This window comes from Streptomyces sp. NBC_01275, assembly GCF_026340655.1.
GTDB lineage: Bacteria > Actinomycetota > Actinomycetes > Streptomycetales > Streptomycetaceae > Streptomyces.
In genome coordinates this window covers 802,069-915,937 of sequence record NZ_JAPEOZ010000001.1, presented here as the reverse complement: position 1 = coordinate 915,937, position 113,869 = coordinate 802,069, and the positions used below count along the sequence as shown (strand labels likewise).

Here is a 113,869-nt window from a genome sequence, read left to right as displayed (position 1 = left end):
GTCGGGCAACCCGCTGACCGCTGCCGTGCCTCAACTGCACGGCCCGGTGGTGCTGCCGGGTTGCGGGCACTGGACACAGCAGGAGCGTCCCGCCGAGGTCGACGCCGCACTCCTCGACTTCCCTCACCCGCATCGACGACCCCGCGTCCCGATGACGCTACGCGGCATCCGCCACGTGGCTTTCTCAACAACTGAATCCCCCCACCACCAGACAGAGGACACATTGATGCCAGAGCGCAACCCCATCCTGATCACCGGTGCCGCCGGCGAAGTCGGCGGTGTGAGCCGGACGATGGTCGACATGCTGCTCGAACAAGGGCACCCGGTGCGCGCGTTCGTGCGCCAGGACGACGAGCGCGCGCATGCGCTCCGCCAGGCCGGGGCCGAGGTCTTCGTCGGTGACCTGCTCACCATCGCCGACGTGAGCGCCGCGCTGAAGGGCGTCCGCCGCATCTACTTCAGCATGAGCCTGTCGCCGTACTACACCGACGCCGTCAGCCTGATGGCCGCCGCGGCACGGGCCCAGGGCGACATCGAGGTCTTCGTCAACATCTCCGAGTACGAGCAGTCGTTCATGACGTTCGACAAGATGACCGCGCCGGAGGATGAGCGGCGTGCGTGGCTCGGCGGACTCGTCGCCAACTGGTCGCCGCAGCAACGCGCCCACTGGGTCGCCGAGCAGGTGCTGGACTGGTCCGGCCTCCCGACAGTCAACATCCGGGCGGCCATGTTCGTCGAGAACCCCCTGATGACCTGGCTGGCGCTGGAGCCGCTGAGCAGGGGTGAACTGCGCCTGCCCTTCGGTGACCACCGGCTCGCGCCCATCGCGGGCTACGACGTGGCGGAGCTGTGCGTGAAGATCCTGGCCGACCCGGCTGAGCACATCTCGAAGTCCTACGACCTCAACGGCCCGGAACTGAAGGACATGCACGGGTTCGCGGAGGACTACGCGGCCGTTCTGGGACGCGAGGTCACGTACGTTCCCGAAGACGTTGAAACCTGGAACGAAACCTACGTCGACACCGCCCTGTCCGCGCTCCCGCACACTGCGGAGCACCTCAAAACCCTGACCCGGCTGAAGGGCGGCGGCGGCTACCGCGGCACCACCGACCAGCTGGAAACCCTGCTCGGACGCCCGCCGAAGACCGTGCGGTGGGCGCTGGAGAACCACCCGCGCATCCGGAAGCTGGCGTCTGCCTGAACCGCTGAGCGATCCGGCCCACCTCTCCAACTCGTGGGATCCCGCCCTTTGACGCGTGGAGGTGGCTTGCGAGGGTCAGCACCGGGCTGGATCAACCCGGCGCTGACCCTGAACGTTCAGCAAAACGCTCTCACCTGTAGAAACAGACATCCGAGGGATTCATAGGTCGCTCTACGGATCTGGAAGGCGAGGGCCATTCACGTCGACCTCGACGGTGAGGGAACCGGCGGGGTGCCGGACGCGGACGGTGTGGCCGGTGGCGCTGTTGGGGCGACCTCGCCGGGTACCGAGCCAGGCAGGTGGGCGGCGACCGCGGTGCAGACGGCACCGCTCACCCGGCAGGCACGAAGCACCGAGCACCCGGGCCAGGCATGCCCGCAGCTACGAACCCCACCCTCACTGTTCCGAAGCGATATTCCACGTCGCGGTGATCGCACTCATAAGCTGACGACTCACCCGCGAAGCGCTGTGCTCCGTGGCGAGTTCCGGCACTGTGGCGCCGGCCTCGTACCGTGCGCGCAGGGACAGCGCGACCTTGTACCGTTCGGCGGCCCGTGCTGCGGCGCGCATCCGCAGGGTCTGCTGCGTGGTGCGCACGGTGCCGCCGGCTTCGATCAGCAGGCGCCGGGCACCGCGCCTCGTCTCTCCCGCCGCTGCGGCGAGTTCGGTGAGAGTTGCGCCGTGCTGCTCGTACAGGGTGCGCAGACGGGCCGCGAGTCGCCTGCGGGCTTGTGGGTTCTGCCGCATCCGGCGGGTCTGCCAGGAGGTGCGCATGACGGTTCCGGCGTCGTGCAGCCGGTTGAGGACCGTGCCGTACGACAGGCCGCTGGCGGTGACGAGTTCGTCGACCGTGGCACCGGCCTCGTACTGCTTGCGCAGGGCCTGGGGCGTCACCGCCTCGCTCGTGCCGGGGCCGGGTGGGGGATGTGGGTTCATGCGACGGACTCCCATTCGCTGAGGGCTTCGGCATGGGCGGCGGCCAGCTCGTCGTAACTGCGCTGGTCCGATGGGGTGATGAGGATCAGCCGGCCGTCGGTGGCGACCCGCCAGTCGGCGGCAGGACGGCCTGTGGCCGGGTCGAGGACCCGCCCCCCCCGGGGCGTGTCACGGCGGTGGGATCTCGTCGGGGCGCGGCACTGGTACCAGGACCTGGCGGCCGTCGCAGATGATCACGAGAGCCTTGCTGCGGTGCTCCGCAAGCCGGTCCAGTGCCTCCTGGTAGGCCGCCCGCTCGGCCGCGTGCAGGGCCTTGCGCCGGGCCGCGAGGCCCCTGGTGCCGTGTTGCTCGGCGACCTTGTCCCAGCCCTGTGCCGACGCTGCGGTGCGGCCGTTGTCGGCGTCCGGGAGGCGGATACCGAAGCCCTCCAGCGCACGTGGCGCGAGGGCCCAGGTCTCCCCGGTGTGCTCGACGAGACCGTGGTCGGCGAGGCGCCGCAGGGACCGGTAGGTGGTGGCGCGGGAGACCGAGGAAGTGCCGACGAGCTCAATGACCGCCTGGTCCGGGCGCTGGTGCAGAGCACTGATGATCATGAGGGCGGCGCTGCCGAGGCCTTGGTGGGCGAAGGCATCAAGGCCCATCAGGTGGCCGAGGACGGTGGAGTCGATGACGGCCGTCGTGGCCGTCTCAGGGGTGGTCCACTCCTCAAGTGCCGGGTCGGGGGGGTACTGAGTGGTCCGGAAACGAGACGGCCAAGTGTCCAGGTGCCAGGTCGAGCCTTCGCGGCCGTGGCCGACTCGCAGCCGGCGCAGCCAGCCGTGCGGTTTGAGGACCTTCTCGTAGACGGCTCGCAGCGTCGTGCGGGAGATGCCGGCTTCTTCGGCGGTCTGCCGTTCGCTGGCGTGGTGCAGGGGGCCGCCCGCGATCTCGGCGAAGTTCAGATGCGCCCGCAGTACCCGCAGCGCGGTACGTCCCCGCTCGCCGCGCCAGGGCGTGGTCTCGATGCGGTCGCGCAGCGCAGCGAGAACCTCGTATACCTCGTGCCGGGACCTGAGAAGCCTGGTGGTGCTGACCGCTTCCGAAGCGCTGGCCCACACCCGGCGGATGTAGCCCAAGGCACACGACTGCCCGGAACGCAGCGCGATGCTCCAGGCGTGCCTGCCGCCCTCATGCTCCGGGTGCAGCAGGAACTGCGTCAGCTGGTCGATGGTGCCACCGGCATGGGCCACGTGGCAGGCGATGGCCGCGGTGATCCGGTGCCCGTGCTCGGCAGCGCCCGCGCGGTTTTCACGCAGGACCAGACTTCGGCCGTTGGAGGCGAGCCTGCTGTAACTGCCGGTGGCGTAGCTGCCGGTGAGGTCTCCGAGCCGAATGAGATCGGTCGCGGCCGACGGAAGCTGGACGGGGCTGAGAATTCCGCGGAATTCGGTGGAGTTTCGTTGAGAGAGGGCGTGATGGGTGCTGTCTGGCACGGTGGAGTCGTCTCGCAAAGACGTGGACGCCACCCAGGCCCGCTAAGACCACGAGTGGTGTCCGGAACCGACCTCCGTCGGCGCCGGCAAGGTCTCCAGAATGGCCGTCCTGGAAACCCTCGAATGCCTGGCCCCGAGCGGAGGCAGGCGTCCCCATCGCAGCTCGACCGAGGTCGAAACAGAGCACCGCCAGAGTGGTCCACTGGTGATCCACACCGGCCAACTCAGGTCCCTCAGAGGCCTGTTGCGGAGGTCGCTGCCTCTGACTGTCTCCGAGCGACCCGGGTCGAACCGGGGTCGAATCAGAGCGGTTTCCTCTGACTCTGGACGTGTGTGTCCTTGGCGCGTTCCAGGTGTCAGAAACCGGCGATCTCGCGAACTGGTCGACGGGCGAGCCCGGCGCGATTCCCGCCGTCGGCGGAGCGATGGATCTCGCGATCGGCGCGAAGTCGTTCTACGTGATGACCGACCTGCTCACCAAGCAGGGCACGCCGAAACTCGTCGCCACCTGCACCTACCCGCTGACCGGAGTGCGCTGCGTGACCCGCATCTGCACCGATCACGCGGTGCTCGACGTCACGCCCGACGGACTGCGCGTGCGCGAGACGTTCGGCGACAACACGGTGGACTCCCTGGCGGCTCTGACCGGACGTTGTTCGGCATCATCCGCAGCGCGTCGGCGGCCTTGTGGACGGTCGCGCCGTCGTGCTCGGCGACGTACTGGAGCAGGGCCGACTGCTGCTCGGGGAGCTTGGGGTAGGGCAGGGGGATCAAAGCCCGGCTGGCGTCCTGCCGGCGCTCCGGGGCCTCGTCGGTCGGCGCCGTCACCAGCCGGGCCAACCGCGGAAGAGCCGCTGAGGGGGGGGCGCCCACTCCGAAGAGCCCCCTCAGCGGCGTGTGCTTCCGCCGTCCGCGACGACGATCTGCCCCGTGATGAACGCGGCGTCGTCGGAGGCGAGAAACGCCACGACGCCCGAGACGTCGGCCGGCATCTGGACCCGCTTGATGTTCTGCATCCGCACGGTCTGCTCGAAGAAGAGCTCGCTCGTCTTCTCCGCGGCCGTGGCTGTCCGGACCAGGCTCGCTGCGACGCCGTTGACGGTGATGTGGTGAGCGGCGAGGTCGGCGGCCAGGACCGAGGTGAATCCGTTCAGCGCGCCCTTGGCGGAGACATAGGAGACGAAGGGAGGCGGCGGAGTCCAGTAGCTCGCGGACGTGATGTTGATGATCCGTCCCGACCCGGACTCCTTCAGGTCCGACAGGAACGCCCGGGAGGCCAGGAAGGGGCCGTCCACGTTGACGGCGAAGGTGCGACGCCATTCCTCGAAGGTCACGTGGTCGATGTCGGCCGGAAGAACGACGGCCGCGTTGTTCACCAGGATGTCGGCGGCGCCGAGCTCACGTCGGACCCGGGCGGCGAACCCGTGGATGGCGTCCTCGTCCGAGACGTCGACCTTGTCGCTGAAGAATCGCCGGCCGGTCTCCGCGACGAGGTCCCGCGTCTCGTCGGCCGGATCGATGTCCGCGACCGCGATGTCCGCTCCCTCCGCCGCGAGCCTGCGCGCGATCTCCTGCCCGATGCCCGTACTGCCTCCGGTCACGACGGCGGTCCTGCCCGTCAGCCTCCCAGCCATCAGTCACTGCTCCTTCCGGTGCTGCCGGGCGGCCGTGGCCAGGCCGTCCCCCAGGGATGGTGCGCTTCGAGACCGCGGATCAGCGGCGGCTTGTTCGTCCAATGAACATGGCTGTTGAGCGTGACGGGGGTCGTTCCTACCTTGACGCTGCTCGGCGGGTCGGCCACCGCGCCGAGCGTCCTGAATCAGGTCCGGTGGAAGGGCGGCGTGGAGGCACTCCGCAAGGCTCAGGGGCGGCACGGCAGCGGTGTTGCCGGGATGACCGCGACAAATGCACCCACAGCAGGGTCCGGCAGCGGACGCCGGTTCCGACAGCAGCGCTTTGCGCCAAGGAGTCGTCCATGGTTCAGATCGATTCACCCAAGGCAGCGGAGGGAGAGGGGGGCAGATACACCCTGGCCCCGGGCACCCTGGCCGCGGTGGTTCTCGCCGTGTGCCTCGCGCAGATAGCCCTCTCCGTCCCCTCGCTCATCAATGGGCTGATCCAGCAGGATCTCGCGCCGTCCTCGGCCCAACTGACTTGGATCACCGAGGCCTTCATGCTTCCCGTCGCCGCCCTGGGACTGGGCTTCGGCGTGTTCGGCGACCTCTTCGGCCGTAAGCGCCTGCTCGTCGGGGGCGCCGCGCTCATTGCCGTGGGGTCGGCTCTCGCGATCCTGGTGCCGGGTGCGGGACACTCGTCCGACACCCGGGTGACGTTGCTGATCCTCGCCCAAGTCCTCGGTGGTATCGGGGCCGCGGCCATCTTCCCGACGAGCCTGGCCATGGTGGCGGCCGGTACGCACACCACCGCCACCCGCGCGCGTGGCGTGGCGATCTGGGCCACCGCGCTCTCGGTCGGCGGCTTCCTCGGCCCGCTGCTGGCAGGCCTCGCCGCCAAGATCGACCTCGGCTGGGCCGGGAACGCGAACTGGCGATGGGCCTTCGTCGGCGTCCTTGTCATCGCCGTGGTGAGCGTCGTCCTGTCGCTGGCCCTCGCTCAGAACTCCGCCTCGCCCGAGGGCCGCTCCGTCGACTGGCCGGGGCAGATCACTGCCGCGCTCGGCCTGTTCGCTCTGATGTACGCCGTGATCCAGGGCTCCGAGACCGGCTGGGGGAGCCCCCAGATCGCCATCGCGTTCATCGCCGCGGCCGTCTTCCTCGTGCTGTTCGTCTTCGCCGAGAGCCGTGCGGCCGCGCCGCTGCTTCTCCTGAGCGTGTTCCGGAACCGGGCGTTCGCCGTGAACTCGGTGGTCACCCTGATCGGTATGTTCGCGTTCCTCGTGATCATGTACAGCACCAGTATCCGCCTCACCATCATCCAGGGATTCAGCCCACTGCAGAGCTCCGTCGCCTACCTCTTCTTCGGGGGCATCGGCTTCGTACTGCTGCCCCTCACCTCCAAGCTGCTCGAGCGCTACAACCCCCGCTGGGTTCTCTGCACGGCCCTGACCCTCATCGGTGCCAGCGGGCTGTGGTTCGCCGTCATCCCGACGACCAGTCGGTCCATCGGCGCCATCGTCGGGCCGCTGATCCTCGCCGGTGTCGGCTCGGCACTCGCCTTCGCCTCCATCACCGCGGTCGCCGTCAACACGTTGCCCAACCACCTCGCCGGTATGGCGAGTGGTGTCACGAGCACGTTCCGGGACCTCGGGTTCGCCCTCGGCCCCGCGATCGCCGGTGCTGTCGCACTGGGCCGGGCCTCCGACGAGATCGCCCGCAAGCTGGCCGGTGATCCCGCACTGAGCAAGGCCTACGAGGCATTCCAGGCATCCGCGGCCCATGCTCCCGCGGATCAGAGACCACAGCTCGAGGCAGCGGTGCACGCCGTGCAATCGGGCCCGCTCGGCGCCAACTCGGTGCCGGCCGACATCACACTGCCGGATGGCAAGGTGGTGCCTTTCAACCCGCTCAAGGACGTCGCTTTCGACGCCCTCAGCAGCAGTTACTCCATCGCGTACGTGCTCGCCGGCGTGGCGGCTCTCGTGGCGGCGGCGCTCATTCTCGTCGGCGTGCGCGGCGGCGTGGACCAGGCTCATCTCGATGACGACCCGCACACCCTCGCCGACTGACCGCATGACGAACGCGCCTGGGCCGGGACACGGGTAGCAGTCCGGCCAGGTCAACCGGCCGCCCGCCGCGACTCCACCTCCTCCTCAAGAGCGGCAGTCGCGGCGGGCCGCGGCGTACACGACACAACGATCGACAGACGCACTCGGACAGGAGTCGAACAATGACCACCGCATACTCGGAGCCGACCGGCACGAACGACGACCGCATGCCGGCCACGGTCGCTCAGGCGGAGGCGGCGTGGCTCGTCGCGATCACAAAGGGCGACGAGGAGCAGCGTCACCTCATGCTCCGCGACTGTGTGATCGTCCACGGCCCGGTCGGGAACGTCCATGACCGCGAGCACTTCCTCGGCTACAACGCGTCCATGGGACCCACCGTCGAGGCTGAGACCAGCGAAGTGATGTGCCGTGAGCGAGGGGGACGGGCCATCGTGACGTGCTTTCAGAAGATGCGCATCCGGCGCCTGCCCGACCTGCCGCCGTTCCTGGTGCAGGCCGTGGCCACCCGGGTGTGGTTCTCGACCGACGAGGGATGGCGCCTCGGCCACATGCAGCTCTCCCGGCGGCAACCGTCGGTATGACGTGCCGGATTCCTCGCCCCGCGAAGGGTCACGCGGTGCGAATGGGAATGCCCGGTCTCCAGCCGAGACTCCTGGACAGTCCCAGTCCGCTCGTGACCAGGGAGGGCACGACCGCTTGCAGTTTGATCGAGCCGGCGGCCACCACGACGGAAAGAGCCGCGACGACTTTGCCGCTGCCGTCGACGATGCGCGTCGCGACCGACTCGGCCCCTTCGCTCAGCTCTTCCTTGACGACCACCGTTCCGGTCGAGCGGCAGGACGCCAGTTCGCGACGGAGTTCGGCCGGGTCCACGATCGTCTTGGGAGTGAAGCGCTGGAGCCTTCCCGCCAGCACCTCATCGATGAAGGCCGGACTGCCGTGGCTCAGCAGCACCTTGCCCACACCTGAGCAGTGCAAGGGCAGAAGGCTGCCGACCTGCGACGTCAGACCGACGGCGTTGACCGCCGACAGCCGCTCGATGATCACGGCCTGGTCGCCCTGGAGGACGGCCAGCTGCACATGCTGGCGAAGCGCCGCGTACAGGTCCTCCACGAACGGCTGCGCGGCGCTGCGGAGCGTCTCGGCGCGCGGTGCGAGGGTCCCGAGGCGCCACAGGGGCAGGCCGATCGCGAACCGGTTGTCGCTGGTGCGCTCCAGCGCGCCGGCCGCCACGAGTTCGAGTGTCAGGCGCCTGGCGGTGGCGTGCGGCATGCCGGTGCGCCGGACCAGGTCGGCGAGGGTCAGCTCGGTGTTGTTGGGGTCGAAGGCGAACAGCAGATCCCAGAGTCGGGAGCTGACGGTGCGTCCTGGCTCGTTCGCACGAGGCATGGGCCTCTCCTTCATCATGTGCGGCGCCGGTCACTCTACCTTTCATGTTCGTTGGATGGATGACTCTGTTCTAACAATGCGCAGCTTGCTGAAGTCTCGTACCGCAGCCAGTCACCTACCTCGCTCAAGGTCCACGGGAGTGAAAGAGCATGATGAGTACGGAAGCCGGCCCGAAGATCGCGATCCTGGGCGGCGGCATCGGAGGCCTCGCTGCCGCGGCCTTCCTTCGCGAGAAGGGCTTCGACAGTGACGTCTACGAGCAGGCGGCCGCCCTGACCGAGGTCGGTGCCGGCCTGGTGGCCGCCCCCAACGCCGCCCGCCTGCTCCGGCGTCTCGGCGTGCTGGACCGGTTCGTCGAGCGCGCGGTGCGGATGGAGATCGGCTGGGAGTTCCGGCGCTGGGAGAACGGCGCCGTCCTCTCCGCGGAGAACCTTCAGGACGGCTGCAAACGCCTGTACGGCGAGCACACCTACGCCGCGCACCGCGCCGACCTGCTGGACGCCTTGAGGTCGGCTGTCCCCGAGCACTCGGTCCACCTCGGCAAGCGCTGCGTCTCGGTCGAGTTCGAAGGCGACCAGGCGGTTCTGCGGTTCGAGGACGGTGACACGATCAGCCCGGACATCCTCATCGGCGCCGACGGAGTCCACTCACGCGTGCGCGGCGCCGTCGTCGGTCCGACTCAGGCCAGGGAGTCGGGCATCTGCGCCTTCCGCGCCCTCGTACCGGCGGCGAAGGCGCCCGAGTTCGCGAGGCGGCGCGCCCAGACCCTCTGGATCGGCCCCGACCGTCACCTCGTGCACTACCCGGTCTCCGGCGAGGAGTACGTCAACCTCGTCGCCTTCGCACCGGCCGGAATGAGCAGTGTCGAGTCGTGGACGGCCACCGCGACGCTCGAGGAACTGCTCGACGAGTTCGCCGGCTGGGATCCGCGTCTGGTGGAGCTGATCAGGGCCGCAGACACGCCGGGGCGCTGGGCGTTGCTCGACCGCGAGCCCCTCGACCACTGGAACCGCGGAAACGCGACCCTCCTGGGTGACGCGGCCCACCCGATGTTCCCGTTCTTCGCCCAGGGCGCCGCCCAGGCGATCGAGGACGGCGCTGTCCTGGCCCTCTGCCTTGCCGAGGACCCGGACAACCCGATCGCGGCGCTGGGGCGCTACGAAGAGCTCCGTCGACACCGCACGGCACGCCTGCAGGAGGTGTCGCACGGAAGGTCTCACATCAACCACCTTCCGGACGGCCCCGAGCAGCAGGCACGCGACCTCGCCTACTCGCAGGCCGACCCACTCAGAGCGAACGGCTGGATCTACGAGTACGACCCCGAGGTCGCTGTCTCGGCCTCGGTGTGAACCGGCCAGGAGGCTCCGCCCCGGCCGGTCCGGTCGACGAGGTCTCGATGTTCCCAAGTCGATCAAGGCGTTGACCATCCAACGAACACGGCCATTGTCCTCCCCCAGACCACGCCGGAGACTCCGGTGCGGACGGCCTGAGACACGGCCCTGTCCCCAGTGATTTCCATGGAAACCCTGAGTACGTCCAGAAGGGCGGATCACCGAATGGCACCCGCAACCGGTAGTGGGCTCGTCGTGCGAACGCTGCAGCGAGCCGGAGTCAACGTCGCCTTCGGCCTGCCCGGAGCACACATCGACGGCATCCTCCAGGACGCCCTGGATGCCAAGCTCCGGATCGTCGACGTGCGCCACGAAATGAACGCCGGCCACGCGGCCGAGGGCTATGCGCGGGTCACCGGAAACCTGGGGGTCGCCGTCGTCACGGCCGGCGGCGGCTTCACCAACGTCCTGACGTCTGTCGCCAACGCACATCTGGACCGGACCCCGGTCCTCTATGTTGTGGGCTCCGGGCCCCTTGAGACGGACCAGGTCAACGACCAGCAGGCCGGGTTCGACCAGGTGGCGATGGCAACCCCGGTGACCAAGTTCGCGCACCGCGTCACCCGTACCGAGCTGATCCCCCGCCTGGTCGCGCAGGCGATCCGGATAGCTCAGTCGGAGCCCAAGGGGCCAGTGCTCCTCGACATTCCCTGGGACGTCCTCCGCCAGCAGGTCGACGTCGAAGAGGCCGAGGACTACCGCGTCGAGATCGACGGCAGCGGCATCGCCTCCGCCGACGGCGTCGATCGGATCGTCGCGGCGCTCAGCACAGCCGAGCGGCCGATCGCGCTGGTCGGCAAGTCCTTCGTCACTGCCGACGCACGGGCTCAGTTGCACGAGTTCGCCGCTCGTACCGGAGTGCCTCTCTTCTCCGACTGGGAGGGTCTCGGGGCGATCGTCGGCTCCGGGCGGCACGTCGGTCTCCTCCAGACCCTGGCCACCGTCCCCGAGGACGAGCGGCCCGACCTGGTCCTGATGCTCGGGCTGCGCTTCGGAATGGCCACCCAGTTCGGCACCGGACGACTGCTCCCGAAGAGCGCGCGGATCTTCCAGATCGACCCAGACGGCCGTGAACTCGGCCGTCTGCAGGAGGTCGAACTCGGCATCCAGGCCGACGCGGTCGGCTCGGTCGGCGTGCTGAACGAGCGCCTGGGCGACAGCCCCGTGCCCCCCGGGCGCGACGACTGGCTGAAGACCCTGCGGGACATCTCCGCCACCCGGCGATCCGCGCTCGCCGCCGAGACCGAGGAGCACGGGGACGACGCGATCCACCCGTACCTCGCGGTCCGCACGATCGCCGAGAGCGTCCCCGAGAACGCCACCGTGGTCGTCGACGGCGCCCTGACCGAGCTGTGGCTCTCCGAGACGATCGCCCTCGCCCCGCTGGCCCACTACCTCGGGCACGGCTACCTCAGCTCGATGGGGAGCAACTTCGGCGTGGCCGTCGGAGCCCAGTACGCGACCCCCGACAAGGCGACCATCCTCGTCACCGGCGACGGCGCCGTCGGCTACAGCCTCGCCGAGTTCGACACCCTCGTCCGCGCGGGACTCCCGGTCATCGTGATCGTCCTCAACAACCAGGCATGGGGCGCCACCCTGCACACCCAGCAGTTCTTCTTCGGACAGGACCGCGTCACCAACAACCGCCTGCAGAACGGCTCCTACAGCGGCGTGGCACGAGCTCTGGGTGCGGACGGTGTCGACGTCGCGGAACTCGACCAGCTCCGCCCGGCGATCGAGGCCGCTCTCGCGGCCCGCAGGCCGACGTGCATCGACGTGCGCGTGAGCCTTGCGCCCATTCCGCCGGAGGAGCGCGTCCTGAACGGCGGAGCTCCGTTCGGCGGCATCGAGATCGACGCTTGAACCAGCACTCCTGACCCCCCCACGAAGGAGAACCATGAACGACACGACTGACGCCGGAACCCACGACCGGACCGTCGAGGACCGGCGTCAGCGTTTCCTCGGGAAGACCTGCCTCGTCACCGGCGGCAGCAGAGGACTGGGACTGGCAGCCGCACAGGCGTTCGCGCGCGAGGGTGCACGCGTGGTCATCATCGCGCGCGACCCCGACCGACTGAAGATCGCGAGCGGTCTGATCGGCGAGGGCACGATCGCCGTGGCAGCCGACCTCTCCTCGCCGGTCGGCATCAAGGCTGCTGTCACGGAGGTCACCGCACAAGTCGACCACGTCGATGCCGCCTTCCTCAATGCCGGGCGGGCGGGCATCAAGCGCCTCGACGACATGGACGAAGCCACCTGGGACATGGTGTTCAACACCAACGTCAAGGGCTCGTTCTTCCTCATGCAGGGTCTCAGGCCCTTGCTCGCACCCGGCGGGGCCGTCGTCTTCTGCGGCTCTGCAGCCGGTCGAAGGGCCAGCGCGGGAATCGCCGCCTACGGGACCAGCAAGGCCGCACTCGAGCACCTGACACGCATCCTCGCCGCTGAAGTCATCGGCGAGGGAATCCGGGTCAACATCGTCATCCCGGGCGGCATGAACACCGACATCGCCGCCCGCACGACGGGCCTTCCGCCCGGTGGAGCCGAGGCCTTCCGGGAGCGAGTCAGGGTCAGCACTCCCATGCTCCGAGAAGGAGAACCGGACGAGCTCGCCGACGCCGTGCTCTTCCTGGCCTCGTCCGAAGCCAGCTTCATCACAGGCGCGGCGCTCCCGGTGGACGGCGGCGCCACCGGCTTCACCCGCCCGCCGGCATAGAGGCGACGGGCGCCGTCGATCACCAGTCGCGCCCCAGGACCCGAGCGAGGACAACCACCATGGAGTTTCCCTTCGGCCAGCCGACCGACGCCATCATCCAGGTCGCGTACACGGTCCCCGACCTCGCTGACGGGATGCGCTGGTGGACCGATGAACTCGGCGTCGGGCCCTGGTTCGTGAACGAGAGGATCGGCGGCGAGGGCTCCACCTACCGTGGTGAGCCGGGGAAGGCCGAGTTCGCCCTCGCCCTCGCCTTCTCGGGGCACACGATGGTCGAGCTCATCCAGACCCTCGACGACGAGCCTTCCATCTACAAGGACGCCTACGAACGCCACGGCTACGGCTTCCACCACGTCGCCAAGGCTGTGCCGAACGTCAGGGAAGAGGTCGAACGTCGTGAGGCGAGCGGAGCGTCGGTGCGTTTTCACGATCTGACCCCAGGCGGGGATGTCTACTTCCTGGAAGCCGGTGAAGTTGCCCCGGGGATGATCGAGCTCGTCCAGGACAGCGAGATCACGCGAGAGATCTTCACAGGCGTCTGGCGGGCATCAGTCGACTGGGACGGGTCGCGACCTCTGCGCGACTTCGCGGAGTTGCTGCCGGCCTGACTCCTGTCGAAGGCCGGACGAACGCTGCGGACGACCGGTCGTCCGCAGCGTTTCGCCGTCGTTGGATGGTGACCTTCCCGCGCGTGGGATGGCTCTTGCCGGTGGTCGGGCCGGTCCAGAGGGTGGACTCGTCGGGTGTAAGGGCCGCCTCGGCAAGCCTGGTCGGGGGCATGGGTGGGGCCTGTGGCGGGGGCGATGGGGAATGGACGTCCTGCTCTTCGCCGTCATCGCTCCCGTGGCAGGACTGGTGCAGGAGACTTTCGCCCGGCGCCTGGGCCGCCCCGAGCACCTGTCACAGACGGACCGTCTCGCCAGGGCGGAGGCCCTGGCCGGCCTGGTGGTGGCCGGCCTGCTGGCCCTGGGAGACGCGAAGCGTTGGTAGGCAGGTCATACGCCCTTGGGGGCGAGCACGATGTCGAAGCGCACCCGGCTCCACGTGCCGTCGATGACGCGGCCGTCGGGCGTGGGCGTGCCGGTGGGCTGCTGCTCGAACCGCTTGATCAGGGAGTCCTTCACGCCGAAGACGGTGTCCTTGCGGCCGATCGGGTCGCCCTCGGGGAAGATGTGCGTCACCAGGGTGCGCGCGCCCTCGTGGGACACCATGAAGTGCAGATGGGCGGCGCGCAGCGGTGAGCGGCCGACCGCGTCGAGCATATTGCCGACGGGTCCGTCGTTCGGGATGGGGTACGGCGTCGGGGTGAGGCCCCAGAAGCGGTAGCTGCCGTCGGCCGAGGAGAGGAGGTGCGCCCGGCCGGCCCGCTTGTCGGCCTGGTACTGCACGTCGTAGAGCCCGTCCTCGTCGGCCTCCCAGACCTCGATCCGCGCGCCGGCGAGCGGGATGCCGTCGGTGTCGGTGACGGTGCCCTCGACCCAACAGGGCTCACCGGGGGCGCCGAAGGCCAGGTCGTCGCCGAGCTCGATCGCCGGGGCGTCCTCGACGAAGAACGGCCCGAAGACGGTCGCCTCGGTGGCGCCCTTGTAGGCCTGGTTGTTGACGTTGATCGTCTGCATGCTCGCGCCGAGGGTGTCGGACAGCAGGATGAACTCCTGCCGGACCTCGTCGGTGATGTGGCCGGCCTTGGTGAGGAAGCCGATCGCCGTCCCCCACTCCTCCTCGGTCAGCCGGACCTCGCGGATGAAGGAGTGCAGGTGCTCGACCAGGGAGGTCATGAGTTCCTGCAGCCGCGGATCCTGGCAGGCGTCGAAGGAGGCCAGGACGTTGTCGACGAGCTGCTGCTCGACTGCCTGCTGCTCCGACGACACCTCGCGGTAGACGGTGCCGTGGGCCTGGGCTGAGCCGGGATTGACGTAGGTAGCCATGACGGCCTCCTTCAGTTGATCGGGGCGCCGGCCCACGCCGCCTTCAGCAGCGCGGTCAGGTTCTCGTCGGTGACGGGGGTCGGGTTGTCGGCCGGGATCGCCTGTGTGATCGGCCCCAGCGCCTTGGCGATGCCGTCCTCGGGCATGCCGTAGTCGCGCAGCGCCCTCGGCGCGTCCAGCACCTGGCGCAGGGCGGCCAGGCCGGCGCTCGCCCCGTCCGTGGGGAAGACCGTGCCGAAGGCCTGGGCGATACGCGCCTCCGCCTCGGGGGCCTGCGGGGCGTTGAAGGCCAGCACGTAGGGCAGCACGACCGCGTGGGTCTGTGCGTGCGGGAGGTTGAACATGCCGCCGAGGACGTGGCAGATCTTGTGATGCATCCCGGAGCCGGCCGAGGCGAACGCGACCGCGGCGAGGTAGGCGCCGTACAGCGTCTGCTCGATGCCGTCGACGCTCGTCGAGTCGTCGGCCACCGCCGGCAGGCCGGTCGCCAGTGCGCGGATGCCCTCCTGCGCCATCGCGCGGTCGAGCGGGTCGGTACGCGGCGCCCACATCGAGTCCACGCAGTGCGCCATCGAGTTCAGGCCGCTGGCCACGGTCATCTCGCCGGGCAGCGTGGTCAGCAGACCGGCGTCGTAGACGACCGACGCGGGCAACACCTTGCCGTCCACACCGGTGGTCTTGGTCTCACCCTCGGTCAGGCCCCACACGTTGGTCGCCTCCGAGCCGGCGTACGTGGTGGGTACCGCGACGATCGGCAGTCCGGTGGTCAGCGCCACCGCCTTGGCCAGACCCGTGGTCGAGCCGCCGCCGACGCTGACCAGGATGTCCGCGCCCGCGCCGGCTGCGGCCTGGAGGGCTCGTGCCGCGACTTCGACCGGTACGTGCATCACGACCTCCTCGTGACGCAGTACGACCGGGATCTCCTTGGCGATCGGGTCGGCCAGCTCCTTCTCGCGGTCCGACGCGATCAGCATGACCTTGGAACCGCCGAGCGCCTCGACCTCCGCCGCCACGGCGGCGGGCGACTCTCCGGCCGCGAACACCACCCGCTGGGGGAGGGTTTCGTGGGTGAACTTCATCAGGCTCCCGCCAGCCATTGCTTGCCTTCCGAGTAGAGCTGCTCGACTGCTGTGCCGGTGAGGCCGGGAAGCCCGTCCTTCACCGTGAAACCCGCCTTGGTCTGGAGATAGGCCAGATGCCGGTAGCCGGTCGGGAACCGGTCCAGCAGCTCGGGATCCAACGTCAGTGAGGCGGCGGGATCTACGACGTCGAGCCGGTCCTTCTCGTAGATCGGCTGCCGGCGTACGAGGGTCCAGCGCCCCTCGTGGCGGGAGAGGAAGTCGTAGAAGCGGCCGGTGCAGACGACATCGACCTCGACGCCGTCGATGCCCCCGCGCTGGTTGATGGTCATCTTCGTCTGGGCGATGGCCCGGTCGCCGCCGACGTCTGCGGTGTGGCCACCCAGGAAGTGGAGGATGCTGACGCCGTTCTCGAAGCCCTCGCGACTGGCCTTGATGAAGTCGGTGGCACTTCCCTGGAACCAGGTGGCGCTCATCCAGCCGTCACGCGGATGCCAGACCGTGGCGAAGCGGCCCCAGTCCCCGGCGTCGCGCCACAGCGCCCAGTTCTCGATGAGCCGGCGGATCTCGTGGCGGTCATGGTCGGCCTGAGACATTGTTGACTCCTTGGAGAGGTGAAGATCCCTGGTACAGGGGCTTCGTCAGAGGGGCCGGAAGAACTCCTCCAGCTCTCGGTCGAGTTGCTGAGAGGCCTCTGTCTCCCGCGTGTCCGCCGGCCATGCCGCTCCCACCGCCGGGCTGAAGGCTGCGGCAAGGCACCACAGCCAGGGGAGCACGGACCGGAGGCGCGGCGCACGCCGTGTCACGTGCGCCGTACGACCTCGTCGCATCGTCAGATGGGGTAGTGGCGGGATCCGGACTGGATGGTGATCCAGCGCAACTCGGTGAACTCCTCGAGCGCGGCGCGGGACCCGAACCGGCCCCAGCCGCTGGCGCCGACACCGCCGAAGGGCATCTGGGGTTCGTCGTGCACAGTGGCGCCGTTGATGTGGCAGATGCCGGATCTGATCCGGCGGGCCACGTCGAGCGCGGCGGCCGCGTCCTTGCCGAAGACCGCTGCGGAGAGTCCGTACTCGGTGTCGTTGGCGACCGCGACGGCTTCGTCGGTCGAATCCACCTCGATGATCGAGACCACCGGTCCGAAGGACTCCTCGCTGTAGATGCGCATGTCCGGCGTGACACCACGCAGCACGGTGGGCTGCACGAGCAGGCCGTCGGCCGTGCCACCGGTCAGGACCTGAGCACCCTTGTCACGGGCGTCCTCGATCAGCGCGATCACGTGGTCTCGGGCGGCGGCGTGGACCAGCGGACCGATCTGTGAGGCGGGATCGCTCGGCGGCCCGACGACCAGCTTGGCGGCACGCTCGGCCAGGCGGGAGGAAAGCTCGTCGGCGACAGTTCTGTCGACGATGACGCGCTCGGTCGACATACAGATCTCGCCCTGGTTCATGAAGGCGCCGAAGCTGGCCGCGGCGGCGGCCTCCTCCAGATCGGCGTCGGGAAGCACCAGGAAGGGCGCCTTGCCACCGAGTTCGAGGACCACGCGGGTCAGGTGGCGACCGCCGAGCTCGCCGATGATGCGGCCGACCCTGCTGGATCCGGTGAAGTTCACGCGCGTCACGGCCGGGTGGGCGATCAGCGCTTCGACGACGCTCGGGCCGTCCTGGGGCGCGTTGCTGATGAGGTTGACCGCTCCGGCGGGCACGCCGGCATCGTGCAGTACCTGCACGATGGCGGCCTGGGTGAGCGGCGTCTGCTCGGAGGACTTCAGGACCACGGTGTTGCCCCACACCAGCGGCCACACGATGGCGCGTACGCCGAGGATCAGCGGTGCGTTCCACGGTGCGATGCCGACGACGACGCCGACCGGCTGACGTACGCCGAGAGCGGTGAGGCCGGGCACGTCCGACGGGATGACCTCGCCGACGGCCGCGTACGCCTGGGCGGCCGCCTCGACGAACATGCCCTTCGCGACATGCACGTTGAAGCCGCACCAGGGGAGAGTGGCACCCATCTCGCGGCTCATCGTGGCCACGATCTCGTCGGTGCGCTCGCCCAGCAGGACGGCCGCACGCTCCAGAACCGACCGGCGTGCGGCCGGCGGGAGGCTCGACCACTTCGGAAGGGCGGCCGCCGCCGCGTCCACGGCGAGGTTGACGTCCTCGACGGAGGCCGCCGCGACCCGCGCGATCGGTTCACCGGTCAGGGCCTCGGTCGTCTCGAAATAGCGGCCGTCCCTGGCCGAGACGTGCTCGCCCGCGATGAGGAGATCGCTGGTCCGGACCGCACCGGACGTGGGTGCCTCGGTCTCAGTGGCTGACATGTGTTGCCTCACCTTCACGACAGCGGCGATCGCCGCGCGAACTCTTCGTGTTGAACTCTCTGGGGCCGACGGCCCGCGCTGAAGCCTCTTGTCCGTTCATCGAACAGCGGAGTGGGGGGGGGACGATGTCGGCCTTCCCGGGCCTCAGACCGGCGGCATCCGCTTGGACTGGTGCAGGTGCGCCAGGCGCCAGCCCTCCGAGGTCTCCTCCCAGACGCGCGTCACCGTCTCCTGGACCGGGAACGGCGGGAGGCTCTCGTCGAAGATGATGTGCATCTCCTGGAGACACGTGGTGATCGCCGTGGTGCCACGCACCGTGATGCTGAGCTCCTCGGCCTTGGCGAAAACGTGGCGGCGGCGGGTCCAGGTGAAATGGGCGAAGGTCCTGCCGTCGTCGATCTTTCCGACGGGGCCGTGGACGGCCCGGCTGTCCTCCAGCATGAGAGAGGCGATCGCTTCTTCGCTCTCGGTGAGAGCCACGAGCCACGCGGCCTCTGCCTGCTCGATCGCCTCGATGGTCCCGGTGGTTGCGGTGGTTGCGGTGGATGCGGTTGTCGTCATAGGTCCAACTCCAGAATCGGTGAGTGTGCTCGCGAGGAGCACGTGGTGAACATGCCGTCGGCGCGCTCACGATCAGTCAGGATGTCGTCGCGGTGGTCGGGCTCTCCGGCGAGCACGCGCACGATGCACTCGCCGCAGATTCCCTGCTGGCAGGAGTAGGGGGCGTCGACGCCGGCCGCGAGCAGGACGTCGAGGACGCTCTCGCCGTCCTTGATCTCGTACTCGTTCCCGGACTTGGCGAGCCGCACAGTGAAGGTCCCGCCCGCCGTGTGCGCGGCGGTGTCCTCCACGGGTGCGAAGCGCTCCTTGTGGATCGCTTCGGCGGGCCATCCCGCTCCACGTGCGGAGGAGATCACGAAGTCCATGAAGCCCCCGGGACCGCAGACGTAGATCGCCGCCTCGGGGTCGGGCGGGCCGATGGCGCCGGCGACGCTGAAGCGCTGGTCGTCCGGGCCGTCGTCGAAGTGGAGCTGCACACGGGGGTTGTTCTCCAACTCCTCGACGAACGCCGAATCCGCCCGGCTCCGGGCGCAGTAGTGCAACTCGTGCTCCGCGCCCTTGGCTTCGAGCGCGTGCGCCATCGCCAGCAGGGGAGTGACGCCGATGCCGCCGGCCACCAGCAGATGGCGACGTGCCTCGTCCGAGACCCCGAACCTGTTGCGCGGACGCGAGATCTGCAACCTGTCGCCCTCGCGGAGCCGGTGCATCCCCAGCGAGCCGCCGCGCGACGCCGCCTCGGCCAGCACGGCCAGCCGGTATCGAGTGCGGTCCTGCGGCGGCCCGCACAGGGAGTACTGACGGACCAGCCCGGCCGCACCGTCCACGAGGACGTCGACGTGGGCGCCGGCGGCGAACTCCGGGAGCTCGCCGTTGTCGGGCCTGACCAGGTCGAGCACCACGATCCGGCTGGTCGCGTCGCGCCGGGCGACCACGATGGTGTCGAACCACTCGTTGTTCATCGTTCTCGCTCAGACTGCGGCGGCCGTGGCGTCGTCGCCCGCCGGGCGCCTGCCGAGGGTGAAGAGGCCGGTCTCGACGCGGTGGACCTCCGACGCGTCGCGGACGATGTTGATCGGGTCGCGCCCGGCCTCGACGTCGTCGGCCATCGCGAGAAGCATGCGACGCAGCATGACGACGCCGCGGTCGCCGGTGGCCAGGGTCTCCTCGGAGTCCAGGGTGATCGCGCCCTGCGAGCCCTGGGCCTCCGTGTCACCCGGGAACCTCTGGCGCTCCTCGTCGGTCAGCTCGTGGTTCTGCTTCCCGTTCTGCGTGATGCCGATCACGAAGCGGACCATGCGTTCGGGATCGTTCGTGCGGATCGAGAAGAAGACCCGGTGGCTGGTGTCGTCGGAGGGCACGACCCACAGCAACTGGTCTGCCCGCCCGTCGGGCGTGGGCTTCACGTAGTCCGGCAGGCCGAAGACGTTGGGCAGGTGTTGATCGACCGCGAAGCCGTACTCGGTGACCTCGCCGTCCTCGCCCTCCATCTCGAACCGCTGGGTGTACTTCAGACCGTGGTCGGTGCGCTCGTACGTCAGGCGCTCGGCGATGGTGGCCGGGTCGAAGAAGTTCTCGGGGTAGCCGAAGGCGCCGGCGCCCAGCATCTGGTACCCGCTGTGCGTGGAGTGGAGCCAGGTGACGTGCGTCGGGTCGGCGGAGTTCTCGTAGATGTTGAGCCAGCTGAAGTCCGCCGGCATGCCGAGGACCGCGGCGTGCGGGACCGGCCAGCTGGCGAAGTACTTCTCGTCCTCCGCGGGGCTCTCCAGCGCGTCATAGCGGGGGAGTTCGGGCTTGAGCTCGGGCGGGCCCATGTAGACGAAGACCAGGCCGTAGCGCTCGGCGACGGGGTACCACGGCTGACGGGCGGCGTCGCGCCTGCGCCCCAGGCCCGGCTCGCACGCCTGCTCGATGCAGCGGCCCTGGACGTCGAACTTCCAGCCGTGGTAACAGCAGCGGATGCCGTCGTCCTCGACGCGCCCGTAGAAGAGGCTGGCGCCGCGGTGTGTGCAGCGCTCGATCACGACACCGGGATTGCCCTGCCCGTCCCGGAACACGACCAGATCCTCGCCCAGTACGCGGGTCTTCTGCGGCAGGGCGCCGGCGATCAGCGTTTCGGAGCTGGCGATCGGGTGCCAGTAGCGACGCAGCGCCTCACCCATGGGTGTACCGGGCCCCACCTCTCGCAGGCGGGCGTTGTACGAGGGCTTCGGGCGGCCGTAGGCCGTGCCGGTGTCGACCTCTGAAGTGGTGGTCATCGTGCTGTCTCCCGTGCGGCTCGGGCGCACAGCCGGTGGCGCGCGCAGGGCAGGGGGAGATCACCTGCGAGAGCACCGCCATGTGCGACCTCGAATAGGATTGTTAATTCACATTCGCATTTCACTTCACCGTGCGTCAAGAGGCACGTTCGGGTGCTCCCGGTGCCCCCTCGGACCGGGAGGAATGGCCCGATGGCGGCCTCGGTCGCGGGCCGGTCGGGCGCGGTGCCGTCCATGCCCGAGGCGTATGGCCCCTGGCTGCCTTTACGCTGGGGCGGTGAGTACCGAACCGACACTCGATCTGCCCCCGGCGCAGCAGGCGCGCAGCCGACTGACCCGGCAGCGGATCCTGGAGGCGGGTACGGCCCTCCTCGAGGAGGGCGGCACCGAGGCGCTCACCATCGCGGCCGTCGCTTCTCGGGCGGGCGTCTCGGTGGGCAGTGTGTATCGGCGGTTCGGCGACAAGGACCGCCTGCTCGCGGCGCTGCAACACGACATGATCGACCAGTTTCGCGCCGACATCATTCACCGCTTCGCTCCGCTGCGAACGGATCCGACCGCGCTGGTCGCCTCGGCGGTCACTGGGCTCACCGAGACGTATCAAGCGCACGAGCGTCTGATGCGCGTCTTTCTGGCCGCGGGCGCCACCGATGCCGCCGTGGCTCGGGTCGGGTCCGAGGCTGCCATGGACGCCAACCGTGTCTTCCGGCAGTTCTTGGAGCCGATCGTGCCGATGATCGACGCGCCGGAGCCGGAGTTGCGCCTGGACGTCGTCTACCGGTTGATCTACGGGGCCTGTCAGAACCGCGTGCTGTACGGCGAACTGTTCGAGTCCGACCGGCCGCTGACGTGGCGTCAGCTCACCGACGAGCTCGTGGGCGTCGCCTGCCTGTACCTCCTCGGCGCACCGGCGCAGTGAGCTCCGGGCCTGTGATGCGAATGCGAGGATCGCTTCACATTAGCGTCGGGCGGCGACATACTGGGCGCTCGGTCGTCGAGGAAAGGACCCGCTCCATGCGAGAGCCGCTCAGCTACGAGATCGCGCACGGCGCCGCACTTGCCGCTCTCGAAGCAGGAAGGGCCGACGGGCACAAGGTGTGTGCTGTCGTGGTCAACCGAAGTGGCGTCACGAAGATCCTTCTCAGCGACGACGGCGTTGGCCTCCTCGGCGTGGAGACCGCGCGACGCAAGGCCTACACCTCGGCAGTGAGTGGTGTCCCCACGGCCAAGTTCGCGACATTCGCCGCGTCCCCGCAGATGCAGGTGGCACCTCCCCACCTGGTCGATGCCAACCTTCTGCCGGTCGCCGGCGGCGTGCCGATCGTGACGGCCGACGGGGAGGTCATCGGCGCGATCGGCGTGGGCGGGGCTGACGACGTCACTGACGACCGCATCGCGCAGCAGGCTCGCGATTCCGTCGCGAAGATCGTCGCGTAGGTCGTTGCCTGGACATGCCCCTGGTCGGTGCGGCGGCTGGGCTGAGCGTCTCTGCCGTCGTCGCGGCCCCTGGGTATGGCTGATCTCTGGGCACCGGTCCGTGTGACCTCGCGTGGCGTGCCCGGCGCTCCCAGGACCGTCGACCCGGGTCGATGCGATGACGGCGCCGCTCGCGCGGAAGGGTGAGCTGGAGTTCGCGGCCGAAGCGTGTGTGTCGGACTTCATGCCCAGGCCGGACGCGGTGGCGATCACGCCCCGCGCTTGTCGCATGAGAGGTCGGCTCTCCGTCGCTCTTGGTCAGAGCCGGTTGTGGATCGTCTATCTGGACTCTGATGCGACGCCGGCCCCGTGGCCTCGCGCCTTCCGCGGCTGTTCATCTCGTTGGGCGGCGCCGTTGCCAGGAAGTGTTCGATATTCGCGAGAAGCGGCGGTAGCGAGAAGCGGCAGCAGCCGGCCGTGCGAGCCGGCTTGTCTGTGTGTTTGCCCCGAGAGGCGCGCCGGCGTCGGGGAGACGGCGCGCCTGAGCCCACGGGTGGGCGCCCGGCCGGTGTGAGGGGCTCAGCCGCGGTCGCCGTCGCTGTGGTCGGGGTCGATGGCGTGCAGGATGCGTCGGCCGATGTGGGAGAGCTGTTTGACCTGCGCCTTGGTCAACGGGTCGAACACCAGGCGGCGCACCTCTGCGACGTGGCCAGGAGCGGCGTTGACGATCTTCTCGTATCCCTCGTCGGTCAGGGCGGCCAGGGTGTAGCGGCCGTCGGCCGGATCGGGGCGGCGATGGGCGTACCCCTTGCGCTCGAGACGAGCCACGACCTGGGAAAGACGGGAGAGCGAGCCCTCGGCGTACGCGGCGAGGGCGCTCATGCGCAGTTCCCGCTGCGGTGACTCCGACAGCGCCGCCATCACCCCGTACTCGAAGTGTGTCAGCCCCTCGTCGCGCAGTTGCGTGTCGAGCGCGTGTTCCAGGCGCCGCATCACGCCCATCAAACCGAGCCAGGCGCGGCGCTCCTCCTCGTCAAGCCAGCGGGGCACCTCGTCAGCGGGGGTGTTCGTCATGCCCTCCAATGTACCGACGCTTCATGCTTGAAGTGAATCCACCTCGTTTTCACTTGAAGCTTGAAGTCACTGGCGCTAGTTTTGAGTTAACGCTTGAAGTCACTGCCCGGGGGTTCCGTGCAGCATCGAAGCCTTGAGGAGTCCTCCCGTGAAGCTGCTTGTACTCGGTGCCACCGGTGCCACCGGGCGCCTCGTCGTCGACCAGGCCCTGGCCGCGGGCCACACTGTGCGCGCGCTCGTTCGCTCACCCCAGAAGCTGGATGCCCGGCCCGGCCTCGACATGGTTGCCGGGCAGGCCACCGACGCCGGTGACGTCACGCAGGCCATGTCGGGCGTCGGTGCGGTGATCAGCACGCTCGGCGCCACCGGCGGAACCGTCATCACCGACGCCACGCATGCCGTCATATCCGGTGCCACCACCACCGGCGTCACCCGGTTCGTGGAGCTTTCCTCCTTCGCCGTGCTGCGCGAGCGCCTGAGCGCGCCCGCCAGGCTCATGTCCAGCACGGCCATGGGCGCCATGGTCAAGGACAAGGCGGCCGCCGAGGACGCGCTGCGCGCCAGCGACCTCGACTACACCCTCGTCCACGCCGTCCGCCTCACCAACGGCCCCGCCACAGGTGTCGCCAAGCCGCTGCCCGGGTCGGCCACCTTGCGCATGGGGGACACCATCAGCCGCGCCGACGTCGCCGCCTGGATGCTCACCGCGCTCACCGACACGACCACCAGCCGTCGCTCTGTCGTCATCGCCGGCTGACCCGACACCGTTTCCCCCGTCTCCTCCCCACCCGATCCGGAGAATCGCCATGAGCCACCAGCTCGCCACCCGCCCGGCCCGTCCCGGCGGCCTCGTCGTCACCGGCGGTCTGATCGGCACCGCCGCCGTCGCCGTCGCCGTCAACGCCATCGTCGCTGCGACAGCCCACGCCGCCGGAGCCTCGGACGACTTCCAGCCCCTCCAACTCTCCGCCTACGCCCCCCTCACCGTTTTCGGCGTTCTGGCCGCCGCTGCCGCCTGGGCGATCATCCGCGCACGCTCGGCACACCCGGCCCGGCTGCTGCGCACCCTCGTGCCCGCCATTCTGATCGTCAGCCTGATCCCGGACATCATGGTCGGAATCTCCGACAGCCGGCCCGGCACCAGCTGGGGTGCCGTCATCGCCTTGATGGTCATGCACGTCGTCGTCGCCGCCATCGCCGTCCCTGCTTACCGGCGACTCCTGCCCCTCCCCGCCACTCAGGACTGACCACGCAACACGCCGGGGCGACTGCCCCGGCCCCCCTCATGTCCCACTTCCCGCGCAGGCAGATCTGCGCCCTCTCGAGAAGAGTGCGAAGCCCACATGGACATCTCCGTAGCGGTCCCCACGGCAACCCTCCTGAAGAAGCGGTCCGGACGTGCGGCGTTGATCGCCGCGGCGGCCCTCCTCGCCTCGGCGCCGTACGCATCCGCAGCGACACAACAAGAGTCCTCCAAGCCGGTCGTCGCCGACGTGAGAACTCTCGCCGCATTGGACTTCACCGCCGGCGACTCCCCGGAGAACATCACTGTCAACCCGGACAACTCGCTGACCGTCTCCACTCTGGGCGGGCACACTGCGGCGGGCGAGCGCCCGGCACTGTTGCGGATCGACCCGTCCGGGCGCAGCACGGTGATCGCGGCCGGGCAGCAGGGCGACGCATTCAGCGGCATCGCGCGCGACCGCGACGGCACCACCTATTACAACGTGGTCTCTGATGACGCCTCCCGGGCCGGCGTATGGAAGCTGCCCCCGGGCGGCGCCCCTCGCCGCATCGCCGCTCTGCCCACCGACGGACTCCCCAACGGCCTGGCCCTCGACCGCGCCGGGCGCACCCTGTACGTGGCCGACAGCAACAAGGGCGCCGTCTGGGCCGTCCCGGCCTCCGGCGGAAAGGCGACCGCCTGGCTGACCGGCCCCGCCCTCGCGGCCGACCCGTCCGGACTCCTACCCCTCGGTGCGAACGGTCTCCGCTTCCACAGAGACGCCGTCTGGGTCTCCAACCTCGCCAAGGGCACCCTGCTGCGGATCCCCGTCACCGCCACCGGAGCCCCGGGCCGGATCCGCACCGTGGCCAGCGGCCTCACCAGCGTCGACGACTTCAACTTTCTCAACGACCGCACTGACGTGGTGTTCGCCGCGCAGAACGGCCTCAACCAGGTCGCGGTCGTCCACCCCGACGGGGCCACCGAGACCGTCCTGACCGCCTCGGACGGCCTCGCTTCACCCACCTCCGTCGCGGTACGCGGAAACCGGCTCTACATCACCAACGCCGGTTTCGCCGAGCCCCACGACGCGAAGGTGCAGCGCGGAACGATCAACCCCGCCGTACTGAACTGCGGCCCGGCCTCCTGAACCTGCCGCTGCCGGGACCGGCAGCAGAGCCTGCCGCGGATTCCGGCAACCAGGTGCAGTCCGAATCGAATGATCACACTGAACGGCCGGAAGTGACCGGGATCCGATCGAAGACGGTGCTCGTGCAGCTCGACCCGGCCGCTCCTTCAGCGGCAGGCTGATCCCACAGGCGTCGATCCGGGCCAGACTCTTCACGCTGCCCGACGAGACCGCGGCGCGTACCGGCCACGGCGACTTCCTGGTGAGGATGAGTTTCCGTGAAGGCCGAGCCCAGGGGGAGGGACGGCCATGGGGGTGGCAGCTCCGCAGGCCGGCGCCCACCGGGCCCACTGAGTCACCCGACGTTGCCAGGCAGGGTTGTCGCGCCGAGCGGGGGGCCTTGTCCGGCGTCGGTGGACGCCTCAGAACATCGCCTGGATGATCCCCACGGTGCGCGCCAGGTGCGGCTCGGAGCGGTCCGCGCGGTGGGCGACGGCCAGCTCCACGCGGGCGTCGGCGCCGGCCAACGGCAGGTAGGTGACGCCGTCGAGCGCCAGCGCAGTCACCGGCTCGGGCACGACCGCGACGCCGAGGCCGCCGGCCACGAGCGTGACCAGCGTCGAGGTCTCGCCGACCTCGTGGCGGATGCGCGGCTCGACACCGGCGTCGCGCAGAAGGCCCAGCACCACGTCGTACATCACCGACCGGCGGTCGGCGGAGTGCACGATCAGGTCGGCACCGGCCAGGTCCGCTGCCCGCAGCCGTTTACGGTGGGCCAGTGGGTGGTCGACCGGTACGGCGACGACGAGCCGGTCCCGGCGCAGGGTGCGCACGGTGAGTGAGAGGTCGGCCGCCGGAGGACGCAGCAGGGCGACATCGATCGCGCCGGTGCGCAGTGCCTCGACCTGGTCGGGGGCGAGCATCTCACCGCGGAAGGAGAAGTCGACGCCGGGCAGCTCCTCCGTGAGCCGCCGCGAGAGTGCGGGCAGGAGGCTGTACGTGGCCGAGCCCACGCATCCGATCGCGAGGTGGCCCACCGAGCCGGCGGCGACGAGCCGTGCGTGGTGGGCGGCCTCGTCGACGTCGGCGAGGATCGCGCGCGCCCGCTCGAGGTAGGCCCGGCCGGCCTCGGTGAGGTCGACCCGGCGTGTGGTGCGGTGGAGCAGCTCGAGGCCGAGCTCGGTCTCGAGCTGGCGGATCTGCTGGGAGAGCGGCGGCTGGGCCATGTGGAGCCGCTCGGCGGCGCGACCGAAGTGGCGCTCCTCGGCCACCGCCACGAAGTACCGCAGGTGACGCAGATCCATATGTCGTCCATATCAATCGGCTCGGATATGCGTACTTCAGAATATCGTGGCCCGGGATTAGCTTCGTTGCCATGAGCGCTTTCATCTACGCCGCGTCACGCACGCCGTTCGGCCGCTTCAACGGCGCACTGGCCGGGGTGCGCCCCGACGACCTCGCCGCCGCCGCGATCACCTCGACGCTCGCCCGGGTGCCGGGCCTGGACCCCGCCGCGATCGACGACGTGGTGTGGGGCAACGCCAACGGCGCCGGCGAGGAGAACCGCAACGTCGGCCGCATGGCGGCGCTGCTCGCCGGTCTCCCGGTGAGCGTGCCCGGCACCACGGTCAACCGGCTGTGCGGGTCGAGCCTCGACGCGGCGATGACGGCCAGTCGCACGATCGAGTCCGGTGATGCCGAGGTGGTGCTGACCGGCGGCGTGGAGTCGATGACGCGTGCACCGTGGGTGCTGCCGAAGTCGGCGATGCCGTTCCCGGCCGGCGATGTCACCGCTGTCTCGACCACGCTCGGCTGGCGGCTGGTCAACCCGCGGATGCCGAAGGAGTGGACGGTGAGCCTCGGCGAGGCCAACGAGCAGCTCCGGGAGCGCTTCGGGATCTCCCGTGAGCGGCAGGACGAGTTCGCCGCCCGCTCCCACCAACTCGCCTACCGGGCATGGGAATCGGGCTTTTACGATGACCTGGTGGCGCCGGTCGCAGGCGTCGACCTGGCGCGCGACGAGGGCATCCGGGCCGGATCCACGCCGGAGGTCCTGGCCGGGCTGCGGCCGGTCTTCCGTACGGCGGAGCAGGGCGGCACCATCACGGCGGGCAACGCCAGCCCGCTCAACGACGGTGCCTCCGCGGTGCTGTTGGGCAGCGAGAAGGCCGCGGCTGTGATCGGGGCCGACCCGATCGCCCGTATCGCGGGCCGCGGTGTGATGGCGCTGGAGCCGCAGGCCTTCGGCTACGCCCCCGTCGAGGCCGCGAACCGTGCGCTGGCGCGGGCCGGGATCGGCTGGGACCAGGTGGGCGCGGTCGAGCTCAACGAGGCCTTCGCCGTGCAGTCGCTGGCGTGCGTCGACGCGTGGAAGGTCGACCCGGGCATCGTCAACCAGAAGGGCGGCGCCATCGCGATCGGTCACCCATTGGGCGCCTCGGGCGGCCGCGTTCTCGCCACGCTGGCCAAGGTGCTGCGCGAGACGAGGCAGCGCTACGGCGTCGCCGCGATCTGCATCGGGGTCGGTCAGGGCCTGGCCGTCGTGCTCGAGAACTGCGATGTCATGGGGTCGGACCGATGAGCCGGGCGGAAATCCTCGAAAGCACCGACGCCGCGGTCGCCGGGATCGAAGACGAGTCCACGATCCTCGTCGGCGGCTTCGGTCTGGCCGGGATGCCGTTCGACCTGATCGACGCGCTCATCCGGCAGGGCGCGAAGGACCTCACGATCGTGTCCAACAACGCCGGCAACGGTGAGGTCGGGCTGGCCGCGCTGCTGGCCGCGGGCCGGGTGCGCAAGGTGCTGTGCTCCTTCCCGCGCCAGGCCGACTCCTGGGTCTTCGACGGCCTCTACCGCGCCGGGAAGATCGAACTCGAGGTGGTGCCGCAGGGCAACCTCGCCGAGCGGATGCGCGCGGCCGGTGCCGGTATCGGCGCCTTCTACTGCCCGACCGCGGTCGGCACTCCGCTGGCCGAGGGGAAGGAGGAGCGGGAGATCGACGGCCGGAAGTACCTGCTGGAGTACCCCATCAAAGGCGACTACGCGCTGATCGGTGCGCACATCGCGGACGCGCTGGGCAACCTCTTGTACCGAAAGACCGCCCGCAACTTCGGACCGGTCATGGCCACGGCCGCGACGACGACCATCGTCCAGGTCGACGAAGTCGTCGAGCCCGGAAAGCTCGACCCCGAGGCCGTCGTCACCCCGTCCATCTACGTCGACAGGGTCGTCCAGGTCGAGGCCCGTCACTACACCGTGCAGGGGGCACGATGACCAGCACGCGAAGCGATCAGGTGCGCGCCGACCACCGGCTCTCGATGGATGAACTGGCCGCCGTCATCGCACGTGACATCCCGGCCGGTTCCTTCGTCAACCTCGGTATCGGCCGGCCCACCAAGATCGCCGACCATCTGCCGGCCGGCTCCGGGGTGGTGCTGCATACCGAGAACGGCATGCTCAACATGGGCCCGAAGGCCGAGGGCGATGCGGTCGACCCCGACCTGACCAACGCCGGCAAGGTCCCGGTGACCGAGCTGCCCGGGGCGGCGTACTTCCACCACGCCGACTCCTTCGCCATGATGCGCGGCGGGCACCTCGACGTCTGCGTCCTGGGGGCCTACCAGGTCGCCTTCGACGGCGACCTCGCCAACTGGACCACCGGCAAGCCCGACGACATCCCAGCCGTCGGCGGCGCCATGGACCTCGCCATCGGCGCCAGGGACGTCTACGTGATGATGACGCTCTTCACCCGCTCCGGTGAGCCCAAGCTCGTGCCGCAGTGCACCTACCCGCTCACCGGCGTCGGCTGCGTCAGCCGCGTCTACACCGACCACGGCGTCTTCGACGTCGGCCCCGACGGCGTACGGATCCGGGAGACCTACGGCGTCAGCACCCACGAAATCGCAGGACGACTCGGCATTCAACTGCCGTAGACCGCTTCCTTGCCGCACCGCCCGGACTGTGCCGGGTTCCGGCGGAAGGCGACCACCTGGCCGGCCGACCGGCCCCGCTCTCCCGGCCGCTGAACAGCGTCGACAAGGGTCGGAGTCGTCCCGACCCCGACCCTTGTCACGTGCCGCGAAAGGTGGTGGACAACGCCGAGCGGCAACCGGACAGCGCGTCGGCACAAGACGCCTGGAGTGATGACGAAGCGCACGATGCCGTGAGCCGGAGGTGAGTCACGGAGGTGGCAGCGGAGCGCGGCCGATGTCGTCGTGGCGCCGTGGTGGGTCAGGTGTTCCAGGGGTCCGTTCGCAGGTGGCGGTCGAAGAAGCGCTCGATCAGCTGGGGGGTCAGCCGCACGGAGGCCTCGGCGTCCGGCGAGTGCGAGGACCGCACCGTGGCCGTCATGGGGTTCAGTTCCCAGGCGCCGGTGTTGAGGAGGCCGTGGTCGGCGCCGTGCACCAGCAGCAGATGGGACTCGGCGCCCGCGGCGACCAGGGTGTCGTGGAGGCGGCGGCTCTGGGCCGGGCCGATGAGCAGGTCGGCGTCGCCGTGCAGGAGCAGCACGGGCGGCACCCGCGGGTGGGCCTGCCGGGCCGGGCTGGCCTCGACCGCGGCGGCGGCCCGGTCCGACGGCCGGCCGCCCAGCAGACCCCACGCCGGATCGGAGGGATCCACGCCCAGCATTCCACCGGGCAGCGCGTCCTCATTGAGCCGGAGCAGGTCGGTCGGGGGATAGCCCGCCACCACCGCGCGTACGCCGGGCACCGCGGGGGAACCGTCGGCGTCGGTGGCGAAGGCCGTGAGCAGTGCGAGGTGCGCGCCTGACGAGCTGCCCCACAGGCCGATCGACGCCGGGTCCAGGCCGTGGGTGTCCGCGAGGTCGTGCAGGCGGCCCAACGCGTCCTGGACGTCGTGCAGTTGCGCGGGCCAGACGGCGACCTCGGAGGAGCGGTACTCGATGTCCGCCATGGCGTATCCGCGTTCGGCGAAGAGCCGGGTCAAGCGGGGCCCGTAGCCCCGGCGCTGATGCCGCCAGCCGCCACCCGGCAGCCATACGATCACGGGGGTGGGAGCCGTCGCGGACGTCGTCGGCAGGTACAGATCCATCCGCAGTTCCGCGCCCGGCGCCGCGCCGTACGCGATGTCGCGCACCACCCGGACGGACGTCGGGTCGACCCTCTCGGGCGGGAGCGGTGCCCGGCTGAGCCCTTCCATGAAGCGGCCCATGACCGCGGCGTTGTTCGCCGCCACGGCCGTCGGGTCGGAGGTGTACGGCTCCTGTGGGGTCTCACTGGTCAACGGCTGGTCCTGTCCTGGTCATGGCGAGAAGGGGGAGGGCACGACGCTTGTGTTCACGGTGTTCGTCGAGCCGTTGCCGGTAGTGCGGTGCGAGCCTGTCCGGGGTCCAGTCGAAGTCGTCCGCCAGCCGCACGTCCACCGCGGAGACACCGGGCAGAGCCGTGAGCCGGACCTGGGCCTCGGTCGCGAACGAGCCGATGAGCACGCAGCTCGGCTCGGTCACGCCGACGGTGACCGCGATGCGCTGACCGCCGGCGCCGTCGTCCTGTACGCGAATGTCACCGACGAGTCCCATGTCGTCGAGCCCGGCGGGGACTCCCGCGGTGATGCTGCACGGATCGAGGATCTCGTTGAGCGTCGCGCGGACCTGGGTTTCCGTGACCGTCATCGGGCACCGGCCAACGCGTCGTCGACCGGGGCGACGCGTCCGCCCCACGGCTCCCGGAGTTCGGTGGTGTCGAACTCGTCGCCTCGGATGCGCTCGCGGAGGTCCTTCTCGTCGATTCCGTGCATCCGCAGGAAGTTGCGGCCGAGGATGCCGGCCTTGATCTCCTTGGTGAGCTCGGGCAGCCCGTACTCCTCGATCAGGTCACGGGGCATCTCGAAGTTCCAGAACGCCTCGATCGCCGGCCGGGGGTGGACGGCGTCGCAGCCGGTCGCCCAGATGATCCGCTCGGCGGCGCCGGCCTGGAGGAAGGCACCCAATGCCTGGGCGAAGCGGCGGGGCGCGTAGACCGCCATGAACGACGTGGCCTCCAGGTTGACCCATATGTTGTGGAAGGACTCCAGCTGAAGGGCCGTCTCCTCGACGAAGGCCATGCCGCCGTGGACGACTTCGAAGGTGAGGTCGGGGAAGGCCAGCGCGGCGGCTTCCACGTCGCTCATCCCGAGGGCGGAGGTCGGCCCGGGCCCGACCGGGAGGGCCTTGTGGATGGCCACGACCTTCAGACCGTGCTGCCGGGCCCGCTCCAACAGCGGGAAGCAGATCTCCGGGTCACCCATGTCCAGCGCGGTCGCCCGGCCCTCGACGACGTCGATCGGATAGAGCTTGAGGGCGTTGACCCGGTGCTTCTCCACCAGCTCGTCCACCCGGTCCAGGGCGCCGGGGTGCAGCGGGGACACCGCGCCGTAGATCAGCACGCGCTCCGGCCACTTCTCGCGCATCTCAAGGCCGAAGCCCAGCGCCGAGCCCCCGTCCCGGAAGTGGCCGTAGATGGGCGTCTCGTGGTAGGCGATCACGTCGGTCTGGCTCTCCGCGAGCAGGGCCCGGCCGATGATGTCCGCGCCCGCGCCCTGCATGTAGGTGGAGCGTTCGAGGGTGTATTCGGGGCCGCTGACCCGCTTGTGCAGGCCGTAGAGGTGCTCGCCGATGGCCGCTCCGATGTGCGGGTTGACGCAGTTCTCGGGCCGGAAGTTGTAGTTGTGGGCCACGCCCTCGACGACGAGGAAGTCCTCGATCACGGTCGTTCTCCTTTGGTGTCACGGGCGGCAGAGGCGCTCACGCGGTCAGGTCCTTCAGGCTTTCCAGGGCGCGGGAGGCGAGTCGTTCGTCGGTCTCGGCGTCGGCTCCGCCGACGCCGACGGCACCGATGACCTCGCCGTCGTCCACGGTGATGGGCACCCCGCCCGGTACGGCGAGGAGGCCGGCGTCGACGTGGTGCACGGGCGCGACCGCCATCGCGGGTGACGCGGCGAAAGCGGCGAACTTCGAGGTCGGCACGCCGGTGACGGCGGCGGTGTAGGCCTTGCGGCGCGCGGTCTCGATCCCGATGGGGCCGACTCCGTCGTCGCTGAGCAGCACCTTGGTGATGCCGCTGCGGTTGACGACCGCCACGCAGATCCGCGCCCCCTCGGCCCGGGCCGCGTCCAGCGCGGCCTCGGCCGCCTTGTGCGCGATGGCGTACGACAGTGGTTCCCTCATCCCGCGGTCCTCTCACGGAGCGGGGCACCGGAGGCTGCCGGGATCCCGCGGATCAGGTCCGAGGCCTTCTCCGCCACGGCGATGACGGTGGCGTTGATGTTCGCGCCGGGCACGGTCGGCAGCACCGACGCGTCGACGACACGCAGTCCGTCGATGCCGCGCACCCGCAGCTCGGGGTCGACGACCGCGGTCTCGGAGGTTCCGATGGCGCACGTGCCGCAGGCGTGGTTGGCGGAGTAGCCGGTCTCGCGCAGATAGCGCTCGAAGTCGGCGTCGGTGCGCACGTCGGGGCCCGGCGCGAGCTCCGCCCGGATCATCGGGGAGACCTCCGGGCTGCGCAGGAGGGCCAGCGTGGTGCGCACGGTCTCCCGCAGCGCGGCGACGTCCTCCGGCTCGGTGAGCAGGTTGAACGTGATCCGCGGCGGGGCGGCCGGGTCGGCGGAGCCCAGCCTGACCTCGCCGCGGCTGCGGGGGGTCGCGACGGCGTTGAGGGCCACGCAGTGCCGGTCCTTCAGCGGCCGGATGCCGGGGAACCACGGCCGGGCGTCGAAACCGCCGGCCAGGATGCCGAGGAACCCGTCGGGACGGTCCAGGTCGGGGCGGGTGCGAATGTAGGCGGAGAGGAACTCGGGCATCCCGGCCAGCGGACCGTTCCCCGTGAGCAGCCAGCGGAGCGCGCCCACTGCCGCGCGGTCGACGCGCAGGTGCTCGTGGAAGGTCACCGGATCCCTGACGTCGAACAGCACGGGGGCCGCCGGGTGGTCCTGGAGGTTGGCGCCGACGCCGGCCAGGTCCGCCACCGGTTCGATGCCGTGCTCGCGCAGGTGATCCGCCGGTCCGATGCCCGAACGCATCAGCAGCTGCGGCGAGTTGTAGACACCCGCGCAGACCACGACCTCGTGGGCCGCCCGGATCACCCGGCTCTGTCCGCCCTTCACGACACGGACGCCCGTCACGCGTCCCCGGTCGAGCACGAGCGTGTCCACCAGCACCCCGGTGAGCAGGGCGAGGCCGGGGCGTCGCCGCAGCGCGGGGCGCAGGTACGCGGCGGCGGTGCTGTGCCGTCGCCCGCGGTGGATGGCGTTCTCGACCTGGCCTGCTCCGGTGGGGTCCCCGCTCTGGGTGTCGTCGGGGAACTCGATGCCCAGCGATCGGGCGGCGCGGTCCAGACGGCGGCCGAAGGGACCTCGCCGGACCGTGGTCGACACGGTGACGGGTCCGTACCCGCCGTGGTGCTCGGTGTCCCCGCGCCAACTGCTCTCCGAGCGGCGGAAGTACGGCAGCAGGTCATCCCAACCCCAGCCCTTCGCACCGGACGTGACCCAGTCGTCGTAGTCGAGGCGGTGCGCGCGGACATGGGTCGAGCCGTTGACCGATCCGGTGCCGCCGACCAGCCGGCCACGCGGGACCGGGATACGCCTGCCGTTCAGGCCCGGCTCGGGCTCCGACTCGTAACCCCAGCCGATGTCCTTGCGTCCCGACAGCAGCCCGACCCCGAGGGGGAGTTGAACGAGCAGACCGCGGTCCGCGGGCGGGCCGGCCTCGATCAGCAGCACCCGTGTCCCGGTGGCCGCGGACAGGCGCGCGGCGAGGACGCAGCCGGCCGTACCCGCGCCGACGACGACGTAGTCGTACTCGGCGCCGTGCCCGGCGCTCATACGGAGGGTCCTGCGCTGGGTCCGGACATCTCGTCTCCTTCGGCTCTGGAGCGAACGCGCGCTGGAGGAGCTGCGGAAAATCGCGGGGAGGCGGTCGCCGGCTCGGCACGTTCTCAGGTGTTGTCACGAGGTGCGGCCAAGTCCGCGAGCGGGGCGTCACCTCGGTGCCGGGTCACCGTAACAAGGGCGTCCGGCGATCCGACAGGGGGCTGCAAGTAATTCATCAAAGCAGGTCGGAGCCATTGACAGTTTTTCATCAGGGCCGTACAACGGCATGAAACGCCTCAGGGGCACACACCGCTCGCCGTGCCCGTCCGCCCCTGTCCGTCCCTCTGCCCGAGGGTGCCGGAGAGCCGCCGCACACTCGCACCGCAACGCCTCGCGACAGCGCGAAGCAGCCTCGACCGCGGACTGTCCGACCCCTCGAACGGCCCTCGTACACGCGTCCCCCTGCCTCAACGCCGAGGAGATGGTCCACATGACCGACCCGACCGAGCCCGACACGGGAACCGGCTACGGCCGTAAGCCCTCCTCCCACGACGCCCGCCTGACCGAGGTCGGCCCCGGCGCCCCGATGGGCGAGGCGCTGCGCCGCCACTGGCAGCCGATCGCCAGCTCCACCGCCCTGACCAGCGACGTTCCGCACCGCGTGCGCCTGCTGGGCGAGAACCTGATCGTCTTCCGGGACGGCCAGGGCCGCCCCGGCGTCGTCTTCGAGCGGTGCGCGCACCGCGGCAGCAGCCTCTTCTACGGCCGCGTCGAGGAGGACGGCATCCGCTGCTGCTACCACGGCTGGAAGTTCGACGTGCAGGGCCGCTGCCTGGACCAGGCCTGCGAACCCGACGGCGGCAAGCGCCGCAATCTCGCACGTCAGCCGTGGTATCCGGTGGAGGAGGCCTACGGCCTGGTCTTCGTCTACATGGGCCCGCCCGAGCTCAAGCCCCCGCTGCCGCACTACGACAGCCTCGAACCCCTGGGCGAGGGCGAGAGCTACCACACCAGCTGGATGGTGCCCGGCGCCGAGGTCATCGGCCTGGAGCAGGACTACAACTGGCTCCAGCTGTTCGAGAACGCCGTCGACCCCGTCCACGCCGCGTGGCTGCACTCCAACCACAGCGGGTTCCAGTTCCAGGGCACCGGCACGACCGGCTTCCCCGAGCACTACTACGACCACCGCACCGCCGCCGAGCGCACCACCTACCACCGCACCGACAACGGCGTGAAGTACGTCTGGCGCTACCAGGACACCAAGGGCGACGGTGGCGCACCCGTCGACCTGGAGTGGTCGGTGGAGTGCATGCTGCCCAACATCATCGCCCTGCCCGACTTCATCCGCTCGACCCCCGACGTCCGCAACGACATGCTGATCTGGGTCGTCCCCGCCGACGACACCCACCACCGGCTGGTCTTCTCCATCCGCTCCGCAGACCCCGAGCGGGCCACGTCCTTCATGTTCGGCATCAAGCAGAACGGCAAGGACGGCTGGCAGCTGAGCGAGGAGGAGAAACAGCGCTTTCCCGGCGACTACGAGGCCCAGTGGTCACAGGGTCCCATTACCCAGCACTCCGAAGAGACCCTGGCGCCGTCCGACAGGGGCGTTGTCATGCTCCGGCGCATGCTGCGCACCATGCTGGACGACGTCGAGGCCGGACGCACCCCGCTCGGCGTCGCCGCCCCCGGCGAGCCGGTCCGCCGTGTGGAGGCCGGCCTCGTCACCCGGCCGGAGGCGCCCACGGGGACGGACCGGGCGGCAGCGCCCACGGCGGCAGGGGCGTGACCGAAGCGTGAGCACCACCTGGACGGACGCGGTCGTCGTGGCCCGGTACGACGCCACGCCGAGAATCGCGGTCTTCGACCTCGCCCGGGCCGACGGCGACGAGCTGTGGGAGTACGAGCCGGGCGCCCACATCGACGTACAGGTCGGTACGGCGGGGCTGATCCGGCAGTACTCCCTGTGCGGACCACCGGGCATCCGCAAGCAGTACCGGCTCGCGGTCCTCGACGAGCCCGCCTCGCGCGGCGGTTCACGCGCCATGCACGCCCTCGCCGAGGGCGACACCCTGCGCATCGCGGCGCCGCGCAACCGCTTCGGCCTGACGTCCGCGCGTCGGCACGTGCTTCTCGCGGGCGGCATCGGCATCACCCCGCTGCTGTCGATGGCCCAGAGCCTCGACGCCACCGGGGGCGACTACCACCTGCACTACTGCGCCCGCAGCCGGAGCGAGGCCGCCTTCCTCGCCGACCTGGAGCACCACCCACGGGTCACCCTCCACTTCGACGACGAGCCCCCGGAGCAACGCTTGGATCTGGGAAGCGACTTGGGGGACCCCGCTCCCGGGACCGCGGTCTACGTCTGCGGCCCCGGCGGCTTCATGGACTACGCGCTGGGGCGGGCGGCCGAGCTCGGATGGCCCGCGTCCGCCCTGCACAAGGAGCGCTTCAGCGCCTCGCCCCCGGTCGCGGCCGAGCCCGGCGGGGGAGGGGAGGGCGGATTCACCGTGCGCCTGTCCTCCACGGGAGCGGAGTACCTCGTTCCCGAGGACCAGAGCGTCCTGGACGTCCTGCTGGCGAACGGCGTCGAGGCGCCCAACTCGTGCGGACAGGGCATCTGCGGCGAATGCATCGTGCGGGTGCGCGCCGGTGAGCCCGACCACCGGGACGACGTCCTGACCGACGAGGAGCGCGGGGAGGGTCTGTTCACCCCGTGCTCGTCCCGGTCGAAGTCCCCGATCCTGGAGCTGGAGCTGTGACCACCTCATCGACCGCGGCAAAAGACCTCGCCGCCGCTGCCCCCGTCCCCGCCTCCGCTCCCGCCACGGTCGAGGAGGCCGAGGCCGCCTGGCTCGTCGCACAGACCCTCCCGGACCCGGAACCGGCGCTCCGCGCCCTGATGCATCCCGACTGCGTGATCGTGCACTCGGCGGTGGGCCACATCCACGGCGTCGACGACTGGCTGCGGTACGCGGCACGCCTGGGGCGTACCAGTCAGGTGGACACCCATGACGTGACCGTCCAGCGCTTCGGCACCACGGCCGTGGTCAGCTGCCTGCAGGAGATGCGGGTCGCCTTCGTGCCCGAGCTCACCCCGTTCGTCATCCAGGCCGCCGTCACTCGGGTCTGGGTGCGCTCCCCGTCGGGCGGCCGGCAGCTGGCGCACCTCCAGATGGCCCGGCGGCTGCCGCCCGGCTGAGCGGCGCACGGACTCCCGGAACCCAGGGATCCGGTCGGGGATCCGGTGGTCGTCAGTCCTGGGGCTCGCCGTCCACCGGCGAGCTCTCGTCCTGTGCCGCCTGTGCCGCCTGTGCCGCCTGTGCCGTCTGTGTCGCTGTTGTCGCTTCGGCGAGCGCGGAGACGATCCGGCCCACCTGCTCCGCGTAGTGGTCGATGAACTCCGGTGATTCTGGGTCCTGTTGGCCGAGTTCACGGGCGATCCACGGGATGGCCACCGGAGCGATCGAGGCGGCGAAGAAGACGAGGGCCACGGCTCCCACGTCGAGGTCGCTCCGGAATTCACCGCGCGCCTGCCGGGCGCGGAGTTCCTCGACGTGCTTGAACAGCTCGGCGGCCCGCTCGTCCTCGGCGGGCGGGCGCGTGCCGGGCTCTTCGCGCGTCAGCGTGTGCACCCACGCGGGGTCCTCATGGGCCCAGTGGACGTAGCGCCGCGCGGCATCCGCGAAGGTACGGGCCTGGCTGACGCGCATGGACTCCTCGAGCCACTGATCGCTCAGCGCCTCGTACAGCCCGCGTTTGCCCCCGAAGTAGTAGGTGATCAGCTGATGGCTGACGCCGGCCGACTCCGCGATCCGCACGACCCGGGCCCCGTCGAAACCGTGGGCGGCGAACTCCGCGCCGGCGGCGGCCAGAATGGCCCGCCGGGTGCCCACCGGGTCGCGCTGACGACCGGGATCATCGGGGTGCCTCCGGCGCTGCTGCCTGCCGGACGCCGCTCCCGACTTTCCTGGTGTCGCCTCTTCCCCTGTCACATGGACGACCTTACCGGCGGCCTTGTTGGACAGGCCAACTACTTGCGGCGTCCGTTGTGCTCACCGCCGCGGCAACGGTCGTGGGTCGGCGGGGCAGCAGTGGCTGGATCGCCGCCCAAAGCTCGTCGTCGACTTCCGCCGAGCCACCCGGCACCCCCGGATGACCCCGCCCCGGAGTGATCCAACCGGCCTCGCCGGCGCCACCGAAAGCCACCGGACGATGTCGAAGCGCATCCGGCTCCACACGTCGTCGATGACGCGGCCGTCGGGCGTCCGCGTGTCGGCGGGCTGCTGCTCGAACCGTTTGATCGATCAGGGGGCGCTACGGCGCACTGCCTGTGCGCTCTGTCGTCAGGCCGAACATGGCGACTCCACGGGGTCGACGATGTCGACGAGACGGAGCGCTGCCCACAGAATGCCCGGTGGCCGCAGTGACGATCACTTTGGCGACGACGGCGGGGTCGTCGCCGTCCTTCACCGCATCCGCAATCACCTCGTCGAAGGCGCCGCTCGTGATCCCAGCGGGCCCGCCGCTCCACGGCGTAGCCGGGGCACAGTGTCCTCTCGGCTGATTCCCGGGCGGCTGACCTCGGCCTCCCAGGTCGTACGGCCAGGATCGAGGGCGTCCTCCGCCGTCATCCGACGGGCGGACTGACAGCGGACTCCCCGTCAGTTCCCAGCTTTTTCCCCGCGTTTCCCCTGCCGCGCCGGTCAGAGTCGACCATGCGCGCCGCCGGAACGTGGGCGCGCGCGGGAGCCGCCCCACCGACCCCCCACCGCCTGAGGAACCCATGACGCATACAAGCAGTGGCCTGCGTACGGCTCGGCGTTTTCAGCTGCCGGTCCCGGCCGCCAATGGCTCGACCACCACGCGGACGCCGACCGTAGAGATCGTCATCCCCGTCTACAACGAGGAACGGGCCCTGCCCGGCTGCCTCCGCACCCTGCACGCCCGGCTGTGCGACGAACTGCCCTATCCCTGGCGCATCACCGTCGCTGACAACGCCAGCGTCGACTGCACCCTCGCTGTGGCCGAGGAGCTCGCCGACGAGCTGCCTGGTGTCGGTGTCGTCCATATGGAGCGCAAGGGCCGCGGTCTGGCGCTGCGCACCGTGTGGGGGACGAGCGACGCCGACATCGTCGTCTACATGGACGTCGACCTGTCCACCGGTCTCGACGGTCTGCTGCCCCTGATCGCCCCGCTGGCCAGCGGCCATTCCGACCTCGCCGTCGGCAGCCGTCTCGCGCCCGGCGCCCGTACGGTGCGCGGCCCACGCCGCGAGCTGATCTCCCGCTGCTACAACGCGCTGATCCGCCGCACCCACGGCGCCCGCTTCAGCGACGCCCAGTGCGGATTCAAGGCCGCCCGCACCGACGTCCTGCGGCCGCTGCTGGCCAAGACCCAGGACGACGCCTGGTTCTTCGACACCGAACTGCTGCTGCTCGCCGAGCACAACGGACTGCGCATCCACGAGGTCCCCGTCGACTGGGTGGAGGACGTCGACACCCGGGTGGACGTCGTCGGCACCGCCACCGACGACCTCAAGGGGCTGTGGCGCATGGCCCGGCTCAAGGCGTCGGGCGCCGCCAGCGTTCCGGTGCCGCGCCGCCCGGAGCCCGCCGCCGAGCACCCCGACGCCGTGCTCGCCCCGGACGCCGCACGCTCCCAACTCACCTGGCAGATAGGCTGCTTCGCCGTCATCGGGATCGCCTCGACCGCGGGACAGGCCCTCCTGTACTGGCTGTTGCGGGGCTGGTGGCAGCCTGCTGCGGCCAACTTCGTGTCCCTGCTGGTGCTCACGCTCCTCAACACCGAGGCCAACCGCCGCCTCACCTTCCGCCACTCCGCAGACGGCATCGGAGCCGGACGCGCCCATCTGGGTGCCGGAGCGCTGTTCGTCGTCGGCTACCTGGTCACCTCGGCGGCCGTGCTGCTGTTCCGGGACGCCGTACCCGACGCGACGGCTGCCGCCGAGACCCTCGTGCTCGCCGGCTCCTCGGTTCTGGTGACCGCCGTCCGCTTCCTGGTGCTGCGGCTGGCCGTGTTCCGCCGCCGCGCGTCCTGATCTCCGTCCCCCACTCCGAGAGCGAATTCCCCCATGACCCATACTGCCGAGGCGCGGTCGAGCACCGACCCGCGCCTCCCCGTCACGAGCCGTTCCCTGCCGGGCTGGGCGGCCCCTGCCGCCCTGGGAACGATCCTGCTCCTGTCCGCTCTGCTCTACGGCTGGGCACTCGGCTCCCTCGGCTGGGGCAACAGCTACTACTCGGCCGCGGTGAAGTCGATGGGCCGCAACTGGACGAACTTCCTGTTCGGCTCCTTCGATCCCGCCGGAGTCGTCACCGTCGACAAGCCGCCGGCCGCGCTGTGGCCGCAGGTCGTCAGTAGCAAGATCTTCGGTCTGCACGGGTGGTCGCTGATCCTGCCCCAGGTCGTGGAGGGCGTCGCTGCCGTCTTCGTGCTGCACCGCACGGTCCGGCGCTGGGCGGGCGAGGGCGCGGCGCTGCTCGCGGCGCTGGTGATGACCCTGACGCCGATCACCGTGGCCATCAACCGCGACAACAACCCCGACTCGCTGCTCGTGCTGTTCCTGGTCGCCGCGGTCTACGCCCTGACCCGAGCCCTGCAGAGCGACGCGGGTCGGCGCGGCACCTGGTGGCTGTGTGCGAGCGGGTTCCTGATCGGCTGCGGGTTCCTCGCGAAGATGATGGCGGCCTGGATGGTGCTCCCGGCCCTCACGGCGGCCTGGCTGGTCGGCGCGACCGGGTCTTGGCTCGCGCGTGTCGGGCGGTTGTTGATCGCCGGTGCCGTGTGCGCGGTCTCCTCGCTGTGGTGGGTGGCGATGGTCGCCTGGTGGCCGGGCGGGCAGCCCTACATCGGCGGCAGCACCGACGGCGGCGCCTGGGACCTGGTGACCGGCTACAACGGACTCGGTCGGATCTTCGGCGAGAGCGAGAGCTCGAGCGGCGGCATGGGGAACATCGGCGGCGCCTTCGGTGGCGAGGCCGGGCTGCTGCGCCTGTTCAACGACCAGGTGGCCGGGCAGATCAGCTGGCTGCTGTCGGTGAGCGCCGTGGCGCTGGCCGTCGCCGTGGCCGGGGCGGTGCTGCGCCGACGCGGCAAGAGCTCGGCGGGCGAGGCCCTGGCAGGTTCCGGGTGGGTGCTGTGGGGCACCTGGCTGGTGGTGTGCGGCCTGGTGTATTCCACCCAGGAGGGCACCTTCCACCCGTACTACACGACCCAACTCGCGCCTGCCGTCGCCGCGTTGACCGCGGGTCTGGCGACGGCGCTGGTGCGGGCGCACCGGGCGGGCGGGCGCTGGGCGCTGCCCGTCGGCGCCGGGACCGTGCTGGTGACCGTGGGCTGGGCCGCCGTCGTGATCCGCCGGGTGCCGTCCTGGCACGGGTGGCTGGCGTGGGTGGTCCTGCTCCTGGGACTGGTCGCCGTCGGACTGCTGGTCGCCGCGCTGTGGGCGGTACGGCTTGTTCCGGTCGCCCTGGGCGGAGCACTGCTGGCGGTGCTGTTCGCGCCGGGCGCGTGGGCGGTGAGTGTGCCCGGCGGGTCCGGATCGGCGATGGGCGGGGCCAATCCGACGGCCGGGCCGTTGACGACGTCCTTCGGGACGGGGCGGTCGTCCGGCGGTGGCGGCGGTGGCTTCGAGTTGCCTGAAGGCTTCGAGATGCCGGAAGGATCCGGCGCAGGCGCCTCGGGAATGCCCGGCGGAGGCGGCGGTTGGGGCTCGGGCTCGGGATCGGGCGGCGTGATGCCGTCCTTCCCCGGAACCGGAGGTGGCTCCGCGGGGGGAGGCTCCGGAGCGCCCGGCGGCTTCGGCGGCCTGGGCGGCGGCACCACCCTCACCTCCGACCAGCGCAAGATCCTCGACTACGCCACCGAGCACTCCGGCGATGCCCGCATCACCCTCGCGGTCGAGGGCGGAGCCACGGGCGCTGCCACGTTCATCCTGAACAGCGACGCCACGGTCATCGGCATGGGCGGCTTCATCGGCAGCGACGACGCACCCTCCGTACGGCAGCTGCGGAAGTGGACCAGGAACGGCGAACTGCGCTACGTCCTGGGCTCCGACTCCTCCGGCGGCCTGGGCGCCATGATGGGCGGCGCGGACAGCGCGGCCTCCCAGCGGTCGACCTGGATCACCGAGAACTGCACCAAGGTCCCGGCCAAGGAGTACGGCGGCAGCACCAGCGGCTCCGGCTCGGCCGCGGGCGGCATGATGGGCCGTACCGGCACGACCTTGTACGACTGCGCCGCCGAGAGCACGACGAAGTAACAGCAGCGGCAGAACGGATCACACCGCACCATGCCCGAATCGCCTGCCGCCTCCGCCCCGCACCGCCTCCTGGTGGTCGAGGACGACCCGGGCATCCGCATGCTGCTGGAGTCGGCGCTGCGGCTGTCCGGCTACGAGGTCGCCAGTGCCGCCACCGGGCGGGACGCCCTGCGGGACGTCGAGAGTCTCCTCCCCGATCTGATCCTGCTGGATGTGATGCTGCCCGATCTGGACGGTCTCGCGGTCACCCGCAGCCTGCGGGCGGTGGGCGACCGGACACCGGTGCTGTTCCTCACAGCCCGCGGTGAGGTCGCCGACCGCATCGCGGGCCTGACCGCCGGCGGCGACGACTACGTGACCAAGCCGTTCAGCATCGAGGAGGTGCTGCTGCGGATCCGCGCCATCCTGCGCCGGACGGACCCCGACCACCCGTCCGGTACGGAGGGCGCCGAGAGCGGAATCCTGCGCTTCGCCGACCTGGAGCTCGACGAGAACGCCCACGAAGTGCACCGGGCCGGCGAGTACGTCCCGCTGTCACCGACCGAGTTCAACCTGCTCGTCTACCTGATGGAGAACACCAACCACGTACTGAGCAAGACCAAGATCCTCAACCATGTGTGGGGGTACGACTTCGCCGGCGACGGTCGCATCGTGGAGACCTACGTCAAGTACCTGCGTCGCAAGATCGACCGTTTCGACCCGCCCCTGCTGCACACCGTCCGCGGAGTCGGCTACTGCCTGCGGCTCCCCCGGGACCAGCAGGGTGCGGGGGCCGACCGGTGATCGCCGGCCAGTGGACCAGGCGGCCCCGTTCGCTGCGCGGCCGCCTGGTGTGGGGCGTGACCCTGCTCGCCGCGGCCGCCGTCCTCACCGCGCAGAGCACCGGGGTTCTGGTTCTGCACTCCTGGCTGCTGAACCGGGTCGACCAGCAGCTGGCGGAGTTCATCCTCCCGGACCAGGCTTTCGCCGACCGCGACGCGCTGCCCAGCAGACCGGCCCCCGACTCCGTCACGCTGCCCTCGGACTTCCGGGTCACCTTCTACTCGGCCTCGGGCGAAGAGCGGGGAACCCTGGGAGGTGGGCAGAAACCGGGGCCGAAGCTCCCACGGTCGACGAGCGAACTGCACCTGCGGGAGGGGCGCCAGGCCACGGTCCCCGCCGAGTCCGGTGACGGTCACTGGAGGGTGCTGTGGAAGGACGGTCCGGTCCAGCGAACCACCTTCGTGGTGGCCCTGCCGCTCGACACAGCGGACGAGGTGATGTCCAAGCTCCTGGCCCTCAACGCGGGCATCCTCGCGGCGGCCGTGGTCGGGTTGATCGCCGTCGGCCGGTGGGTGGTGCGCCTCGGCCTGCTTCCGCTGACCCGGATGGAGAACACGGCCCAGGACATCAGGGCCGGGCACCTCAGCCTGCGGCTGCCCGACACCGACCCGCGCACCGAGACCGGCAGACTGAGCACCGTACTGAACGACATGCTCGAGCGGCTTCAACAGGCCCTACAGCAGCGGGAGTTCTCGGAGGCCCGGCTGCGCCGCTTCGTCGCTGACGCCGGCCATGAGCTGCGCACCCCGCTCACCTCCATCCAGGGCTTCGCCCAGCTGGCACTGCGCCATCCGGACCGCCCCGCCGCCCAGCGCAGGGAGGCCGACGAGCAGGTCGCCAGGAACGCCGAGCGCATGAACCTCCTCGTCGACGACCTGCTGCTGCTCGCCAGACTCGACCAGGAACCGACGTACCGCACCGACCCCGTCGACCTGCTGTCCCTCGCGGCCGACGCGGTCAGCGCCGCGGCCGTACGCGCCGGTGGCGAGCACCGCGTCACGCTCAGCCCGCTCGACGAGCAGGTGGAGGACGCCGAACTCGACGTCGTGGAGACCGTGGGAGATCCCGACCGCCTGCTCCAGGTCGTCAACAACCTCCTCTCCAACGCACTCGTCCACACGCCCCCCGCTACCCCCGTGGACGTACGGGTGGGCACCACCCGCGCGGGAGCGGAGACGGGCGGCACCGACCGCCCCGGCCGGACCAGCGCCTTCCCGCCCCTCGTCGAGGGCACGCCGGTCTGCGTCATCGCCGTCGTCGACCAGGGCCCCGGACTGTCGCCGGAGGAGGCCGAGCGGGTCTTCGAGCGCTTCTACCGTGTCGACCCCTCCCGCTCCCGCGACCACGGAGGCAGCGGCCTCGGTCTCGCCATCGCCACCGCGATCGCCCAGGGACACGGCGGCCGACTCGAGTTGGACACCGCACCAGGCGAGGGGTGCACGTTCCGGCTGGTCCTCCCGCTGGTCGAAACCGACCGGTCTGCCTGAAGCGACGTCCCTCCCCTGACGGATCACCTCTGCGGCGGGCGCTGTGGCCCAGATGCATCAAGCCTTTGGGCGACCTCCCGGAGCGCGTCCCGGACGTCCAGCGCCCAGACGCGGCCCGCCATCCGCGCCAGCCAATCCAGGGAGCCGTGGAGAACTCCGCACGGGGATGTCGTCGCTCTGCCGTGGAGGCCTGTACCCGGCGTACGAATCCGCCCCCTCTTCTGGGGACGCCGTACCGGTCCCCGGCGGCACACCGTCCGGCAGCCACAGGCCGAGAACGACAAGGGTGTGGGGTGTCCGGAACTTCCGGACGACCCACACCTGCCGGATACTGCCGGGGCGGGCCCGCGTGGTCGGTCAGCGGGCCGGCGCTTCGACCCCCGTCATCGCGAGGGCTGCCGCCGGGAGCCGGTCACCGTGGACGGTGATCTGCGCGACGGCGGCGTTCAGCTCCTGGAGTTCGTCGGGGCTGAACCTGACTTCTTCTGCGCCGATGTTCTCCAGGAGGTGGGACAGCCTGGTGGTGCTGGGTATCGGCACGATCCAGGGCTTCTGGGCCAGGAGAAGCCGAGGCGCCGACCGGGCAGGTTGATGAAGAAGATCCACCGCCAGTCCACGGCGCTCAGCGCGCCGCCGAGCAGGGGCCCCGCGGCCGAGCCGACCGAGCCGCCCAGCGCCCGGAACCCGAGAGCGCGGGCGCGATGGGCGGCGTCCGGGTACGCCTCGCGGATCAGAGCGAGGGCGGCGGGCATCATGACCGCCGCGCCCGCGCCCTGCACCAGGCGGGCCGCGACCAGGACGGGCAGGGTGGGCGCCAGGCCGCAGGCCGCCGAGGCTGGTGGTCCTGCCGCCGCCGGCCGAAGTGGTGGCGGCGCTGCCCGGAGCGGGCGCCTGCGTGCTGGTCAGCGAGACTCTCCTGGTCTCCCCGGGATCCCCCGGCTGACGGCCGGGACACCGGAGAAGGAGGTGATCCTTCGAGCTCTCTCGGTGTGCGGCCGGACCCCCGGGTGTTCCGGGCCGAGCTGTGCCGGGGTGTGGGATACGGGGTAGTGACAGGGCCCCCCAGAGGAGATGCGCGGGCGCCGAACGCCTGCATATCGTCGAAACATGTCTCCCCTCACGATCACTCTGAGCAACGGTGTGGAGCTTCCGGCCATCGGGCTCGGCGTCTTCCAGACACCGCCCGACGTCACGACCGCCTCGGTCGAGGAAGCCCTGCGCGTCGGCTACCGCCACATCGACACGGCCGCCGCCTACGGCAACGAGCGGGAGGTCGGCGACGGCATCCGCCGCTCGGGCCTGGCCCGCGACGAGGTGTTCATCGAGACGAAGCTCTGGATCAGCGACTACGGCTACGACAGCGCGCTGCACGCCTTCGACAAGAGCGCGGGCAAACTCGGCGTCGACCAGCTCGACCTGCTGCTGCTCCACCAGCCCCTGCCCTCCGCCTTCGACCGCACCCTCGACGCCTACCGGGCGCTGGAGAAGCTGCTCGCCGACGGCCGGGTACGGGCCATCGGCGTCAGCAACTTCATGCCCGAGCACCTGGAGCGGCTGCTGGCCGAGACGTCCGCCGTGCCCGTGGTCAACCAGATCGAGGTCCATCCCTACTTCCAGCAGACCGCGCTGCAGCGCCTGCACGTCCAGCACGGCATCCTGACCCAGGCGTGGTCGCCCATCGGCGGCATCACCTCCTACCGCGGCGGCGAGAAGCGGACCTTCGACGACCCGGTCCTGCTGGAGATCGCCGGGCAGCACGGCAAGTCGGCCGCGCAGGTGATGCTGCGCTGGCATCTGCAGGAGGGCCGCTCCGCGATCCCGAAGTCGATCAAGCCCGCCCGCATCGCCGAGAACTTCGACGTCTTCGACTTCGAGCTGACCACCGAGCAGCTCGTCGCGATCGACGCGCTCGACACCGGCGTACGCGGCGGACCCGAGCCGGAGAGCATCACCCTGGAGGCGTACGGGCGCGAGATCCCCGAGGCGTGAAGTCGCCGGCGGCGGTGCGGTTCGCCGACGCCTCCCCTCAGCACATCGACGTACCGCTGACCCCTGCCCTCACGGAAGAGCCTCCGCCATGACCAACACCGCCCCTCTGACCGTTCTGGTCGTCGGTGCCACCGGCAGCATCGGAACCCTCGTCGTCGCCGAAGCCCTCCGGCAGGGCCACCAGGTGAAAGCCCTCGTCCGCGATCCCGGGCGCGCCCGGACCGTGCTGCCTCAGGCCGCTCGGCTCGTCACCGGGGACCTCACCGATGCCGACACGCTCAAGGAGGCCGTCGACGGCGTCGACGCCGTGGTCTTCACCCACGGCTCCCACGGCCGGCCCGGCCAGGCGGAACTCATCGACTACGGGGCCGTCCGCAACACCCTGACGGCGCTGGGCGACCAGCCGGCGCGGATCTCACTGATGACCGCGATCGGCGTCACGGGCCGCCCCAGGAACGCCGACGGCACGGTCCGCGACGACATGATCACCGACGCCCACGCGTGGAAGCGCCGCGGTGAACGCCTCGTGCGCGCCGGCGGGCGCCCGTACACGATCGTCCGCCCGGGCTGGTTCGATTACCACGCTCCCGGCCAGCTCGCCCTGACGATGCTGCAGGGTGACGCCCGGCACGCCGGCGACCCCAGCGACGGAGTCATCTCCCGCCGGCAGATCGCCCAGGTCCTCGTCTCCGCGCTCACCTCGCCCGAAGCCGACCACAAGACCCTCGAACTCGTCGCCGAGCACGGGCCTGCCCCCTCCGACCTCGACCCGCTGTTCGCCGGCCTCACCGCCGATGCGCCCGGCTCACTCGACGCCGCCCTGGACAGCGCCAACATGCCGTTCGACGCCGAACCCGCACCCGTACGGCAGGACCTCGAAGCCGTCCGTCACGTCTGACCGCCCGGCCGGGAACGCTGCCGACGGCGCCGAGCAAAAGGCCCTGTGCCTGGTCACGAGGCGGGCAGTCCGATGCGCCTCAGCCAGGTGCCGACGGCGGCACCGGCGTCCCGGACTTCCTCGCCGCGTACCGCGAGGCCCTCGGCGATCGTCGCTCCGGGACAGGAGGCTGCGTAGTCGCGTGCGGTGGTGCCCAGGCCGCTCATGGCGTGGGTGGTGAACGGGACGACGGTCCTGCCGCGGAAGTCGAGGGCTTCGGTGCGCCGGCCGGGCGGATGTCGGCGAGACCTAGTTGCTCGGTCATGGAAAGCCTCTGCTGGTAAGGGATGGGGCGGTCGGCTCGCTCGTCCGGCACGCCGGACGACGGGGGCCGGTGTGAGGGGATGCCATGGGCGGCAGGGCCCCACACCGGCCGGGCACGTGTGCGTTCGGGCTCAGCCGTCCGCGCGCCGCGAGCTGAGCCACTGGACCATCGCCGGGTCGCGGTGGTCGAAGAACAGCGTCGCCCCGGTGTCCAGGGTGGCGACGGCCGCCATCTGGTCGTCGGTGAGCTGGAAGTCGAAGACGTCGAAGTTCTCCGCCATGCGCTCGGGGCGCACCGACTTGGGGATCGCGACGACGCCGCGCTGGGTCAGCCAGCGGAGCACCACCTGGGCCACGGACTTGTCGTGCTGCGCGCCGATCTCGCTCAGGACCGGGTTGGTGAAGAGGTCGTTCTTTCCTTCGGCGAACCCGCCCCAGGACTGGATCTGGACGCCGTGCTCGCGCATGAGCTCCTGGTCGGCGGTGCGCTGGAAGAACGGGTGGGTCTCGATCTGGTCGACCGCGGGCGTGACCTCGTTGTTGATGACGAGGTCGAGGAGGCGGTCGGGGTAGAAGTTGGCGACGCCGATCGCCTTGGCGCGGCCCTCGCGGTTCAGTTCCTCCATGGCGCGCCACTGGCCGTACACGTCACCGTAGGGCTGGTGCATCAGGTACAGGTCGACGTGGTCCAGGCCGAGCTTGTTCAGCGACGTCTCGAAGGCGCGCTTGGTGTTCTCCTCGGCGGGCGCGTCCTGGACCCACAGCTTGGTGGTGACGAACAGCTCCTCGCGCGGGACGCCGCTGTTCTTGATCGCACGGCCGACGGCCTCCTCGTTGCCGTACGCGGCGGCGGTGTCGAGCAGCCGGTAGCCGGCCGCGAGGGCCTCGGTGACGGCCTGCTCGGTCTGCTCCGGCGGGATCTGGTAGACGCCGAAACCGAGGATCGGCATCTCGACGCCGTTGTTCAGGGTGACGCTCTGCATGAGGGTTGCCTTTCAAGCGGGATGCGGGTGTGGAGCACGGGCCGGATGCCGGCCGACGCTCGAACACGGGTGGGAGGCCCGTACGTGGACGGTGCGAAGCCCGCCAGGATTCACCTTCGCGCTCTTTCGCCACCGGTGGCAGGCCGAGCCGTGCCAGGGGGTGGCGAGCGGGGGAGTGACAGGGCCCCTCACATCCCTGCCATGCAGGTCAGAGCGGTGTGACACTGAAGGGCATGGCATCTGAGCAGAGCAGCGACGGCGGCGCCGAGCTGGGCCGGTTCCTGCGTGCCCGCCGCACCCAGACCGCACCCGAACAGGTCGGCCTCACGGTCGGCGCCGGCCTGCGCCGCACGCCCGGTCTGCGCCGCGAGGAGCTGGCCACCCTCACCGGGATCAGCATCGACTACTACGTACGCCTGGAACGCGGCAAGGAGACCCGGCCCAGTCCCTCCGTCGTCGACGCCCTCGCCCGTGCCCTGCAGCTGGACGACGCCGAGCACCAGCACCTGCGCGAGCTGGCCGTCCGTGCCGCACTCCCCCACTCTCGGCTTCGCTCGAGCGGGGGGACCCCCATCGCCCCCGAGCCGCCGCCCGTCCCGAGCCGGACCGTGCGCCCGCACCTGAAGCTGCTGCTCGAGGCGATGCGTCCGAACCCGGCGTACATCGTCAGCCGCAGCATGGACCTGCTCGCCTTCAACCCCGGCGGCCTCGCCCTGTACGCGGGCCTGGACGACTGGCCCGTCACTCAGCGCAATCTCGCCCGCTACTTCTTCCTGCACCCTGCGGCCCGCGAGCTGTTCCCCGACTGGGACATCCAGATACGCGCCTGCATCGCCCGGCTGCGCGCCCTGGCCGGCACCGCCCCCGACGCCCCCGACCTGACCAGACTCGTCGGCGAACTCGTGCTCAAGAGCCCTGACTTCGCCAAGCTGTGGGAGCGTTACGACGTCACCGGCCGCAAGGCCACCCACAAGACGTTCCACCATCCACAGGTCGGCGCGGTCACCCTGGCCGCCCAGTCCATGGAGCTGGACGGCACCCCGGGCCAGCGCCTCGTCGCCTACGCCGCCGAACCCGGCACCCCCGATCACGACGCCCTGCTCCTGCTGGACACGACCGATCCCGGCCCCGGCCCTGGAAGGCGGCCGGCCGTGAACGACGTGCCCCAGCCGCACGCAGCGCCCTGATCCACAACCGGGGCCCCGCAGTCCACGCCAAAACCCACACCCACCGATATGTAACACCAAAAAGACGGGCAAAATATACACATGGAGCGCGGAGCGGAGCAGGTGAAGGGCCAGAGGACGGGTGCCACGAGCGACCTCGGCGCCTATCTGCGCGCCCGCCGTGCGCAGGTGACCCCCGAGCAGGCCGGGCTGGCCACAGCCCCCGGCCCGCGCCGCACGCCGGGCCTGCGCCGGGAGGAGCTCGCCACGCTCGCCGGGATCAGCATCGACTACTACGTTCGTCTGGAACGCGGCAAGGAGACCCACCCCGGCCCCGCGGTCATCGACGCCCTCGCCCGCGCCCTGCTCCTCGACGCGTCCGAGCACCGGCACCTGCGCGAGCTCGCTTCCCGTGCCGCCTACGCCCCCGAAGCGCCGCCCGCACCCGGCCACACCCTGAGACCACAGCTGATGGTGCTCCTCGAGTCCGTGCGCCCGAACGCTGCCTACGTCGTCAGCCGCACCCTGGACCTGCTCGCCTTCAACCCCGGCGCGCTCCGGCTCTTCGCCGGCCTGGCCGACTGGCCGCCGCCGCGGCGGAACTTCGCCCGCTACGCCTTCCTCCACCCCCTCGCCCGCGACGTACTCGACGACTGGGACGAGCAGGCCCGTGCCTGCGTCGGCAGGCTGCGCGCGCTGGCCGGCACCGAACCCGACGCCCCGGACCTGGCCGACCTGGTCGACGAACTCCTGGCGAAGAGCCCGGACTTCGCCGACCTGTGGAACCGCTTCGACGTCAAACCGCACGCCCCGGACCCCAAGGCCTTCCACCACCCCGACGTCGGCGACCTCCACCTCGGCTACGAGTCGATGCCGCTGGAGCACAGCCAGAAGCAGCGGTTCGTCGTGTTCTTCGCCGAGCCGGGTACCTCCGACCACGACAAGCTGATCCTTCTCGACACGGAACACGACGAGCTGGGTTCCGGGACGGGCGACAAGAGCACCGGCCGGCCGCGGCGGATGACTTGACGCGCACCTACGTGCTGTACGACTCCGGGGCGGTCGTCATTACCTCAGGGCAGTCGCCGGTCCGCAGGTCAGGGCAGTCGGGGCAGCACGTTTCGGGCCGTGTGGCTGAGGATGCGGAGATCCTCCGCGAACCGCTCGCGGTCCTCGACGGGGAGCGGCGCCTCGAAGTGCCGCTTGATGTTCGCCACGTGCACCTGAGAAGCGCGCACCGCCGTCTCCTCACCCAGCGGAGTGAGTCGCACCAGCTTCGCGCGTCGGTCCTCGGGGGAGTCGGTGCGCGCCACGAGTCCCGCCGCCACCATGCGGTCCACCAGCCGGGTAGCGCCGCCCGTGGTCAGGACCTGTTCCTGGGCGATGGCCCGCATCGACATGCCCGGTGCGCCCGCCCGTCCGAGGATCAGCAACACCTCGAACATCAGATGACTGATCCCGCACTCCTCCTCCAGGGCCCGACCGAGGATGTACTCCAGTCGGTTGGCCGCCCCCTGCAGCCGCCCGAACGCGAGGATCAGCTCGTGGTCGGCGGCCTCCTTCGCCGTTCTGATGCCCGCCTGCTCGCTCACGGCCTCGCCGCCCCTTCTGCCGTCCCGGGTATCACCGTACCGATCATGTCCGGGGCGGCAGGGTGTCGGTGGACACGGTCGGCACGGCCCTACGGCGAAAAGGTCGAGGTGGCCTCTGCGGGCGGCTTCGGAGATGGCTGCGGCTCGACCGTAGGAGTCCTGTGCGGAGCGGGGGCGTCGGTCTGGCCGGCGCGGTTGCGGTGCACCGGCCGGCGCCCCGTCCCACGCCTATGCCCCTGGGCGCGGTCCGAGCCAGCCGGGCGTGGGGTCGCCCTTGACCTCGCCGAAGTAGAGGGCGAAGGTCTGCTTCCAGTGTTCGACCGCGGCACGGTCGGCCATGAAGCGGGGGAAACCGTCCACGTGGGCGTTCGGGTACACCCAGATCGGCTTGAGACGCGCCGGGGGAGTGACGTCGGGGCCGCCTGCTGCACTACATGACCGCGGATCCCGCGGTGTCGACGCCCTACTCCGCCGGTCGCGCGGTGGACCGTCGCGGCACGAGTGTGGGGGAGAGGGTGACCTGGGCCGACGGCCGGCCAGGCTTGGCGATCCGTTCCAGGAGGAGACGAACGGCGTTTCTGCCCAGCTCGCGGCCGGCCTGGTCGACGCTGGTGAGTGAGATCGGGCCGAACGCGGCGAACGTGGTGTTGTCGTATCCGGCCACCGAGAGGTCGCCGGGAACGGACAGCCCGGCCTCGGCGACCGCTTCGAGCACGCCCATGGCGACGATGTCCGCTCCGGCGAAGACCGCCGTGGGCCGGACGGGACGGGCCAGCAGCTCCTTCGTGCCCCGGTGGCCGCCGTCCTGGGTGTAGCTGGTGGAGACCACGTCGATCCACTCCTCCAGTCCGTGCTTCCGCATGGCCCGGCGATAACCGTCGGCGCGGCGGGCGTTCGGCATCTCCGTGAGGCGTGTCGGGTCGGTCTCGTGATGTTCGATGTGGGCGATCCGGCGATGTCCGAGGGTGGCGAGGTGGCCGATGACCAGGGCGGCGCCCTCGACGTCGTCGTCGGCCACGGTGTCGTACGCGGGAGATGACCCGTGGCGGCCGACGACGACGGTCGGCACCGAGGCGCCGACGCGCTCCATATGGGCGCGTGACGAGATCGGTGCGACCAGGATGATGCCGTCCATGCCGCGGTCGACCATCGCCTCGGTGACGCGGGCCTCCTCCTTCTCCCCGTTGCAGCCCGGGCCCAGGAACACCTGGTACTCGGTGTCCGCCAGCGAGGCGGTGACGCCGTCGAGGATCTCGGGGAAGAAGGGGTTGCGGATGTCGGGCAGCATCACGCCGATGGTGTACGTCTGTCCGCGCAGGCCCCTGGCGCCGGCGTTCGGCCGGTAGCCCAGCTCGTCGATCGCGCGGCGCACCTTGGCGCGCATCTCGGGGCTGGCTCCGTACGCGTTGCGCAGCACCTTGGAGACGGCTGTCGTGGACACCTGAGCGTGACGCGCAACGTCGACGATGGTGACGCGTCGAGGCCGGGCCTGCGGCTCCATCCGGTTCCTTGTCCCTTCGGGAAACGTTGTCGGCGAGTGTAGGGCGGAATCGCGACTCGGTGGGGCCGTCGCAGCGGCTGAGCTGCGCCGCCGCCGTGACAATCGCGCAGCCTGCGCGGCATCTTGACGTCACGCGGGACGCTCTCTAGGGTCTGGCAACACCTTTGGGAAACGTTACCCACTGGAGCCCGGGCCAACCGGCCCCGTATCGGACCGTCCGACCCCCGGACCGCATCGCCCACGACGACAACCCGTCGGCACCCCCGCACAACGGCTCGCAGTGCCGGAGTCACGATTCGGCGCCCTGTTTGAAACGTTTCAAGAGAGGAGGTCCGTGGATGACCCTCGCCCCGCACGGGCAGCTTCGGGACCATGACCGGCCTCCGGATGCGGAGCCGGTGCCGAAGGTCCGTCGGGCGCGAACCACCCGGACCGATCTGCTGGCCTTCTGCAAGGCCGCGAAGGCCAAGGGAACCCCCGCCTTCGCACTGGGCAACCAGGACAACTGGGTCGCCCAGCTGGTCCTGTACGCGCTGGTCGCCACGACCGTCTACGGCCCGGACCGCGACTTCGACCAGAAGATGCAGGCCGGCCAGGCCACCTTCGCGAAGTCGCCGTGGACCACCGCCCTCCACGTTCATCGGGTCGGACCGCACGGTGCCGTTCATGGATCAGCTGTGGCCCAACGCCAAGGTCCAGCAGACCATGCTCAGCGGCCTCCAGGAGATCTTCGGCGGGCAGTCCACGCCCGAAAAGCTCCTCGACGAGATGGACGCCGAGTACAAGACCGGCTCCTGACCACCCCCCCCAACACCTGAAGGGATGACGGTGTGAGCAATGCACCCCACCACATGGACGGCACGGACCGCGACCTCGAGCTCGGCCTCGACGAGAGCGGCGCTGCCGGGGCATGCCACGCGGGAATCCGCCGTAGAACCGTGCTCATGGCGTCGGCCGGCGCGGTGCCGGTAGTGGCCGGCGTCGTGGGCGGCTCGGCCGCCGCGCAGGCGGCGCCGTTCCGCCGTCCGGACGCCGCGGTGACCGGACTGACCGTGGAACACCGCACCGACCCCCTTGGTTTGGACGCCACCCGGCCGCGCTTCGGCTGGCGCATGCGGTCCGAGGCGCGCGGGCGGAGCCAGGGGGCGTACCAGATCCTGGTGGCGAGCTCACCGGACAGGCTGACCGCCGGTCGCGCGGACGTCTGGAACAGCGGCCGCGTGCGCTCCGCCGATTCCGTGGCCGTCCGTTACGCGGGCAGACCGCTGCGTGCCTCGACCCGCTACCACTGGACCGTCACCGTCTGGGACGCCGAAGGCCGTCCGGTCGGTACGGCGCCCCCCGCCTTCTTCGAGACCGGCCTCATGAGCACCGACGGCGTCGGCGGATGGGAGGGCGCGCAGTGGATCGGGATGAAGGGGAAGGCCCCCAACTCGGCCGGGGCGCCGATGCTGCGGAAGGAAGCAGCCCTGAAGGACCGGCCCAAGGTCCGCGAGGCGCGGCTGTACGTCTCGGCCCTCGGCGTGTACGAGGCCTACCTCAACGGACGCCATGTGACCGTGGAGCAGGACGGCGGCACCACGACCGAGCTGCTGCCCCCGGGCTCGACGAACTACGACGCGCGCGTCAACTACATGACGTACGACGTCACCGAGCTCGTGACATGGGAGCCGGACGTCACCCTCGCGGTCGTCCTGGGCAACGGCTGGTACAACGGCCGCATATCGGACGGCAGTACGTACTACTCGCAGGACGGCAACGCCCTGGCCGTCAAGGCCAAGCTGCTGATCCGGTACGCCGACGGTACGTCACAGACGGTCGTCACCGGACCGGACGGCGGCTGGAAGGCCACCGACACCGGCCCTTACCGCGCCGACGACATCTACGACGGCCAGACCTACGACGCCGCAAGGAGCTGCCGGGCTGGACGGCGCACGGATTCGACGACACCGCCTGGGCGGACGTGGAACGCGTCGCGTTCGACGACAGGTTCCCGGAGGCACGACTCCTCGCCTACCCGGGCGAGACCGCACGCTTCATGCACCGCTGGGACCGGGGACCGCAGTCGATCACCGTCGCCACGGGGGTGACCGGGCAGGACGGCAGCCCCAACGGCAGGGGCCGCATCGTCGTGGATCCTGACCGGACGGTGACCGATCCCGCGAAGGCGGCCACCGCCTCCGTCACGATCGGCGCGGGCGAGACCGTCGTCTTCGACCTCGGGCAGAACATGGTCGGCGTGGCCCGCTACAGCCTGCGCGGACCTGCCGGAGCCAAGGCCGAGTTCAGGTTCGGCGAGATGCTCAACGACGACAGCGCGGGCGCCGACGGCCCGGTGGGCTCCGTCTACCGGGCCAACCTCCGCAGCGCCAAGGCCACCAGTACCTACATTCTCAAGGGGGACCGGCACGGCGAGACCCACCAGGACTCCCTGACCTTCTACGGCTTCCGCTATGTGTCCGTCACCGCGACGGACACCGTCACGATCACCGGCCTGACCGGAAAGGTCGCCACCTCCGCGATCCGCGAGACCGGCACCGTCACCACCGACGACCCCGACATCAACCAGTTGGCGAGCAACATCCGTTGGGGCCAGCGCGGCAACTACCTCTGGGTGCCCACCGACTGCCCGCAGCGCGACGAACGCCTCGGCTGGACCGGCGACACCCAGGTCTTCTCCACGACGGGTCTCTACAACGTCGACGCCGGTGTCTTCCTCAGCCACTTCCAGGACACGGTCGTCGACTCCCAGGCCGTCTACGGCGTGGACAAGGCCCAGTTCACCGGGGTCGCCCCCACCGGACGTTTCAACTTCCCGGGCGGCGGCAGCGGTTGGGCGGACGCCGGTGTCATCGTGCCGTGGACCGTGTGGCAGATGACCGGCGACGCGACCGTCGTCAAGGACAACTGGCCGGCGATGACCCGCTACCTGGACTGGATCCAGGAGCAGACCGGTGACACCTATGCCGGACAGGGTTCCCTCACCGGCGACTGGCTGGCGCCGCAGAAGACCAGCGCCCAGATGATGAGCGACGTCTACTACGGCTACAGCACCCGGCTGATGGCTCAGATGGCCCGTGCGATCGGCAGGACGGCGGAGGAGAGGCGTACGACCGGCTCTTCGCACGCATCAGGCAGGCGTTCGTCACCAAGTACCTGAGCACCGAGGGCGGCACGGCCACGGTCAGGTCCAGCCTCGGCGACGCCTCCCCGATCGAACCGGGCTCCGACCCCAACCAGAAGACGGAGGACAACAGCCAGACGGCGCTGCTCTGGGTCCTCAAACTCGGCTTCTACGAGACGGAGGCCCAACGCCGCACACTCGTCGGGCATCTCGCCGACAACATCGGCAACGACGAGGCCTACAAGGCCGCCCACCCCAACAGCATCCGGGTCAGGTACGCCGAGAACACGCTGTCCGTCGGCTTCCTCGGCGTCAACGTCCTCGCCCCCGTCCTCACCGACGAGGGCCGCGCCGACCTGGCGTACAAGCTGCTCCACCAGGACGCCCTGCCGTCCTGGCTGTTCTCCGTGAAGAACGGCGCCACCACCGTCTGGGAGCGCTGGAACTCCTACTCCATGGAAGACGGGTTCGGGCCGGTCGGCATGAACTCCTTCAACCACTACGCCTACGGCGCGATCATGGAGTGGATGTACGCCTACATGGCCGGCATCGCCCGCGACCCGGACAGCCCCGGCTTCAAGCACTTCGTCCTGCAACCCCACGTCGATCCCACCGGCAGGATCAGGCATGTGTCGGGCTCGCACGAGTCGCCGTACGGCGAGATCAGGAGCGAGTGGAAGGTGGAGGACGGAGGCAGGGCCCTTGTGTACGACGCGGTCGTGCCCGCCAACAGCGAGGCGACGCTGCGACTTTCAGCCGTCTCCGCCGATGCCGTCCGCGAAGGACGGACTCCGCTGGCCCGAGTGGACGGCGTGCGTCTCCTCGGTCACAAGGACGGCGTGGCCTCGTACCGGTTGCCCTCGGGCTGATACCACCTGACCGCCCGGCTCCGCTGATCTGCCGACGTCTGATCAGCGGACGCCCGTCAGGCAGGCGCCGACAGCATGAAGCGGTCGTGTCCGCGGCGCCGAGGGGGCATCGCGGACACGGTCATCGACAGCACGCTCTCCTACGCTGCGGTGGCCGGCCGTGCGTCGGGCGTGACCCCGAAAGCGTCGGCGATGAGCGCGTGGGAGTGGCGGCGGGCTTCCTGGTCGGGGCTGATGCTCTGGAGCATGACCTCGGTCGCCCCAGTCTCCTCGATCATCTGAAGGAGCTGGTCCCGCACGGTCTCGGGGCGGCCGGCGAGCTGCCGGGGCCACCGGCCGTTCACGATCCTGGACGGTTCGTCCTTCTGCGCGGTGGTGAGCGTGCGGGAGGCTTCGTCGATGGTCGGGACGGCGGGGGCCTGTCCGGTGCGGCCGAGGCGGTCGAAGACGGCCCGGGTCGGCCAGGTCATTCGGTGGGCTTCTTCGTCGGTGTCGGCGGCGAACACGGCGACGCCGAGCATGACTTGGGGGGTTTCGGCGCCGTACAGGGTGGGCTTGAACGCCTTGCGATACGCCCGCAGGGCAGGAACCGCCCCGCCCGGGTTGATGAACCCGGCGAACGAGTAGCCGACGCCGAGGGCGGCGGCCAGTCCGGCGCTACTGCCGGAGGAGCCGAGGATCCACGGGTCGGGGCGGGCGGTCACGGACGGCATGAGCTGGATCTGCCGGAAGGGGTGGTCGGCGGGGAAATCGTGGTGCAGGAACGCCAGCACTTCCTGCACCTGCTGGTCGAAGTCGTCGAGATGCCCGCTGTCCCGGTCGCGCTTCAGGGCGATGTCGACGAGCGGGCCAGTGGTCGCCCGGCCGAGCCCCATGTCGAATCGCCCCGGCGCCACGGTCTCCAACTGCAGGAACAGCTCGGCGACCTTCGGGGGGCTGTAGTGGTTGAGCAGGATCGCGCCGGAGCCGATGCGGATGCGTTCGGTCTCCCGCGCCACGACGCCCATGAGGACCTCGGGGGCGTGCGAGCCCGACGGTGCCCAGGCCGTGGTGCTCGGCGAACCACATCCGGTGGAAGCCGTGCCGCTCGGCGTGCTTGGTGGTGGCCAGCGCCTCGTCGAAGGCGTCGATGGCGGTCTTGTCGCGCGGGACCGTGGCCTGTTCCACGATCGAGAGTTTCACCATGGTCTTGATCTCTTCTCGTTGAAGGCCCCGCCATGCGGTGGGTGCTCCAGGAGGCCTTCGACGGCTACTCCCGCTTCGATCGGTTCCGGGAGAACCTGGGCTCTCGTCCCCCGCTTGTGGCCTGCCCGAGCGGTGCGAGGAAGCCGAGGCGCCGGACACTGTCGGCGGTGTCAAGGCGCGGCCCCGGGACCGAGTCCGGCGATCGACAGCACGGCCACCGGCCGGCGCAGCACGAACCGCGCCCAGACCGGACGCGGCGGGCACCGGGTGCGGGCGCTCGCTTCCCGGCCGGGTGGCCTTGCGGACGGCACGGGGCGGCAACCGCAGGCCGAAGAAGCCGAACAGAGCGGGGCCCAGGGTCAGCGCGACGAGCGTCGGCATCATGGAGTGGGCGATGGTGCCGTCCTCGCTGACAGCGCCCGTCTCATGGGGGTCGCTCCCTGAGCCGTCGGAGCTGACGTCCGGGGTGTCGAGGCGGCAGCGGCACGAGCACCCCTCCTCACCTGATGCGGCCCCGGTCCGGTCGGGCGAAGGACGCCTCCGCCCGGTACGGATCACACCAGCGAGTGCCCGCTGCCTGCGCCCCGCCGCACCGCGGTCTCGACCGACAGGTCTTGGCCGAACTCAGCGGTTCCACCCCCGTCGGTGCGGCATCCGGGCGATCGGGCACCGCAACCCGGTGGTACGGCCGGAGGCTCGCACCAGGATCTGCGCCGCCACGTCAGCGGCAGCGGGCCCCGCGGCTACAGCGCGGTGAAGGTCCACTGCAGGTTGGTGCTGCTGCCGTAGGTCCACTGCTTGGTGACGGAGCCCGAGGCGACGCTGCCGCCGCCGTCGAGGACCAGGCCGGTGGTGCGGTTGGCGATCGAATGACTTTCGCCGCCCCGGTGGGTGATCTTCCACTGCTGGCTGGCGCCGCCGTTCCAGGGCGCCTGTCTGGCTGCGGCGCCGTCGGTCGTGGCGCCCCAGCCGTCGGCGACCATGCCGTTCGTGCGGTTGACCAGCCTGTAGTAGCCGTCTCCGACAGCCTCCGCATGCCACTGCAGGTTCGAACTGCCGTCCCAGGTCCACTGCTTGAGGTTGGACCCGGAGGCGACGTTGCCGCCGCCGTCCAGGGCGAGGCCGTTGGTGACGTTGGTGATCCGGAAGTACGTCGCCGGGTCGAACCGAACCTTGAGAGAGGTGACCTTGTCGTTGTTGCCGGTGACCCTGAGGTCGGGGTTGTCGGCGGTGAAGGTCCAGGAGGCGCCGGTGAAGTTGTCGTCGGAGTAGCCGATGACCTGGTAGCCGGGGGCAGGCCGGAGGGAGGAGAGGGTGCGCGGGCCCGGTCCGGCCGCGGTCAGGTCGGCCGCGGTGTAGTCGCCGACGGTGAGGACGGCGGCGTTGCCGGTGTAGTTGACGTCGGTGAAGGCGATGGCGCCGGCGAGTGGCCGCAGGCCAGGGATCGTGCCGGAGAAGGTGAGCTTCAGGACGTAGGCGCCCGCGCTGTACGGCGCCGAGGACGGCAGGGTGACAGTGAGGCCGGAGGAGTTCTGGGCCGGAGTGGGCAGGTCGATGTAGGTGCCGGCGGTGGAGCCGAGGAGCTGCACCGAGGTCAGCGAGGAGAGGTTGATCCGATCCGAGCTGAGGGTCTTGATCGTCAGAGTGGTGCCGGGCCAGCCCAGGACGGTGGCGTAGAGGACGTTGTCGGCCTTGTTGCGGGTGAAGCGGATGTCCTCTGGCGTGCCGGCGTGCGGGGTGGTGAACGCACCGCCGCCCATCTTCGTCGGTCCCTCGCCGTACGCGGTCCACGCACGGGTCGAGTACACGGACTCGCCGAAGCGCTTCAGATGGTCCCCGATGCCGAGCAGGATGTCCTTCTGCGCCTGGGGGATGGTGCCGTCGGCCATCGGCGCGATGTTCAGCAGCACGTTGCCGTTCTTGCTGATCCGGTCGAGGAACGAGTGCAGCATCTGGGGGACGCTGTAATAACCGATGCCCTGGGTGTAGCACCAACTGCTGCTGGAGATGCTGTCGTCGGTGAGCCAGTACGGGGTGGTCAGATCGCCCGGGCCGCCGCGCTCGTAGTCGAAGACCTCACCCTTGCCGTTCATGCCGTCCTTGTAGGTGGCGACGACCTCGCGGCCCCAACTGTTGGCCTGGTTGTAGTAGTACGACAGGAAGTTCAGGCGTTGCGTCTCGTCGACGGCGTCCAGCTTGAAGTCCTGCCAGAGGATGTCGGGCTTCGCCCGGTCGATGACCTCCTTGAGCTTGTCGTACCAGAGCTGGTTCTCCGCGGATGAACCCAGCTGCCCGTAGAGCTTCTTGAGACTGGGGTCCGTCTGGGCGGGGACGAACTCGTAGAAGCCGTTGAAGTGGTACGCGTGGTGCATGGCCACCAGCAGCTTCAGGCCCTTGGCGCGGATGGCCGTGGAGAACAGCTGCAGCAGGTCCAGCCCTGGCCCCTTGTCCACCGAGTTCCACTCGTTGACCTTGCTGTCCCACATGGAGAAACCGTCATGGTGCTCGGCGACCGGGCCGGCGAACCTGGCGCCCGCGTCGACGAACAGCTGCACCCACTCGTCGGGGTCGAACTTCCCGCCGGCCGACCTCAGTTTCGGCGCGAACTGCACGGTCTTGCCCGCCAGGTCCTTCGCTCCGTTGATGAAGTTGTGGTACGGCCATGCCGAGGGCTGGCCGTAGGTGGCGATGTGGTGCTGGTTCGCCTTGCTCCCGGCCTGGTACATGCTGCGCGGGTACCACTCGTTGTCGAAGGCGGGGACGCTGAAGGCGCCCCAGTGGAAGTAGATCCCGAACTTCGCGTCCTGGAACCACTCAGGGGCCGGCGGGTGCTGGTCGACCGAGTTCCAGTCGGGTGTGTACGTGCTGGGCGCCGCCTGGGCGATGTCGGCGCCTAACATACCTCCGGCAACGGCCGCCGTGGCCACGCAGGTTGCGGAGGCCAGGAACTGGCGTCTGTTGATCGAGCTCGACATGGACACATCCCTGATGCGGAAGGGGACAGGGGGGAATGCAGGGCCACGCATGAAGGTCGGCCATGTCGCCATGGGATGTCAACCAGCGTGCAGGGATGAAAACCCCGTATGGCTGAGGTGTTTGTCCTACTTGTTAGGCTCTTCATGCATATTGCGTTCACTCAGACATGCGATGTCTGGCAGGCAGTTCATGGTCAGTTCCCAGCTGACGGATCTCCCGCGACCGGCCCGTCGAGGTGTGCCGTACGGCCACCAGGACGCCCCGTCGGCTCTGGACGCCCGAGCTCGGGCGATCGCCTCCCCGCATACGCATCCCAGTATCATCAACGTCACCCTCGGCATGCGGACTCCGGAACCGGTCGGACGAGACGTGAGACTCCATGATCAGCAAGTCCCGGACGGCCTCTGGGACGATCTCCGCACTCAGGGGCTGATCAGGTCGGACGTGCTCACGGGGCACGGTGGGGGGAGGGGTGAGCGGTGTCTCTGACGGACAAGGCCATCGAGGAGATCCGTGAACTGATCCGGACCGGTGCGCTGCCGCCGGGAGCGAAGCTCCCCCCGGAGCCGGACCTGGCGGCCCAGTTGGGTCTGTCCCGCAACCTCGCGCGCGAGGCGGTCAAGGCGCTGGCCGTCGCCCGAGTCCTGGAGGTCCGCCGTGGTGACGGCACCTATGTCACCAGCCTGCAGCCCAGCCTGCTCCTGGAAGGGCTCGGCGGGGCCGTGGAACTGCTGCAGGGCGACTCGGCTGCCCTGCAGGACCTCATGGAGGTACGACGGCTCCTCGAACCCGTCGCCACCGGGCTGGCCGCCACCCGGATCTCGGACGACCAACTGGCCGAAGTCAAAAGCCACTTGGACGCCATGCGCGAGGCCCGCGACGACGTCGAACTGCTCAACGCCCACGACGCCGCCTTCCATCGCGCCGTCGTCGCCGCGACCGACAACGAAACCCTGCTCACTCTCCTGGAGAGCGTCTCCGGCCGCACGCTGCGCGCGCGGATCTGGCGCGGTCTGGTCGACGACAAGGCTGCGGGACGCACTCTCGCCGAGCACGAGGCGATCTTCAACGCCCTGTCCACCCGTGACTCCGCCCTCAGCCAGGCCGCCGCACTGCTGCACGTGAGCAACACCGAGCAGTGGCTGAGGGAACACCTGCGCTCCGGCGAGCCCCTCCCCTTCGGAACGGCAGCGCGGAACTGACGGGCGGGCGCTGCCCGCCACTGGCCGCCGTGACCGCCGTGGCGGAGGGCGGCCCGCACGACGCGGACGAGGCAGAGGCAACCGTTCATCTGCACCAACCGGGCGGTCGACACACGCTCGTCGACATCGCCGGCACCGCCGCCGCCCTGCACGCCCTGGGCGTCACCGGGGTCGTTGCGCACCGTTGCCGCTCGGCGGGGGTCAGGTGAACTCCGTGCATGGCGTGCTTACCTGCCCGGCACCGGCGCCCCTCACGTTGTCGGCCGGAGCAGCCGTCACGGGCAGCGATCTGCCCGGGGAGACGGTGACACCCACCGACGCGGCAGCCGGCAGGCGCTGCCTGGTCGCCTCGGACAGCCTCCGATGCCGTTGAGCGCGTTCGACGCCGTGGCCGTGGACACCCCTGCCCGTGCGGCCACGGCTCCGAGCGGGGGACGCCGCCAGGCACGCGAACTAGTCATGTATATGACAACCAACGCCTGCCCTGGAGGATGGGCCTGCTCACCCAGACCGACTCCACCTGCTGAGCGCCCGAACCCCCGATCAGCCACGCACCCCGCCGGGCAACTTGCCCGGCGGGGTGACGGCGCTGCTCGCCGCGGTCCCGCCTCAGTAGCCGTAGATCATCTTGTAGGCGACCTCGGGGAGGAACTGTCCGGCCGAGGAGCCGGTGCCGACGCCGCAGTTGCCGTCGGACTCGCCCGGGACCTTGATCCACAGGAGCATCTCGGCGCCTCCGCCCAGCCGACTGGGGGTGCCGATCCGGCGGCCTGAGGGGTTGCACCACTGGCCGTTGGAGCCGTTGCCGTTGCGGCTGGTGTCCACGACGAACGGCTTGGTGTAGCCGTACCGGGCGCTCAGTTCACTGTTGACGGCGTTGCCGTACGCGGTGTTCTCGGCCGTGGTCAGGTAGTTGGAGACGTTGAGCGAGAAGCCGTGAGCCTGGCGGACGCCGGCTTCGTGGAGGCGCGTGGCCATGGTCGCGGCACTCGCCCAGGCCGGGTTGCCGGCGTCGAGATAGACCCAGGTGTTGGGAGCCTGGCGGTTGAACTCGGAGAGCGCGCCGGTGAGCATGGCCTCGCGTTCGTCGATCTGGGCCTGGGTCATACAGCCGTAGTCCCCCAGGGAGTCCGGTTCGAGGACGACGACAGCCGGGCGGCCCGCGATCCCGCCCGCGAACTGGGCGATCCAGTTCGTGTAGGCGGACGGCGAGGAGGCTCCGCCCGCGGAGTGCCCGCCGCAGTAGTCGCGGTTGTAGATGTTGTAGGCGACAAGGACGGGCAGCTTGTCCCGTGCGTCCGCGGCACCCACGTACGCGCCGGTGGCGGTGCCGATGGTGCCGCTCCAGGAGCCGAACCAGCGGGCCGTAGGGGTGTTGGCGATGGAGGCGTTGATCGCGGGCGCCCGGCCGTCGCCGGGGTTGGCGGCGACCCACCGCTTCGCGCTGGAGTCGGGGTCCACGTAGAACCCGTTGGTCATGGTCGTCGGGTCCGCCGCGTGGGCGGCCGGTGCGGCGGTGAGCGCGAGCGGCAGCGAGGTGAGCGCTGCTGCCAGGGCGAGCAGTCTGCGGCGCATGACGGTACCTCGGTTCTCTGACAGGGATACGTCCGATGGTCCGGCGGTGCGGGTGGGGAGCGCTCCCGTCGGAAGCGCTCCCCACGGCAGGGTCGGTCAGCAGGTCGAGTTGGTCTGGGTCAGAAGGCCGAGCCGCCACGGGAGGAGGTTGTAGTCGCCGCCCGCGTTGGGATTCATGCCCTGGTAGAGGTACTGGAGCCGGCAGGAGGGGATGGTGAGCGTCTGGTCGTAGCCTGCGCGGATCATCTCGCCGTGGCTGATGTCCCGGGTCCAGGCGCCCGCAGGGAAGCTGACGTTGTTCGCCCGTGCGAAGGGGTTGCTCTCGGACGCGGCGAGCTGCGTCCAGGAGCCGGCGAGGCTGGTGGCGGTCCAGGAGCGGAAGTAGCGCCGCCCGTCGGAACCGATGGCCTCGACGAGGAGCAGGTACTGGTTGCTGCCTTGCACCTTGTACACGTTGCTCGCTTCGAACAACGCGTATGTGGAGTCCTGCAGTGCGATGACCGTGTTCGTGAAGCCGTTCGGGAACTGGCCGACGGTCGTCTGGGACCGGTACAGGTGTCCGTTGTCGTCGGAGGAGAACAGGTAGCAGTTGGCGCTGTCGCAGATCACCCACATGTCGACCCAGTAGCCGTTGCCGATGTTCTGCCGGATGATGTCGGGCATCGACGAGTAGAAGTTGCGCGGGGCGCTCCACCCGTTGGGGTTGCTGATGTCGGGGTTGGTGGAGTACGAGGCGTTGCCGGTCTGGTAGACGAGGTACCACAGGCGTTGCGGCGCGTTGTAGAAGACCTGCGGCGCGGCCCGGTAGCCGGCTCCGATGGCGGTGCGGTCCAGGTAGTGGTGGGTGGCTGAGCCGGCCTGGGACCAGTCGCTGAAGTTCAGGTAGACCAGGTTGTAGCCGGAGGAGCTCGCGGTACTGGCGAACACGTGGTACTTGCCGTTGTACTGGACGATCGTCGGGTCCTTGAGGCCGGCGATGTTGTGGGTCGAGTCCGGCTTGGGGGCGATCAGCGGGCCGCTGGAGCTCCACGAGTACCTGCTGGGCAGGGCGGCGGCGTCGGGGGCGCTGCGGGTGGTGGCGGGTGTGCCGCCCAGTGTCGTCAGCGCCGCGTTGTACGCCGGCTTCTTGTTGCCGTTGCGGTCGAACAGCAGCGGGTTCTCGCCGCTGCGCCAGGAGTCGCTGTCGCGGATGCCCCAGACCGTGATGCCGGTGCAGCGCGTGACGTTCATGCAGGCCCTGACCGTGTTCGCGTACGCGGTCGGTGACGCCTGCGCGATGTCCAGTTCGGTGATCTGAACGTCCACGCCGAGTGCGGCGAAGCTCGAGATCGTCGTCTGGAAGCTGCCGGGGGGACCGCCGGCGCCGAAGTGGGCCTGGAGGCCGACGCAGTCGATGGGCACGCCGCGTGCCTTGAAGTCGCGCACCATGCGGTAGACGCCCTGGGTCTTGGCCGCGTTCCAGTCCTCGATGTTGTAGTCGTTGTAGCAGAGCTTGGCTGCCGGGTCGGCCGTCCGGGCCGTGCGGAACGCCTGCTCCAGGAAGCCGTCGCCCAGCACGTCCCGGAAGACCGAGCTGCGCAGCTGGCCGCTGGAGCCGTCGGCGAAGGCCTCGTTGACCACGTCCCAGGAGTGGATCCGGCCCTTGTAGTGGTTCATCACGGTGGTGATGTGGTTGTTCATCACGCCGCGCAGGGTGTTCGCGTCCCTGATGGAGCTGACCCAGCCGGGCAGTTGGGAGTGCCACACCAGGGTGTGGCCACGCATGCGCTGACCGTGGGACGTCGCGCGGTTGACGATCTGGTCGCCAGGGCCGAAGTTGAACGAGCCGCGGGACGGCTCGGTCGTGTCCCACTTCATCTCGTTCTCGGGTGTGACCGAGTTGAACTCACGGTCCAGGATGCCGGTGTACGTACGGTCGCCGAGCCGGCCTGCGGCCACGGCGGTTCCGAAGTACCGTCCGGACTGGGCCGCCTGGGCGCCCAGGGTGGAGGCCCGAACGGCGTCGGGCGATTTGGGCGCGTCGGTCGGGTCGGGCGCACCGGTCGCGGTCCCGGGTGTCACCAGGACGGTCGCGGCCAGCAGGCCCAGGACCGAGGCTCGGCGACAGCCGAGCCGTTTCAGCGGGTTCATGGTTCTCCTCGTGGAGTGGGTGGGGGGTTGAGTGGCGCGTTCGGTGGACCTGTTCAGGGAGTGGTCAGCTCGAACCGTGCGACGCGCACCGAGCCGCCGAGCGCCTGGGTGGCGTGGTTGAAGAGGGCGAATCGGTAGCCCATGAAGAACCGCCAGTCGTTGCCCAGGGAGAAGGCGGGACCGAGGCGGGTGAAGGTGGTGCCGTCGGTGCTGTAGGAGAAGGTGCCGAGGCGTCCGGCGCCGGGGCGGATGTCCGCGCTCGCGCGCAGCCAGATGCGGCTGCCCGACACGGCCGCGCTCGCGACCTCGGTGCCGGTGCCGGTGGTGTTCCAGTTGGTGTCCATGGTCAGCCCGTTGACCATGACCACCCGCGTCCCGGCGCCGTCGCGCTTGACGCCGATCCAGGCGGAGGAGTCACGCAGCAGCGCGAGTCCGGCCCGGTCGCCGTCCCGCATCGCGGTGTGGTCGAGCTGGACCGTGGCGGTGGAGGCGGGGCCCTGGATGCGGTGCGTGAGGGTGTTGCGGGCCCAGTAGAGATCGTCGGTGACGGTCGCGGTCCGCAGGGTCAGGCCGTTGTTCACCGACCATTTGGTGTTGTCCGGGTTGTGGTTCCACTCCCATCTCGGCTTGAGGGCTGTGCCGTCGAAAGTGTCGACGCCGATCATGGGGGTGACCTCGCGGGGCGGAGGGGGCACGGCTGGGCTGGGATACGTCAGACCCCATGCGCCGTTGACGAGTTGGACGACGGGCCAGCCGTCCGACGTCCAGGTGATCGGTGCCAGGGCGGGCGCCCGGCCGCCGGGGTAGGCGTCGACGAAGGCCAGGTAGTACCAGGCGCCGTTCTGCGTCTGTACCAGTCCGCCCTGGTGGGGGACGCCGCCGCCGGGTATCGGTCCGCGCAGGTCCAGCAGGACCTGACGCATCGTGTACGGACCGAAGGGGCCGCTCGACGACTTCAGGATGTACTGGCCGTTGGCCGGGCGGGTCAGGAAGATGTAGTACTGCCCGTTGATCCTGTAGAAGCGGGAGCCCTCCAGCGTGCCGACACTCGACGGAGTGGTGAACACCTGCTGTGTGCGGACCTGGGTACGGCCGTCCGGCGAGAGCTGGGCCACGCTGATGGTGCTGTTGCCGTACGCCACGTACAGGGTGTCGTCGTTGTCCACGAGCAGCCCGGCGTCGTAGTAGGGGGTGCTGATCGTCGTGAGCCTGCTCCACGGCCCCTCGGCAGCGGTGGCGGTGTAGACGTACGTCCGGGCGAAGTCGATCTGGCCGAGCCAGTAGAAGGTCCGATTGCTCGGTCGGTAGGCCAGCGACGATGCCCAGATGCCCCGGACGTAGCCACGGGCGCCGTTCAGGTCGTACTTGGCGCCGAAGTCGAGGACAGGCACCGAGTGGCCGGCGATCTCCCAGTCGACCAGGTCGTACGAGCGCAGGACGGGTGCGCCCGGCGAGTAGTGCATCGTCGAGGCCGAGGCGTAGTACGTGTCACCGACGCGGATGACGTCGATGTCCGCGAAGTCCTGCCAGATCACCGGGTTCGTGAAGTCCGCCGCGGTTGCGAGGGCCGGCCCTTGGGCGGAAGCGGTGCCGGGGGCCGCTGTCGGAGGAAGCAGGGCGCCGGCGGCCAGGCCGGTGGCGGCCGTCAGTGCGCGCCTACGGGACAAAGGTTGATAGGTCCATGACATCTGCACGATGGCGCTCTCCTTCTGTGGCCCAGCCGTTGGCGGTTGGAGTTGTCCGGAGGTGCCCTGCTGGTTCGCGTGGAGCGGCTGCTCTGTATACGAGATGTCGAACGCGGATCGGCTTGTCGAGCAATTTGGATGATAGGGGGCCGGTGGGTCGCGTCAATACCTCTCGCATGAATCGTCTGATGCTTCGAAACATTCGAAGATATTTGATCCCATGTTGCCGCGGGCCAGTTGCCCGGATGGTGTAGATACGCCGCCTTCCGCGAGCGTGTATGGCCGGATCATGGAGGCAGTGCGGTGATGGGTGTTGACATGTCCGATGGCCTCCCTAGTATCCGTGGGGCCTTGGTTTCCGAATGGCTAACGAAATTTCGAACCGCTCATCTCTCTTCCGTCCAGTGTCATGGACGTGACATCGATCTTCGTGTCACCCGCCCATGGCACCGTTCAGCGAAAGGAGTCCCTGGTGTCCAGACGGTCAGGCGGACGACTGCTCCGCCTCCTCGCGACCATCGTGCTGACGGTCACCGCGTCCGTGACGGCTTCCGCCCACTCCACTGCTTCGGCCGCGCCCGGCAGCCCGGCGCTCACTCCACCGTTGGGCTGGAACAGCTGGAACAGCTTCGGGTGCGGGGTCACGGAGGCACAGGTCCGCCAGGCCGCCGACGCGATGGTGTCCTCGGGGATGCGGGACGCCGGATACCGGTACGTGGTGGTCGACGACTGCTGGTTCGACCCGCAGCGTGACGCGGCGGGCAACCTGCGGGCCAACCCGACCAAGTTCCCTGGTGGGATGAAGGCGCTGGGGGACTACATCCACGGCAAGGGCCTGAAGTTCGGCATCTACCAGGTGCCCGGCGAACGCACCTGCGCGCAGACCAGCGGCGCCTATCCCGGGTCGACGGGCAGCAGAGGCCATGAGGCCCAGGACGCCGCCACGTTCGCCGCGTGGGGCGTCGACTACCTCAAGTACGACTGGTGTTCCTCCAGCGGCACTCGTGACGAGCAGGTCGCGCGGTTCACGCTGATGCGCGACGCCCTGCGCGCCACGGGGCGGCCGATCGTCTACAGCATCAACCCCAACAGCTTCCACGCCATCACCGGCGCCACGTACAACTGGGGCGAGGTCGCCGACCTGTGGCGGACGACCGAGGATCTGCTCGACATCTGGCAGAACGGCAACACCAACAGCTATCCGATGGGCGTCGGCAACGTCCTGGACGTCACCGCGCCACTGGCGGCGCAGTCGGGTCCAGGGCACTGGAACGACCCGGACATGCTGGTCGTGGGTCGTCCCGGCCTGTCACTGACCGAGTCCCGCTCGCACTTCGCCCTGTGGGCGCTGCTGGCTGCCCCGCTCATGGCCGGCAACGACATCCGCACCATGTCCGCCGACGTGAGCGCGATCCTGCGCAACCCGCGTCTGCTGGCGGTGAACCAGGATCAGTCGGGCGCGGGCGGGCGCAGGGTGCGCGACGACGGCAGCACCGAGGTGTTCGCCAAGCCGCTGTCCGACGGCTCGGTAGCGGTGGGCCTGTTCAACCGGGGAGGCAGCACCGCGGCGGTCAGTGCGACAGCAGCTCAAGTCGGCCTGTCCGGCGGGCCGTTCACCCTCACCGATCTGTGGACCGGCGGCACGTCGAGTACGGCGGGCCAGATCTCGGCGAGCGTCCCCGCGCACGGCGTGGCCGTGTTCCGCGTGAGCGGTGGCAGCCCGCTGACCGCCACCGTGTCGCGGCTGCGTGGCAACGGGTCCGGCCGCTGTGTGGACGTGGACAACGCCTCCACCGCCGCCGGGGCGACAGTACTGCTCTGGGACTGTCATACGGCCGCCAACCAGCTGTGGACCACGTGGGCCGGCGGAGAGATCCGCGTCTTCGGCGACAAGTGCCTGGACGCCTACAACCAGGGCACCACCGACGGCGCCCGTGTCATCACCTGGCCCTGCAACGGCCAGGACAACCAGAAGTGGTCCGCCGGTTCCGACGGGTCGATCCGCAACGTCCACGCCGGGCTGTGCCTCGACGTCGACCGGGCCGGCACCGCGAACGGGACCCCGCTGGTGCTGTGGACCTGCAACGGCCAGGCCAACCAGAAGTGGACCCGCGTGTGAGCAACCGCGGCTTCAGAAGGGGAGTTTCACGATGACGAGGACAAGATCCCTCTTATGGTCCGCCGTGGTCGCGGTGGTGGTCGTCCTGAGCATGGGAGGCATGGCACTGGGCCGCGGCCAGGGCGAGAACACCCCGCGCACGGTCTCCGCCACGACGGCCGCATCCGCCGGCGCCGCTGCCCCGACCGCAGGGTGCGGCAAGGCTCCCGCCCTGACGAGCGGAACGCACACGATCCAGAGCGGCGGCAAGAACCGGAACTTCATCCTGCGCGTCCCCGACGGCTACGACCGCAACCGCGCCTACCGGCTGGTCTTCGGGTTCCACTGGCTGGGCGGCACCTCCACCGACGTCGCCACCGGCCGCACCGTGGAAACGGGCACCTGGGCCTATTACGGGCTCCAGCGACTGGCGAACAACAGCACCGTCTTCGTCGCACCCCAAGGCCTCGACAACGGCTGGGCCAATGCCGGCGGGGAGGACGTCACCTTCGTCGACGACATGATCAGGCGCCTCGAGACGGATCTGTGTGTCGACACGACACAGCGCTTCGCCCTGGGATTCAGCTACGGAGCCGCCATGTCGTACGCCCTGGCCTGTTCCCGCGCGACGGTCTTCCGCGCGGTCGCGGTCCAGAGCGGCGGGCAGCTGAGCGGATGCAGCGGTGGTACCCAGCCCATCGCCTACCTCGGGGTGCACGGCCTCAGGGACAACGTCCTCGGCATCTCCGGCGGACGGGCGTTGCGGGACAGGTTCGTCAGGAACAACGGCTGCGCCGCCCAGAACCCGCCGGAACCGGCGCAGGGCAGCCTGACGCACCGGGTCACCGCCTATTCGGGTTGCTCGGCCGGGCATCCGGTCGCCTGGGCCGCGTTCGACGAAGGACACATCGCCGCTCCGCAGGACGGGGCCGCGGGTGACAGCGGATCCAGGACCTGGGTGCCGCAGGAGGTCTGGAAGTTCTTCACGCAGTTCCAGACCTCCAACCCGTCCCCGGGCCGGCGGCCTGCCGGGTCACCAGCAGCGTCGGTGCCTGGAGCACCGGCCTGACGTCGAACATGACAGCGACTGCGCCGGAGTGACGGACGGTTCGCCGGCGCCCAATGCGGCCGGAGCCGTGGTCAGGAGGTGTCGGCGGTGCTGCGGGGCTTGCTGCATTCTCATCGCTCATCCGTTCTGGAAGATCGAGCCGTTGCCCCTTCCAGTGGTCACCGCCCGGCAAGAGGTTGCCGTGTTTCACAGAAATGGCACAGAAAGAGGCCGCTGTCCTCTGCGACGACGTTCGTCCACGCCGGTCGGCCCCCTCCCCTACTGCGGCGGAGCCGGCCCGTGTTGGTGCAGCCACGTCAGCTGGACCGCGGTGTTGCGGCTGAAGCCGCGGCCGTCGTCGGTGAGGGGCACCCCTGCCTGGGACGGGGCCGGAACACCGCGCAACGCCATGCTCGCGCGGACCGCTGGCAGGACATGGTCGCCGGCCGCCGAAACCGGACCAGCGCATCGACGACCACCGGCCCTAGCCCGCCCAGCTCAAAGCAGTCCTCACCGTCTGCCCCGAGCCGAACATCGCCCACCAACTGGTTCGTGACTTCGGCGAGCTGCTCACCACCCGCACCGGCGGACCTTGGCAGACGTGGATCACCGGTGCCCGCACCTCGGAACGCGAGATCCACTCTCTGAAACGGCGGGCAGCCAAGGCCACGCGGCCGGTCCCCGAGCCCTCTCGTGCCCGTTCGCATGGTGCGCGAACACATACGCTCGATGCCTCGGCCTACGGCATTGCCTGGGGGCGAGCCCGTGAGGCGGCTTGCCGAAACAAGGAACCATGCCGACCGGCTGATTGAGGAGTCCATGCAGCGGTGGGAGACACCGGCAGTAACGGCGCGTTTTCGGGTTACTGCTTGATTGCGCACCGCGAAGGGTGCCTGATGGGCATCTGCCCTGGTCAGGCACCCTTCATTCGGCTCCTAGAAGAAGCCCGGCTTCTTCGGCGAGTACGACACCAGCAGGTTCTTCGTCTGCTGGTGGTACACGCCTGACCTCGCTCCTGACCTGCGACAAAGAGGGGAAACGTCGAGGGCCAGGCTGAGTCGGTCCGCACCTGGTCCGGATCTTGATGAGTGGTGCGTGATGCTGGCGAGCGGGCCGCGGTACCACATGGCACTGGTTGTAGAGACCGTCCAGCGGTGTCCTTCTGATCGAGGGCGGGGGCGTATTGCCAGGTCGGGCCTCATGGTCCGGGAGAGTCCGCACAGTCGGTGAGACGTGCGTGCGAGCGCGCGCGACGGCCGAGACGAAGAAGCCCCGCAGGCATGCTTCGGTTCTAGTGGTTGTTGCAACACCCCAGTTCAAGGGGTGCGATGGACTTCAAGGTCCGCAAGGCTCAGGGGCCTGTGAAGCTCCGGGCCGAGCGGGAGGAATACTTCCGGCTCGTGCAGATGGGGCTGACCAATCGAGAGGCGAGCCGGAGAGCCGTTTCGTCCCTGATGAGGTGTGGACCGGTCCGCGGAATGCCGCCGTCGTCCGTTACTTGTCGACCAGCGACATGTGGTGCTCGTTGTAACGGTCTCCCTGTACCCCGACCCGGCCGGCGAGTTCGTTGAGGTCCGCCAGTTCGTCGGGGGACAACGGCAGCCTGGTGGCGCCGGAGTTCTCGTCGATTCGCGCGATGTGTCGTGTGCCCGGAATCGGAACGATCCACGGATGCTGTGCGAGCAGCCAGGCGAGTGCGACCTGCCCGGGTGTGGCGCTCTTGGTTTGCGCGAGGGTGGTGATGTGTTCGACGAGAGCCTGGTTCGCCGCCCGGTTCTCGGCCGTGAATCGTGGAATGTTCGTGCGGACGTCACCGGTCACGAACGAGGTCGACGCGTCCACCATGCCGGTCAGGAATCCCTTGCCGAGCGGGCTGAAGGGCACGAATCCGATCCCGAGCGCCGCGCACGTCGGCAGGACCTCCGGCTCGGGATCCCGCGTCCACAGCGAGTACTCGCTCTGCACCGCCGTCAAGGGGTGGACAGAGTGGGCACGGCGGATCGTCTCCGCACTGGCCTCCGAGAGTCCGAAGCAGCGCACCTTGCCCTCCTGCACGAGCTCACCCACCGTGCCGGCGACCTCCTCGATGGGCACCTCCGGGTCGACGCGGTGCTGATAGAACAGGTCGAGCCTCTCGACTCCGAGCCGTTTCAGGGAGGCCGCGGCGACGGCACGGATCTGCTCGGGCCGGCTGTTGAGTCCGGCGGGGGCGCCGTTCTCGATGCGGAATCCGAACTTGGTGGCGATCACGACCTGGTCACGCACCGGAGCGAGGGCCTCGCCGACAAGCTCCTCGTTGACGTAAGGGCCGTACACCTCCGCGGTGTCGAAGAAGGTGATTCCGCGGTCGACGGCGCCACGGAGTACGGCGATCATGTCGCTCCGGTCACCGGGGTTCGGCCCGTAGCTCTGGGACATGCCCATGGCACCGAGGCCGATGGCGGAGACCCGCAGGTCGCGCCCGAGCGTTCGCGTGTGCATTGTTTCTCCTTGTCGAGGCTGGCACCGGCCGGCCGATGTCGAGTGCAGGACGGCCGCAGAGTTCCGCGTCGTTCCAGCGGCCCACGGTGCCCGGAGCGTGCGGTCGGTTTCCGGTGTCTTCTGTTCGCAACGGTGAATGAGCAAGGCCGGTGGCGGAGGCGCACTCGGTGTTCAGGGCTTCCAGGTGAGCGAAGTGGTGCCTGGTGTGCCGGGCTACCACGCTTCGTTGTCGAACGCGAGGACGATTCGTTCGCGCAGGCCGCCCTGCTCGAGCCGGGCATGGGCCGCCACCGCGTCGTCCGCGTCGAAGGACATTGCGGCGCGCAGTGTGATGGCGCCGTCTTCGACCTGGTCGCGCAGACGTACGATCGCGTCCCGGTCCGTCCGTCGTTCTCGCACGTTGAGATGCTTGACCTTGATTCCGCGCCCTGGATCGCCGTCCCAAGAGCGCAGGATGCCGATCTGGCCGCCGTCGCGCACGGCGGGAGCGATCTGCTCGTGCAGCAAGGCGGCATCAGCCACCGCGTCCACCGGAGTACCGAGCTCGTCGAGTACCCGGAGGGCGATGCCGGGGCCGCGCGGTATGAACGCGTGCGCGCCGAGTGAGCCCAGGAGGTCGGCATCTTCCTCTGCCGCGACGGCCACGACGCGAAGGCCCGCCGCGGCACCGAGTTCCACGAGGTATCCGCCGACCGATCCCGCAGCGCCTGTCACCAAGAGCGTGGCGCCTTCTGGCAGCCGAAATGCGTCGAGCACGTTGTGAGCGGTGAGCGCATTGTTGAGGAAACCGGCCGCCTCGGCGGCGGAGGCATTCGAGGGAGCGATGGCCACGGACCGCGCGGGTAGGGCGAGATATTCGCTGTAGCCGCCGTGGCTTCCGGCGTTGTCGACGAATCCCACGACGTGTGCGCCCGGCACCAGGCCCCAGCGAGGGTCGACATCGCTGCCCACCTCTTCGACGGTACCTGTGACCTCCATCCCGGGGACGAAGGGCGGCGTGAGGCCCTTGTACATCTGCTCCAGCCGTCCGGACCTGACCATTGCGTCCACGGGATTAACTCCGGCGGCGTGAACACGGAGCCGCACCTCCTCGGCTCCAGGGTGCGAGTCGGGGAGTTCGAAAGATCGCAGCACTTCCGGTCCGCCGAACTCGCGCAGTCCAATGACTTTCATCCGGCCGTTTCCTAACTTCTCGCGATGTGATGTGGCGAGGCTCAATTGATTTCTCGCGCAGAGCCATCAGTTATCGTACCCAGGCACTCGATCCTGAAGGGGGGAAGGATTTTTCCCAGGATGAATCCTTCCCCTGCGCAGGGGTGGGGCGACCGTGCAAGCTCTATCTGCCCAGCAACATCTTCCTTGGCAGGAATTCTCGCGTCCGGACGACTGTGCATGCATCGATCCGGTGACTAATAGGTCCCGGCAAAAAAGATCCGTGGCCGCAATGCTCGCCTACGGTCATACGTCGCTACGTCCGCGTCCGAACCGCTCGCAAAGGCCACCGTCGTATGGGGGCGTCCGCGTACAGGAGAGTCGCGAGGCCGAGGACGATGTCCTGCACTGAGCATCTCCGCCCCCGCTCTGGAGCGGGCGGGCGAGCAGGGTGCCTAAAGCGTCGGCGGCCTGGGTGCCGCCGACCCGCCTGCCCGGTTCGGACACGCCGCTGGCGGTGCCGGCGCAGAAGCGTGCCGCTTTCCAACACCACAGCCGTGGTCGGGGCATGACCAGCGAGCCGGCCGCTGGGGCAACCGTTGGCCGCCCCCTGCAAGGGAGAGCTTGATCAGGGGGTGCTTGCGGGCCGCTCGGCGATGATGCGGGCACCCCGTGCCCTTCGCCCGGCGTCTCGACCTCCAGGTGAGGACGGGGTTGGTGGTGAAGGGGCGTTTGGGGCGCGGGATCGCGGCAAGGTGCGAAGCTGTGGGTGTGCGACGCGATCCGAGCCTGGAGGAACTGGGCGTCTTCCTCAAGGCGCGCCGTGCCCAGCTGAGTCCCCACAAGGCCGGGCTGCCCGACAACGGTGAGCCCCGGCGTGTTCCCGGCCTGCGGCGTGAGGAAGTCGCTCAGATGGCCGCGATCAGCACCGACTACTACACCCGGCTCGAGCAGGGACGTGTCCAGGCGTCGGCTGCCGTACTCGACGTGCTCGCACAGGTGCTCCGCCTCGACGGCGATCAGCGCGAGTACCTCCTGACCCTCGCAGGGAAGACGACCTCGCCCCCTGTCAGCCGGACCGTTCGCCAACGAGTCCGGCCGCAGATGCAACACCTGCTCGACGACCTCTCCCTGACCGCGGGCTTCGTCATCGGGCGCAACACGGACCTGCTGGCGTGGAACGCCATGGCCGCCGCCCTGGTGATGGACTTCGGACATGTCCCGGAGGAACAGCGGAACTACGTGCGCCTGGTGTTCACCGAGCCCGCCATCCGCGTGCTCTACCGGGACTGGGAGGACATGGCTCGCCTGGCCCTGTCCCATCTGCGCATGGACAGCAGGCGGAACCCTGATGACCCTCGACTGACTGCCCTCGTCGAGGAGCTTTCCACGCTGGATGCGCATTTCCGCCTGTGGTGGACGTCGCACGATGTCGCCGTGCGGGCCGGCGGTACGAGGCTGCTCCGGCATCCCGTCGTCGGCGACCTGGCCCTCGAGCGGTCTACCTTCATGTGCGCCGAAGATCCCGAGCAGCAGCTCGTCGTGTGGACCGCGGAGCCAGGAAGCCCCGCTCACGAGGCTCTGCGCTCTCTGGCGTCCACGATCGAGAGGGAGTCTGAGGGAGTGGACAGCGCCGTGTGACGCCTTCGCCGAGCAGGCACATCGGACCTGGGCCCTGGAGACCAGGTTCGCCGCCGGACCGGCGGCGCAGGCTTCATCACCGCGTCGGCACGTGGCTCGCCGTGGTTCATCACGAGGCGCTCTGGAAGACACGCTTGGCGTTTGCCGTCGTGAGCGACCGCCACGTGGCGCCCTTCGCCGGCGGCTCGGCGGCGTCGATCGCCGCGATGTGCGCGTCGGCCAGCGGGGACGGCGTCCAGCAGTAGTCACTGCCGAAGAGCACGCGGTCCGGGTCGACGAGCTTCAACAGCGCCGGCACGTGGCGTGGGAAAGCGGTGCCCGCCATGTCGTAGTACAGACCGCGCAGTTGCTGTACCGCGTCCAACCGGGGCGGCTGCTGCGACTGCAGGAACAGGCTCATGAACTCGTTGATGCGATCAGCGAGGACGGGCACCGCACCGCCGCAGTGCGGGACGATCACTTTGATGTTCGGGTGACGTGTCAGGACGCCCGCCATCACCATGTCGGTGACGGTACGGGCCGTGTCGAAGATGTACTCGACCATCGGCCGCGGTCTGCCGAGTGCGGACTGTTCCCAGCACACCGGTGAGGTGGGGTGCAGGAAGACGACGGCCTGGCGGCGGTCGAGTTCGGCGAAGACCGGCTCCAGGCGCTGGTCGCCCAAATACACCCCGTGCGTGTGGGTCAGCAGGGCCACGCCGTCGGCGTCGAGTCCGTCGAAGGCGAAGGCGATCTCCTCCAAGGATCCGTCCACGTCGGGAAGGGGCAGCGAGGCGAAGGTGCCGAAGCGACCCGGGTGGCCCCGGGCCAGTTCGGCGGTGTACTCGTTGACGCGGCGTGCGAGGAGGCGGGCCGCCTTGTCGTCGCCGAAGTGCACGCCGGGTGAGGACATGGACAGCATCGCGGTCTCGATGCCGTTGCGGTCCATCAGGTCCAGGTGGGCTTGCACGGACCATGACGGCCAGCCGCCCATGCCGTCGGGGTGGCCGTGGCCGGCTGCCGTCGCCTGCTGGACGTAGAAGTCGGGGAGGAGATGGGCGTGGACGTCGATGAGGCCGGTGGACATGACGGGAGGTCCCTTCTGGTGTGTGGTGTCGTCGAGGCCGGCTCGGCTCACTCCACCTGCTCGCGTCCGGCCAGCCGCACCTCTTCGTAGTCCAGGGCGGTCTGGAGGCGGCGCAGCACGGTGTCGTCGATCCGCTGTTCGTCGCGCAGGCGGACGACGGTTGCGCGCTTGTGGGCGATGAGGGCGAGGCGGAGGTCGGTGTAGTGGCGGTTGTGGAGCAGAGCGGGATCCTCGTCGGCGCCGGCGCCTTCGGCCCGTACGGTCGCCAGGTGGGCTTCGTACTCCTGGCGCAGCCACTCCGTGACCTTGGGAGTGGTGCCCAGTTCGGCGGCGAGTTCCGGGAGCGCCTTGACGGCTTCCTCGGTTGCCGTGGTCTCGGCGAGGATCTGTTCCTCGTCGACGGAGGTGTCGCGGGGCAGCCGGGCCCAGCGCACCACGCCCGGCAGCAGCAGTCCCTGCACGACGAGGGTCACCACGATGACGCCGGAGGTGACGAAGACGATGAAGGCGCGGTCGGGGAAGGGCGCGCCCGAGTCGACGGTCTCCGGTACGGAGAGCGCCACGGCCAGCGACACCGCGCCACGGAAGCCGGCGAAGCCGCTGACGGTGCGTGCCCGGTGACTGATCCTCCGCAGCCGCTGCTGTGGACGTCGGTCGATCAGGCGGATCAGGTAGGCCGAGGAGAACAGGAACGCGAACCGGACGAGGACCAGCACCAGGCTGACCACACCGACGGCGATCAGTGCATCCCGCAGATCTGCGCGGCTCAAGTGGCGGAACGCGTATTGGAGTTCCACTCCGACCAGGACGAACAGGGCGCCGTTGATGACGAAGGTCGCCAGCGGCCAGAACGCCAGTGCCTGGCGTCGGTGCTCGGCCCGGATCAGGCTCGGAGCCACCTGGGCCATGATCAGTCCGCTCACGACGACAGCGAGGACACCCGAGGCGTGGATCAGTTCGGCGAGCAGATAGGCCGTGAACGGTGCCAGGATCATGACGAGATTGCCCAGCAGGGGATCGGCCAGGCGGCGCCGGAGGTTCATGTTGACCCAGGCGACCGCCACGCCGACCGCGGCCCCACCGCCGTACGCCAGCAGGAACAGCGCTCCGACGTGCGCAAGGGTGAGGTGCTCCTCGCCGACGGTGATGCCGACCGCCAGCCCGTAGACGACCAGCGCCGTGCCGTCGTTGACGAGGCTCTCCGCCCGGAGCACGGTGACCTCACGGCGCGGCAGGGAACCGGCCAGCGCGCCGACCGCGGTCGCGTCGGTGGGCGCCACGGCCGCGCCCAGAACCCACGCCGGCCCCCACGGCAGTCCGAGCGCGTGTCCGGCGGCCGCGACGGCCCACGCGGTGAGGATCACCAGGACCGTGCTGAGCAGCACGATGCCGCGCAGGTTCGAACGGATCTCCCGCATGGACGTGGTCAGGCTCTCCCAGTACAGCAGCACGGGGAGGAAGAGCAATAGCACGACTTCGGGCGGGAGTTGGGTTTGGCGGACGGCCGGCACGAGCCCGATGAGGGCGCCCACGATCAGTAGGACGACGGGCGGCGCGACACCGAAGCGCTGCCCCAGGGCATTGCCCAGCAGCACGGCCGCGCCCAGGACGACGACGAGTTCAAGACCGAGCATGGCGCTTACTCCAGTGCTGGACCAGCTGTTCGTGGGGGTTCAGCGGCTTCCGCGGGGATCGTTCTGCTCATCGGGGGATCAGCCGTAGCGTCGTGGAGCGTGCGGCGACCATGGGGTCGACGTAGGCGCCGCCGAAGTGGCCGTACTTGGTGCGGTACGCCGTGTCGATACGGTCGTTGATCTCGTCGTCCTGCACCTCCACGAAGGTGACGTCCTTGTCGACTCCGCCGGAGCGGATGTGCCCCTCGTAGCTCGCACGGGCCGTACGCCACCAGCCGCCATCCGTGCCTCGGAAGGAGCGGACGTAAAGGTCGTCACCGTCGCGGACGACCCAGATCGGCACCGGCCTCCGCAGAGTGCCGTTGCGCCTGAGCGGTGCCATCTCCAACTCGTCAGCGGTGGCGATGCGGTTGAGGTCATCGCTCGTCCATGCCGTCATGGGGGTGTCTCCGATCTCCTTGATCCGGTGAGTACGCGAGGAAGCTCGTCAGGGTCGTCGGGCCGCCCTCGGGAAGAGATTCGCCGCAACACCGACGAAGGCCGTGACCGCGGTGAGGGCCAGGCTTTCGCGCAGGCTGTGCGGGATGTCGCCATGGGCTGCCAGCAGGGCGCCGAACGGACATGCGGGGGCTCCTGAGACCGGGGAAGGCGTACGTACCGATGTGTCGCTGTCGAGGGATTTCGGAAGACCTGCGGTCAGGCGGGACCTGGGATGAGAGGCGCACCGAGGAAGCTACGGGTGATGCCGAGCGAGTCCTCGAAGACGCGGTAGTCGGTGATCAGGCCGTCGGTGACGGTGAACCGCAGGATCATCTCGCTTTCGAGCACCTGCCCCGAGGGATGGAACCGGGAGGCGTACCGGCCCGGTACCAGCACCTGTCCGTCGGTCTCCACCAAGGAGCGCAGCTCAAATGCGAGCGGCTCGACGGCCGCGAAGAACGCGGCGAGAGACTGCCGGATCTCCTCCGGCCCGCTGCGGGGCCCAGCCCATGGCGTCAGGGCCGGATCACCGGGGATCGTCCAGGTGGCATCGGGAGCGAAGTGGGGGAGGATCCGTTCCAAGTCGCGCGTAGCGAGCGCCTTGACGTACGCCTCGGCGGTGGCGATCGCCTCGCTGGTCATGGCGGTCGGTCCGTTTCTGCTGGGCTGCGGTGGGCGGGCGCTCACCGCTCGGTGGTGGCGGCCGTGGTGGGCGCGGCTCATCCTGCACCCACCACCGCCGGGCTTCATGTCACGGACGCAGCAGCGCCTTGATGGCGCGGCGCTCGTCCATGGCCTTGTAGCCTTCGGCGACCTCGTCCAGGGGCAGGGTGAGGTCGAAGACCTTGCCCGGGTCGATACGGCCGCTGACGACGCGGTCGATCAGGTCGGGAAGGTAGGCGCGCACGGGCGCAGGGCCGCCGCGTAGACCGACGTGGGAGAAGAAGAGTTCCTGGCCGTCGATCTGCACGCCGTGAGGCATGCCGACGAAGCCGACGTTGCCACCCGGGCGTGCGGACTGCAGGGCCTGGTGCATCGACTCCTGGGTGCCGACGCACTCCAAAACCGAGTCGGCGCCTACGCCGTTCGTCAGTTCCTTGACGCGGGCGACGCCCTCCTCGCCGCGCTCGGTGACGATGTCGGTGGCACCGAACTCCAGGGCCAGCTTCTGCCGGGGTGCGTGCCGGCTCATGGCGATGATGCGTTCGGCGCCCAGTTCCTTCGCCGCGATGACACCGCACAGGCCCACAGCACCGTCACCCACGACCACGGCCGTCGAACCCGGCCCGACCTCGGCCGCCTTGGCGGCGTACCAGCCGGTGCCCATGACGTCGGAGAGGGCCAGCAGACTCGGGACCAGCTCTGAGGCCGGCTGCTCCGGGGTAGCGACGAGGGTGCCGTCGGCGAGGGGGATGCGGACGTATTCGGCCTGGCAGCCGTTGGGGAAGTCACGGTGCTGGCAGGAGGTGTGGTAGCCGGCCCGGCAGACCGGGCAGGTGTTGTCGGAGGCGATGAAGGAGCCGATGACGAACTGACCGGGCCTGACATTGGATACGTCGCTGCCGACCTCCTCGACGATGCCGACGTACTCGTGGCCGATCGGCTGCGGCTCGGTGACTGGGTTGATGCCCCGGTAGCTCCACAGGTCGGAGCCGCACACGCAGGTGGCGACGGTACGGATGACGGCGTCCGTCGGTGCGACGATCTTCGGTTCGGGGACGTTCTCCACCCGGATGTCACCAGGCGCGTGGATGATGGTGGCTCGCATGATGCTCTCTCAGGTCGCGTCGGATCTGGCGTGGTGTCAGGGGCGGGTACGGGCGTTGGCGCGCGGTCCGTTGTACTCGTCGTCCGAGACGTGCTCGAGCCAGGTGGCGTCGTCCGTCTCCCACAGGGCGAGGTGGGTCATGAACTGGTCGGGCGCGGCACCGAGTGAAACGGACCGTGCTGGCCCGCATCCGAGAGGGCTCCTCGCCACGGTGGATCACGTCGGCGTAGACGTCGCCGGTGAACCATTCGGCAGGCAGCTTCATGGTCGGAGGCTGCTTCAGCAGTTCCATGGTGTGCCTTTCCCTTGATGGGGGCGGTACCTCAGCCCGACTGCTCCGACTTCTCCACGATCGCCTTGAGCTGGGTCACCGCGGTCATCGCGTTGGGCCATCCGGCGTAGAAGGCCAGATGGGTGAGGGCCTCCACCAGCTCGTCCTTGGTCACGCCGTTCTCCAGCGCCTTGCCGAGGTGGAAGCCGAGCTGGTCGTTGCGGTACAAGGCGGCCAGAGCGGTGACGGTGACCAGGCTGCGGTCTCGCGGGGACAGACCCGGTCGCTCCCAGATGTCACCGAACAGGACCGTGTCGGTCACCTCGGCAAGCTTCGGGGCGAATTCCTGGATCGCCGGCGGTGCGAACTTCTTCCGCTCGGTCATGGGGTGGTGCTCCTTGCGTGTTCAGGGATTAGGGTGGCCCGGCCTACGGCCGGGAGCTCTGTCATATTCGCAAACCAATTCCGAACTCAGCGTTTGACAGCCTGCCTTTTCGGTTGAAGGCTTTCCGCGGGCCGACCGCGCTCGCCGACCCCGTCTTCGACCCTGCCACCATCGCGTGAGCCCGCAATGGGGAGAATTCCACCCCGGGCAAGGCTTATCCAGGGAAGAATCCTTCCCCCCCTCGTCAGGACGGGGCGGTGCGAGACTGGTCGGCATGACCAGCGACGCGCATGTGAACGAGCTGGGAGCATTTCTCAAGGAGCGGCGGGCCGAGTTGAGTCCGCGCACCGTCGGTCTGCCCGACACCGGTGGCCCGCGACGTGTGCCCGGCCTGCGCAGGGAGGAGGTCGCCCTGCTCGCGGCCGTCAGCTCCGACTACTACACACGGCTGGAGCAGGGGCGTATCCAGCCCTCTGCGCCGGTGCTGGCGGCTCTCGTCAGGGTCCTGCACCTGAACAACGACCAGCGGGACCACCTCTTCGAGCTGGCCGGTCACCAGGCGGCTCGCCCGCGCCGTCAGGCCGCGCAGAAGGTGCAACCGCAGCTGCGTCGCCTGCTCGACGATCTCACCGCGACCCCCAGCGTGGTGATCGGTCGCCGCATGGACATCCTGGCCTGGAACTCTCTGGCGGCCGCTCTCTTCACTGACTTCCATCTCGTCCCGGAGAAACGGCGCAACTACGTCCGGCTGCTCTTCACCGAGCCCGCCTTCCGCGATCTCTACGTCGACTGGAGTACGGTCGCCCGGAGCTGCGTCGCGCAACTGCGCCTGCTGGCCGCCCGGTGCCCCGGGGAACCCGGATTGACGGCGCTCGTCGGCGAGCTGTCGGTGGCGGACGCCGACTTCCGGCAGTGGTGGGCAGGCCGCCACCTGACCGGCCTGCGGGTGGGCGCCAAGAAGCTGCGCCACCCGGTCGTCGGCGACCTCACGCTCGACTGGGACAGCCTGACCTGCTCGGCCGACCCCACGCAGCAGTTGGTGATCCTGACCGCGGAGCCCGGGACGCGGTCCCATGACGGACTGCGCTTCTTGGCGTCGTGGACTGCCGATCCGTACGAGCCGGAACGGGATGTGACAGCTTGAGTGGCACTCGGAAGGTCAGGACGAGCCGGCCTCGCACGCCGCCGACGGCCGGCACCTGATGGGCCTCGGCGGCCCGTTCCGCCGGAAACGTCTTCGCGGCCCGGAGGGGTGATCCGGCCCTCCTCCATCTGCTGCGGGAGGCGCTCGAGCCTGGCGCGCTGACGGGCGTGGCGGAACACGGCGATCGGCCCGAGCGGTGAGAGCGCCAGAGCAGCGCCCCGTCGAGGAGCCCCTCGATGCGTCGGGAACTTCCGCGCGTACCCGGTCCGGGTCCCTGACCAGGGGAAGGGCTTGCCCTCGCATCCGAGCGCTCATCTCGGGAAAGGGCTCACCCGAAGGAGCCGGATGCCGTCCGCTTCTGGTCCGCTGCCCAGGATGCCAGCAGACGCAACCCGTCGTGCGAAGGGGAACCGGGTGCTGCGGTCCACACGATGATGTGCTGCTCGGGATCCGTGGCACAGGTGAGCGTGTCCCAGTCGAGCGTCAGCTCCCCGACCACCGGGTGACGAAGCTTCTTGGTGCCCTTGCCCCGCGTGGCGACGTCGTGCTCGGTCCACCACTGCCGGAACTGCGCGTCGCGGGCAGAGAGCTCCTCGACCAGATCGGTGAGGCGCTGGTCGCCGGGGTAGCGCGCACTCTGCATGCGCAGCTGGGCGATGGCCAGACGAGTGACCTCTTCCCAGTCCGCGTACAGCTCGCGCATCCAGGGTTCGGCGAACAGCAGCCGGACGAACACGCGCTCCTGCTCCGGGTAGCGCCCGAAATCGGTCCACAGGGCGGCGGCGAGCTGGTTCCAGGCCAGGATGTCGGTCCGCCGACCGATCACGAACGCCGGAGTGGCGGTGAGATCGTCCAGCATGCGCCGTAGTTGGGTGTCCACCTGCTGGCGCTCGGCCGCCCTGGGCGTGCGCACCGTCTCCTTCGCCGCGAGCTCGAACATGTAGGTGCGCTGGTCCTCGTTGAGGCGGAGCACTTGGGCGACCTCGTTCAGCAGGGGACCCGACGCCTGGAGACGGCCCTGCTCGATCCGTGCGTAGTACTCGGTGCTGATCGCGGCAAGAAGGGCCACTTCCTCGCGGCGCAGACCGCGCACACGCCGCCGTTGGCCGCCGCGCAGCCCGACCTCCTCGGGGCTGAGCTCGGCACGGCGGGCCTTGAGGAACTCTCCCAGCTCGTTCAGGTGCGGTTTGCGGTTCATCATCTCCAGCGTCGCACAGAGGTCAGGCGTTGTGAGGGGGAAGGATTCTTCCTACGTTGCGTTCGACCAGCGTGCCAAAATCATGCGTTTCGACGTTTGTATCCGCATGTGACGAGACTCGGCGGCCAGGTCGTGCCTGGTGAGCGCGACCTCGCCGCCGAGTGAGCGCACCGCTGGGACGTCTGGGACGTCTGGGACGTCTGGGACGTCAGCCCAGTGCCTTGAGCAGCTCCTGGGCCAGTGCAACCGCCGAGCCAGGGTTCTGGCCGGTGAACAGGGCGCGGTCGACCTCGACGTGCGGGGTGAACGGCTCGGCCTCGCGGTAGTCCGCCTTGAGCTCGCCGACGAGGCGGTCCTGCAGCAGCCACTTCGCGCGGTCCGCGAGACCGTTCTGCATTTCCTCAGCGTTGGAGAGGCCGGTCAGGCGGTAGCCGGTGAACGGGGACGTCCCGTCCGCACCGATGGTGGCCAGGAGCGCCGCGGGGCCGTGGCACACCAGGGACACCGGCTTGCCCGAGGCGAGCCATTCGGTGAGCAGCTTGCCGGACGCGGCGTCGTAGGGCAGGTCCTCCATCGGGCCCCAGCCGCCGGGGTAGAACACGGCGACGTAGTCGTCGATGTTCACGTCCTCGATGCGCATCGGATGCGCCAGCTCGGTGGCCTCGCGCAGCGCGGTCCGCATGCGCTCGGCGCCTTCCTCGCCGCCGTTGAACTCCGGGCTGAGGCTGAGCGCGTCCGCCGTGGGCGGCACGCCTGCCGGCGTGGCGGCGGCGATCTCGTACCCGGCCTCCTTGAAGACCTGGTACGGGCCGAGCGCTTCTTCGGCCCAGAAGCCGGCGGGCTGCCGGGTTCCGTCGGCCAGCGTCCAGTGGTCGGACGCGGTGATCACGAAGAGGATCTTCGCCATGGGGGTCTCCCGGTGCTGAGTCAGCCCTTGAGGGCTTCCTGAAGGACGTGGCTGTCGGCGGCCTGCTGCATCCGTACGGCCTTGCCGTCGCGGATGGTCCACAGGTGGATGAAGCGGACGTCGGCCTTGTTCCCGGTCTTCGTCTCGGCGTGGTAATGCCCGTACACGAAGACGTGTCCTTGGTCGTCCGCGTAGAACTCCTCGGGCACCGCGCCGAAGGACTCGTAATTCGGCATCATCCCGCCGAAGAAGTCCCTCGCCGCACTGTCCCAGCCGTGGTACACGCCGCTGTTCGGAAAGCCCGGGGTGATGTCCCAGACGAGGTTCGGCGCCATGATCTCGGCGGTTGCTTCCGGGGACATTCCGGATTCGTAGAGCCGGCGGATGAGGGCGATGTTCGGGGAGTCGGACATAGTTCTCTCCTTGCGGAGGCGCATCAGATGGAGGCCCGGAAACGGCACATGGTCGCGCGGCCTGTCGCATGTCGTGCTCGCCGCGTGATGAAGCATTGCATCGGAAGGACGCGGTGTGAGGGGGAAGAAATTTTCCCCGGCACGCAATGCACCGGGGATCCGGTTGATCCCTCAGCGAGAAGGGAAAACGGCGAAGCAAAAGCACGGGGCGCTGCATTCATTATGGGAGCGCAGGGCTCAGCCCTCGGCGGCGTTCCACAGCTCGCTGAGTTCTGCCCAGTCCGGAGCCGGACTCTGCAACGCGGTGGGCCCGTCGGTGGTCGACGTGCGCAGTCCGGCGAGGATCAGGTCCAGGTACCGCAGATGGAGCGTGGTGGCGCGTTCGTCGGTGACGGGGATCCGCGCGGTGAGGTGTTCGAGCAGCAAGGGGACGTCGGCGGAAGTGAAGTCGGCGCGCAGTGTGCCCGCGCGGTGCGCGCCGTCCACCAGGTCGTCGAGGGCGGCCCGGAGCCGGCGGGAGGCGGCCACGATCTCATCGGTGGCCGGCAGTCGGCCGCCCACCAGCGGGAGCAGCGGACCGACTGCACCCTGGGCCGAGAGCGCGTTCCGCAGGAAGCGGGCGAAGGCCGCCCAAGGGTCCGGCTCCTCGGCGAGGGCTGTGCGGGCCTGGGCGACGAGCTGTTCCATCCCCATGACGCGCATCCGCTGGGCCAGTAGCTCCTTGCTGGGATAGCGGCGGTAGAGGCTGCCCATGCCGATGCCGGCCCGGCGGGCGATCTCCGAGACGGGGGCGTCCCAGCCGAGCTCGGCGAAGACTTCGCGCGCAGCCTGCATGAGGCGGGCGTCGTTGCGGTCCGCCTCCCGCCGGCGGCCGCGCGGTCTGCCGGTCTGCGTGTCACCCATGGACAGGTATTTTCCCCTACCGGCGTGCCAGGCCGTACCCACCGTCGACGGCGAGCACTTCGCCGGTGACGAAGGCGGCCTCCTCGCCGACGAGCATCGCGATCGCCCGAGCCACGTCCTCCGGCTCCGCGACACGCCCCAGGGGCGTGTCGTCCGCCAGCCGCCCCTGGAACTCGTGCGGCATGCGAGCGCTGCTCTCGGTGCGGACGTAGCCGGGCGCCACGACGTTGACGTTGACGCCGAGCGGACCGGCCTCGTAGGCGACGAAGCGCGAAGGTGTTCAGGGCGGCCTTGGCGGTGCCGTGGGCGGCCGTGCCCGGGGCAGGCGGACCATCGGCCACGGTGCTGGAGACATACACGATCCGGCCCCGCCCTTGGGCGCCCATGAGCCTCAGCAGCGCGGATTCCCCGGCTGCCGCCGGTGACCAGGGACGTGGGTGTGGCCTGGCGTTCATGTGTCCTCCCGCGTCGGGTGGTCGGCTGGCAACTTATCGGAGCGGAGCGCTCCGCTCAAAAAAATCACCGCAATGGGGAATCGGGCCTTCCGGCACCGCGTTCTCCCCTGACATGAGCGAGGTAGTAGTTGCGCGTGCCTACGGTGGTCCCGAGGTGCTGTCGGTGATCGATGTCGCCGTGGCGGAGCCCGGGCCGGGTCAGGTGCGCATCGGGGTCCGCGCCGTCGGCGTCAACCCTTTCGACCACAAGATGTACAGCGGCGCCTTCGGAACCGATCCGGCGAACCTGCCGATGCGGCTCGGTGCCGAAGCGGCCGGTGTGGTGACCGCTGTCGGTGCCGACGCGACCGGCCCCGCCGGTCCGATCCAGATCGGCGACGAGGTGATCGCGTACCGAGCGCCCGGCGCGTATGCCGCCGAACTCGTCGTCCCGGCCTCGTCGGTGGTGCCCAAACCCGCCGCTCTCTCCTGGGAGCAGGCCGGAGGACTGATGGTCACGGGCGTCACCGCTGTGCACGTTCTCGAAGCGATCGGCCTGCGCGAGAACGACTCGGTGCTGGTCCACGGCGCGGCGGGTGGCGTCGGCCTGATGGCCGTGCAACTGGCCGTCGAGCGCGGAGCCAGGGTGCTGGGAACGGCGAGCCCGGCCAAGCACGACGTACTGCGAGACCTGGGGGCGATTCCGATCGCGTACGGGCCGGGTCTGGCGGACCGGGTGCGCGCGGCAGCACCGCAGGGAGTCCACGCGGCTGCCGACCTGGTGGGCACCGACGAGGCGGTGGACGTCTCGGTGGAGCTGGTGGCGGACCGGTCCCGCATCGCGACCGTCGCGGCGTTCGAACGCGGGGCCCGAGCCGGCATCAGGCTCCTGGGTGGCGGGCCCGGCGCGGACCCCGGCACGGAAGTCCGCGCCGCTGCGCGCCTGCGGCTCACCGAAGCCGCGGGCGCCGGGCGACTGCGCGTCCTGATCGCCGCCAGCCATCCGTTGCGCGAAGCCGCCGCCGCGCATCGGCAGATCATGACCGGGCATACGACGGGGAAGATCGTCCTCGTCCCGTGATCGGGCCCCTGACTGCACCGGCACTTCGTTCGGATGGCCGTGGCCGGCCGACGCACGAGTCCTGACGCTGGTGTGCCCATGACGTCATGACGCAGTGAGAAGAGAGAAGGGAGCGTCCGAGGCGGAAGCGGAGGGCGAGAAGCTCTGCCTCGTTGCTTGCGGCGGTGGGGACCGCTGGAAGCTGTGGCGCCCACCTGCTTCAGGCGGCAGGGCGCCGTTCAGGACCCCTGCCGCCCTGCACGGACCGACCGCGCATGGACGAGATCGCCGTGCCGATGTCGACCTTGAGGCGAGGGCGGTGGACTGGTCCTCGAGCGAGTGGTCGCTGCTTTCGCCGCCAGCGGGGTTCCAGCCGACCGGTGCCGCGGTCGGCTGGAACCCCGCTGGCGGCGGCATACGATGCGCCGAGACCGCCGGGGGAGCGGGCGGCGTGCGGCGTGCCTGGGCCACCGACGCGCCAGCCTTCCTCGACCGGCCGACGAGCTCAGGCGCTGCGCACCGTCTTGCTCACCTGGTCGAGCAGCGTCCGTAGCTGCGTGCTCTGGTCCGGTCCCAGGCCCTCGGTGATGTGACGCTCTACGTCGGCGATCACCTGGTCGGCCGCGCGCAGCGCCTCCCGCCCGGCGTCGGTGAGGTGCAGTTCCTGCACGTGCCGGTGGCGCGGGTGCTCGCGCCTCTCCAACTGGCCGCGGCCCTCCAGGCGTGCCACGAGGGAGGCGACGGCCTGAGGGGTGACGTTGAGGCGGCGGGCCAACTCGGCGCCGGCCAGCCCTGGTTCGCTGTGCACCGACATCAGCAGGGTGTAGTGCGCGGCGGCCATGCCCAGCGGGCGTAGCCGCTGTTCCTTGAGCGTCTGCACCGCCAGTTCCGCGCGCCGCAATGCCCAGGTCACCCGGTCAAGCGCGCCGAGCCCCACAGGCTCCTCGTCGTCACGTATCACCTGCCAAGGGTACGACACTTCATAACCATCAAGTGTTTGACACTGGCCTAACGGTTGAGGCATGCTCAGCGTATGACTCGCACGATCGCTCTCATCACTGGAGCTTCCTCCGGCATCGGCGCCGAATACGCCCGTCTGCTGGCGGATGACCACGACCTCGTCCTGGTGGCGCGCCGCGCGGACCGGCTCGGCGACTTCGCAGAGGAGCTCCGTGCCCGGGGTGCCGCCGTGGAGGTGCTGCCCGCCGATCTCGGCACCCACGAGGGCATCACCGCTGTCACCGGGCGTCTCGCCGCGGGGGACGTGCGCCTGCTGGTCAGCAACGCCGGCGCCGGCGGCTACGCCCCGCTCGTCGACGTCGACCCCGCCGACATCGACCGCCTGCTCACCCTCAACGCCGTGGCCCCCATTCAGCTGGTCCGCGCCGCGCTTCCCGGAATGCTCGCCGCCGGAGATGGCGCGATCATCACGGTGGCCTCGCTGCTGGCCTTCAGCGGCGGCCTCAACGATCCCCGCGCACCACGACGCACTCTCTACGCGGCGGCGAAGGCCGCCACCGTCGCCTTCACCCGGACCCTCACAGGTGAGCTCGCGGACACGCCCATCCGTACGCAGCTGCTGCTGCCCGGCGTCGTGGCCACGGAGTGGAACGAAGGCGTCGGCCGCGACATCCCCTGGGCGATGACCCCCCAGGACGTCGCCTCGGCCAGCCTTGCCGGCCTGCGCCTGGGGGAGACCGTGTGCGCACCCGGTCTGGAGAACCAGGCCGCAGCCCTTGAGGCCCTGCTGGCCGCAGAGTCCGCTCTGCTCACCGGCGGCAACCAGCCCACCCCCGCAACTCGCTACCGCGGCCCGCAGGCGTAGCAGCGGGCGCCTCCTCGGCGCTGCCCCCGACCCGGCCACGGGTCGCCCTCCCAGGGTTGTGCTACGCCCGTCCGTCGAGGGTGCTTCCCGCTCCGCGGCCACCCTTGCCCAACTGCCGAGCGTCTGGCACGGCACACGCTCCCAATGACCTCCACCATGCAGTCCTCCACGTCGGCCCGCGCCGACTGCCCTCCAGCGGCCACTCGTGCCGAAGACCGCCTCTGCCACCGCCCTCACCCACGGTGTGTCTCATTCGGGCGGGCGGAAGAAAGTTAGGGAAGACCTATGACCGACAACATTCCGACGATCACACGTGACGGCGTCATCGGATACGACGCGACCGAGATCGTCACCATCGACCAGGCCACCGGAGCCGAGTTCGCCCGATATCCCGTGGCCGGCAAGGAAGAGGCTGCCGCGGCCGTCGCCGCCGCACGCTCGATCACCGGGGCCTGGTGGGACCTCGGCTTCGAGGGCCGTGCGGAGCGGCTGCGTGCGTGGCGGCGGCAGATAGCTTTGAGCGGTGAGGAGGGCGCCGCACTCATTCACGCCGAGAATGGCAAGCCCCTCGACGACGCCCGCGTGGAGGTGCTCGGGACGCTCGAGCACCTGCAGTACGTTGCTGACAACGCCGCGCGGGTCCTGGAGCGCCGGGAGGTTCCATCCAGCCCCACCACGCCCAACCAGCGTGCGTGGGTCGAGTACCAGCCCTACGGCGTGGTCGGCGTCATAGGCCCGTGGAATTTCCCCCTGCTCACTCCCGCGGCTATCCTCGCCGATGCGCTTGCGGCCGGGAACGCCGTCATCCTCAAGCCGAGCCAGATCACGCCCGGCGTCGCCGAATGGCTCATCCGAACCTGGCAGCGTGCCGTTCCGGAACTGCCGGCCGTCCTGCAGAACCTGAACGGATACGGGGCCACGGGTCAGGCGCTCATCGAGGCCGGCCTCGACAAGCTCGCGTTCACGGGCAGTGTCGCCACGGGCCGGACGGTGGCCGCCCAATGCGCGCAGACCCTGACCCCCGTTCTGCTGGAACTCGGCGGAAAGGACGGCGTCATCGTCGCCGAAGACGCCGATCTGGACGAAGCCGCCGCTCACATCGTGTGGGGCGCGATGCAGAACACCGGACACGGTTGCATCAGTCTCGAAGTGGCCTATGTCGTCGAGTCGGTGCACGACGAGTTCGTCGAGAAGATCAGCGAGCTGGCCGGGCAGGTACGCGTCGGCAGCGACGAGGGCGCGGAGATCGGGCCGGTTCCGCTGCCGAGCCAGACCTCGATCATCCGGGAACACATCCAGGACGCCCTGGAGCGCGGCGCGACAGCCACCGTCGGCGGCCTCGACGCGGTGGGCGACCGCTATGCCGCGCCCACCGTCCTGGTCGGAGTGGCCCCCGACGCCCTCGCGGCGACGGAGGAGACGTTCGGGCCGACGCTGGCGGTCGTCAAGGTCGCCGACGCCGATGAGGCCGTCGCTCACATCAACGCCGGCCGGTACGGGCTGGGCAGCGCCGTCTTCAGCCGCGACCGCGGCGAAGCCATCGCCCGTCGCCTCCGCGTGGGAATGACCAGCATCAACGATGCTCTGGTGTTCTCCATGAACCCCGCCGTGCCGTTCGGCGGTCGGGGCGACAGCGGTTACGGGCGCAAGCAGGGGGAGGAGGGACTGCGGGAGTTCGCCTACGCGCACGCCTTCACCGCCAAGACCGGCCCCGCCCGGTTCTCCGCCTCGACCTTCGGCAGGCCCGCGGGTGCCATGGCGGGAGCCCTCGCCGGCGCCCGTAACAGGATCCTGGCCGAGAGCGGCGAGAAGTCGGACTGATTCGACTCAAGGGCGCCGACGGATGTTCCGGGCCGAGCCCGGCCCGCCGTACGTGCCCTCACGAGGCAGGCCGTCGGCCTGCCCGGCACCCGGGTTCGAGACGCTGCACCGTCTTGGACCCGGGTCCCGGACGCCGTGCTGATGTCGGGGCGCAGGGGAGAGCTGCGGCGCGCCGGCCGCGGGTGCGAGCGGTGAGCGATGGATGGCGCCGGGCATGCGGCCGCCTGGCGATGGTACTGAGCGCTGGACCGGACATCGGAGGACGCCGGGCCCAAGGCAGCGTCGGCTCCTATCAGGCGGGGCCCCCGCCATTTCGCCTGAACCTCGACGCTTGACCGCCTTGGGTCCGGGCCCGTGCCCGTTCACCCGCGGGTCAGGCCCAACTCGCCCGCGCGCACCCCGGCCTGGAAACGTGAGCCCGCGTCCAGGGCGACGAGGAGTTCGGCGACTCTGCGGCGGTAGGTGCGCAGCGACATGCCCAGCTCGCGTGAGGCGGACACGTCGGTCATTCCGGAGCCCAGTGCGTACAGCACCTCGCGGGCTCGCGCGTCGATCCGGGGCCGGTCGGGGTCGAAGAAGGCCGCCAGTTCGGTGGCCGTCTCCCACGCTGCTTCGAACAGCGCGTACGCCCCGCTCACCAGGGCGGGTTCGGCACTCATCGTGTACTTACGGTGCTGGGGGCCGAGGGCGGACGAGGCTGAGGACGCGGGATCGGTCAGGAACATGGTTCGCCGGTCGATGAAGACCGTTCCCTGAGGCAACGGGGTGGTGGTGATCCGCACCTGCATGCCGTGGGCGGCCATCTCGCGCAATACCTCCCGGTCGCGCTCGTCGGCGAGCGCGGCGGGACTGTACAGCTTGCGGGCTTGACGTGCCCCGTCACGTCGAATCTGCAGACGGGCGGACTCGCGGGCCTTGGGCCAGGTGTCGAGGTCGCGGGCTGCGCTGACCCATTCCGCGTCGTACAACTCCATCAAGGGCTTGATCCGCGCGTGCAGCTCAAGATCACCCTTGAGAGCCATGTGCTGTGGCATGCCTTCATTGTGCCGCTGGCAGCAAGGTGCCACAGCCTCGTCGGCAGGTCGCGCGCCGTGCAGGCTGGCCCCATGAGCAATGAATTCCGCCTCGGAGGCGACCTGGCCGTGAACCGGCTCGGCTTCGGTGCCATGCGCCTGCCGTCCCAGGAGGGCATGGGTGGGCCCGCCCGCGACCCCGAGACCGGCCGCGCCGTACTGCGCCGCGCCGTCGAGCTGGGCGTCAACCACATCGACACCGCCGACTTCTACGTGAGCGCCGGTGTTGCGGTGCGCGCGAACACCCTGATCCGCGAGGCCCTCCATCCCTACGCGTCCGACCTCGTCATCGCCACCAAGGTGGGCCCCATCACCCGCCCCGACGGCTTCCATCAAGCGTCCCCGGCGGACATGCGCGGCCTGGTGGAAGCCAACCTCCAGGGTCTGGGCGTGGACCGCCTAGATCTCGTCTACCTGCGCATCGGGGCGATGACGCCTCCGCACGGGGAGTCGCTCGCCGAGCGCTTCGAGGCCCTCGCTGTGCTGCGTGAGGAGGGTCTGATCCGTCACCTCGGCCTCAGCAACGTCGACAACGCCCATCTCGCGGAGGCCCGCGCGATCGCCCCGGTCGTGGCGGTGCAGAACCAGTTCCACGCCGCCAAGCGCGACGACGTGGAGCTGCTGGCCGCCTGCGAGGAGTCCGACATCGCGTTCGTGCCTTTCTTCCCGCTCGGTGGCGGCCGGGAACTCGACGACGAGCGGCTGGCAAAGGTCGCGGCCCGGCACGGCGCCGCCGTGTCGCAGATCGGCCTCGCCTGGTTGCTGGCCGCCTCGCCGGTGACGCTGGCCATTCCCGGCACGGGCTCCCTGTCGCACCTGGAGGACAACATGGCCGTCGCAGGGATCACCCTCAGCGCAGAAGACCTCGCCGACCTCTCCTGACGACCGGGGGCTGTCGAAGCGCCTCAGGAGAACCGTCGAGCATCGTCGTGATGAGGGGCGCGACCGCAGGGAACCCCGCCAGGCTAGTACGTCCACGCCGCGCTGCGGGCCGGCGCGAGCGGCTTCCTCTCAGCTCGTGGGCGGGGCGCTGACGGGAGCGGGGCACATTCGCGCCTTCGAACACGGCGACGGTCAGATCCGCGACCATCTCCCTGTCCACTGGGTGCGGGCACCGGTCGAGCACCTCGTACACCATCGACCGCATCCAGTGCAGGAATCGCTCGTGGGCCTCCCGCACGGCTGACGAGTGGTCGAGTCGCTCGTGCGAAGCCCGATGCAGCGAGCGGAAAGTACGCATGTCCGCGAGGCACCGGGTCAGCGCGGTGAGCGGATCGCGGTCACGGAGTTCGCCGGCCGGCGCCTGGATCTCGTGGCGGAGCATCCCGTCCATCACCGCGGCGAATATGTCGTCCTTTGACGAGTAATACCCGTAGACATTGCCTCGGGCGACACCTGCTGCCGCGCTGATGTCTGCCATCGCCGTGCCGGCATAGCCGCGGGTCAGGAACAGTTCCGTCGCGGCGGCGAGCAGCTCCGCGGCACGATCCTCGCGCTGAACGCGCCGCATCTTCCCCGGTGAGGGATCTCCAGGGACTCCTCGCCGGGGACCGGTGGGCACAGCACTCCTTCCTCCTGCGCAGGGCGCGGCCTGCCGGGTGTCTACACTCACTTGAGATGTGGTGAACTCATGGGAGGAGTCGGGATGCCGCGGAACCGCCAACAGATCCCCCGGGAGGAGCGCACGGGTGATCTGCTAGCCGCGGCCACCGAGCTCTTCCTCTCGAAGGGCTACGCCAAGACCACGATGGCGGACATCAGTTCCGCCGCCGGCGTGGCCCGGGGCAACGTCTACTGGTACTTCGACTCCAAGGACCACATCTTCGCCGCCGTCATCAACCGCATGCTCAGTCGCGAGATCCGCATCCTGAACGAGGAGCAGGCCGGTGCCGATCCGCTGAGCCGCCTGGTGCGCGGGCTGTCCGACATGCGCTACTCCCGTCCGCTGCACCAGGCCATGCACGACCGGCTTCCCCATTCGGAGGCAGTTCGCGAGGCCCACAGCACCTTCATGAACTGGATCGTCGGACTGGTCGACGAGTTCATGGCCGAGCGCGGCCTCGACGACGCCCCTGGCATCGATGCCGAGCTCGTCCGCGATGTCGCGGTCGCCGTCTTCGAAGGGGCGCACGTGCCCAATGACTGGAACAGACCGGCCCACGAGATGATCCGGTTTCTGTTGGAGTCCGTCGTGGCCAGGAGTTCAGCGGCCAAGGGGCGGAAGCGCTGAACGCGGTACCTCAGACGAGGTGAGGCCCGACTCCCGCTGATACCGTCCGCGCCGCTCCGGCCGCTTTCGCGTCCGGAGGCGGGACCGTCGCACCGCGCAGTATGCCGAGCACGGCGACGGGATCCGCGGGAGCCTGCCGGCCTCGCCAGCCGACGTGACCGTCCGGGCGGACGAGCACCAGCGGCCGCTCGTACAGCTCCGCGGCGGCAGGGTCGGCGAGGCGCAGCACCGTCAACGGCACACCACACCCGCGCGCGGCCTCCACCAGAGGCATCGGGTCCGCGGAACCCGAGACCACGAGCGTGAACCCGCGCCCGAAGTGGTCGAGCACCGAGCTGCCGTCGGGCAGCCAGACGTGGGGTGCGCGGCAGCCGGGCCACGTCGACGGTACGTACTCGTCCGGCTCGTCGGGCGGTTCCGGACTGCCGTCCGGCACGCAGATCGGGGAATCGCCGTAACGGTATCCGAGCTGGACGCCCGTGCAGCGGAACTCCTTGGCCCGGGACCGGCGGATCTCCTCGCCCAGCTCACGTCGGAGCCGCTCGCCTTCCGCGTCCATGCGGTCGAGCACCGGATCGGGGACGAGCCGCGCGTCGGCCCTCCAGTTGCTGGAGGCTTCCGTGACGTTGCGGACGGCGACCGGCCGCCGCTCCTTCTCGTAGCTGTCCAGGAGCGCCGGGCCGCCCCATCCTTGGAGGGTCGCGGCGAGCTTCCAGCCGAGGTCCACGGCGTCGCCGATCCCGGTGTTGGCGCCGAAGCCTCCCTTGGGCCAGAGCAGATGCGCGGCGTCGCCCGCGAGGAACACGCGCCCCTCCCGGTAGGTGCGGGCCACGACGCAGTGTCCGCTCCAGGGCTGCGCTGCGAGGATCTCCACGTCGATCGGCGCACCGACGGCGTCGCGTATCCAGGCGACCGCGTCGTCGGGGTCGGGCTCCTCGTCCAGGTAGACCGAGAGCCGCCACTCGTCCACGCCGTTGACGACCGTGATGTACGGCCTGCGCACCGACGACAGGGTGTGGATCTGCACCGCCGGGCCGCCCAGCCGCTCCCGCAGCAGGTCCAGCAGCTGCGGCGAACGGAAGTGCACGGCGAAGTTGTGCCCCTGGGCGAACATGCCCTCGAACTCGATGCCGAGCGCCCGACGTATGCCGCTGCGGCCTCCGTCGCAGGCCACCAGGTAGGTGCCGGTCAGCGTCTCCGTGGCACCGCTCGCCAGGTCGCGCACCACGGCCAGGACACCCTTGGAGTCCTGTTCCATCGTCTCCAGGAGGGTGCCGTACCTGATCTCGACTCCTGGCAGTTCACCGGCCGTGCGTGCGAGCAACGGCACGAAGGAGAACTTGGACAGGAATGCGGGACCCTCCGGCGTCAGCGGGTTGTACACGCCCGAAGACCGGTTGGTGACCCCGTAGTCGAACTCGGTGAGGACGTGCCCGGTGGCGGAGGTGGCGAACACCGTGCGGTGCGGGTAGTCCGGGGCCGGTGCCGACTCCGTGCGTGCCTCTGCCGCGCAACCCCAGCGCCGCAGGTGTTCCATGGTGCGTGAAAATATCGCCTCGCCTGCCGGAAAGGGCACGCGGCCGTCGCCCTGGTCGATCACGGTGACCGGTACACCACGCCACCCCAACTCGATCGCGAGCGCGAGGCCCACGGGCCCCGCTCCTACGACTAGGACGCGCCGAGATTCGGCTCTTTCGTGCTGGTCAGACATAGAAGATCTGCCTTCCTGAGCAAGGGTCGGACCGCTCATGGCCCTACCTCTTGAACCGGGGTCAGAATTGCACGCGCATGCCGATGTATGGAAGACCTGGAAAAACACAAGACTTTTGACCGATCGTGTGCGGTGATACGCTCGTCTTGGGTTCAAGAGACAGGGGACGTCATGGCGACTGCTGCTGATCAAGCCGACACCGGGAGCCATTGAGGCCGGTCCACTGCTGGGATCGACGCGTGCGCAGACGGCAGACCGTTCACGATCTGTCAATGCGCGGCAGCCCGATGGTGCCTACGTCCTGAACCGCGTCCTCAACACGACCCAGCAGTTCCGTCGTACAGGCGGCAAGTGGCGCGTCGCGCGCCGCGCCTCAAGGCCGCTGCACCCCAGCGTTTGACGGGCAAGGAGGCCCTGACGATGACGACGCCCCCCAAGCCGGGACAGGGGCCGGCCGGACGCAAGCCGTCGCGCCGCAGCTCTCCGGGCTGGTGCTCAAGACCGCGCACTACGACGACTTGGCCGCTCCTTCTACACCCACGTCCTTGGGCACGGCCCGTTTTGCGAGCGGGCCCCTGACCCGGAGGCCCCGCCGCGCCCCGCACGCATGCCCGAGCGGGCGGTCGACGTCCGGCTGGGCTTCCTCCGCATCGCGGACGCCCCGCACAGCCAGGTCCTCGCAGCTCATCCACCCTGTTCCAGCGCTGGTCGCCTATCTGTCCCGGCAGACGACCCTTGAACCCGGCGACGTGATCAGCACCGGAACCCCGGCCGGCGTGGGCCACACGCGGGGACTCTTCCTGAGGTCCGGCACCGAGGTGCGCATCGAGATCGAAGGCATCGGCACCCTTGTCAACACCTGCGCTTGATCGACCGGGCGCGCCGGGGGGCGGCATTCCAGCCGGAGGAACGGCCCCCTCACCACACGATTCCGGCAGGCTACGGAGAACATGACGACATGAGTACACAAGCCAAGGACAGCTTCGGTGGCGGAGACCCGTGGGGATACATCCAGCCGTGGGACGAGGAGCGTTTCGGCCCGGAGATCCAGGACGTCGACCTGAGGGCGAAATGGGAAATGGCCATGGCCATCGCCGGTGGCCTGCCGTATATCTGGCAGGAGCTGGCGCGGCCGATTTCCGAGATCGTCTACGGTCTGCTCGAACTCCGTGCCGGAGACCGGGTTCTGCTCATCGGTGAGGGCATCGCGCCCTCCGGATGGGTTGAGGACATGCGGGCTTTGGTGGGGCCGGAGGGCGTCATCGACACCGTGGAGATCATCAAGGACGGACGGAACGCGGTCCTTGGCAAGGTCCCCGGTCGGAACGGCCAGATCGGCTGCTGGCGCTGGTCGTACACGGACTCGGTGGACGACGAGGCATACGATTGCGTCGCCGTGTTGCAGGCGACGCAACACTGTGACGACTGGGCCGAGACGGCTGCGGACCTGCTGCGGGTGATGAAGCCCGGTCGGCGCATCGTGCTCGCCGAATCGGTCCTGAAGGGAGCGACGTTCTTCTCCCGTATCAATTCCGACGTCCACCTTCGGCAGTGGTTCGACAAACTCTTCGCGCACGTCCCCGTGGACGACATCCCCTACTACTCCGGAGAGCAGATCCGCGAGGCGTTCGGGGACAAGGTCGACAGTCCTCAGCTGATGGAATGGAAGGGCATCGAGATGTACTGGGGCCGAAAGAAGTGACCATTGCCGCGAGCTTCAGGCGACAGGCTGCGGCACACATTCCCTCCCCGTCACCCGAGTCGATCCACTCATTCACCCAAGGACAAGGAGGTCCCCGTGAGTGTCGTTGAAGACGTCATGGTCTTGGGCTCCGACCATCCCTTGCGCAGTATCGTCCGCGACGAGCACCTGCTTCTCTCGCCGCCGCATCCCCCGAAGGTACCCGTCAAGCTGTGGGGGGAGCACCCGCCGCTGACCGTGGTGCACTACCCGCAGCGCTACGAGCCGGAAGCATTCGCCCCGCCGCGCGGCGTCTACGAGAACGACGAGATCCGCGTCGAGTGGCAGAAACTCGACGGCCGGCAGCCGTTCTACCACCGCAACTGCGACGTCGACGAGATCTCCTACCAGATCGGCGGCGAGCGGACGCTGATGTCCGAGCTCGGCGTGATCGAGTTCCAGCCCGGCGAGTTCTCCCGTATCCCGCGCGGCGTCGCCCACGACAACTACGGCCGCGAGGACAGCCACCTGCTGTTCTACATCCCCGCGCCGGTCACCGAACTGGCGCCGGCCCAGCGGGACTCCGGGGCCGTGTTCCCGCCGTTTCCCGGCTGGCAGCCCGGCGAGGCCAACGAGGCGATCACTCAGTGCATGGCCGCGGTCGGCCACGACATCACCGTCTTCGCGGTCGACGAACAGCTCCTGCTCGAGCAGGTGCACCAGGAGGACCGGCGGATGGCGGTGCTGCGGGCCGATCCCGGTGAGGACATCACCTGGCTGTACGCGACAGATCGCATCCGCCTCGGCATGGTCGCCACCATTCCCGGCGGACAGCGCCGCTACCGGCGCACCCTCGACGCCGACGAGATCCAGTACCAGGCCCATGGTCACCGCACGCTGATCACCCAGCGGGGCGTCGTCGACCTCCAGCCGGGCGACTTCGTGCGCATCCCGCTCGGCATCTCCCACACCAGCGTCGTGACCGAGCCCGGGGACTACGTCAGTCTCCTCTCGCACCAGGAACTGCCCCAGGTCGCCGAGACCACGCGTACGGCGGATGCCTACACCCCCGAACTTCTCCCGAGCCTCACCGTGGAGGTCCGCTGATGGCCACGATGCTTGCCCTGCGAGCGCACCAGGGCGCCGAAGCACTCGTCCTGGAGGAAGTGCCCGTCCCCGAGCCAGGTCCGCTCGACGTTGTCGTGAAGGTCGCCTCCGCCGGCCTGGCGCCGGGCATCATGCGCCTGCTTCGGATGGGAGCGCTCAAACACCTGCCCGCCACACTCGGCCACGAGGCCGCAGGCGTCGTCTCCGCCGTCGGCCGGGACGTCACCGGCCACGCGGTCGGCGATCGAGTGCGGGTGCACCCCCTGCTGAACTGCCGTGAGTGCGAGTACTGCCGTACCGACCGGGACATGATGTGCGCCCAGCAGGCCATGCTCGGCCACGCCGCCTTCGGCGATGCCCCGATGCCCCTGTACGAGCAGTACCACGACGGCGGACTCGCGGAATACGTCCGTGTCCCGCACTGGCTGACCGATTCCCTGCCGGACTCCGTCGGCTTCGACGTCGCGGCCAAGGTTCAGGATCTGGCCAACGCCGTGCGCGCACTCAAGTGCGCAGACCTGCCGGAACGGGCCACCCTCGTGGTCACCGCCGCGACCGGCACCATGGGAACCGCGACGGTCAAACTCGCGGAGCATTTCGGAGTCGCCCGTCTGATCCTCGTCGGCCGCGACAGCGAGCGCCTCCACCGCGTCGCCGGGCTCGCCGGCGGCGTCCCGGCCGGTGTCGTCGCACTCGACGAACTCCCTGAGAACTGGTCGACCGAGGGCACTCTCACCCGTCGGCTGCGCGAGCTGGCGCCCGAGGGAGCCCATGCCGTCATCGACTTCATCCCGGAGGGTCCCGCCCTCGGCCAGACCATGGCCGGCATGGCCACCGGCGGCACACTCGTGCACATGGGCGGTAACTCCACCCCGCTGTCGCTCCCCGCCATCGCCCTGATGATGCATTGCTGGCGCTTCGTCGCCACTCGCGCGTGCACCCGCCAGGACACGACGGATGTGCTGCGTCTGCTCGCGACGGGCGCCCTCACCGCCGACGAGCTCATCACCCATCGGTTCCCGCTCACCGAAGCGCTCAAGGCCATGGACGCCATAGAGCAACGGGTCGACGACCCGATGTGGATGACCGTGATCAATCCCTGAACGGACGCACGAGCGTGTCACGACTCTGAGAAGTCGCCACAGAACTGCGAGAGGAAGCCGGGAACGTGTCCGAATCACAAGCCGTACGCAGTCAGGAGCCGCCCCTGATCGCCGTGATCGGGGCGGCCGGGCTCTGCGGTACGTACGTGCTGAAGGCCGCGCTGCGAGCTCCATTCAGGGTCCGGGCCGTGGTGCACGGCCCGGCAGGGCGGGAACGAGTGGCTGCCCTGGGCGTGGACGACATCGTCGAGGCCGACCTGGTGAAGCCGGACAGCATCCGTCAAGCGCTGGAGAACGCGGACTCCGTGTTCATGATCCCGCCGGCGTTCCATCCGGAGGAAGACGTGCTCGCGATGAGGGCGCTCGAGGCGGCTGAGCACGCGGGCGCCCGCCGGTTCGTGTACCTGTCTGTTCTCCACCCCCACACCCCAGGGCTGCGCCACCACCTGCGCAAAGCGAACGCCGAGGCCGCCGTGCGGGCCTCGCGGCTGAACTGGACGATCCTCCAGCCCTCGATGTTCGCGCAGATCGTCCTGTCGACGTGGGGGAGGGCTCCGGCCGGCCCCGTCGGGGTGCCGTTCAACGTCGACAACGTGTTCTCGTTCATCGACTTGCGCGACCTCGGGGAAGCCGGCGTCAAGGTGCTTGCCGAGAAAGTCCACGACTCGGCGACCTACGAACTCGCGGGACCCGCCCTGACGTTGGCCGAGGCGGTGCGCTTCGCCGGGCGCGCGCGAGGAGTGGATCTGGAGGCGAGGACGGTGGACTGGGCGGACGCACCGCTCCCGCCGGGAGTGGCCGACTCCGCCTCCCGGGCCTCGGACATGCGCGCCATGTGGCAGGACTATGACCGGCACGGCCTGCGCGGCAACAGCAACGTCCTGCGGATGCTGCTCGGCCGTGTACCCGCGTCCTTCATGGAAGCGGCCACCGCGTTCGCCGCGAGAGACTGAGCGCCCCGACGCAGTCGTGGGGTGCCCGCCAATGGAGGGGAGACACCTCACGTAGGGAGAACGGAGAACCACCACCGCGCTGACGGCTGGTCGGTATGCGACGGACGAGCGGCCGGGGCGCACCACCATGTCGGGTTCGCGCGCCCACCGGGTGCGGTACGGCGGGCGGGTGGCAGCGGCTGCGCCCCCATGCCTACGCGTTCAACTGTGTGGGAAGCTGACAGGCCGTAGGCCATGGAGGACGGTGTCGACGATCTCTTCGGGCAGTCCATCCGGGAGGTCGGGGTCGTGGCGTACGAACGTGCGGATGAGCAGCGGGCCGACGAACATGTCGATGGCCAGTTCCAGGTCGATGCCCATGCGGAGGTCCCCGTTCAGTTGGCCTTGCCGGAGGATCTCCAGTCCGAGATCGCGCCGGGGAGCGATCACACCGGAGTGGTAGGCGGCCCATATCTTCGGGCTGCTTCTCATCTGGGTGTGTGCGGTGTGCAGGATCGCCGACGAGCGGCCGGCCAGGCTGCGTTGCCGCAGTGATTCCAGGAGAACGACCAGGTCGTCCCGCATCGACGTACCGGGGAGTTCCCGCTCAGGGGGCTCGGCAACGCGGATGACGTCGACGAAGAGGTCCTCCTTGTCGCTCCAGCGGCGGTAGATAGCCGCCTTGCCGACGCCGGCGGTGCGGGCGATGCGGTCGATGGAGAGATCGGTCAACGGGACGCCGTCCTCGAGAAGCATCAGCACCGCTTCCAGGACGGCCTGTTCCACGGCCTTGCTGCGAGGACGACCACGGGCGGAACCGTACGACGGCGGACGGCTCTCGGTACGGCTCATGGCTGTCCGTCCTTTCGCTCGCGGCGCACCAGCGAACGTCGCGCGGTCCACGTGGTGACCTCGTCTCCAGTGCAGCACTCACCTGCGCCTGACGATCTGTGTCCCGCTCGCCCTTTCCGCGTTCCTTTCTCACGTCGGCGCGCCGGATCCGGGAAGCGGCATTCGCTGGTCGGCCAGGGCTAGTTCAGCGATCGAGTGTCGATGGCGAGGGCGTCGGGGTTCAGTTCCTCGACCAAACGGTGGAGCAGACGGTGAATGGCGTCCTTGTCGTCCGGGGAGAGTGGCGACGTCGTCTCCCGTTCGATCCGACGCGCGATCGACGCGGCACGAGCGGCCGCCGCGTGTCCCTCGGCGGTCGCGAACAGGCGCATGCTGCGGCGGCTGGTCGGATGCGGCTCACGTCGCAGCAGTCCTCGCTCGACGAGCTGGCTCACTGCGGCTCCCATGGACTGGGCCGTGATGCCGGAGCGGCGCGCGATCTCCGCGGCGGACACCCCCGGCGTCCAGAGGACCTGTTGCAGAGCGTTGTGCTGAGCCAACGTGAGATCCTCCGCGCGCAGCGCCCGCTCCAGTCGTCCCGCGATGATCTGGGAGAACTGCCAGGCTAGGTATCCGGTGGTGGGGAACGCGGCGTCGGTCACGGTCGCAGTCTACGAGGGCGAGGTGTGCTGCTTGCGAGCCTGCCACCAGTCAGGGGAGCTGGGCCTCTGTGTCACGGACCGTGGGCCGAGGCCGCCTTTCCGTCCTGCAGCGGGCGTGGGGGAACGGCGCTCGGCAGACTGACAGGTCAGTCGTCGGTCGCGCGCCGTGGTCCGCGGGCATCAAGCCAGAAAAGCACCACGGCGGCGACGAGGATCCACGCCACCAGGACGACGACTCCCGCGGTGAGACCGTCGTTGTTGAAGTGGGACAAGCCTTGGACGGCTCGTACGCCGACTCCCACCGGGAGGATCTCCGAGAGCGGATGCAGCCAGCCAGGCAGGTAGGCGGTGGGCAGCGTGCCACCACTCGTGCTGTTGCCGAAGGTCAGCAGGACCACGGCGGCCAGCGACATCCCGGCGCGGCCGAAGAGACGCATGAACATCATGGTCGCGCTGCCGACGGCCGCGGCCATCAGTGCGATGACCCCCGCGATGCCCAGGAAGGGGCCCGGCAGCGCCGAGAAGCCCAGGCTGCCGGCCATCGCCGCCACGAGGACGCCGGCGAGGACGCTGAAGGAGGCCAGGCTGGCCAACCTCCACCGGTACTCCAGTCGCGGAGCCATCTGGTAGGTCATCATGCCGAACAGGAATCCAGCCAGCACGACGCCGAACCCCGCGTAGAACACAGACATACCGCGGGTGTCGCCCGCCGAGGCCGGCACCACGTCCTGCACGGTCAGCCGGTCTCCGCTCGCCTTGGCGACACCGGAGAAGGCACCGGTGACCGTCGAGGTCACCGAAGGGCCGTTGGCTCCGGCATACAGCAGATCGGCGGACTTCCTGGGGCCGGTGACATAGGCGGCATACACCTTTCGGTCCTGCAGCGCGTGGCGGGCCGCAGTCGCGTCGGGGTAACGCTTCACCTCGAATCCGCCGGGGAGCCCGAGTTCCAGCCCGCCGGTGATCTGTTCGAGCCGTTGGGTCGTCCCGACTACGGCGACCGGTAGGTCGTGAGGCCGCGGGGCGTGAAATGCGGCCAGGAACACGCTGACGAAGATCGAGCCGATGGCCAGCACGATCGCGACGGGGAGCAGAACCCCTTTCACCCCGGTGGCGCCCTGCGGCGCTGGAGCGGCGTCCATCGCGTGGTGATGGTGCGCATGGCGCGGCTCGGCGGAAGTGGTCGGTGGCGTGGACATGGGGAGGGGCCCTCTCGCAGTTCTCTTTATAAGGCACCTTCTAAGGTACCTTCTATTTGTACCATAGAAGTATCAGGCACCTTACTTTTGGAGTTGCTGATGGGGAGTCCTGACGCACAACCCTCGACGCGCGTGGGCTACCTGGCGTGGCAGGTGGTGCACGCGATGGGGACGCGTCTCGAGAGAGCGTTGCGCTCGCTCAACCTCACGGCCGCCCAGCACAACGCTCTGCAGCACGTCGCCTGGACCCCGGGCATCTCCGCTGCGGAGATCGCGCGTCGGACCGGCATCACTCCCCAGTCCATGGGCGCCGCTGTCAATGCGCTGGTCGACCGCGGCCTTCTGGCTCGCCGCGACCACCCTTTGAGCCGCAGGACCGTACAGCTGACCATCACCGACAGCGGCGCGAAGCTCGCTGAGCGGGCGCGGGGTGTGGTGGAACGTCTCGACGAGGACGCGCTTGCGGTCCTCGCCCCCGCCGAGCGGGCAGTCGTACACACCCTGCTGCTCCGCATGCTTGCCGAGCTCAATCCCGATGCTTTGCCGACGACGGACCTGCGTGGCACGAGCTGAGCGCGTCGTGCCCACATCCGGGTGAGGCTCGGACAAGGCCTGGCCTGTTGGCACGGTCAGTGCAGCACCTCCGCGGCCTCTTCCCCGATCTGGCGAAGCAGGTCGCTCATGCGGCGGAGATCGGTTCGGCTCGTGCGGGTGACCACCGCCTGCCGCCGGTTGCATCGGGCTCGGCCCCTCCGATATTGACCGGCTTCTGCTCGTCCGCCTTGTCCACCTGGTCTCAGGCCATCGCGGCTGCCGCCACCGCGGCACCGCGATGCGGGTGCGCGGCGCCTTTCGATGTCCTGCGCGCCGACTTCGCGCGCACGGTGCGCAGCCGGTCCTGGCCGGCGGCAGCGTCGGGTCTCGGCGCGCCTGTCGAACCAGCCCCGCCGTCCTGACCGGGCGTGTTGCCCGGCACGGTCGTGGGTCACCCTCATCGGTGGCCGGCGACCTGTTGCTGGACAGCGTCTGAACGCACACCCCGCCACGTGCTCGTCATAACCGCTGCGGGGTCGATGGGTCAGGGGGAGACCGGAGGCAGGCCGCCCTCGTGAACGTGATCCTGTGGTAAGTGCAAGGCAATCGTCGCTCCCTTGCCCGGGCCGGCCGATTCCGCGGTGATGTCTCCGCCGTGGGCTCGGGCGATGCCCCGGGCGATGGTCAGGCCGATGCCGCTGCCGCCGGCGGCAGCGGGTCGCCCGGGATGCTCAAGGCGTTCGAAGCGGTGGAAGATGCGCTCCCGGTCGTGTTCGGCGATGCCGATGCCGTCGTCCATGACGCGGACGATCACGTGGTGCGCGGGAGACGGTTCAGCGTGCACGGACAACGACACATGTCCCTGCCGGTCGCACGCGGCCAGTGCGTTGCCGAGCAGGTTCACCAGGACCTGGGTGATCCGGTCCGGGTCGCAGAGAGCGGCGACGGGTGTGCCTGCGTCAACGACCAGGGCCACCATCTGGTCCTCGTATTGGGGGCGCAGTCGCTCGGCTGTGCTCCGAGCGAGCATGGCTATGTCGGTGGGCCTGCGGCGAAGATCGAAGGCGCCTTCCTCCGACCGGGACAGGCTGGAGAGGTCGCCGGCCAGGCGCTGCAGCCGGTCGAGGTCGTCGGCAAGGGAGGCGAACATCGCCTCATCGGGCGTGAAGATGCCGTCGGCGATGCCCTCTATCTGGCCGCGAAGGATGGTGATGGGGGTGCGCATCTCGTGGGCGACCTCGGAGATCAGCCGGGCGCGGCGGCGTTCGGTGTCGGCGAGGGCAGCCGCCAGCGTGTTGACGTCTTGGACCAGCGCTGCCAGGCCCGGCTCACTGGGAAGTTCGAGGATGTCGTCGTAGTGTCCCTCGGCGAGCCGGCGCGTGGCGGCGCGCACCCTGTCGAGCGGACGCAGCAGAAACCGGGACAGGGCGACGGACGCCGGGAATGCCGCGGCCCCTCCGAACAAAAGGCCGACTTGCAGGACCACATCGCCTTCGACGTCGTCGAAACCGAGCCACACCTCGATCAGCGCGCTGATCGCCGCCATGGCTGCCAGTGCCAGGAGCAGCACCATGACGTGCGAGAGCACCAGCCGGTTGCGGAACGACAGACGCTCCTTGATTCGGCGCAGCCGCGCACGAGGCCGGTAGAAGGCCGGAAAGCGCGGGGCAGGCATGGGTGGATGTCCTTCCTGGCCGCTAGGCGGGGCGCCCGATGAATCGGTAGCCGATGGTGCGGACGGTTCCCACGAACCGGGGTGCGCCCGCGTCGTCGCCCAGCGCGCGCCGCAGAGTGCGGATGTGCACGTCCACGACGCGCTCGTCGCCGAAGAAGTCATCGCCCCATACTTGGGCCAGCAGGCCGCGCCGGGTGAAGACCCGCCCGGGGACACGGGCCAACGCGAACAACAGATCGAAGTCGAGGGCGGACAGCTCCACCGTTCGGTCGGCATCGACCAGGACGGTTCGCGTCGCCTGATCGACAGTCAGCCCGTCGAAGCGCAGCACGCCGTCCTCGTGGTCCGCCTCGGACCGTCTGTCGGTGCGCCGCAGGATGGCGCGCACCCGTAGTGCCAGTTCGCGGGGGCTGAACGGCTTGGTGACGTAGTCGTCACTGCCGGTGGTGAAGCCGATCAGCCGGTCGACCTCCTCGTCCCGGGCGGTAAGCATGATCACCGGAATCTGGCTCGCCTCCCGGATGCGGCGCAGGACCTGGAATCCGTCCAGGCCCGGAAGCATCACGTCGAGCACGACGAGGTCCGGCCGGTCGCGGGTGACCGCCTGCAGAGCGGACCGTCCGTCCGCGGCTTCGACGACGTCGAACCCGTCCGCCTCCAGGTAGCCGCGCACGGTCATACGGATCTTGGGCTCGTCATCGACGACCAGAACGCGCTGCGTACTCATCGTGCTCGCTTTCCATCGCCGAGAGAGGAAGGGGGAGGAGGAAGGCCGTCATGGCCGCAGGGCACCAGCGGCGTGGAGGCAGAGGGCCTCGAATGCCGTCAGCGTACGGTGTCTGTCGTGGCTGGCGACGCTCTCGTGGGCCGGCTGCGCCCAACGAGCGCCGCGCCGCCGGATCGCCGAACAACTCGATGAGGGTCAGCAAGGGCGCCCACAACACCGGGCAGGAAGAGGCAGCCGTCGCGGTTGGGTGGACGAGGCGCAGCAGCGCTGTCGCGTCGGCCGCGACGACGGGCTTGCCCGCTGCCATGGCCTCCGAGGTGACCAGGCTCTGCAGCTCCACGGTGTCGAGCACGCAGAAGATGTCGCAGCGGGCACAGAAGTCCAGGACCTCTTGGTCGGTTGCGAGGCCGGGGAAGGTGACGCGGTCCCGGCTGCTGAACTCGTCCGCCAGATGCTTCAAGGCACCGCCGCAGGAAGGAAGTGCGTGATGTTGGAGCCGAACTCCTCCAGCAGACGGGGAAGCCGGGATGGAACGCGGTGCCGGGCGGTGCACCGTGATCCCCTTCTCCACGCCGGTCCCGGCGCCGGCTTCCCCATCCTGTGTGTCGCGCTCGCCCGGCCAGGCCACGTCGATCTCCCTCGCCGGCCTCCCCGCCAGCCAGCGCCGGCCTTTGCACTGAGCTCCGTCCGCGGTCACTCGGCCGGGCAGCGGGCGGCGGGCCGGGCCGGCGTAGGGTCGCGGCTCAGCGCGAGCCGGAGCGGCGTATACGCGCCTTCAGCTTCGGGAACTGCTCGAGGGCGTTGTTCCGCTCGAGAGCGATCCGCCGGCGCCGGCTGTAGATCTCGTCGACGGTCGGTTCGGGGTCGCCTGCCTTGAGATTCGGCAGGCTGCCCTTGAGGAAGGGCATCGTCTCGACGTTGTCGGCCGCGTAGAGGTGGCGGGTCGCCGGCCAGTCACTGCCGAACATGATGTGGCTGTCGGGCACCAGCGACGACAGCGGCTGCAACTGCGCGGCGGTGAACGCCTGTGCGTTGTCGAAGTACATCCGCTTCATGTACGTGAGGGGGCCTTCGGGCAGCACCTCGTTGAACGGCGGGAAGGCCGAGTGCCGGGTCGCGAGCCGGAAGGCAAGGAACGGCAGTGCCCCGCCGCTGTGGGTGAAGTGCCAGCGGATGTTGGGGTAGTCCCGCAGGACACCGTTGTAGATCAGGCTCGTCATCGCGCGGGTCGCGTCGAAGTTGTACTCGAAGACGTTGTTCCCGGCCGGGATGTCGGGGCCGAAGCACAGCTTGGGAGCCGGGTTGTTCTCCGGACCCGTCGGGTGGACGTAGACGTAGGCACCGCGGTCGTTGAGGATCTCGTACAGAGGCGCGAACGAAGGGTCCCCCAGGTAGGTGCCCTTGTAGTTGGTGAGCAGGCAGATGCCGTCGAGATCCAGTTCGCCGAGCGCGCGGTCCACCTCGGCCACCGAGCCCTCGATGTCGGGCATCGGGGTGACCGCGAAGATCCCGAACCGGTCACCACGGGTCTGCACGAGGTCGTGGGCGTAGTCGTTGACCGCGCGGGCGGTGGCGCGCCGGTCGTCGACCGGGCCGACGGTCACCTGGAGGTCGCCGAACGACAGGACGCTGGCCTGGATCCGGTACTGGTCCATGAAGGCCAGGTGCCGATCCACCGACCAGGGACCGTACGCCCCGGTAATGGCGCCGAGGAGGCCATAGCGCTTGAGGTAGTCGTTGTACACGTCGGGCGAGTAGTGCGCGTGGGTATCGATACGCCAGTTGCCCTTCGGCAGCCCCTGGCCGGACGGTGCCGCCTCCTGACTGGCCAGGGCAGCAGGCATGGTGGCCGCAGCAGCCGTGACAAGTGCCGCGGCCGATGCTCCTTCGATCACCCTTCGACGCGAGATGTTCCGTCGCAGGTTCATTTCCGGTGCTCCTCTTCGTTCCGTGTGCGAGTCAGTTCGTGTGTGCGTGCGTCACGGCGCCGTCGCCCGGCCGGCAGGGTCCGCGCGGAAGGGCGATGGTCCCCGCGATGGTGCAGACCGCTCTCTCTTCGGGCTGGCCTGCGCGCGGTCCAGGCCGACCGGGGAGCGCAAGCGGCCAAGTCGCTTCTCGGCCGGGCCGGTTGCCGCCAAAAGGCCGGTCCGGCGCTCAGGCGTGGGAACCCACGGCGCCGACGCAGCCGCATAGGCCGGCGTTCACCGGTCGGCTAGTGCAGCGGACCCGCGAGCAACGCCGTCGGCCCCGCTGCCGCTGCCCCCACCGAGGTGAACAGGCGGGCGGTCCCTTCATGCGGTGCGTCATCGCCGAGCTCGTGTCCAGAGGGCTCCACGTGCCTGGCCGACCCCAAGCCAAGGACACGCCGGTCACGACGGAACCGGACAGCGAGGTGCCGATCGCAGAAGTCAGGTGCCGCACAGCAGGGTGGTCGACGTTGTCCACCGGCGGGACGAGGAGTACGTGCATGACCGCCAGACAACAGCCGCCTCATAAAGCGCCTACCACTCAGCACATGAAGCCCTTATGAAGCCGATCGCCGCACTGGCGACCGTGCCTTCGAGAGCTTCGTACTGGTTGCGGGGCGTCGCTCAGTTCGGTGGTCGACCAGACCGGCTCGGCCGGCCAAGGGTCGGCGAGCACGTCCGGGAGTACCTGACGGCGCTCCACATGCGGACGCGGACAGCTGGCCGGCGGCCATGCCGGTGTGCAGTAGTGCCCAGCAGCGGACGGCGAGGCTCACTCGACAGGGGCGGCGATGACGGGTTGTCAGTAGTCCGGTCCAGCTGCCTGAACGCGGTTGTTCCCCTCCGTCAGGAGCTTTCGGTGACTACTACCGGGAGTCCCGCTGTGCGCCGGAGGGCTGCAGCGTGGTGAGCCATTGGGCGACGACGGCGTCGATGAAGGCGTCGGTGACCTGGCCACGGTCGAGAAAGAGGCGGGCGAGGACGGGCCCGTAGAGCAGGGTGAACTCGTCGTCGCTGATCTGGATGCCCGAAGGCTCCAGCAGCTTGTTGAAGCCGACGTAGCGGTCTTCGCCGATGCGGACGAGCGCCCGCGCACTGTCGGGGTCGTGGTCGGCCTGGGCGGTGACGGCCAGGGCCGCGGCTCGCACGGCCGGCACGCTGACGCCGGCGCGCAGGCTCTTCAGCCAGGCGGTGGCCACCTCACGCACGTCGCTGCCCGGTTCGGGGTAGGTGCCGAGGTCGGGGCCTTCGAGGACGAGGTCGAAGAGCAGCGCGGCCCTGGTGGGCCAGTGCCGGTAGAGGGTTTGGCGGGTGACGTCCGACCGCTCGGCCAGCAGGGCGTAGCTCAGCCCGGCAGGTCCGACCTGAGGCAGCAGTTCCCGCGCGACCGCCAGCACGCGATTGCGGGTGCGCTGCACGCGCGGGTTGCCCGGAGTCGGCTGACGGCGGTGGAGGGGCTGCTTCATGCCACCACCCTACCCGCACATCATACGGCGTGTGTGATTGACGTCACAGGCAGCAATCATACGCACTGTGTGATAGACCTGAGGAAGTAATCACACGCACTGGATGATTCTTGCGTGTCGACGATTCGAAAGGCAGACGCTCATGTCACCCCGCAACCTCACCGCACCCACCTTCGCCCGCACTCGCCTCGGCTCCGGCCCCGGCCTGCTCCTCGCTCACGGCGCCGGCAGCAGCCTGGCCGGCACCTACGGCCCCGTCCTGGAGGCCCTCGCCGCCCGCCACACGGTCGTCGGCATCGACTACCCCGGCAGCGGCGACACCCCCCGCTCCACCACCCCGCTGTCCGTCGACGACCTCGCCGACCAGCTCGTCGCCGCCGCCGACGCGGAGGGCGTCGACCGCTTCGCCGTGTCCGGCTACTCCCTCGGAGGCCCGGTCGCCATCCGCGCCGCCACCCGCCACCCCGAGCGCGTCACCGCACTCGTCCTGACCGCCGCCTTCGCGCACCGCGACAACCGGCTCGCTCTCGCCTCCTCGATCCAGAGCAAGATCGCCGCGTCCGGCGACCGCGAGCTGCTCGCCGAATTCCAGCTCATGATGGCCCTCGGCGCCCAGGCACTGGAGTCGATGCCGGCCGAGCAACTGCAGCAGACCCTCGGCTACGTCGCCGCCGGTACGGTCGACGGCAGCTCCGAGCAGACCGACCTCGTCGGCCAGGTCGACGTCCGGGACGACCTCGCCGGCATCACGGTCCCCACTCTGGTCGTCTCGACCGCCGACGACCGGCTCGTCTCCAGCGACCTGCACCGCCGGCTCGCCGAGACCATCCCCGGCGCCCAACTCGCCGAAATCGCCACCGGCCACCTGCCGATGCTGGAGCGGACCGACGAGTGGCTGCAGCTCATCACCGACTTCCTCGACAAGCACCACGCCTGAACGCACACCACCGGCGGTGCCACAGGGGCCCGGCCCCTCACCCGGACCGCTCCTTGATCACAACTCACCACACGCGAGTACATGGAGGAACCATGCTCAAGTTCGGCCAGCTCGACGAGTCCACCCACTTCCACGACCAGCAGAAGGAGGAGGCCGGCCCGGTCACCATCATCAACACCTTTGTCGCCCCGGAGGGCAAGGAGGACGAGGTGGTGGCCGCCTGGAAGGACGACGCGGAGTACATGAAGAGGTCGGGGAGCCTCCTCTCCGTGCAGCTGTACCGGGGTATAGCAGGCAGCCGGCTCTTCACCAACGTCGCAGTCTGGAAATCCACCGAGCACCTCCGCGCAGCGCTCGGCACGCCGGAGTTCGCCTCGCATCTGGCGAGCTACCCTGCCGGTACCGTGGCCTACCCGCACCTCTACCAGAAGTTCGCTGTAGAAGGCGTCTGCGACGGGGAATGACGACCGCCAGCCGAGTCCGGGCCGCCGTTCGCCACGCGCACGACGTGGTAGCGACGTTCGGTTCCTGGTCAGCCGCGGGCTCGCGCCGACGACGCCGGTCCGTGTCCTCTGACCGACCGGTGCTCGAAGCACTCGGCCCGGCCCGCACGGAGAAAGACTCAGCGGCAGGACGTACGAGAGGACGCATGTCGCTGGTCACCAGGGCGGGGTACATCCCGCTACTGGTCCGACGGTCGGGACACGGGGTGACGGCGATGGCGGTACCTGGAGCTGCTTCCCAGGTACCGCCGGAAGGCCGGCAAAGCCGATTGACTCCCTCAGGGGAAGCGAAGGTCACCGTGACGACGCCGGCCCGTTCGCCGCCGTGGCGAGCGCCGTCACACCGCCTCGACGGAGTCCGCCTTGCCACGGACGACATCCCGCAGACGCTTCTTGTCGATCTTGCCGACCTTTGTCAGCGGCAACTCCTCCACGACCAGCAGGTCTTCCGGGAGCTTGTATCGCGCCACCTGCATGGTGGTGAGGGCGGCACGGACCGATTCGAGGCTCAAGTGGGTCCCGGGCTCGACGACCACGACCGCGCACACCCGCTCCCCCAGGTCGGGGTCGGCCTTGGCGACGGCCGCGACGCGGGCGACACCGGGCAGGCGGTAGATGAGGTTCTCGACCTCCTCGGCGGAGATCTTCTCGCCGCCCCGGTTGATGAGGTCCTTGTCTCGTCCTTCGACGACGAGATTGCCCGACGGGTGCAGCCGGACGATGTCACCGGTGCGGTACCAGCCGTCGGGGGTGAACGCTCGGGCGTTGTGCTCGGTGGCCCGGTAGTAGCCGCGTGGTGTGTACGGGCCGCGGGTGAGCAGCGCGCCCATCTCGCCGGGCCGGACCGGCTCGTCGGAGGCGTCGGCGACGAGGATCTCGTCGTCCGGGCACATGGGGCGCCCCTGTGTCTCGATCTTGATCTCGTCGGGGTCGTCGAGGCGCGTGTAGTTCAACAGTCCCTCTGCCATGCCGAACACCTGCTGGAGCGTGCCGCCGAGCACGGGTTCGGCGCGGCGGGCGACCTCGGGCGCAAGACGGGCGCCACCCACCTGCAACAGCCGTAGTGCGGGCGGGGCGGGGTGGCGGCCGGAGGCCACCGCCTCGATCCAGCGCTGGACGACGGCCGGTACGGCGGCGGTGACCGTCACGCCCTCGGCGGCCATCAGCGGCAGCACCTTGCCGGGTTCCGGGGTGCGGGCCAGGACGACCCGGCCACCGTTCATGAGGGTCCCCAGGATGCCGGGACAGGCCAGGGGGAAGTTGTGTCCGGCGGGCAGCGCCACCAGGTAGACGGAGTCGGCGTCGAGGCCGCAGACCTCAGCGCTGCGGCGGGCGTTGTACTCGTAGTCGTCATGGGTACGGGTGATGAGCTTCGGCAGTCCGGTCGTACCGCCGGAGAGCAGGAAGATGGCGATGGCGCCGCTGTCCGGGGCGATGTC

General features: G+C 69.6%; 102 protein-coding genes and 8 pseudogenes (2 of these 110 running past the window's edge). 52 read left to right on the top strand and 58 right to left on the bottom strand.

The genetic code is table 11. From position 1 onward, the window contains the following. Both OG562_RS45950 and OG562_RS04060 read left to right on the top strand, forming a co-directional pair. A pseudogene (locus OG562_RS45950) lies at positions 1-121 on the top strand (alpha/beta fold hydrolase) (its annotated part extends 425 nt beyond the left edge of the window); the annotation flags it as partial. Positions 122-151: 30 nt separating this feature from the next. Next, positions 152-1,201 (top strand): NmrA family NAD(P)-binding protein, encoded by a 1,050-nt coding sequence (locus tag OG562_RS04060; protein ID WP_323187642.1) that lies wholly within the window; start codon positions 152-154, stop codon positions 1,199-1,201. Positions 1,202-1,597: 396 nt separating this feature from the next. On the opposite strand, the gene OG562_RS04055 is transcribed toward OG562_RS04060, so the two are convergent. Both OG562_RS04055 and OG562_RS04050 read right to left on the bottom strand, forming a co-directional pair. Beyond that, positions 1,598-2,137, bottom strand: a complete 540-nt coding sequence (locus OG562_RS04055) for a helix-turn-helix domain containing protein (RefSeq protein ID WP_266393674.1) — start codon at positions 2,135-2,137, stop codon at positions 1,598-1,600. Between the two features lie 168 nt (positions 2,138-2,305). After that, positions 2,306-3,610, bottom strand: coding sequence for a transcriptional regulator (locus tag OG562_RS04050; RefSeq protein WP_266393672.1), 1,305 nt, complete (start codon positions 3,608-3,610; stop codon positions 2,306-2,308). 323 nt (positions 3,611-3,933) lie between these two features. On the opposite strand from OG562_RS04050, the pseudogene OG562_RS04045 reads away from it, so the two are divergent. Then, positions 3,934-4,215, top strand: a pseudogene (locus OG562_RS04045) (CoA-transferase); the annotation flags it as partial. Between the two features lie 37 nt (positions 4,216-4,252). Here the strand turns inward: OG562_RS04045 and OG562_RS04040 are convergent. Further along, positions 4,253-4,372, bottom strand: a pseudogene (locus tag OG562_RS04040) (MarR family transcriptional regulator); the annotation flags it as partial. Between the two features lie 125 nt (positions 4,373-4,497). Next, positions 4,498-5,244, bottom strand: coding sequence for an SDR family NAD(P)-dependent oxidoreductase (locus OG562_RS04035; protein ID WP_266393670.1), 747 nt, complete (start codon positions 5,242-5,244; stop codon positions 4,498-4,500). A 341-nt stretch (positions 5,245-5,585) separates the two neighbouring features. Between OG562_RS04035 and OG562_RS04030 the strand changes: the two genes are divergently transcribed. Together OG562_RS04030 and OG562_RS04025 are read left to right on the top strand one after the other, a co-directional pair. After that, positions 5,586-7,295 (top strand): MFS transporter, encoded by a 1,710-nt coding sequence (locus tag OG562_RS04030; protein ID WP_266393668.1) that lies wholly within the window; start codon positions 5,586-5,588, stop codon positions 7,293-7,295. 161 nt (positions 7,296-7,456) lie between these two features. Beyond that, positions 7,457-7,876: a nuclear transport factor 2 family protein gene (locus tag OG562_RS04025; RefSeq protein WP_266393666.1), complete on the top strand. Its 420-nt coding sequence runs from the start codon at positions 7,457-7,459 to the stop codon at positions 7,874-7,876. Positions 7,877-7,904: 28 nt separating this feature from the next. Here the strand turns inward: OG562_RS04025 and OG562_RS04020 are convergent, their stop codons facing one another. Beyond that, entirely contained in the window at positions 7,905-8,684 is a 780-nt protein-coding gene (locus OG562_RS04020; RefSeq protein ID WP_266393665.1) for an IclR family transcriptional regulator, read from the bottom strand. A 149-nt stretch (positions 8,685-8,833) separates the two neighbouring features. On the opposite strand from OG562_RS04020, the gene OG562_RS04015 reads away from it, so the two are divergent. The 5 genes from OG562_RS04015 (at position 8,834) to OG562_RS03995 (ending at position 13,781) form a co-directional block, all read left to right on the top strand. Next, entirely contained in the window at positions 8,834-10,033 is a 1,200-nt protein-coding gene (locus OG562_RS04015; protein ID WP_266393660.1) for an FAD-dependent monooxygenase, read from the top strand. 168 nt (positions 10,034-10,201) lie between these two features. Continuing rightward, entirely contained in the window at positions 10,202-11,938 is a 1,737-nt protein-coding gene (locus OG562_RS04010) for a thiamine pyrophosphate-binding protein (protein ID WP_323187476.1), read from the top strand. A 34-nt stretch (positions 11,939-11,972) separates the two neighbouring features. After that, positions 11,973-12,791 carry an SDR family NAD(P)-dependent oxidoreductase gene (locus tag OG562_RS04005; RefSeq protein WP_266393656.1) on the top strand — a complete coding sequence of 273 codons (819 nt, stop codon included), beginning with the start codon at positions 11,973-11,975 and terminating at the stop codon, positions 12,789-12,791. Between the two features lie 59 nt (positions 12,792-12,850). Next, a complete protein-coding gene (locus tag OG562_RS04000) occupies positions 12,851-13,399 on the top strand; it encodes a VOC family protein (protein WP_266393654.1) in 549 nt (182 codons plus the stop codon). Between the two features lie 202 nt (positions 13,400-13,601). After that, on the top strand, positions 13,602-13,781 hold the full coding sequence (locus tag OG562_RS03995; protein WP_266393652.1) for a hypothetical protein: 180 nt from the start codon (positions 13,602-13,604) through the stop codon (positions 13,779-13,781). A gap of 5 nt (positions 13,782-13,786) precedes the next feature. On the opposite strand, the gene OG562_RS03990 is transcribed toward OG562_RS03995, so the two are convergent. The 7 genes from OG562_RS03990 to OG562_RS03960 all read right to left on the bottom strand — a co-directional run bounded on the left by OG562_RS03990 (position 13,787) and on the right by OG562_RS03960 (position 20,937). Continuing rightward, positions 13,787-14,719, bottom strand: a complete 933-nt coding sequence (locus tag OG562_RS03990; protein ID WP_266393650.1) for a dioxygenase — start codon at positions 14,717-14,719, stop codon at positions 13,787-13,789. A gap of 11 nt (positions 14,720-14,730) precedes the next feature. Beyond that, positions 14,731-15,798, bottom strand: coding sequence for a maleylacetate reductase (locus OG562_RS03985; RefSeq protein WP_266393648.1), 1,068 nt, complete (start codon positions 15,796-15,798; stop codon positions 14,731-14,733). Next, positions 15,798-16,394 (bottom strand): nuclear transport factor 2 family protein, encoded by a 597-nt coding sequence (locus OG562_RS03980; RefSeq protein ID WP_266393646.1) that lies wholly within the window; start codon positions 16,392-16,394, stop codon positions 15,798-15,800. The genes OG562_RS03985 and OG562_RS03980 overlap by 1 nt, the downstream gene beginning before the upstream one ends. A gap of 236 nt (positions 16,395-16,630) precedes the next feature. Further along, positions 16,631-18,121: an aldehyde dehydrogenase gene (locus OG562_RS03975; RefSeq protein ID WP_266393645.1), complete on the bottom strand. Its 1,491-nt coding sequence runs from the start codon at positions 18,119-18,121 to the stop codon at positions 16,631-16,633. A 144-nt stretch (positions 18,122-18,265) separates the two neighbouring features. Then, complete coding sequence (locus tag OG562_RS03970) at positions 18,266-18,682, bottom strand: nuclear transport factor 2 family protein (protein WP_266393643.1); 417 nt, start codon at positions 18,680-18,682, stop codon at positions 18,266-18,268. After that, entirely contained in the window at positions 18,679-19,641 is a 963-nt protein-coding gene (locus tag OG562_RS03965) for a PDR/VanB family oxidoreductase (protein ID WP_266393641.1), read from the bottom strand. The genes OG562_RS03970 and OG562_RS03965 overlap by 4 nt, the downstream gene beginning before the upstream one ends. Positions 19,642-19,650: 9 nt before the next feature. Then, positions 19,651-20,937: a Rieske 2Fe-2S domain-containing protein gene (locus tag OG562_RS03960; protein WP_266393639.1), complete on the bottom strand. Its 1,287-nt coding sequence runs from the start codon at positions 20,935-20,937 to the stop codon at positions 19,651-19,653. A 277-nt stretch (positions 20,938-21,214) separates the two neighbouring features. Here OG562_RS03960 and OG562_RS03955 point away from each other — a divergent pair, with 277 nt between their 5' ends. Both OG562_RS03955 and OG562_RS03950 read left to right on the top strand, forming a co-directional pair. After that, positions 21,215-21,856: a TetR/AcrR family transcriptional regulator gene (locus tag OG562_RS03955; RefSeq protein WP_266393637.1), complete on the top strand. Its 642-nt coding sequence runs from the start codon at positions 21,215-21,217 to the stop codon at positions 21,854-21,856. 95 nt (positions 21,857-21,951) lie between these two features. Then, positions 21,952-22,374, top strand: coding sequence for a heme-binding protein (locus OG562_RS03950; protein ID WP_266393635.1), 423 nt, complete (start codon positions 21,952-21,954; stop codon positions 22,372-22,374). A gap of 558 nt (positions 22,375-22,932) precedes the next feature. On the opposite strand, the gene OG562_RS03945 is transcribed toward OG562_RS03950, so the two are convergent. Continuing rightward, positions 22,933-23,427 (bottom strand): MarR family winged helix-turn-helix transcriptional regulator, encoded by a 495-nt coding sequence (locus tag OG562_RS03945; RefSeq protein WP_266393632.1) that lies wholly within the window; start codon positions 23,425-23,427, stop codon positions 22,933-22,935. Positions 23,428-23,575: 148 nt separating this feature from the next. On the opposite strand from OG562_RS03945, the gene OG562_RS03940 reads away from it, so the two are divergent. From OG562_RS03940 to OG562_RS03930, 3 genes are all read left to right on the top strand, one after another. Next, positions 23,576-24,184: an NAD(P)-dependent oxidoreductase gene (locus OG562_RS03940; RefSeq protein WP_266393631.1), complete on the top strand. Its 609-nt coding sequence runs from the start codon at positions 23,576-23,578 to the stop codon at positions 24,182-24,184. A gap of 49 nt (positions 24,185-24,233) precedes the next feature. Continuing rightward, positions 24,234-24,674: a DUF6069 family protein gene (locus tag OG562_RS03935; protein WP_266393629.1), complete on the top strand. Its 441-nt coding sequence runs from the start codon at positions 24,234-24,236 to the stop codon at positions 24,672-24,674. Between the two features lie 96 nt (positions 24,675-24,770). Beyond that, entirely contained in the window at positions 24,771-25,802 is a 1,032-nt protein-coding gene (locus OG562_RS03930) for an SMP-30/gluconolactonase/LRE family protein (protein WP_266393627.1), read from the top strand. A gap of 401 nt (positions 25,803-26,203) precedes the next feature. Here the strand turns inward: OG562_RS03930 and OG562_RS03925 are convergent, their stop codons facing one another. Then, positions 26,204-27,085, bottom strand: a complete 882-nt coding sequence (locus OG562_RS03925) for a LysR family transcriptional regulator (RefSeq protein WP_266393625.1) — start codon at positions 27,083-27,085, stop codon at positions 26,204-26,206. Positions 27,086-27,156: 71 nt separating this feature from the next. Between OG562_RS03925 and OG562_RS03920 the strand changes: the two genes are divergently transcribed. From OG562_RS03920 to OG562_RS03910, 3 genes are read left to right on the top strand one after another with little or no spacing between them, the layout of a single operon-like run. Further along, positions 27,157-28,362 (top strand): thiolase family protein, encoded by a 1,206-nt coding sequence (locus tag OG562_RS03920; RefSeq protein ID WP_266393623.1) that lies wholly within the window; start codon positions 27,157-27,159, stop codon positions 28,360-28,362. Beyond that, positions 28,359-29,054: a 3-oxoacid CoA-transferase subunit A gene (locus OG562_RS03915; RefSeq protein WP_266393619.1), complete on the top strand. Its 696-nt coding sequence runs from the start codon at positions 28,359-28,361 to the stop codon at positions 29,052-29,054. Before OG562_RS03920 ends, OG562_RS03915 begins: the two co-directional genes overlap by 4 nt. Then, positions 29,051-29,713, top strand: coding sequence for a 3-oxoacid CoA-transferase subunit B (locus OG562_RS03910; protein ID WP_266393617.1), 663 nt, complete (start codon positions 29,051-29,053; stop codon positions 29,711-29,713). The genes OG562_RS03915 and OG562_RS03910 overlap by 4 nt, the downstream gene beginning before the upstream one ends. Before the next feature lie 298 nt (positions 29,714-30,011). Here the strand turns inward: OG562_RS03910 and OG562_RS03905 are convergent, their stop codons facing one another. Genes OG562_RS03905 through OG562_RS03885 form a run of 5 tightly spaced genes read right to left on the bottom strand, consistent with a single transcriptional unit; the run spans position 30,012 to position 34,604 of the window. Then, the gene (locus tag OG562_RS03905; protein ID WP_266393615.1) at positions 30,012-31,025 is read right to left on the bottom strand and encodes an alpha/beta hydrolase; all 1,014 of its coding nucleotides are present in this window, start codon (positions 31,023-31,025) and stop codon (positions 30,012-30,014) included. Further along, positions 31,015-31,413, bottom strand: coding sequence for a metal-sulfur cluster assembly factor (locus OG562_RS03900; protein WP_266393613.1), 399 nt, complete (start codon positions 31,411-31,413; stop codon positions 31,015-31,017). The genes OG562_RS03905 and OG562_RS03900 overlap by 11 nt, the downstream gene beginning before the upstream one ends. After that, on the bottom strand, positions 31,410-32,486 hold the full coding sequence (locus OG562_RS03895) for an amidohydrolase family protein (protein ID WP_266393610.1): 1,077 nt from the start codon (positions 32,484-32,486) through the stop codon (positions 31,410-31,412). Before OG562_RS03895 ends, OG562_RS03900 begins: the two co-directional genes overlap by 4 nt. 37 nt (positions 32,487-32,523) lie before the next feature. Then, the gene (locus OG562_RS03890; RefSeq protein ID WP_266393608.1) at positions 32,524-32,946 is read right to left on the bottom strand and encodes a heme-binding protein; all 423 of its coding nucleotides are present in this window, start codon (positions 32,944-32,946) and stop codon (positions 32,524-32,526) included. Next, a complete protein-coding gene (locus tag OG562_RS03885; RefSeq protein WP_266393606.1) occupies positions 32,943-34,604 on the bottom strand; it encodes a GMC family oxidoreductase in 1,662 nt (553 codons plus the stop codon). Before OG562_RS03885 ends, OG562_RS03890 begins: the two co-directional genes overlap by 4 nt. A gap of 478 nt (positions 34,605-35,082) precedes the next feature. Here OG562_RS03885 and OG562_RS03880 point away from each other — a divergent pair, with 478 nt between their 5' ends. The 3 genes from OG562_RS03880 to OG562_RS03870 are packed head-to-tail and all read left to right on the top strand — an operon-like array spanning position 35,083 to position 37,794. Then, positions 35,083-36,381, top strand: a complete 1,299-nt coding sequence (locus OG562_RS03880; protein ID WP_266393604.1) for a Rieske 2Fe-2S domain-containing protein — start codon at positions 35,083-35,085, stop codon at positions 36,379-36,381. A gap of 7 nt (positions 36,382-36,388) precedes the next feature. Beyond that, entirely contained in the window at positions 36,389-37,354 is a 966-nt protein-coding gene (locus OG562_RS03875; protein ID WP_266393602.1) for a PDR/VanB family oxidoreductase, read from the top strand. Then, positions 37,351-37,794, top strand: a complete 444-nt coding sequence (locus OG562_RS03870; RefSeq protein ID WP_266393600.1) for a nuclear transport factor 2 family protein — start codon at positions 37,351-37,353, stop codon at positions 37,792-37,794. Before OG562_RS03875 ends, OG562_RS03870 begins: the two co-directional genes overlap by 4 nt. Before the next feature lie 52 nt (positions 37,795-37,846). On the opposite strand, the gene OG562_RS03865 is transcribed toward OG562_RS03870, so the two are convergent. Next, positions 37,847-38,488, bottom strand: coding sequence for a TetR/AcrR family transcriptional regulator (locus OG562_RS03865; protein ID WP_266393598.1), 642 nt, complete (start codon positions 38,486-38,488; stop codon positions 37,847-37,849). A gap of 890 nt (positions 38,489-39,378) precedes the next feature. Between OG562_RS03865 and OG562_RS03860 the strand changes: the two genes are divergently transcribed. The 4 genes from OG562_RS03860 to OG562_RS03845 are packed head-to-tail and all read left to right on the top strand — an operon-like array spanning position 39,379 to position 45,185. Continuing rightward, a complete protein-coding gene (locus tag OG562_RS03860; protein WP_266393596.1) occupies positions 39,379-40,653 on the top strand; it encodes a glycosyltransferase in 1,275 nt (424 codons plus the stop codon). A gap of 33 nt (positions 40,654-40,686) precedes the next feature. After that, positions 40,687-42,876, top strand: a complete 2,190-nt coding sequence (locus tag OG562_RS03855) for a glycosyltransferase family 39 protein (RefSeq protein WP_266393594.1) — start codon at positions 40,687-40,689, stop codon at positions 42,874-42,876. A 30-nt stretch (positions 42,877-42,906) separates the two neighbouring features. Then, a complete protein-coding gene (locus OG562_RS03850; protein WP_266393593.1) occupies positions 42,907-43,659 on the top strand; it encodes a response regulator transcription factor in 753 nt (250 codons plus the stop codon). Continuing rightward, entirely contained in the window at positions 43,656-45,185 is a 1,530-nt protein-coding gene (locus OG562_RS03845) for a cell wall metabolism sensor histidine kinase WalK (protein WP_266393592.1), read from the top strand. Before OG562_RS03850 ends, OG562_RS03845 begins: the two co-directional genes overlap by 4 nt. Positions 45,186-45,542: 357 nt before the next feature. On the opposite strand, the gene OG562_RS03840 is transcribed toward OG562_RS03845, so the two are convergent. Together OG562_RS03840 and OG562_RS03835 are read right to left on the bottom strand one after the other, a co-directional pair. After that, positions 45,543-45,725, bottom strand: a complete 183-nt coding sequence (locus OG562_RS03840) for a hypothetical protein (RefSeq protein ID WP_266393590.1) — start codon at positions 45,723-45,725, stop codon at positions 45,543-45,545. A 41-nt stretch (positions 45,726-45,766) separates the two neighbouring features. Beyond that, a pseudogene (locus tag OG562_RS03835) lies at positions 45,767-46,021 on the bottom strand (MFS transporter); the annotation flags it as partial. A 271-nt stretch (positions 46,022-46,292) separates the two neighbouring features. On the opposite strand from OG562_RS03835, the gene OG562_RS03830 reads away from it, so the two are divergent. Together OG562_RS03830 and OG562_RS03825 are read left to right on the top strand one after the other, a co-directional pair. Next, positions 46,293-47,174: an aldo/keto reductase gene (locus OG562_RS03830; RefSeq protein ID WP_266393588.1), complete on the top strand. Its 882-nt coding sequence runs from the start codon at positions 46,293-46,295 to the stop codon at positions 47,172-47,174. An 88-nt stretch (positions 47,175-47,262) separates the two neighbouring features. Then, entirely contained in the window at positions 47,263-48,072 is an 810-nt protein-coding gene (locus OG562_RS03825; protein ID WP_266393587.1) for an SDR family oxidoreductase, read from the top strand. A 53-nt stretch (positions 48,073-48,125) separates the two neighbouring features. On the opposite strand, the gene OG562_RS03820 is transcribed toward OG562_RS03825, so the two are convergent. Together OG562_RS03820 and OG562_RS03815 are read right to left on the bottom strand one after the other, a co-directional pair. Then, positions 48,126-48,278, bottom strand: a complete 153-nt coding sequence (locus tag OG562_RS03820) for a hypothetical protein (RefSeq protein ID WP_266393586.1) — start codon at positions 48,276-48,278, stop codon at positions 48,126-48,128. Between the two features lie 228 nt (positions 48,279-48,506). After that, positions 48,507-49,358, bottom strand: a complete 852-nt coding sequence (locus OG562_RS03815; protein WP_266393585.1) for an aldo/keto reductase — start codon at positions 49,356-49,358, stop codon at positions 48,507-48,509. A 233-nt stretch (positions 49,359-49,591) separates the two neighbouring features. On the opposite strand from OG562_RS03815, the gene OG562_RS03810 reads away from it, so the two are divergent. Together OG562_RS03810 and OG562_RS03805 are read left to right on the top strand one after the other, a co-directional pair. Next, positions 49,592-50,545 (top strand): helix-turn-helix transcriptional regulator, encoded by a 954-nt coding sequence (locus OG562_RS03810; protein ID WP_266393584.1) that lies wholly within the window; start codon positions 49,592-49,594, stop codon positions 50,543-50,545. Positions 50,546-50,626: 81 nt separating this feature from the next. Further along, positions 50,627-51,553 carry a helix-turn-helix domain-containing protein gene (locus OG562_RS03805; protein WP_266393580.1) on the top strand — a complete coding sequence of 309 codons (927 nt, stop codon included), beginning with the start codon at positions 50,627-50,629 and terminating at the stop codon, positions 51,551-51,553. A gap of 68 nt (positions 51,554-51,621) precedes the next feature. Here the strand turns inward: OG562_RS03805 and OG562_RS03800 are convergent, their stop codons facing one another. The 3 genes and pseudogenes from OG562_RS03800 to OG562_RS03790 all read right to left on the bottom strand — a co-directional run bounded on the left by OG562_RS03800 (position 51,622) and on the right by OG562_RS03790 (position 53,617). Then, positions 51,622-52,116: a MarR family winged helix-turn-helix transcriptional regulator gene (locus tag OG562_RS03800; RefSeq protein ID WP_266393578.1), complete on the bottom strand. Its 495-nt coding sequence runs from the start codon at positions 52,114-52,116 to the stop codon at positions 51,622-51,624. A gap of 228 nt (positions 52,117-52,344) precedes the next feature. Beyond that, a pseudogene (locus OG562_RS03795) lies at positions 52,345-52,530 on the bottom strand (ABC transporter substrate-binding protein); the annotation flags it as partial. A gap of 49 nt (positions 52,531-52,579) precedes the next feature. Beyond that, positions 52,580-53,617: a LacI family DNA-binding transcriptional regulator gene (locus OG562_RS03790; protein ID WP_266393576.1), complete on the bottom strand. Its 1,038-nt coding sequence runs from the start codon at positions 53,615-53,617 to the stop codon at positions 52,580-52,582. 666 nt (positions 53,618-54,283) lie between these two features. Between OG562_RS03790 and OG562_RS03785 the strand changes: the two genes are divergently transcribed. Both OG562_RS03785 and OG562_RS03780 read left to right on the top strand, forming a co-directional pair. After that, positions 54,284-54,415 (top strand): hypothetical protein, encoded by a 132-nt coding sequence (locus OG562_RS03785; protein ID WP_266393574.1) that lies wholly within the window; start codon positions 54,284-54,286, stop codon positions 54,413-54,415. Between the two features lie 146 nt (positions 54,416-54,561). After that, positions 54,562-57,610, top strand: a pseudogene (locus tag OG562_RS03780) (family 78 glycoside hydrolase catalytic domain). A gap of 140 nt (positions 57,611-57,750) precedes the next feature. On the opposite strand, the pseudogene OG562_RS03775 reads toward OG562_RS03780, so the two are convergent. Then, positions 57,751-58,644, bottom strand: a pseudogene (locus tag OG562_RS03775) (MsnO8 family LLM class oxidoreductase); the annotation flags it as partial. An 894-nt stretch (positions 58,645-59,538) separates the two neighbouring features. Then, on the bottom strand, positions 59,539-61,770 hold the full coding sequence (locus OG562_RS03770) for an alpha-L-fucosidase (protein ID WP_266393572.1): 2,232 nt from the start codon (positions 61,768-61,770) through the stop codon (positions 59,539-59,541). Between the two features lie 220 nt (positions 61,771-61,990). Here OG562_RS03770 and OG562_RS03765 point away from each other — a divergent pair. The 4 genes and pseudogenes from OG562_RS03765 to larC form a co-directional block, all read left to right on the top strand. Then, positions 61,991-62,260, top strand: a pseudogene (locus OG562_RS03765) (aldo/keto reductase); the annotation flags it as partial. Beyond that, on the top strand, positions 62,251-62,973 hold the full coding sequence (locus tag OG562_RS03760) for a FadR/GntR family transcriptional regulator (RefSeq protein ID WP_266393570.1): 723 nt from the start codon (positions 62,251-62,253) through the stop codon (positions 62,971-62,973). The pseudogene OG562_RS03765 and the gene OG562_RS03760, both read left to right, overlap by 10 nt. A gap of 29 nt (positions 62,974-63,002) precedes the next feature. Next, on the top strand, positions 63,003-63,182 hold the full coding sequence (locus OG562_RS03755; protein WP_266393568.1) for a nickel insertion protein: 180 nt from the start codon (positions 63,003-63,005) through the stop codon (positions 63,180-63,182). Then, the gene (gene larC / locus OG562_RS03750; RefSeq protein ID WP_323187475.1) at positions 63,179-63,346 is read left to right on the top strand and encodes a nickel insertion protein; all 168 of its coding nucleotides are present in this window, start codon (positions 63,179-63,181) and stop codon (positions 63,344-63,346) included. The genes OG562_RS03755 and larC overlap by 4 nt, the downstream gene beginning before the upstream one ends. A 236-nt stretch (positions 63,347-63,582) precedes the next feature. On the opposite strand, the gene OG562_RS03745 is transcribed toward larC, so the two are convergent. From OG562_RS03745 to OG562_RS03735, 3 genes are all read right to left on the bottom strand, one after another. Then, complete coding sequence (locus tag OG562_RS03745) at positions 63,583-64,548, bottom strand: glycoside hydrolase family 6 protein (protein WP_266393566.1); 966 nt, start codon at positions 64,546-64,548, stop codon at positions 63,583-63,585. Between the two features lie 96 nt (positions 64,549-64,644). Beyond that, entirely contained in the window at positions 64,645-66,678 is a 2,034-nt protein-coding gene (locus tag OG562_RS03740; protein ID WP_266393565.1) for a non-reducing end alpha-L-arabinofuranosidase family hydrolase, read from the bottom strand. A 53-nt stretch (positions 66,679-66,731) separates the two neighbouring features. Beyond that, on the bottom strand, positions 66,732-68,366 hold the full coding sequence (locus OG562_RS03735) for a glycoside hydrolase 43 family protein (protein ID WP_266408994.1): 1,635 nt from the start codon (positions 68,364-68,366) through the stop codon (positions 66,732-66,734). 469 nt (positions 68,367-68,835) lie between these two features. Here OG562_RS03735 and OG562_RS03730 point away from each other — a divergent pair, with 469 nt between their 5' ends. Both OG562_RS03730 and OG562_RS03725 read left to right on the top strand, forming a co-directional pair. Continuing rightward, positions 68,836-70,482, top strand: a complete 1,647-nt coding sequence (locus tag OG562_RS03730; RefSeq protein ID WP_266393563.1) for a ricin-type beta-trefoil lectin domain protein — start codon at positions 68,836-68,838, stop codon at positions 70,480-70,482. Between the two features lie 31 nt (positions 70,483-70,513). Then, entirely contained in the window at positions 70,514-71,530 is a 1,017-nt protein-coding gene (locus OG562_RS03725) for a PHB depolymerase family esterase (protein WP_266393561.1), read from the top strand. Positions 71,531-73,003: 1,473 nt separating this feature from the next. Here OG562_RS03725 and OG562_RS03720 read toward each other — a convergent pair. After that, on the bottom strand, positions 73,004-73,990 hold the full coding sequence (locus tag OG562_RS03720) for an aldo/keto reductase (RefSeq protein WP_266393559.1): 987 nt from the start codon (positions 73,988-73,990) through the stop codon (positions 73,004-73,006). A 213-nt stretch (positions 73,991-74,203) separates the two neighbouring features. Next, a complete protein-coding gene (locus tag OG562_RS03715) occupies positions 74,204-75,163 on the bottom strand; it encodes an NADP-dependent oxidoreductase (protein WP_266393556.1) in 960 nt (319 codons plus the stop codon). Positions 75,164-75,913: 750 nt separating this feature from the next. On the opposite strand from OG562_RS03715, the gene OG562_RS03710 reads away from it, so the two are divergent. Continuing rightward, positions 75,914-76,783, top strand: a complete 870-nt coding sequence (locus tag OG562_RS03710) for a helix-turn-helix domain-containing protein (RefSeq protein ID WP_266393554.1) — start codon at positions 75,914-75,916, stop codon at positions 76,781-76,783. Between the two features lie 109 nt (positions 76,784-76,892). Here the strand turns inward: OG562_RS03710 and OG562_RS03705 are convergent, their stop codons facing one another. From OG562_RS03705 to OG562_RS03675, 6 genes are all read right to left on the bottom strand, one after another. Beyond that, a complete protein-coding gene (locus OG562_RS03705; protein ID WP_266393552.1) occupies positions 76,893-77,849 on the bottom strand; it encodes an amidohydrolase family protein in 957 nt (318 codons plus the stop codon). A 47-nt stretch (positions 77,850-77,896) separates the two neighbouring features. Continuing rightward, positions 77,897-79,483, bottom strand: coding sequence for a Na+/H+ antiporter (locus tag OG562_RS03700; protein WP_266393550.1), 1,587 nt, complete (start codon positions 79,481-79,483; stop codon positions 77,897-77,899). Positions 79,484-79,550: 67 nt separating this feature from the next. Then, complete coding sequence (locus tag OG562_RS03695) at positions 79,551-79,922, bottom strand: DUF2255 family protein (protein WP_266393547.1); 372 nt, start codon at positions 79,920-79,922, stop codon at positions 79,551-79,553. Positions 79,923-80,179: 257 nt separating this feature from the next. Continuing rightward, positions 80,180-80,605, bottom strand: a complete 426-nt coding sequence (locus OG562_RS03690) for a nuclear transport factor 2 family protein (protein ID WP_266393545.1) — start codon at positions 80,603-80,605, stop codon at positions 80,180-80,182. A 109-nt stretch (positions 80,606-80,714) separates the two neighbouring features. Then, entirely contained in the window at positions 80,715-81,731 is a 1,017-nt protein-coding gene (locus OG562_RS03685) for a zinc-dependent alcohol dehydrogenase family protein (RefSeq protein WP_266393544.1), read from the bottom strand. Positions 81,732-82,054: 323 nt separating this feature from the next. Then, on the bottom strand, positions 82,055-82,387 hold the full coding sequence (locus tag OG562_RS03675) for a carboxymuconolactone decarboxylase family protein (protein ID WP_060904887.1): 333 nt from the start codon (positions 82,385-82,387) through the stop codon (positions 82,055-82,057). 274 nt (positions 82,388-82,661) lie between these two features. Between OG562_RS03675 and OG562_RS03670 the strand changes: the two genes are divergently transcribed. Further along, on the top strand, positions 82,662-83,531 hold the full coding sequence (locus OG562_RS03670; RefSeq protein ID WP_266393542.1) for a helix-turn-helix domain-containing protein: 870 nt from the start codon (positions 82,662-82,664) through the stop codon (positions 83,529-83,531). Positions 83,532-83,859: 328 nt separating this feature from the next. On the opposite strand, the gene OG562_RS03665 is transcribed toward OG562_RS03670, so the two are convergent. From OG562_RS03665 to OG562_RS03645, 5 genes are all read right to left on the bottom strand, one after another. Continuing rightward, positions 83,860-84,729: a helix-turn-helix domain-containing protein gene (locus tag OG562_RS03665; RefSeq protein ID WP_266393539.1), complete on the bottom strand. Its 870-nt coding sequence runs from the start codon at positions 84,727-84,729 to the stop codon at positions 83,860-83,862. Between the two features lie 208 nt (positions 84,730-84,937). Further along, positions 84,938-85,636: a type 1 glutamine amidotransferase domain-containing protein gene (locus OG562_RS03660; protein WP_266393537.1), complete on the bottom strand. Its 699-nt coding sequence runs from the start codon at positions 85,634-85,636 to the stop codon at positions 84,938-84,940. 20 nt (positions 85,637-85,656) lie between these two features. Further along, positions 85,657-86,049, bottom strand: coding sequence for a nuclear transport factor 2 family protein (locus OG562_RS03655; RefSeq protein WP_266393536.1), 393 nt, complete (start codon positions 86,047-86,049; stop codon positions 85,657-85,659). A 237-nt stretch (positions 86,050-86,286) separates the two neighbouring features. Next, positions 86,287-86,952, bottom strand: coding sequence for a TetR/AcrR family transcriptional regulator (locus tag OG562_RS03650; RefSeq protein WP_266393534.1), 666 nt, complete (start codon positions 86,950-86,952; stop codon positions 86,287-86,289). Positions 86,953-86,968: 16 nt separating this feature from the next. Next, positions 86,969-87,175 carry an SDR family oxidoreductase gene (locus tag OG562_RS03645; RefSeq protein WP_266393532.1) on the bottom strand — a complete coding sequence of 69 codons (207 nt, stop codon included), beginning with the start codon at positions 87,173-87,175 and terminating at the stop codon, positions 86,969-86,971. Between the two features lie 344 nt (positions 87,176-87,519). On the opposite strand from OG562_RS03645, the gene OG562_RS03640 reads away from it, so the two are divergent. Next, positions 87,520-88,467, top strand: a complete 948-nt coding sequence (locus OG562_RS03640) for an NADP-dependent oxidoreductase (protein ID WP_266393530.1) — start codon at positions 87,520-87,522, stop codon at positions 88,465-88,467. A 484-nt stretch (positions 88,468-88,951) separates the two neighbouring features. Here OG562_RS03640 and OG562_RS03635 read toward each other — a convergent pair whose 3' ends face one another. Next, the gene (locus OG562_RS03635) at positions 88,952-89,407 is read right to left on the bottom strand and encodes a MarR family winged helix-turn-helix transcriptional regulator (protein WP_266393528.1); all 456 of its coding nucleotides are present in this window, start codon (positions 89,405-89,407) and stop codon (positions 88,952-88,954) included. Between the two features lie 72 nt (positions 89,408-89,479). Here OG562_RS03635 and OG562_RS03630 point away from each other — a divergent pair, with 72 nt between their 5' ends. Both OG562_RS03630 and OG562_RS03625 read left to right on the top strand, forming a co-directional pair. Further along, on the top strand, positions 89,480-90,271 hold the full coding sequence (locus OG562_RS03630) for an SDR family oxidoreductase (protein WP_266393526.1): 792 nt from the start codon (positions 89,480-89,482) through the stop codon (positions 90,269-90,271). Between the two features lie 285 nt (positions 90,272-90,556). Next, positions 90,557-92,092, top strand: coding sequence for an aldehyde dehydrogenase family protein (locus OG562_RS03625; RefSeq protein ID WP_266393524.1), 1,536 nt, complete (start codon positions 90,557-90,559; stop codon positions 92,090-92,092). Between the two features lie 362 nt (positions 92,093-92,454). On the opposite strand, the gene OG562_RS03620 is transcribed toward OG562_RS03625, so the two are convergent. After that, positions 92,455-93,126: a DNA-binding response regulator gene (locus tag OG562_RS03620; RefSeq protein WP_266393522.1), complete on the bottom strand. Its 672-nt coding sequence runs from the start codon at positions 93,124-93,126 to the stop codon at positions 92,455-92,457. Between the two features lie 72 nt (positions 93,127-93,198). Here OG562_RS03620 and OG562_RS03615 point away from each other — a divergent pair, with 72 nt between their 5' ends. Next, a complete protein-coding gene (locus tag OG562_RS03615; protein ID WP_266393521.1) occupies positions 93,199-94,047 on the top strand; it encodes an aldo/keto reductase in 849 nt (282 codons plus the stop codon). Here the strand turns inward: OG562_RS03615 and OG562_RS03610 are convergent. Beyond that, positions 94,016-94,675: a TetR/AcrR family transcriptional regulator gene (locus tag OG562_RS03610; protein ID WP_266393519.1), complete on the bottom strand. Its 660-nt coding sequence runs from the start codon at positions 94,673-94,675 to the stop codon at positions 94,016-94,018. The two genes, OG562_RS03615 and OG562_RS03610, sit on opposite strands and share 32 nt — an antisense overlap. 135 nt (positions 94,676-94,810) lie before the next feature. On the opposite strand from OG562_RS03610, the gene OG562_RS03605 reads away from it, so the two are divergent. Continuing rightward, positions 94,811-95,395 (top strand): TetR/AcrR family transcriptional regulator, encoded by a 585-nt coding sequence (locus tag OG562_RS03605; protein WP_266393516.1) that lies wholly within the window; start codon positions 94,811-94,813, stop codon positions 95,393-95,395. A 10-nt stretch (positions 95,396-95,405) separates the two neighbouring features. Here the strand turns inward: OG562_RS03605 and OG562_RS03600 are convergent, their stop codons facing one another. Beyond that, positions 95,406-97,106 carry an FAD-dependent monooxygenase gene (locus tag OG562_RS03600; protein WP_266393514.1) on the bottom strand — a complete coding sequence of 567 codons (1,701 nt, stop codon included), beginning with the start codon at positions 97,104-97,106 and terminating at the stop codon, positions 95,406-95,408. A 491-nt stretch (positions 97,107-97,597) separates the two neighbouring features. Between OG562_RS03600 and OG562_RS03595 the strand changes: the two genes are divergently transcribed. The 5 genes from OG562_RS03595 to OG562_RS03575 all read left to right on the top strand — a co-directional run bounded on the left by OG562_RS03595 (position 97,598) and on the right by OG562_RS03575 (position 101,950). Continuing rightward, entirely contained in the window at positions 97,598-97,975 is a 378-nt protein-coding gene (locus tag OG562_RS03595) for a fumarylacetoacetate hydrolase family protein (protein ID WP_266393512.1), read from the top strand. Between the two features lie 89 nt (positions 97,976-98,064). Beyond that, entirely contained in the window at positions 98,065-98,808 is a 744-nt protein-coding gene (locus OG562_RS03590) for a hypothetical protein (RefSeq protein WP_266393511.1), read from the top strand. 96 nt (positions 98,809-98,904) lie between these two features. Then, positions 98,905-99,894: a hypothetical protein gene (locus tag OG562_RS03585; protein WP_266393509.1), complete on the top strand. Its 990-nt coding sequence runs from the start codon at positions 98,905-98,907 to the stop codon at positions 99,892-99,894. After that, a complete protein-coding gene (locus tag OG562_RS03580; protein WP_323187474.1) occupies positions 99,894-100,997 on the top strand; it encodes an alcohol dehydrogenase catalytic domain-containing protein in 1,104 nt (367 codons plus the stop codon). The genes OG562_RS03585 and OG562_RS03580 overlap by 1 nt, the downstream gene beginning before the upstream one ends. Before the next feature lie 65 nt (positions 100,998-101,062). Continuing rightward, positions 101,063-101,950, top strand: a complete 888-nt coding sequence (locus tag OG562_RS03575) for an SDR family oxidoreductase (RefSeq protein ID WP_266393508.1) — start codon at positions 101,063-101,065, stop codon at positions 101,948-101,950. 201 nt (positions 101,951-102,151) lie between these two features. Here OG562_RS03575 and OG562_RS03570 read toward each other — a convergent pair whose 3' ends face one another. From OG562_RS03570 to OG562_RS03560, 3 genes are all read right to left on the bottom strand, one after another. Beyond that, positions 102,152-102,781, bottom strand: coding sequence for a TetR/AcrR family transcriptional regulator (locus OG562_RS03570; RefSeq protein ID WP_266393507.1), 630 nt, complete (start codon positions 102,779-102,781; stop codon positions 102,152-102,154). 179 nt (positions 102,782-102,960) lie between these two features. After that, on the bottom strand, positions 102,961-103,422 hold the full coding sequence (locus tag OG562_RS03565) for a MarR family winged helix-turn-helix transcriptional regulator (RefSeq protein ID WP_266393505.1): 462 nt from the start codon (positions 103,420-103,422) through the stop codon (positions 102,961-102,963). A gap of 146 nt (positions 103,423-103,568) precedes the next feature. Beyond that, positions 103,569-104,621 (bottom strand): ABC transporter permease, encoded by a 1,053-nt coding sequence (locus OG562_RS03560; protein WP_266393503.1) that lies wholly within the window; start codon positions 104,619-104,621, stop codon positions 103,569-103,571. A 132-nt stretch (positions 104,622-104,753) separates the two neighbouring features. Between OG562_RS03560 and OG562_RS03555 the strand changes: the two genes are divergently transcribed. Next, positions 104,754-105,194, top strand: a complete 441-nt coding sequence (locus OG562_RS03555; protein ID WP_266393501.1) for a MarR family winged helix-turn-helix transcriptional regulator — start codon at positions 104,754-104,756, stop codon at positions 105,192-105,194. Between the two features lie 505 nt (positions 105,195-105,699). Here OG562_RS03555 and OG562_RS03550 read toward each other — a convergent pair. From OG562_RS03550 to OG562_RS03530, 5 genes are all read right to left on the bottom strand, one after another. Continuing rightward, complete coding sequence (locus OG562_RS03550; protein ID WP_266393499.1) at positions 105,700-106,830, bottom strand: cell wall metabolism sensor histidine kinase WalK; 1,131 nt, start codon at positions 106,828-106,830, stop codon at positions 105,700-105,702. A 22-nt stretch (positions 106,831-106,852) separates the two neighbouring features. Continuing rightward, a complete protein-coding gene (locus OG562_RS03545) occupies positions 106,853-107,557 on the bottom strand; it encodes a response regulator transcription factor (protein WP_266393497.1) in 705 nt (234 codons plus the stop codon). After that, the gene (locus OG562_RS03540; protein ID WP_266393495.1) at positions 107,526-108,017 is read right to left on the bottom strand and encodes a glycosyltransferase; all 492 of its coding nucleotides are present in this window, start codon (positions 108,015-108,017) and stop codon (positions 107,526-107,528) included. Before OG562_RS03540 ends, OG562_RS03545 begins: the two co-directional genes overlap by 32 nt. A gap of 283 nt (positions 108,018-108,300) precedes the next feature. Next, positions 108,301-109,485: an amidohydrolase family protein gene (locus tag OG562_RS03535; protein WP_266393493.1), complete on the bottom strand. Its 1,185-nt coding sequence runs from the start codon at positions 109,483-109,485 to the stop codon at positions 108,301-108,303. A 905-nt stretch (positions 109,486-110,390) separates the two neighbouring features. Further along, complete coding sequence (locus OG562_RS03530) at positions 110,391-110,990, bottom strand: TetR/AcrR family transcriptional regulator (RefSeq protein ID WP_266393491.1); 600 nt, start codon at positions 110,988-110,990, stop codon at positions 110,391-110,393. 142 nt (positions 110,991-111,132) lie between these two features. On the opposite strand from OG562_RS03530, the gene OG562_RS03525 reads away from it, so the two are divergent. Beyond that, complete coding sequence (locus OG562_RS03525; protein ID WP_266393489.1) at positions 111,133-111,927, top strand: alpha/beta fold hydrolase; 795 nt, start codon at positions 111,133-111,135, stop codon at positions 111,925-111,927. 92 nt (positions 111,928-112,019) lie between these two features. Next, on the top strand, positions 112,020-112,391 hold the full coding sequence (locus OG562_RS03520; protein WP_266393487.1) for an antibiotic biosynthesis monooxygenase: 372 nt from the start codon (positions 112,020-112,022) through the stop codon (positions 112,389-112,391). 377 nt (positions 112,392-112,768) lie between these two features. Here OG562_RS03520 and OG562_RS03515 read toward each other — a convergent pair whose 3' ends face one another. After that, positions 112,769-113,869: the 3' portion of a (2,3-dihydroxybenzoyl)adenylate synthase gene (locus OG562_RS03515; RefSeq protein WP_266393485.1), read on the bottom strand. Its footprint extends 561 nt past the window's final position; only the last 1,101 of its 1,662 coding nucleotides appear in the window; its start codon lies off the right edge, out of view — the gene reads right to left on this strand; it ends in the stop codon at positions 112,769-112,771.

Coding starts and splice junctions, on each gene's coding strand:
- OG562_RS04060 (WP_323187642.1), top strand. CDS start 152: ATGACGCTACGCGGCATCCGCCACGTGGCTTTCTCAACAACTGAATCC.
- OG562_RS04055 (WP_266393674.1), bottom strand. CDS start 2,137: ATGAACCCACATCCCCCACCCGGCCCCGGCACGAGCGAGGCGGTGACG.
- OG562_RS04035 (WP_266393670.1), bottom strand. CDS start 5,244: ATGGCTGGGAGGCTGACGGGCAGGACCGCCGTCGTGACCGGAGGCAGT.
- OG562_RS04030 (WP_266393668.1), top strand. CDS start 5,586: ATGGTTCAGATCGATTCACCCAAGGCAGCGGAGGGAGAGGGGGGCAGA.
- OG562_RS04025 (WP_266393666.1), top strand. CDS start 7,457: ATGACCACCGCATACTCGGAGCCGACCGGCACGAACGACGACCGCATG.
- OG562_RS04020 (WP_266393665.1), bottom strand. CDS start 8,684: ATGCCTCGTGCGAACGAGCCAGGACGCACCGTCAGCTCCCGACTCTGG.
- OG562_RS04015 (WP_266393660.1), top strand. CDS start 8,834: ATGATGAGTACGGAAGCCGGCCCGAAGATCGCGATCCTGGGCGGCGGC.
- OG562_RS04010 (WP_323187476.1), top strand. CDS start 10,202: ATGGAAACCCTGAGTACGTCCAGAAGGGCGGATCACCGAATGGCACCC.
- OG562_RS04005 (WP_266393656.1), top strand. CDS start 11,973: ATGAACGACACGACTGACGCCGGAACCCACGACCGGACCGTCGAGGAC.
- OG562_RS04000 (WP_266393654.1), top strand. CDS start 12,851: ATGGAGTTTCCCTTCGGCCAGCCGACCGACGCCATCATCCAGGTCGCG.
- OG562_RS03995 (WP_266393652.1), top strand. CDS start 13,602: ATGGACGTCCTGCTCTTCGCCGTCATCGCTCCCGTGGCAGGACTGGTG.
- OG562_RS03990 (WP_266393650.1), bottom strand. CDS start 14,719: ATGGCTACCTACGTCAATCCCGGCTCAGCCCAGGCCCACGGCACCGTC.
- OG562_RS03985 (WP_266393648.1), bottom strand. CDS start 15,798: ATGAAGTTCACCCACGAAACCCTCCCCCAGCGGGTGGTGTTCGCGGCC.
- OG562_RS03980 (WP_266393646.1), bottom strand. CDS start 16,394: ATGTCTCAGGCCGACCATGACCGCCACGAGATCCGCCGGCTCATCGAG.
- OG562_RS03975 (WP_266393645.1), bottom strand. CDS start 18,121: ATGTCAGCCACTGAGACCGAGGCACCCACGTCCGGTGCGGTCCGGACC.
- OG562_RS03970 (WP_266393643.1), bottom strand. CDS start 18,682: ATGACGACAACCGCATCCACCGCAACCACCGCAACCACCGGGACCATC.
- OG562_RS03965 (WP_266393641.1), bottom strand. CDS start 19,641: ATGAACAACGAGTGGTTCGACACCATCGTGGTCGCCCGGCGCGACGCG.
- OG562_RS03960 (WP_266393639.1), bottom strand. CDS start 20,937: ATGACCACCACTTCAGAGGTCGACACCGGCACGGCCTACGGCCGCCCG.
- OG562_RS03950 (WP_266393635.1), top strand. CDS start 21,952: ATGCGAGAGCCGCTCAGCTACGAGATCGCGCACGGCGCCGCACTTGCC.
- OG562_RS03945 (WP_266393632.1), bottom strand. CDS start 23,427: ATGACGAACACCCCCGCTGACGAGGTGCCCCGCTGGCTTGACGAGGAG.
- OG562_RS03935 (WP_266393629.1), top strand. CDS start 24,234: ATGAGCCACCAGCTCGCCACCCGCCCGGCCCGTCCCGGCGGCCTCGTC.
- OG562_RS03930 (WP_266393627.1), top strand. CDS start 24,771: ATGGACATCTCCGTAGCGGTCCCCACGGCAACCCTCCTGAAGAAGCGG.
- OG562_RS03925 (WP_266393625.1), bottom strand. CDS start 27,085: ATGGATCTGCGTCACCTGCGGTACTTCGTGGCGGTGGCCGAGGAGCGC.
- OG562_RS03920 (WP_266393623.1), top strand. CDS start 27,157: ATGAGCGCTTTCATCTACGCCGCGTCACGCACGCCGTTCGGCCGCTTC.
- OG562_RS03915 (WP_266393619.1), top strand. CDS start 28,359: ATGAGCCGGGCGGAAATCCTCGAAAGCACCGACGCCGCGGTCGCCGGG.
- OG562_RS03910 (WP_266393617.1), top strand. CDS start 29,051: ATGACCAGCACGCGAAGCGATCAGGTGCGCGCCGACCACCGGCTCTCG.
- OG562_RS03900 (WP_266393613.1), bottom strand. CDS start 31,413: ATGACGGTCACGGAAACCCAGGTCCGCGCGACGCTCAACGAGATCCTC.
- OG562_RS03890 (WP_266393608.1), bottom strand. CDS start 32,946: ATGAGGGAACCACTGTCGTACGCCATCGCGCACAAGGCGGCCGAGGCC.
- OG562_RS03885 (WP_266393606.1), bottom strand. CDS start 34,604: ATGAGCGCCGGGCACGGCGCCGAGTACGACTACGTCGTCGTCGGCGCG.
- OG562_RS03880 (WP_266393604.1), top strand. CDS start 35,083: ATGACCGACCCGACCGAGCCCGACACGGGAACCGGCTACGGCCGTAAG.
- OG562_RS03860 (WP_266393596.1), top strand. CDS start 39,379: ATGACGCATACAAGCAGTGGCCTGCGTACGGCTCGGCGTTTTCAGCTG.
- OG562_RS03855 (WP_266393594.1), top strand. CDS start 40,687: ATGACCCATACTGCCGAGGCGCGGTCGAGCACCGACCCGCGCCTCCCC.
- OG562_RS03850 (WP_266393593.1), top strand. CDS start 42,907: ATGCCCGAATCGCCTGCCGCCTCCGCCCCGCACCGCCTCCTGGTGGTC.
- OG562_RS03830 (WP_266393588.1), top strand. CDS start 46,293: ATGTCTCCCCTCACGATCACTCTGAGCAACGGTGTGGAGCTTCCGGCC.
- OG562_RS03825 (WP_266393587.1), top strand. CDS start 47,263: ATGACCAACACCGCCCCTCTGACCGTTCTGGTCGTCGGTGCCACCGGC.
- OG562_RS03820 (WP_266393586.1), bottom strand. CDS start 48,278: ATGAGCGGCCTGGGCACCACCGCACGCGACTACGCAGCCTCCTGTCCC.
- OG562_RS03815 (WP_266393585.1), bottom strand. CDS start 49,358: ATGCAGAGCGTCACCCTGAACAACGGCGTCGAGATGCCGATCCTCGGT.
- OG562_RS03810 (WP_266393584.1), top strand. CDS start 49,592: ATGGCATCTGAGCAGAGCAGCGACGGCGGCGCCGAGCTGGGCCGGTTC.
- OG562_RS03805 (WP_266393580.1), top strand. CDS start 50,627: ATGGAGCGCGGAGCGGAGCAGGTGAAGGGCCAGAGGACGGGTGCCACG.
- OG562_RS03790 (WP_266393576.1), bottom strand. CDS start 53,617: ATGGAGCCGCAGGCCCGGCCTCGACGCGTCACCATCGTCGACGTTGCG.
- OG562_RS03785 (WP_266393574.1), top strand. CDS start 54,284: ATGGATCAGCTGTGGCCCAACGCCAAGGTCCAGCAGACCATGCTCAGC.
- OG562_RS03770 (WP_266393572.1), bottom strand. CDS start 61,770: ATGTCGAGCTCGATCAACAGACGCCAGTTCCTGGCCTCCGCAACCTGC.
- OG562_RS03745 (WP_266393566.1), bottom strand. CDS start 64,548: ATGCGCCGCAGACTGCTCGCCCTGGCAGCAGCGCTCACCTCGCTGCCG.
- OG562_RS03740 (WP_266393565.1), bottom strand. CDS start 66,678: ATGAACCCGCTGAAACGGCTCGGCTGTCGCCGAGCCTCGGTCCTGGGC.
- OG562_RS03735 (WP_266408994.1), bottom strand. CDS start 68,366: ATGTCATGGACCTATCAACCTTTGTCCCGTAGGCGCGCACTGACGGCC.
- OG562_RS03725 (WP_266393561.1), top strand. CDS start 70,514: ATGACGAGGACAAGATCCCTCTTATGGTCCGCCGTGGTCGCGGTGGTG.
- OG562_RS03720 (WP_266393559.1), bottom strand. CDS start 73,990: ATGCACACGCGAACGCTCGGGCGCGACCTGCGGGTCTCCGCCATCGGC.
- OG562_RS03715 (WP_266393556.1), bottom strand. CDS start 75,163: ATGAAAGTCATTGGACTGCGCGAGTTCGGCGGACCGGAAGTGCTGCGA.
- OG562_RS03705 (WP_266393552.1), bottom strand. CDS start 77,849: ATGTCCACCGGCCTCATCGACGTCCACGCCCATCTCCTCCCCGACTTC.
- OG562_RS03700 (WP_266393550.1), bottom strand. CDS start 79,483: ATGCTCGGTCTTGAACTCGTCGTCGTCCTGGGCGCGGCCGTGCTGCTG.
- OG562_RS03695 (WP_266393547.1), bottom strand. CDS start 79,922: ATGACGGCATGGACGAGCGATGACCTCAACCGCATCGCCACCGCTGAC.
- OG562_RS03690 (WP_266393545.1), bottom strand. CDS start 80,605: ATGACCAGCGAGGCGATCGCCACCGCCGAGGCGTACGTCAAGGCGCTC.
- OG562_RS03685 (WP_266393544.1), bottom strand. CDS start 81,731: ATGCGAGCCACCATCATCCACGCGCCTGGTGACATCCGGGTGGAGAAC.
- OG562_RS03675 (WP_060904887.1), bottom strand. CDS start 82,387: ATGACCGAGCGGAAGAAGTTCGCACCGCCGGCGATCCAGGAATTCGCC.
- OG562_RS03670 (WP_266393542.1), top strand. CDS start 82,662: ATGACCAGCGACGCGCATGTGAACGAGCTGGGAGCATTTCTCAAGGAG.
- OG562_RS03665 (WP_266393539.1), bottom strand. CDS start 84,729: ATGAACCGCAAACCGCACCTGAACGAGCTGGGAGAGTTCCTCAAGGCC.
- OG562_RS03660 (WP_266393537.1), bottom strand. CDS start 85,636: ATGGCGAAGATCCTCTTCGTGATCACCGCGTCCGACCACTGGACGCTG.
- OG562_RS03655 (WP_266393536.1), bottom strand. CDS start 86,049: ATGTCCGACTCCCCGAACATCGCCCTCATCCGCCGGCTCTACGAATCC.
- OG562_RS03650 (WP_266393534.1), bottom strand. CDS start 86,952: ATGGGTGACACGCAGACCGGCAGACCGCGCGGCCGCCGGCGGGAGGCG.
- OG562_RS03640 (WP_266393530.1), top strand. CDS start 87,520: ATGAGCGAGGTAGTAGTTGCGCGTGCCTACGGTGGTCCCGAGGTGCTG.
- OG562_RS03630 (WP_266393526.1), top strand. CDS start 89,480: ATGACTCGCACGATCGCTCTCATCACTGGAGCTTCCTCCGGCATCGGC.
- OG562_RS03625 (WP_266393524.1), top strand. CDS start 90,557: ATGACCGACAACATTCCGACGATCACACGTGACGGCGTCATCGGATAC.
- OG562_RS03620 (WP_266393522.1), bottom strand. CDS start 93,126: ATGCCACAGCACATGGCTCTCAAGGGTGATCTTGAGCTGCACGCGCGG.
- OG562_RS03615 (WP_266393521.1), top strand. CDS start 93,199: ATGAGCAATGAATTCCGCCTCGGAGGCGACCTGGCCGTGAACCGGCTC.
- OG562_RS03610 (WP_266393519.1), bottom strand. CDS start 94,675: ATGCGGCGCGTTCAGCGCGAGGATCGTGCCGCGGAGCTGCTCGCCGCC.
- OG562_RS03605 (WP_266393516.1), top strand. CDS start 94,811: ATGCCGCGGAACCGCCAACAGATCCCCCGGGAGGAGCGCACGGGTGAT.
- OG562_RS03600 (WP_266393514.1), bottom strand. CDS start 97,106: ATGTCTGACCAGCACGAAAGAGCCGAATCTCGGCGCGTCCTAGTCGTA.
- OG562_RS03590 (WP_266393511.1), top strand. CDS start 98,065: ATGAGTACACAAGCCAAGGACAGCTTCGGTGGCGGAGACCCGTGGGGA.
- OG562_RS03580 (WP_323187474.1), top strand. CDS start 99,894: ATGGCCACGATGCTTGCCCTGCGAGCGCACCAGGGCGCCGAAGCACTC.
- OG562_RS03570 (WP_266393507.1), bottom strand. CDS start 102,781: ATGAGCCGTACCGAGAGCCGTCCGCCGTCGTACGGTTCCGCCCGTGGT.
- OG562_RS03560 (WP_266393503.1), bottom strand. CDS start 104,621: ATGTCCACGCCACCGACCACTTCCGCCGAGCCGCGCCATGCGCACCAT.
- OG562_RS03550 (WP_266393499.1), bottom strand. CDS start 106,830: ATGCCTGCCCCGCGCTTTCCGGCCTTCTACCGGCCTCGTGCGCGGCTG.
- OG562_RS03545 (WP_266393497.1), bottom strand. CDS start 107,557: ATGAGTACGCAGCGCGTTCTGGTCGTCGATGACGAGCCCAAGATCCGT.
- OG562_RS03535 (WP_266393493.1), bottom strand. CDS start 109,485: ATGAACCTGCGACGGAACATCTCGCGTCGAAGGGTGATCGAAGGAGCA.
- OG562_RS03530 (WP_266393491.1), bottom strand. CDS start 110,990: ATGAAGCAGCCCCTCCACCGCCGTCAGCCGACTCCGGGCAACCCGCGC.
- OG562_RS03525 (WP_266393489.1), top strand. CDS start 111,133: ATGTCACCCCGCAACCTCACCGCACCCACCTTCGCCCGCACTCGCCTC.
- OG562_RS03520 (WP_266393487.1), top strand. CDS start 112,020: ATGCTCAAGTTCGGCCAGCTCGACGAGTCCACCCACTTCCACGACCAG.